Genomic DNA, 91,023 nt, shown 5'->3' with positions numbered 1-91,023 from the left:
AAATGGGAAAAGAGAAATTCACACGTACTAAGCCGCACGTCAACGTCGGCACGATCGGTCACGTCGACCACGGCAAGACCACGCTGACGGCGGCGATCGCGACCGTGCTGTCGGCCAAGTTCGGCGGCGAGGCCAAGGCCTACGACCAGATCGACGCAGCGCCCGAAGAAAAGGCCCGCGGCATCACGATCAACACCGCCCACGTGGAATACGAGACGGCCAACCGCCACTACGCCCACGTCGACTGCCCCGGCCACGCCGACTACGTCAAGAACATGATCACCGGCGCCGCCCAGATGGACGGCGCGATCCTGGTGTGCTCGGCCGCMGACGGCCCGATGCCCCAGACCCGCGAGCACATCCTGCTGGCCCGYCAGGTGGGYGTCGGCTACATCATCGTGTTCCTGAACAAGTGCGACATGGTCGACGACGCCGAACTGCTCGAGCTCGTCGAGATGGAAGTGCGCGAGCTGCTCGACAAATACGAGTTCCCGGGCGACGACACCCCGATCATCCACGGCTCGGCCAAGCTCGCCCTCGAAGGCGACAAGGGCCCGCTGGGTGAAGAAGCCATCATGAAGCTGGCCGAAGCACTCGACACCTACATCCCCACGCCAGAGCGCGCGATCGACGGTGCCTTCCTGATGCCCGTGGAAGACGTGTTCTCCATCTCCGGCCGCGGCACCGTCGTGACCGGTGCCGTCGAGCGCGGCATCATCAAGGTCGGCGAGGAAATCGAGATCGTCGGCATCCGCGACACGCAGAAGACCACCTGCACCGGCGTCGAAATGTTCCGCAAGCTGCTCGACCAGGGCCAGGCCGGCGACAACGTTGGCGTGCTGCTGCGCGGCACCAAGCGTGAAGACGTCGAGCGCGGCCAGGTGCTGTGCAAGCCCGGCTCCATCAAGCCGCACACCCACTTCACCGCCGAGGTGTACGTTCTGAGCAAGGACGAGGGCGGCCGCCACACGCCGTTTTTCAACAACTACCGTCCGCAGTTCTACTTCCGCACGACCGACGTGACCGGCGCCATCGAGCTGCCCGAAGGCAAGGAAATGATCATGCCCGGCGACAACGTGTCGATCACCGTCAAGCTGATCAACCCCATCGCCATGGAAGAAGGCCTGCGCTTCGCCATCCGCGAAGGTGGCCGGACCGTCGGCTCCGGCGTGGTCGCGAAGATCATCGCNGCGACAACGTGTCGATCACCGTCAAGCTGATCAACCCCATCGCCATGGAAGAAGGCCTGCGCTTCGCCATCCGCGAAGGTGGCCGGACCGTCGGCTCCGGCGTGGTCGCGAAGATCATCGCGTAATTTCTAACAAGAAGAGGGAATTACCATGTCCAAGCAAAAGATCCGCATCCGCCTGAAAGCATTCGACTACAAGCTGATCGACCAGTCGGCAGCCGAGATCGTCGACACCGCGAAGCGCACCGGCGCCATCGTCAAGGGCCCCGTGCCCCTGCCGACGCGCATGAAGCGTTTCGACATCCTGCGCTCGCCGCACGTCAACAAGACGTCGCGCGACCAGTTCGAAATCCGTACGCACCAGCGTCTGATGGACATCGTCGATCCGACCGACAAGACGGTCGACGCGCTGATGAAGCTCGACCTGCCGGCCGGTGTCGACGTGGAAATCAAGCTGCAATAAAGGGCGGCCGTTCGCGGCATCCCAACGAGAGCCGGGCCCTGTGCCCGGCTTTTTTCTGGGCTGTTGCCGTCGCGCAGCAGTACCGTGGTTGCAGGTTTCTGCAGGGCGGGCTAGAATGCGCGGCTCTGCCCGGATTGCGTTTTGGCGCATCCGGGCGGAATTTTTATCAATCTTCTCCAGCGCATGCGTCTTCTCGTAGAAGGCAGCGGTGCAAACGCCTTGGCCAATTGCAGTCGGGGCGGCTGGAGTTTTGGAGAAACATATGAGTCAAAGCAACTCCCTCGGGTTGCTGGGCCGCAAGGTTGGCATGATGCGCCTCTTCACGGACGATGGGGACGCAGTGCCTGTCACCGTGGTGGATGTGTCCAACAACCGCGTGACCCAGGTCAAGACCCCTGAGGCTGATGGCTACGTGGGCCTGCAGGTGACGTTCGGTGCCCGCAAGGCATCGCGTGTCACGAAGCCCGCAGCCGGCCACCTGGCCAAGGCCGGTGTCGAAGCCGGCGAAATCATCCGCGAATTCCGCATCGAAGCCGATGTCGCCGGTCAGTACGCTGCCGGCGCCGTCGTGAAGGCCGAGTCGCTGTTCGCCGTGGGCCAGAAGGTGGACGTGCAGGGCACCTCCATCGGTAAGGGCTTCACCGGCACGATCAAGCGTCACAACTTCAAGTCGCAGCGCGCTTCGCACGGTAACAGCCGTTCGCACAACGTCCCCGGTTCCATCTCGATGGCCCAGGACCCAGGTCGCGTGTTCCCCGGCAAGAAGATGTCGGGCCACCGTGGCGACGCTACCGTCACCACCCAGAACCTCGACGTGATCCGCGTGGACGAAGCCCGTCAGCTGCTGCTGATCAAGGGTGCCATTCCCGGCGCCAAGGGCGGTTTCGTCACCGTGCGCCCGGCCGTGAAGGCCAAGCCAGCTGCTGACAAGGGAGCGAAGTAATGCAACTCGAACTCCTGAACGAACAGGGCCAGGCTGCTTCCAAGTTCGACGTGCCTGAGACCGTCTTCGGTCGCGACTACAACGAAGATCTGATCCATCAGATCGTGGTCGCCTACCAGGCCAATGCCCGCCAAGGCACGCGCGCCCAGAAGGATCGCGAGCAGGTCAAGCATTCGACCAAGAAGCCGTTCAAGCAAAAGGGAACGGGCCGCGCCCGTGCCGGTATGACGTCCTCGCCCCTGTGGCGCGGAGGCGGTCGCACCTTCCCAAACATGCCCGACGAAAACTTCACGCAGAAGATCAACAAGAAGATGTACCGCGCCGGCATGGCGTCCATCCTCTCGCAGCTCGCCCGTGAAGGCCGCCTGGTGGTGATCGATTCCCTCACCGTGGAATCGCCCAAGACCAAGGTTTTGGCCGACAAGTTCAAGGCCCTGAACCTGCAATCCGTGCTGGTCATCGCCGAAGAAGTCGACGAGAACCTGTACCTCGCATCGCGCAACCTGGTCAACGTGCTGGTCGTCGAGCCCCGCTACGCCGATCCGGTCTCGCTGGTGCACTACAAGAAAGTGCTCGTGACCAAGGGCGCGATCGACAAGCTCAAGGAGATGTTCGCATGAGCGCCGCTACCGTGAAGTTTGAAGAAGGTCGTCTGATGGCCGTACTGGTCGCCCCGATCGTGTCCGAAAAGGCCACGATGGTGAGCGAGAAGTCGAACGCCGTCACCTTCAAGGTGCTGCAGGACGCCACCAAGCCCGAGATCAAGGCCGCCGTCGAACTGATGTTCAAGGTGCAGGTCAAGGGCGTGTCCGTCGTCAACACCAAGGGCAAGACCAAGCGTTTCGGCAAGTCGATCGGCCGCCGCGACAACGTGCGCAAGGCGTACGTGACGCTGCAGCCGGGTCAAGAGCTGAACCTGTCCGGGGAGGCCGCTTAATCATGGCAGTCATCAAGATGAAACCCACCTCGCCCGGCCAACGTGCCGTGGTGAAGGTCTCGCGCGATCACCTGTACAAGGGTGCTCCGCACGCTCCGCTGCTGGAGCCTCAGTTCCAGGCAGCCGGTCGTAACAACAACGGCCACATCACCATCCGCCACCGGGGCGGTGGTCACAAGCACCACTACCGCGTCGTCGATTTCGTCCGCAACAAGGACGGCATCCCGGCCAAGGTCGAGCGCATCGAGTACGACCCGAACCGTACGGCCCACATCGCCCTGGTGGTGTATGCCGACGGCGAGCGCCGCTACATCATCGCTCCGCGCGGTGTGGAGCCGGGCGCGACGCTGCTGTCCGGATCGGAAGCTCCGATCCGCGCCGGCAACACGCTGCCGATCCGCAACATCCCGGTGGGTTCGACCATCCACGCGATCGAGATGCAGCCCGGCAAGGGCGCGCAGATCGCCCGCTCGGCAGGTTCCTCCGCCACGCTGCTGGCACGCGAAGGCGTGTACGCCCAGGTCCGCCTGCGCTCCGGTGAAGTGCGCCGCATCCATATCGAATGCCGCGCCACCATCGGCGAAGTCGCCAACGAAGAACACAGCCTCCGCCAGCTCGGCAAGGCCGGTGTCAAGCGCTGGATGGGCATCCGCCCGACCGTGCGCGGCGTTGCGATGAACCCGGTCGATCACCCCCACGGTGGTGGTGAAGGCAAGACCGGCGAAGGCCGTCATGCAGTCGACCCATGGGGCAATCTGACCAAGGGTTACCGCACCCGTAACAACAAGCGCACGCAGGTCATGATCGTGTCGCGTCGCAAGAAGTAAGGGATAGCAGATGACTCGCTCTCTCAAGAAGGGTCCTTTCGTTGACCACCATCTGGTGGCCAAGGCCGACAAGGCCGTGACGACGAAGGACAAGAAGCCGATCAAGACCTGGTCGCGCCGCTCCATGGTTCTGCCCGAATTCATCGGTCTGACCATCGCCGTGCACAACGGCAAGCAGCACATCCCGGTCTACATCACCGATCAGATGGTGGGCCACAAGCTGGGCGAATTCGCCCTGACCCGCACGTTCAAGGGTCACCCCGCGGACAAGAAAGTCAAAAGGTAAGGAGCCGACATGTCTGAAACACGTGCAGTCCTCCGCGGCGTGCGCCTCTCGGTCGACAAAGGCCGTTTGGTTGCTGACCTGATCCGCGGCAAAAAAGTGGATCAAGCCCTCAACATCCTCACCTTCACCCAAAAGAAGGCTGCCGGGATCGTCAAGAAAGTGCTGGAGTCGGCCATCGCCAACGCCGAGCACAACGACGGTGCCGACATCGACGAGTTGAAGGTCACCACCATCTACGTTGAACAAGGTGCCACGCTCAAGCGTTTCACCGCGCGCGCCAAGGGCCGCGGCAACCGCATCAGCAAACCCACGTGCCACGTGTACGTGACGGTTGGCAATTAACGGAAGGTCTGGAAGATATGGGACAAAAAATCCACCCAACCGGCTTCCGTCTTTCGGTGAGCCGCAACTGGGCCAGCCGCTGGTATGCCAACAACCGTGACTTCGCCGGCATGCTGGCCGAAGACATCAAGGTGCGCGAGTTCCTGAAGGCCAAGCTCAAGAATGCCGCGGTCTCGCGCATCCTGATCGAGCGTCCTGCCAAGAACGCCCGCATCACCATCTTCTCGGCACGTCCGGGCGTGGTGATCGGCAAGAAGGGCGAAGACATCGAGAACCTGAAGAAGGAACTCGCTCTGCGCCTGAAGGTGCCGGTCGCGGTCAACATCGAAGAAGTGCGCAAGCCCGAAATCGATGCCAAGCTGATCGCCGACTCGATCACCCAGCAGCTCGAAAAGCGGATCATGTTCCGTCGCGCCATGAAGCGTGCGATGCAGAACGCGATGCGTCTGGGCGCCCTGGGCATCAAGATCATGTCGTCGGGTCGTCTGAACGGCATCGAAATCGCACGCTGCGAGTGGTACCGCGAAGGTCGCGTGCCACTCCACACCCTGCGCGCCGACATCGACTACGGCACCTCGGAAGCCAAGACCACCTACGGCGTCATCGGCGTCAAGGTCTGGGTCTACAAGGGCGACACGCTGGGTCGCAACGACCTGCCGGCCGTGGTCGAGACGCGTGACGACGAGCGTCGTCCACGCGGCCCGCGCCGCGATGCCCGCCCAGGCGAGCGTCCCGGTGGCGATCGCCGTCCGGCCCCGCGCCGCGACGGTGGCCGTCCGGTCGGTGGCAACACCGCGCCCGCCGATGGCAGCGACAAGCCCGTGGGCGCCGGTGGCGCCGCGGATCCCTCAGCCGTTAAGCGCGTCCGCAAGGTAGCCGCGCCCGCTGCAGCAGCGGACGGTGCAAAGGCCGAGTAATCGGTCTGTTTAAGGAAAAATTACCATGCTGCAACCCGCTCGCCGCAAATACCGCAAGGAGCAGAAGGGCCGCAACACCGGCATCGCCACACGGGGCAACTCCGTGGCGTTCGGTGACTTCGGCCTGAAGTGCACCGACCGCGGCCGCCTGACGGCCCGCCAGCTCGAAGCCGCACGCCGTGCGATTTCCCGTCACGTCAAGCGTGGCGGCCGTATCTGGATCCGTGTGTTCCCCGACAAGCCGATCTCCACCAAGCCCGCAGAAGTGCGGATGGGTAACGGCAAGGGCAACCCCGAGTACTACGTGGCCGAAATCCAGCCCGGCAAGATCGTCTTCGAGATCGTCGGTGTTCCGGAAGAACTGGCCCGCGAAGCGTTCAAGCTGGCGGCTGCCAAGCTGCCGCTGCGCACCACCTTCGTCGCACGCCAGCTCGGCGCTTGATCAGGAGAATGCAAATGACCAAAGCTGCTGATCTGCGCAACAAGGACGTCGCCGGCATCGAGACCGAAATCAAGGACCTGCAAAGGGCCCATTTCGGTCTGCGGATGCAGAAGGCCACGCAACAACTCAACAACCTGTCGACGCTGCGCACCACGCGCCGCGACATCGCCCGCGCCAAGACCATCCTTGCCCAAAAGCAGGCCGAGTCCAAGGCTGCCAAGTAAGGAGTGACCATGACGGAAGCTAAAAAATCCCTCAAGCGCACCTTGGTCGGCAAGGTGGTGAGCGACAAGCGTGCCAAGACCGTGACGGTGTTGGTCGAGCGTCGCGTGAAGCACGAGCTCTACGGCAAGATCGTTGCCAAGTCGAGCAAGTACCATGCGCACGACGAGAATGGTGACTACCACCTCGGCGACATGATCGAGATCACGGAAAGCCGTCCGATCTCGCGCACCAAGAACTGGGTCGCGACCCGCCTGGTGCAGAAGGCCGTCGTGGTCTGAGGCCCTGCGCCTCGGTACCTGCGGTCCGAATGAAGACGGCCCCCTCACGGCGGGCCGTTTTTCTTTTGGGCCGGCGTTTTTTCTCAACCCGGGTGCCGAGGTCCGGCGCCCTCCCACGACAAGGAGCACAGGATGATCAAGGTAGGCGACAAGCTTCCGGCGGCGACGCTGATGGAGTACGCGGAAGTCGAAGGCAACGGCTGCAGCATCGGCCCGAACCCTGTTGACGTGCAGGCAGCCTCGGCCGGCAAGACGATCGCCGTCTTCGCCGTGCCGGGTGCCTTCACCCCCACCTGCTCGGCCAAGCACGTGCCGGGCTATGTGGACAACGTCGCGGCCTTCCAGGCGGCCGGCGTGGACGAGATCTGGTGCCTGTCGGTCAACGACGCTTTCGTGATGGGTGCCTGGGCGCGTGACCAGAAGACCGCCGGCAAGGTGCGGATGCTGGCCGACGGCAGCGCCGCCTTCGCCCAGGCGACCGGCCTGACGCTCGACCTGGCCGGCCGCGGCATGGGCCTGCGCAGCAACCGCTATTCGATGCTGGTGCAGGACGGCGTGGTGCGGCAGCTGAACGTGGAAGCACCCGGCAAGTTCGAGGTGAGCGACGCGCAGACGCTGCTCGGCCAGGCCCGGCAGGCCTGATCGCGCCTTGCGGCTGGTGCTATAGAAATAATAGCTGGCGGTCGGCTTCCTGCGCCGGCTGCCAGGTCTTTCGATCTGAAAACGGCGCCCTGGGCGCCGTTTTCGTTTTCATATGTCGGCCTTGAGGTAGTGGGCGCCGGCCAGCGGGCTGTCGTAGTAGGGCGGGATTTCCTCGAAACCCAGGTCCGCATACAGCGCCCGGGCCGCGTCCATCGCATCCAGGGTGTCGAGCAGCACGCAGGCGTAGCCGCACTGGCGTGCCACGTCGAGCGCCGCCTCGGTCAGCTGCCGGCCCAGGCCGAAGCCGCGGAACACGCGGCGCACGTACAGCCGCTTCATCTCGCTCGCATTGGGGTAGTCGGCGGCGTCCAGCGGGCGCAGGGCGCAGCAGCCGGCCAGGCTGCCGTCGATCCAGGCCAGCACCAGGCCGCCGCGCGGCTCGTCGTATTCGCCGGGAAGGCCGGCCACTTCGTCGTCGAACGCTGCGCTGTCGAGTGCCGCCCGGATGCTCTGCCCGTACTCGCGGAAGATCTCGCGCGCCGCGTCCCACTCGTCCGGCGTGGCGGGTGGGCGGATCTGGATCGAGGGCGGGGCGTTGGAGGACACGCGGTGATGACGGGGTTGGGCGGGCCAGTTTAACGGCGAGGCGCTCCCGTCCGGCCACAGGACCTGGCCCCGGTGACCGACGGTGCCGGATGCCGTGGGGCCCGATGCGTTCGCACGGTTCAGCCGCCGGTGGCCTGCACCATCCAGGCGACGGCGGCGCCGCAGGCCACCATCACCGCCAGCGCGGCGAGCCGGCTGCGCAGGTCGTCGCGGCTGGCCGGCAGCGCGGCGGGCAGGGTGCGGTCGCCGTGCAGCATCGGCCGCACCAGGGTCTGGCGGCGCACCAGCACGTAGAACACGATGGCCGCGACGTGCAGCGCCACCAGGCCGATCACCAGCCATTGGCCCCAGTTCTTGTGGTAGCCGGTCGCCTGGCCGACGATGCTGCCCGAAACGTAGCGCGAGAGCGGCCCGGCGAAGGCGATCTCGTCGTCGCTCACCAGGCCGGTGCCGACCTGCACGACCAGCACCGCCAGCATGGCGACGACCGACAGCGCGCCCAGCGGGCTGTGCCCCGCGCCGTCGCCGCCCCGGCCGCGCAGGTAGCGGCCCACGGCCGCGGGCGACGGCACGAAGCTCGCGAAGCGCGACCAGCGCCCGCCCACGAAGCCCCAGACCAGCCGGAACAGCAGCAGCGCCAGCACCGCGTAGCCGAAGCGGAAGTGCCACACCATGGCGTTGCCGCCGGTGCGGCCGGTGACGACGAGGCCGACAACCGCGGCCGCCAGGGCCCAGTGGAAAAGGCGCGTGGGCAGGTCCCAGACCCGGATCGTGTGCTGCATGGTGGGATGTTGTCGGGGTGGTGAAAAAGCCGCGGGTCCGTCTGGCGCCCGCGGTGGCCGGAATCTACACTGGCGGCCGCGCCATGTCCGGCGCGCCACGACGATAACGAGGAGTCCACGATGAAGAAATACGCCTGTCTCGCCCTTGCGGCGGGCATCCTGCTCGCCGGGCCGGTGTTCGCCCAGTTCGCCAAGACGGAAGACGCGGTCAAATACCGCCAGGGCGCCCTGTTCGTGATGGGCCAGCACTTCGGACGCGTCGGCGCGATGGCCAACGGCCGGGTGCCGTTCGATGCCAAGGTCGCCGCTGAGAACGCCGACGTCGTGGCCGAACTGGCGAAGCTGCCCTGGGCCGCGTTCGGCCCCGGCACCGAGGGCGGCAAGGCCAAGCCCGAGATCTGGAAGGAGCAGGCCAAGTTCAAGGAACACGGCGACAAGCTGGTCGCCGAGACCGCCAAGCTGGCCGCCGCCGCCAAGACCGGCAACCTCGACAGCCTGAAGGCCGCCTTCGGCAGCGCCGCCGGCACCTGCAAGGCCTGCCACGACGCGTTCCGCAGCAGCTGATCCTCGGCGTCGGTCGTGCTATCGAATCGATAGCTTCCGGTCGGCGTCCACCAAGCCGAAGGGCCTGTTTTCGTGCGAAAACAGGCCCTTCGGTTTTCGCTGCGGTGCAGGGGCGGTATCAGGCCTCGGCCAGCAGCTTCTCGATCAGGCGGTGCAGTTCGGCGAAATCCGGCTGGCCCACGTAGGTCTTGACGATGTCGCCGCGCTTGTTGACCAGGTAGGTGGTGGGTGTGAGCTGCACGTCGCCCCAGGCCTTGGCGATGGCGCCGGTGTTGTCGATCGCCACCTGGAACGGCAGCTTGCGCGTCTCGGCGTAGTTGACGACGTAGCTGGGCGGGTCGTAGCTCATGGCGACGGCCACCGTCTCGAAGCCGCGCGCCTTGTACTTGTCGTAGGTCGACATGATCTGCGGCATCTCGGCCACGCAGGTGACGCAGCTGGTGGCCCAGAAGTTGACCAGCGCCACCCGGCCGCGCAGGTCCTGCGTCGTCTTCTGCGATCCGTCGAGCAGCACGAAGGTGGAGGCGGGCGCGGCCGAGGCGCCGCCCGACCACAGTACCGCGCCGGTCAGGCCCAGGGCGGCGACGGCGACGGCGGCGTAGAGGATGCGTTTCATGGTGGCCTGACGAGGTGGGGAGCCCGGGCGAGTGTAGGCCCGCGGCCGGATGGCTGCACGGATGGACAGGGCGCAGGCGGCAAAGGTTCCCGCTGGCGCGGCCGACCGCGCGGTGCCGCCCGATAATCCGGCATGCACCCGACCTCCCTCCGGCCCGGTCCCCTGGCGACGGCCCTAGCGCTGGCCGCCCTGGCCGTCATGGCGGCCTGCACGCCGGCGCTCAACTGGCGCGAAGTGCGCATGCCGCCCACCCGGCTGCAGGCGCTGCTGCCCTGCAAGCCCGACGAGGGCACCCGCACCGTCACGCTGGCCGGCCAGGCCACCGAGATGCACATGGTCGGCTGCGAGGCGCAGGGTGCCACCTACACCCTGGCCTGGGTGGCCGTGCCGGAGCCGGGCCGCGCCGGTGCGGTGCTGGGCGCCTGGCAGGACGCGACGCTGCAGCGGGTCGGCATCGCCGCCGGCCCCGACGCGCCGGCCGGCACCGCCTTCGTGCCGCAGGGGGCGCTGGCGTTGCCGCAGGCGGTGCAGTGGCGGGCCGAGGGCCGCGCCCCCGAAGGCGGCCCGGTGGTGGTGCAGGCCGCCTGGTTCGTCGCCACCGGCGGCGCCGGCGTGCAGGCGTTCCAGGCGGCGGTGTACAGCCCGGCGCCGGTGCCCGAAGGCGCGGCCGCGTTCCTCGACGGCATCCGGCTGCCCTGAGAAGAATCCCGGCGTTGTCGCGCCGGTGCGCCGCCGCGGCACGACGGCCGCCGCGGGGTCGCCGGTCGCGCCCCATAATGCGATGTTGCACCGCAACGCCATGACGACCAACCGCATCTTCATCATCGCCCACGCACCGCTGGCCCACGCCCTGCGCCAATGCGTGCTGCACGTCTTCCCCGACAGCGGCGACGGCATCGTGGCGCTCGACGTGCAGCCCAACGTCTCGCCCGAGGAAACGCTGGCCTCGGCCCGCATCATCCTGCAGCAGCAACGCGGCGCCGGCACCTTGGTGCTGGCCGACGTGTTCGGCGCCACGCCCTGCAACGTCGCCCAGCGCCTGGTCGACGGGGTACGCTCCAAGCTCGTGTGCGGCGTCAACCTGCCGATGCTGCTGCGCACCGTGACCTACCGGCACGAATCGCTCGACGCCCTGGTGTCGCGCGCGGTGGTCGGCGGCACGCAGGGCGTGATGCAGGTGGCCATCACCGCGCCACAGAACCAGGCCCGAAAGAAACATGATCCAGACGACCACGACCATCAGCAATAAGCTCGGCCTGCATGCGCGCGCCTCCGCCAAGCTCACCAAGCTGGCCGGCAGTTTCCCGTGCGACATCTGGATCGCGCGCGGCGACCGCAAGGTGAACGCCAAGAGCATCATGGGCGTGATGATGCTGGCCGCCGGCATCGGCACCCAGGTGCGGCTGGAAACCGACGGCGCGCAGGAGCAGCAGGCGATGGATGCGCTGCTGGCCCTGATCTCCGACAAGTTCGGCGAAGGTGAATAGGCTTGAACCACCCCCAGCCTTCGCACTGCGTGTCTTCGGCACCCCCCTGCGAGGGGGCGGCGCTGGCGGTCCGGCAAAGCCGGTCCCGCGGCGCCCCGAGGGGGGCTTCGCTGCGCTTGCCGGGGGTGGTGGGGCGTTTCGACTAAAGGGCATTGCCATGACTTTCTCCATCCACGGTTTGCCGGTCGCGCGGGGCATCGCCATCGGGCGGGCGGTGCTGGCGGCGTCGAGCCGGATGGACGTGGCGCACTACTTCATCGACGCCGACAAGGTGGTCGAGGAGATTTCGCGGGTGCGGACGGCGCGGGACGCGGTGGTCGAGGAGATCCAGCGGCTGCAGCAGAGCGTGGCGCTGATGGGCCCGAAGGACGCGCCGCAGGAGCTCTCGGCGATCCTCGACGTGCACCTGATGCTGCTGCAGGACAAGGAGCTGGAGGAGGGCGTCAAGCACTGGGTGTCGGACCGGCTCTACAACGGCGAATGGGCGCTCACCACCCAGCTGGAGGTGATCTCGCGCCAGTTCGACGAGATGGAAGACCTGTATTTGCGCGAGCGCAAGGCCGACCTGGAGCAGGTCGTCGAGCGCATCCTGCGCTACATGAAGGGCGTGGCCTCGCCGGTGGCGCCGCCGCCGCCGCGGCCCGCGCCGCGCCAGCAGGACCTGCTGCTGGAAGACACGGTCGACGTGCCGCTGGTGCTGGTGGCGCACGACCTGTCGCCGGCCGACATGCTGCAGTTCAAGCAGAGCGTCTTCGCCGGCTTCGTGACCGACGTGGGCGGCAAGACCTCGCACACCGCGATCGTCGCGCGCAGCATGGACATCCCGGCGGTGGTGGGCGCCCGCAGCGCCAGCCAGCTGGTGCGGCAGGACGACTGGGTGATCATCGACGGCGACGCCGGCGTGATGATCGTCGACCCGTCGCCGATCATCCTGGCCGAGTACGGCTTCAAGCAGCGCCAGGGCGACCTGGAGCGGCTGCGGCTGGCGCGGCTGCGCCACACCCCGGCCGTCACGCTCGACGGCGAACGGGTGGAGCTGTTCGCCAACATCGAGATGCCCGAGGACGCCGAGGGCGCGGTGAAGGCCGGCGCGGTGGGCGTGGGCCTGTTCCGCAGCGAGTTCCTGTTCATGGGCCGCCAGGGCAAGCTGCCCGACGAGGAGGAGCAGTACCACGCCTACCGCCGCGCGATCGAGGGCATGCAGGGCCTGCCGGTCACGATCCGCACGGTGGACGTGGGCGCCGACAAGCCGCTCGACGAATCCCGCCGCGACGACGCGCACCTGAACCCGGCGCTGGGCCTGCGCGCGATCCGCTGGAGCCTGGCCGATCCGGCGATGTTCCGCACCCAGCTGCGCGCGATCCTGCGGGCCTCTTTGCACGGCCCGGTGGGGCTGATGATCCCGATGCTCGCGCACGGCAGCGAGATCCGCCACACGCTGGCGCTGATCGACCACGCCCGCGCCGAACTCGACAACGCCGGCATCGCCTACGGCCATCCGCAGATCGGCGCGATGATCGAGATCCCGGCGGCGGCGCTCACGCTGCCGCTGTTCCTGCGCTACTTCGACTTTCTCTCGATCGGCACCAACGACCTCATCCAGTACACGCTGGCGATCGACCGGGCCGACGAATCGGTCGCCCACCTCTACGACCCGCTGCACCCCGCGGTGCTGAAGCTGGTGGCCGACACGATCGCCGAATGCCGCCGCGCCGGAAAGGGCGTGAGCATCTGCGGCGAGATGGCGGGCGACACCGCCATGACCCGGCTGCTGCTGGGCCTGGGCCTGCGGACCTTCTCGATGCACCCCGCGCAGATCCTGGCGGTCAAGCAGGAGGTGCTGCGCGCCGACACCGCACGGCTGACGCCCTGGGCGCAGCGGGTGCTGGCGGCGGAAGACCCGGCTGCGGAGATGGCCCGCTAGCCACTGCGGCGAACCGGCCGGCGCGGCGGTCCTCTGCCGTGGCCCGGGCGCCGCGGCTAGGCCGTGGATCGCACCCGCGACGCGATCACCGCCCCCGCCGTCACCAGCAGCGCCGCGCCGGCCAGGCTCCAGCGCAGCGGCTCGCCGGTGGTGGCCACCAGCATCAGGGTCGAGAGCACCGGCGTCAGGTAGCTCAGCACGCCGATCTGCCGCGGGTCGCCGCGCTTGAGCGCCGCATCCCACAGGAAGAACGCGGCGCCCAGCGGGCCCAGGCCCATCACCGCGACCAGCGCCCAGTCCCGGGAGGCGAGCACGACCGGCGACTCCAGCAGCGCATGGCAGAGCAACGCCAGCACGCCCGACACCAGGCCGAACAGCCCCACCGCCACCGTCGGGAACGGCGGCACCCGCCGGGTCAGCAGCGAGTACACCGCCCAGAGCAGGGCCGACCCCAGTGCCGGCAGGTAGCCCCAGGCCCAGCCGACGGCACCCGCATCGCCCGCTGTGCCGCGCCCCAGGATCGCCAACGCCGCCCCCGCGAAACCGCAGAACGCGGCCAGCAGGTGCCCGGGCCGCAGCGCCATGCCCGGCAGCAGCACCGGCGCCAGCAGCACGATCAGGAGCGGCCACAGGTAGTTGACCAGGTTGGCCTCCACCGGCGGCGCATGCCGCAGCGCGATGAACAGCAAGAAGTGGTAGCCGAAGAGCCCTGCCACGCCGATGCCCAGCGTGCCCGCCGGCACCCGCCACAGCGACGGCCGCCGCGCCGCCCAGAACCAGCTGGGCACGCTGCCCAGCAGCAGCGCCAGGCCGGTCAGCAGGAAGGGCGGCAGATGGGCCAGGGCCACGCCCAGCGCGGCCAGCGTGGCCCAGAGCAGGATCGCGCCGAGCGCGAGGAGACGTGCGGACATCGGATATGGCAAGTGATGAATGAAAAGTGCCTGCAGCCGGCGTACGGCGCCGGCCACTAGCTATGAATACTATAGCGCCTCCGTCGAAGGCCCCGCGCGCTCTAGCCGTCCAGCGGGCGCAGCAGCTCCGCCACGTCGCTCTCGGTGAACAGCGGCTCGCGCCGGGCGGCCGCGCCGCTGTAGAGGCTGTCGGCCAGCGCGGCCTTGCGCTCCTGCAGGGCCAGGATGCGCTCCTCGATCGTGCCCTCCGCCACCAGCCGGTAGACCATCACCCGCTGGGTCTGGCCGATGCGGTGGGCGCGGCCGGTGGCCTGGGCTTCGGCCGCGGGGTTCCACCACGGGTCATAGTGGATCACCGTGTCGGCCTGCGGCAGGTTCAGGCCGGTGCCGCCGGCCTTCAGGCTGATCAGGAACAGCGGCACCTCGCCGCCGGTGAAGCGGGCGATGGCGCGGTCGCGGTCGCGGGTCTGGCCGGTGAGCGTGGTCCAGGCCATGTGGCGCTGCTGCAATTCGGCCTCGATCAGGCCGAGCATCGTGGTGAACTGCGAGAACACCAGCACCCGGCGGCCCTTGGCCAGCATCCCGGTCAGGTGCGCCATCAGCAGCTCCAGTTTGGCCGACTGGCGCACCGCCTGCGCCGCCGGCACCGAGGCGGCCAGCAGGCGCGGGTCGCAGCAGACTTGGCGCAGCTTCAGGAGCGCATCCAGGACCTGGATCTGCGACTTCGCCAGGCCCTTGTCGGCGAGCGCGTCGCGCACCGCCTTCTCGGTCGACAGGCGGATGGTCTCGTACAGGTCGGCCTGCGCGCCGCCGAGCGCGATGCGCACCGTGCTCTCCTGCCTGGCGGGCAGCTCGCCCGCCACCTCCGACTTGCCGCGCCGCAGCAGGAAGGGGGTGACCCGGCGGCGCAGCTGGTCGAGCCGCTCGGCGTCGCCGTGCTTCTCGATCGGGGTGCGGAACGTCTCCTTGAAGCGCGCCGCGCTGCCCAGGAAGCCCGGCATCAGGAAGTGGAACAGGCTCCACAGCTCGCCCAGGTTGTTTTCCAGCGGCGTGCCGGTGAGGCACAGGCGGTGGCGCGTGTCCAGGCCGGCGGCCACCTGCGCGGCCTGGGTGCTGGCGTTGCGGATGTTCTGCGCCTCGTCCAGCACCACCAGGTGCCAGGGCTGGGCCTGCCAGCGCTCGCGGTCGCGCTGCAGCAGCGAGTACGGGGCGATGACCAGGTCGCACCGGCCGAAGCCGCCGGTGGCGCCGGCGGTGCTGCGTGCCCCGGCGTGCCAGATGCGGGTGCGCAGCGTGGGGGCGAAGCGGGCCGCCTCGCGCTGCCAGTTGCCGAGCAGGCTGACCGGGGCGACCACCAGGCAGGGCCGGTCGAGCCGGCCGGCCTCCTGCTCGGCCAGCAGGTGGGCCAGGGTCTGCAGCGTCTTGCCCAGGCCCATGTCGTCGGCCAGGATGCCGGCCAGGCCCTGTGCCCGCAGGAACTGCAGCCACTGCAGGCCGTGGTGCTGGTAGGGCCGCAGCGTGGCGCGCAGGCCGGCGGGCACCGGCACCGCGGGCAGCCGGCCCTGGCCGCCCAGGGTGCCCAGCAGGCCGCGCAACGGTTCGGCGCCGCGCCAGGTGGCGGCGCCTTCGCCCATCGCGGCGGCCAGTCGCAGCGCCTCGGTGCGCGACAGGCGCAGCAGCAGGGCTTCCAGGTCCTGCGGCCGGCGCTCGCCCACCAGGTCGAGCAGGGCCTGCAGCCACGGGCGCAGCGGCGCCGACGGCAGCCGCACGAAGCCGCCGTCGGGCCGCGGCCGCCAGAGCCATTCGGGCAGGTCGGTTCCGCCGGCGGTGGGCCGCAACTGGGCCAGCAGTTCGGGCAGCCAGGGCAGCACGTTCTCCCGCACGCCGTCGATCTCGATGCCCAGCGACAGATCGAACCAGGGCGAGGACGCAGCGCCGCCCGCCGTGCCGGACGTGTCCCCCACCAGCACCAGCGGCGTACCCTGCGCCGGGGCGATGCGCAGGTCCAGCGCGTCCGCCTGCTGCACGAAGCCGTGCAGGCCGGCGTCGATCTCCAGCACGAAGCCGGCCTCCCGCAGCGGCGCGTAGTCGCACAGCGCCCAGTCGAGCCAGGGCGAGGGTGCGGGCTGGGCCGACGGCAGCAGATGGTGGCGGCCGTGGCCGTCGTCGCGCAGGCCCAGGGCCAGCAGCGCACGGCGGATCTCCATCTCGGCGGCGAGCTGGCGGTCGAGCAGCACGCGGCGGCTGCCGTCGACGACCAGCACGCAGCGCTGGTGGTGCGGCCAGTAGTGGCGCAGGCCGCCGTAGTCGAAGGTGAGGGCGGCGCACAGCAGGCCGCGGGTGGCGCGCTCGGCGACCGGCACCGCCGAGAGCCGCAGGTGGGCGACCGGCGCCACGCCGCGCACCGTCTCGGGAGCGCCCACCATGGCGGGCAGCGACAGGCCGGCCCGCCGTGCGAGTTCGGCCGCCGGCGCATCGGCCAGGGCCGATTGCGGGATGGGCGCGGCGGCGAGCAGCAGGGGCAGGTGCTCGGCATCGACGCCGGGGGCCTCGGCCGGGCCGCAGCAGCCCAGGGCGGTGTCGAGGTAGAGCGGCGGCGGGCCGTCCGCGAGCCACGCGGTGCCGGGCGTGCCGTCGATCCGCGGGCGAAGTGTCCAGACCGGCTCGGCGTCGCCGGCGCCGGTGGTCTCCTGCCACTGCCAGGCGATCGCACGCGGGGCGCCCCATTGCAGCGGTGCGCCGGCGATCTGGCCGGCCGCATCGGCGGCGAACAGGCGGCCGGTGCCGGCGGCCAGCCGCAGGGCCTCCAGTCCCGCCCGGCCCTGCACCCAGCCCAGGCCCGAACCGTAGCCGTGGCGCTTCAGCGCCGCGATCCGCCGCACGCATTCCTGGTCGTCTGTGGTGGGCCGCGCGGCCGAACGGCCGGGCAGGTAGCCGGGGTGGGAGTAGGGCGTCTTCACCTGCGTCCAGCCACCGCGCTTCATCGGGTGCGACATGCCCCACGACAGCGCCAGCCGCGGCCCCGCGCCGCTGCCGTGGGAGGGGCGCTGCAGGTGCAGCAGGTAGACATGGCGGTCGACGGTGGCCGCCTGCGCGTGCGGCTCGGCCACGGTGCCGAACAGGTCGAGCCAGCGGTCGGGCGGGGGCGGGCCGGCCGGCGGCGGAGGCGGCCGGGGCGCGGCGTCGCGCGCCGGTTCGGGCGGCGCCGGCGCGGTGTCTTCGGTTTCTGGACCGGGTGCAGGAGGCACTGCCGCCGCGGCCGGCGCGGCGCGTGCTGCCGGCGCGGCGAACATCAGCTCCGGCTGGGCGTGGACGGCCGGCGCGCGCATCGGCACGGGCGGTGCCGCTGCCTGGCGCATCGCGACCGATTTGTAGGCGGCCTTCAGTGCGAGGGCCGCGGCATGCCGGCAGTTGCGCGCCACCGCGCAGGAGCAGTCGCCACCGAAGAGCACGATGCGGCCGTCGGCATCGAGTTCCACCGTGACGGTGGTGGCGCAGGGCGCGCGCTCGCTGCCCTGCACCTCGCCCTCGATCCGCCATTCGGTGCGGCTGGCCGGCTCCAGGGTATAGGCCAGCACCTGCTGGCGGCGGTAGATGTCGAGCCCCAGCGCGAAGGTCGCGGCCGGCAGGTGGTCCTGCAGCGACCGCGGGTCGAGCAGCAGGCGCCCGGGGTCGAGACTCAACCCGCGACGGGGTTCAGGACGTGCTCGGCCTGCTGGTCGGCGTGGTAGCTGGAGCGCACCATGGCGCCGACGGCGGCATGGGTGAAGCCCATCTTGTAGGCCTCTTCCTCGAACATCTTGAAGGTGTCGGGGTGCACGTAGCGCTTGACCGGCAGGTGCGAGTTGGACGGCGACAGGTACTGGCCGATGGTCAGCATGTCGATGTCGTGCGCCCGCATGTCGCGCATGATCTGCAGGATCTCTTCGTCGGTCTCGCCCAGGCCGACCATGATGCCGCTCTTGGTGGGCACGGTGGGGTGCAGCGCCTTGAACTTCTTGAGCAGGTTCAGGCTGAACAGGTAGTCGGAACCGGGGCGCGCTTCCTTGTAGAGGCGCGGCGCGGTCTCGAGGTTGTGGTTCATCACGTCGGGCGGCGCGGCCTTCAGAATCTCCAGCGCACGGTCGTCGCGGCCGCGGAAGTCGGGCACCAGGATCTCGATCTGGGTGGTGGGCGAGAGTTCGCGGATGTTGCGGATGCACTCCACGAAATGGCCGCTGCCGCCGTCGCGCAGGTCGTCGCGGTCGACGCTGGTGATCACCACGTATTTCAGGCGCAGCTGCGCGATGGTGCGCGCCAGGTTCAGCGGCTCGTCCTTGTCGAGCGGGTCGGGGCGGCCGTGGCCCACGTCGCAGAACGGGCAGCGCCGGGTGCACTTGTCGCCCATGATCATGAAGGTGGCCGTGCCCTTGCCGAAGCATTCGCCGATGTTGGGGCAGCTGGCTTCCTCGCACACCGTGTGCAGCTTGTTCTCGCGCAGGATCTCCTTGATCTCGTAGAAGCGGGTGGTGGGGCTGCCGGCCTTGACCCGGATCCAGTCGGGCTTCTTCAGCACCTCGCCCTGGATCACCTTCACCGGGATGCGCGAGAGCTTGGCGCCCGCCTTCTGCTTGGCCAGCGGGTTGTAGGTGGCGAGGGCTTGCGCCTCGCGGACGACTTCGGTGGTGCTCATTGGGCGGCGCTTTCGGCAGGGTCAGGGTGCGAGGTAGATGCCGAGCTTGTGCCCCAGCACCGACGCGGCCTCGTCCCAGGAAACAGGAACTCCGATTGTAGAAAGGTCGACGGTCCGCAGGCCCGCATACCCGCAGGGGTTGATCCGCGAGAAGGGTTCCAGGTCCATCGCCACGTTGAGCGCCACGCCGTGGTAGGTGCAGTGGCGGCTCACCTTGATGCCCAGCGCCGCGATCTTGCCCAGGCCGCGGAAAGGGTCGCCCGCGGGCACCGGGCCGGCGAGCGCCGCGTGCGAGAACGGGTCGTCCAGCCGCAGGTAGATGCCGGGTGCGCCGGGCACCCGGTGGCCGGTCACGCCCAGGTGGGCCAGCGTGGCGATCACCGCCCCCTCGATGCGGTAGACGTACTCCTTGACGAAGTAGCCGGCGCGTTTCAGGTCGATCAGCGGATAGGCGGTCACCTGCCCCGGCCCGTGGTAGGTGACCTGGCCGCCGCGGTTGGTGGCCACCACCGGGATGGCGCCGGGCGCCAGCAGGTGGCCGGCCTGACCGGCGAGGCCCTGGGTGAAGACCGGGTCGTGCTCGCAGAGCCACAGCGCATCGGGCGTGTCGGGCGTGCGCTCGGCGGTGAAGGTCTGCATCGCCGCGTAGCTTTCCGCGTAGTCGATGCGGCCGACGACCAGGGTGTTCAGTGCCATAGGCGCCGGCCTGCGCAAGAGCGGTGGCGCGTCACAGCACCACTTTCACCATCGGATGGCCCGACAGGGCGCGGTAGAGGTCGTCGAGCTGCTCGCGGCTGGTGGCGGTCACGGTGATCGTGATGCCGAGGTAGTTGCCGGCGCCGCTCTCGCGCAGCTCGACGGTGCTGGCGTCGAAGAACGGGTCGTGTTCCTTGGCGATCGCGGTGATCGCATGCACCAGCCCGTCGGCCTTGGCGCCCATCACCTTGATCGGGAACAGCGACGGGTATTCGATCAGCGAATCCTTGCGGGGGTCGGTGGCGGCGGGCGGGGTGGCGGTCATGGCGGGCTCCATCGGAAGAAAAGGATCGGGTCGGCGGGCGTCATGGCGAGGGCTGCGGAGTGGCGGCACGGCGCGCAAAGGCGCGCGTCTCGCCGATCGCCATCACGTCGAACGTGCCGGGCATCAGGCCCTGCGCGCGGCAGGCGTCGGCCAGGTCGCGCGGCGGCTGGTCGCAGGGCTCGTCGGTCAGGGCGAAGGTACCCCAGTGCAGGCCGATGCTGCGCCGGGCGCCCACGTCCCGGTGGATCTGCACCGCCTCGGCCGGGTCGTTGTGCTGCTGGCGCATGAACCAGCGCGGCTCGTAGGCACCGATCGGCAGCAGCGCCAGGTCGAAGCCGCCGCCCTGCGCCGTGCCCTGCCGCGCCGCGAAATGCGCGCGGATGTCGCGGAAATCGGCCGAATAGCCGGTGTCGCCCGCGAAGAAGAAATGGAAGTCGGGCGCCAGCACCGCGTAGCCGCCCCACAGCGTCGCCAGGCGGTCGTGCAGGCCGCGGCCGCTCCAGTGCTGCGACGGCGTCAGCGTGATCTCGGCCGTCGCGCCGCCGTGGGCCACGGGGTGGGCGTCCCACCAGTCCAGTTCCACCACGGTGTCGATGCCACGCCGCCGCATCCAAGGCGCCAGGCCCAGCGGCACCACGAACAGCGGCGGGCCGCCGGGCTGTCGGGCCAGCGCGCGCACCGATGCATCGTCGAGGTGGTCGTAGTGGTTGTGGCTGATAAGCACCACGTCGATGTGAGGCAGCGCGGCCAGCGCCAGTCCGGGCGGCTGCATCCGCTTCGGCCCCACGAAGCCGAAGGGCGAGGCACGCTCGGAGAAGACCGGGTCGGTCAGCACATGCAGCACCCCGCCGCCGAGCGGCAGTTGCAGCAGGGTCGACGCATGGCCGATGAAGGTCAGCGTGGGCCGCGCCGCCGCGCCCGCCGCGGCGTTGTCCCGCAGGCCCGGCAGATCGGGTGCGACGACCGGCGGCAGCGCCCGTGGCGGCCGGGGCGCACCCGCGCGCCATGCCTGCCACCGCCATCGCAGCAGATCGCCGATGCCGCGCGGCACGAAGTCGCCGTACCGGTTCTGGAAGCCGCCGGGACGATGGTGCGGCTTGCGGGGGTCGAAGTAGGGGTTCACGAAGGAGGTGGTCGCGGCGGTCTGCGCGGCTAAGATGCGCACGCCGAAACGGGTGGCATGCGAACGGAAGGGGTGTCGGGCGGAACGGGTCGGGTGCGGTGCAGGTACGTCAAGCGCCCAACTTTCTCCCATAACGCACCGGGTCATGGCGCCAATGTATGGGCTTCTACTTATAATCAATGGCTTTGCTAAATTCCTGGCAATTTGTAACGCTGGAACCTCTTTCGAAAGATGCCCGCGTTATGGATGAAGAACTGGAGGCAAACGTTCCCGATTTCAAGCCGCTGACCGCCGAAGAGGCGCGCAAGCTGCGAGAAAGACATCCGCCCGTTTCGCCGTGGCGGATCGTCGCGGGGCAGGCAGCGGTGGGGGTCGTGGTCGCGTTGGCGGCCTGGCTGGTCACTGGGCAGGCCCGCATGGGATGGTCGGCTGCCTGGGGTGCATGGGCGGTGGTGTTTCCCGCCGCCGTATTCGCCCGGGGCATCACCCGCCGAAACGTGGCTCTGCGCCCGGGTGCCGTGGCAGCCGGGTTTTTGGGATGGGAATTCGTCAAGATCGGCCTCACGGTCCTGCTGCTGGCGGTGTCGCCTCGGCTGGTGCCGGATCTGAGTTGGCTCGCGTTGATCGCGGGCATGGTTTTGGCGATGAAGGCGTACTGGATCGCGCTGCTGGCGCGTCCCGGGTCTCGCACAACGGATGAACTGCGCTCGAAGGGCGCTGAAGGATAGAACCGAGATGGCCGCAGAAGGACACGCCCCGACCGCCAGTGAATACATCGTTCACCATCTGACGCACTGGCAGGTCAACTGGAATCTGGAGTCTGTGAAGCAGACCAAGATCATCGATTTCAACGTCCTCAACCTGGACTCGATCCTCTACGCGCTGGCGATCGGCGCGCTGGGCTGCTTCGTGCTGTGGCTCGCCGCGCGCAAGGCGACCTCGGGCGTGCCGGGCCGGTTCCAGGCCGCGGCCGAAATGCTGGTCGAGATGGTCGACAACCAGGCCAAGGCCAACATCAAGAGCGCCCAGAGCCGCAAGTTCATCGCGCCCCTGGCCCTGACCGTGTTCGTCTGGATCTTCCTGCTGAACGCCATGGACATGCTGCCGGTCGACCTGCTGCCGCAGCTCTGGGCCCTGGCCCACGGTGCCTCGGGCCACGACCCGGCCCATGCCTACATGCGCGTCGTACCCACCGCCGATCTCTCCACCACGCTGGGCCTGTCCACGTCGGTGCTGGTGCTGTGCCTGATCTACAGCGTCAAGGTCAAGGGCCTGGGCGGCTGGGGCCACGAGCTGATCACCGCCCCCTTCGGCGCGCACCCGGTCCTCTGGCCGATCAACCTGCTGATGCAGGTCATCGAATACCTGGCGAAGACGGTGTCGCACGGCATGCGGCTGTTCGGCAACATGTACGCCGGCGAACTGGTCTTCATGCTGATCGCACTGATGGGTGGCGCCGCCGCACTGTCGCTGCCGGGCGTGCTGCTGCCGATCGGGCACATCATCGCCGGCACCATCTGGGCCATCTTCCACATCCTGGTGATCACCCTCCAGGCGTTCATTTTCATGATGCTGACCTTGATCTATCTCGGCCAAGCGCATGAAGCCCACTAGCGCACGCTAGTTTCTTTCGCCCCTTCCTCCCTTTTCACTTTTCAATCTCTCTCCAAAGGAAACATCATGGAAAACGTTCTCGGTCTCGTCGCTCTGGCTTGTGGTTTGATCGTGGGTCTGGGCGCTATCGGCGCTTCGATCGGCATCGCCCTGATGGGTGGCAAGTTCCTGGAAGCGTCGGCTCGCCAGCCCGAACTGATCAACGAACTGCAGACCAAGATGTTCATCTTGGCCGGTCTGATCGACGCGGCATTCCTGATCGGCGTGGCTATCGCCCTGCTGTTCGCTTTCGCAAACCCCTTCGTTCTGGCCTGATTCCCGTTCGACGCCATCTGATTAGAAAGGTGTTGCCGTGAGTATCAACGCGACCCTGTTCGTTCAGGCCATCGTCTTCCTGATCCTGGTGCTGTTCACGATGAAATTCGTGTGGCCCCCGATCGCGAAGGCGCTGGACGAACGCGCACAGAAAATCGCCGATGGCCTCGCTGCTGCCGATCGCGCCAAGTCCGAACTGACCGCTGCCAACCAGCGCGTCGAGAAGGAACTGGCCGAAACGCGCAACGAAACCACGCAGCGCCTGGCAGATGCCGAGCGCCGTGCCCAGGCCATCATCGAAGAAGCCAAGGCCCGTGCCGGCGAGGAAGGCAACAAGATCGTTGCCGCCGCCCGTGCCGAAGCCGAGCAGCAGACCGTTCGCGCCCGTGAAGCGCTGCGCGAAGAAGTCGCTGTTCTCGCCGTCAAGGGCGCCGAGCAGATCCTGCGCAAGGAAGTCGATGCCGGCGTCCACGCCGACCTGCTCTCCCGCCTGAAGACCGAGCTGTAAGGGGACGTCATGGCAGAACTCGCCACCATCGCGCGCCCTTACGCAGAAGCGCTGTACCAGTCGGCGGCCGGCGGCGATCTCGTCGCCACCGCGGCCTGGGTCGACGAACTCTCGGCGATCGCTGCCAATCCGCAGCTCGCCCAGTTTTCCGACAACCCGAAGGTCTCGACCGACCAGGTGTTCGACGTCATCGCGGGCGTGGCACGCACGCCGCTGACCGAGCCGGCGCGCAACTTCCTGCGCATGGTCATCGAGAACGGCCGGCTGGCGGTACTGCCCGAGATCGCGCACCAGTTCCGCGCCCTCAAGAACGCGCAGGGCGGCTCCTCGGATGCCGTGGTGTACAGCGCATTCCCGATCGACGCAGCCGCGTTGGCCGACCTCGGCCAGGTGCTGCAGAAACGCTTCGGCCGCCAGTTGAACTTGACGGTCGAGCAGGATCCATCGCTGATCGGCGGCGTGCGCGTCGTGGTCGGCGACGAGGTGCTCGACACCTCGGTCAAGGCCCGTCTCGAACAAATGAAGGTGGCTCTCGCCGCGTGACCCGCGGCCCGAGCACCCCGCTAACCCCTAAGACAAGGAAAGAGTCATGCAACTCAATCCCGCAGAAATCTCCGAACTGATCAAGAGCCGCATCGAAGGGCTGGCGGGCAGTGCCGACATCCGCAACCAGGGCACGGTCGTCTCGGTGACCGACGGCATCGTCCGCATCCACGGCCTGTCGGACGTGATGCAGGGCGAAATGCTCGAATTCCCGGCCGGCTCCGATGGCCAGCCGTCGTACGGCCTGGCGCTGAACCTCGAGCGCGACTCGGTCGGCGCCGTGATCCTGGGCGAGTACGAGCACATCTCCGAAGGCGATACCGTCAAGTGCACGGGCCGCATCCTGGAAGTGCCGGTGGGCCCCGAACTGGTCGGTCGCGTGGTCAACGCGCTGGGCCAGCCGATCGACGGCAAGGGCCCGATCAACGCCAAGCTCACCGACGTGATCGAGAAGGTCGCGCCCGGCGTGATCGCCCGCCAGTCGGTCGACCAGCCGCTGCAGACCGGCCTGAAGTCGATCGACTCGATGGTTCCCGTGGGCCGTGGCCAGCGCGAGCTGATCATCGGCGACCGCCAGACCGGCAAGACGGCCGTGGCTATCGACGCGATCATCAGCCAGAAGGGCCAGAACGTCACCTGCATCTACGTCGCGATCGGCCAGAAGGCCTCGACGATCAAGAACGTGGTGCGCGCGCTGGAGCAGTCCGGTGCGATGGACTACACCATCGTCGTCGCCGCCTCGGCATCCGAGTCGGCTGCGATGCAGTACGTGTCGGCCTATTCCGGCTGCACCATGGGCGAGTACTTCCGCGACCGGGGCGAAGACGCGCTGATCGTGTACGACGACCTGTCCAAGCAGGCCGTCGCCTACCGCCAGGTCTCGCTGCTGCTGCGCCGCCCACCGGGCCGCGAAGCCTATCCCGGCGACGTGTTCTATCTCCACAGCCGCCTGCTCGAGCGTGCAGCCCGCGTCAACGCCGATTACGTCACCGCGTTCACCAAGGGTGCCGTGACCGGCAAGACCGGCTCGCTGACCGCGCTTCCGATCATCGAAACGCAGGCGGGCGACGTGTCCGCCTTCGTGCCGACCAACGTGATCTCGATCACCGACGGCCAGATCTTCCTGGAAACCAGCCTGTTCAACGCCGGTGTCCGCCCCGCCATCAACGCCGGTATCTCGGTGTCGCGCGTCGGTGGTGCCGCCCAGACCAAGCTGATCAAGAACCTGTCGGGCGGTATCCGTACCGATCTGGCGCAGTACCGGGAACTGGCCGCTTTCGCGCAGTTCGCATCCGACCTGGACGAAGCCACCCGCAAGCAGCTGGAGCGCGGTGCCCGCGTGACCGAACTGCTCAAGCAGGCCCAGTACAGCCCGCTGCCGATCGCCCTGATGGCCTCCACGCTGTTCGCGGTGAACAAGGGTTTCCTGGACGACATCGAGGTCAAGCAGGTGCTGGCGTTCGAACACGGACTGCACCAGTTCCTCAAGACCAGCCACGGCGCCCTGCTCGACAAGCTCGAGAAGGCCAAGGCGATGGACAAGGACGCGGAAGCCGAACTGAGCACTGCAATCACCTCGTTCAAGAAGTCCTTTGCCTGATCGCGTTCAGGTGAAGGTCCCAAGGAGTCCCAATGGCAGCAGGTAAGGAAATCCGCGGCAAGATCAAATCGGTGGAAAACACCAAGAAGATCACCAAGGCCATGGAAATGGTGGCCGCGTCCAAGATGCGCAAGGCGCAGGACCGGATGCGCGCCGCGCGTCCCTACAGCGAGAAGGTCCGCGCCATCGCCGCCCACCTGGGCGAAGCGCATCCCGAGTACACCCACCCGTTCATGCAGTTGAACGAGGCGAAGGCTGCGGGCTTCATCGTCGTGACGACCGACAAGGGTCTGTGCGGCGGCATGAATACCAACGTCCTGCGGGCGGTGACGACCAAGCTGCGCGAGCTGCAGTCGCAGGGTGTGCAGGCCGAAGCGGTGGCCATCGGCAACAAGGGCCTCGGTTTCCTGAACCGGATCGGCGCCCGGGTGGTGTCGCATGTCACCGGCCTCGGCGACACGCCGCACCTCGACAAGCTCATCGGGCCGGTCAAGGTGCTGCTGGATGCGTATGCCGAAGGCAAGCTCGGCGCGGTCTACCTCTGCTACACCCGCTTCATCAACACGATGAAGCAGGAGTCGGTGGTCGAACAGCTGCTGCCTCTGGCCCCCGAGACGCTGCAGAAGGATGCCAGCGCTCCCGCATGGGACTACATCTACGAGCCCGATGCGCAGAGCGTCATCGACGAGCTGCTGGTGCGCTATGCCGAATCGCTGGTCTACCAGGCGGTGGCGGAGAACATGGCGTCCGAGCAGTCGGCCCGGATGGTGGCCATGAAGGCCGCGACCGACAACGCCGGCAACGTCATCGGCGAACTCAAGCTGATCTACAACAAGACGCGCCAGGCTGCGATTACGAAAGAACTTTCGGAAATCGTCTCGGGCGCCGCCGCCGTCTGACGACGGCGCGCGTCGAAGTCACGTTTAATTTTTGGAGCAAACAATGGCTCAAGCTAATACGCAAGCAGGCGCCCAGGGCAAGATCGTTCAGTGCATCGGCGCCGTGGTGGACGTGGAGTTTCCACGCCACCAGATGCCCCGCATCTACGACGCCCTGAAGCTCGAAGGTTCCTCCCTGACGCTGGAAGTCCAGCAGCAGCTCGGCGACGGCGTGGTCCGCACGATCGCGCTGGGTTCGTCCGACGGCCTGCGCCGTGGCCTGATGGTGTCCAACACCAACGCTCCCATCACCGTGCCGGTCGGCAAGGCGACGCTCGGCCGCATCATGGACGTGCTGGGCAGCCCGATCGACGAACGCGGCCCGGTCAGCCAGGAACTCACCGCCTCGATCCACCGCAAGGCACCCGCGTACGACGAACTGTCGCCTTCGCAGGAACTGCTGGAGACCGGCATCAAGGTGATCGATCTGGTCTGCCCGTTCGCCAAGGGCGGCAAGGTGGGTCTCTTCGGTGGCGCCGGCGTGGGCAAGACGGTGAACATGATGGAGCTCATCAACAACATCGCCAAGGCGCACTCGGGTCTGTCCGTGTTCGCCGGCGTGGGTGAGCGGACCCGGGAAGGCAACGACTTCTACCACGAGATGGCCGACTCCGGCGTCGTGAACCTCGAGAACCTCGAGCAGTCGAAGGTCGCCATGGTCTACGGCCAGATGAACGAGCCGCCGGGCAACCGTCTGCGCGTGGCCCTGACCGGCCTGACGATCGCCGAGTCGTTCCGCGACGAAGGCCGCGACGTGCTGTTCTTCGTGGACAACATCTACCGCTACACGCTGGCCGGTACCGAAGTGTCGGCACTGCTGGGCCGCATGCCGTCGGCCGTGGGCTACCAGCCGACGCTGGCCGAGGAAATGGGCCGCCTGCAGGAGCGGATCACGTCGACCAAGGTCGGCTCGATCACCTCGATCCAGGCCGTCTACGTGCCGGCCGACGATTACACCGATCCATCGCCTGCCACCACCTTCGCCCACCTGGACTCCACCGTGGCGCTGTCGCGCGACATCGCATCGCTGGGCATCTACCCGGCCGTGGACCCGCTGGATTCGACCAGCCGCCAGTTGGACCCGAACGTCGTCGGGGAAGAGCACTACAACACGGCCCGCGCCGTGCAGGGCACGCTGCAGCGCTACAAGGAACTGCGCGACATCATCGCGATTCTGGGCATGGACGAGCTGGCACCGGAAGACAAGCTGGTGGTGGCCCGTGCCCGGAAGATTCAGCGTTTCCTGTCGCAGCCGTTCCACGTCGCGGAAGTGTTCACCGGCTCCCCCGGCAAGTACGTGCCGCTGGCCGAAACCATCCGTGGTTTCAAGATGATCGTGGCCGGCGAGGCCGACCATCTGCCGGAACAGGCGTTCTACATGGTGGGCACCATCGACGAAGCCTTCGAAAAGGCCAAAAAGCTGGCGTAAGCGGCGCACACGGGCAGCCGGTGTCGTTGCCGTGCTCGCCGTACACCAGTACGGCTCCGCGCGGCGCCTCGCCGGCCCTCCCGTCTGCTTGCTTCCACCAGTTTTTTGTTAGCGAACAAGGATTCATATGGCCAACACCATTCATGTCGACGTCGTCAGCGCGGAAGAGTCGATCTTTTCCGGCGAGGCACGCTTCGTCGCCTTGCCGGGTGAAGCCGGCGAGCTGGGCGTGTATCCGCGCCATACGCCCCTGATCACCCGCATCAAGCCCGGCACGGTCCGCATCGAGACGGCCGACGGTGGCGAAGAGTTCGTTTTCGTGGCCGGCGGCATCCTGGAGATCCAGCCCGACTGCGTCACCGTGCTGTCCGATACCGCGGTGCGCGGCAAGGACCTGGACGAAGAAAAGGCCAACGCCGCCAAGGCAGCCGCCGAGGAAGCGCTGAAGAACGCCAAGACTGACCTGGACCTGGCCCGTGCGCAGTCCGAGCTGGCCGTCATGGCCGCCCAGATCGCGGCCCTGCGCCGGTACCGCCAGAAGCGCTGATCACGCATTCCGGCCCGACATAGAAAGACCGCCTTCGGGCGGTTTTTGCTTATGGGTGCCGTATTTGCACGATAAGAGTCGTGGCTTGTTCAGACGTAAAAGCCGCGCGCCTGTAATGGCTTGGGCCGACGGGTAATTTGTTGCAGAGCTGTGTCGCAGGCGTACTAACCTGCATGTCCCCCACAGTCCGCTACAGGAACCGTCCATGCCCCTGCCTTTCGCATTGCGCGACTTCGTCTGCCGCGTGGAACGATGCCGTGCGCACCGCAGCACGGCCTGGCGTGCACATGCTCGTATGTGGCGGTCTGTTTCCTTATTGGTCGCCTGACCCGCACCGGCATGGACCTCGTCGTCGCCCGCCCCGAAGGCCTGTACTGCCCGCCCGGCGATTTCTACATCGACCCCTGGAAGCCGGTGGAGCGGGCCGTCATCACCCACGCGCACTCGGACCATGCGCGCTGGGGCCATGCCCACTACCTGGCCCAGACCGACAGCGAGGGCACCCTGCGCACCCGGCTCGGCGCCGACATCAACCTGCAGACGCTGCCCTACGGCGAGGCGATCGAGCACCACGGCGTGAAGGTGTCGCTGCATCCGGCGGGCCATGTGCTCGGGTCGGCCCAGGTGCGGCTGGAGCACGGCGGCCGGGTTTGGGTGGCCTCGGGCGACTACAAGCTGGAGGACGACGGCACCTGCGCGCCCTTCGAGGCGGTGCGCTGCGACACCTTCATCACCGAATCGACCTTCGGCCTGCCGATCTACCGCTGGCCGACGCAGCCGGTGCTCTTCGCCGACATCGACGCCTGGTGGCGCGCCAACGCCGCGGCCGGCCGCGCCTCGGTGCTGCTCTGCTACAGCTTCGGCAAGGCCCAGCGGGTGCTGCACGGGGTCGACAGCAGCATCGGGCCGATCGTGGTGCACGGCGCGGTGGAGCCGCTCAACGCGGTCTACCGCGCGGCCGGCGTCGCGCTGCCGCACACCTACCGGGTGACCGACGAGGGCGTCGATGCCGCGATGCTCAAGACCGCGCTGGTGCTGGCACCGCCCTCGGCCCAGGGCTCGACCTGGCTGCGGCGCTTCGGCAACTACTCCGACGCCTTCGCCAGCGGATGGATGCAGTTGCGCGGCACCCGCCGCCGTCGGGGCGTCGACCGCGGCTTCGTCATGTCCGACCATGCCGACTGGCCCGGCCTGCAGCAGGCGATCGGCGCGACCGGGGCCGAGCGCGTCTTCGTCACCCACGGTAGCGTCGAGATCCTGGTGCGCTGGCTGACCGACAACGGCCTGGAGGCCCAGGGCTTCAAGACCGAATACGGCGACGAGGACGAAGCCGACGGCGACGCCACCGCCAAGCCCGCCACCGAACTCCCTGCCGAGCCGGTGCCCGCTGCCGCATGAAAGCCTTCGCCGCGCTCTACCGCGCCCTCGACGCCACCACCTCCAGCCTGGCCAAGCAGGCCGCCCTGCAGCAGTACCTGCTGCAGGCCACGCCGGCCGATGCCGCCTGGGCGGTGTACTTCCTGGCCGGCGGCAAGCCGCGCCAGCTGGTGCCCACCAAGCTGCTGCGCCAGCTGGCCCGCGAGGCGGCCGGCCTGCCCGAGTGGCTGTTCGACGAAAGCTACGACGCGGTGGGCGACCTGGCCGAGACCATCTCGCTGCTGCTGCCCCCGCCCGATGCCGAACACGACCTGGGCCTGGCCCACTGGGTCGAGCAGCACCTGCTGCCGCTGCGCAAGGCCGCGCCCGAGACGCTGGCCGACACCCTGCGTGCCCAGTGGCGGCAACTGGCGGTGGACGAGCGGCTGGTCTACTTCAAGCTGATGACCGGCAGCTTCCGCGTGGGCGTGTCGAAGCTGCAGGTCACCCAGGCCCTGGCCGCGGTGGGCGGCGTCGATCCGAAGCGCGTCGCGCAGCGGCTGATGGGCTACACCCATATCGCCGGACGCCCGGCGGCCGAGGACTACGCGCGCCTGATCGCCACCGAGAGCGAAGGCGAGCGCGACCAGCAGACCAGCGGCCAGCCTTATCCGTTCTTCCTGGCCCACCCGCTCGCCCTGCCGGTGGCCCAGTTCGACACCGCGGTCGGCCCGCCCGACCGCTGGCAGATCGAGTGGAAATGGGACGGCATCCGCGCCCAGCTGGTGCGGCGCGGCGGCCAGGCCTGGATCTGGTCGCGCGGCGAGGAGCTGGTGACCGACCGCTTTCCCGAACTGCAGGAGATGGCCGGCGTGCTGCCCGACGGCACGGTGCTCGACGGCGAGATCGTCGTCTGGCGGGCCGACCAGGTGCAGCCCTTCGCCGAGCTGCAGAAGCGCATCGGCCGCAAGACGCTCGGCCCCAAGCTGCTGCGCGAGCTGCCGGTGGTGCTGCTCGCCTACGACCTGCTGGAGGAGGGCGGCCGCGACCTGCGGGCGCTGCCGCAGCATGAGCGCCGCGCCCAGCTGGATGCGCTGCTGGCCACCTTCCGTCACCCCGCGCTGATCGCCAGCCCGCTGCTGCGCGGCGACAGCTGGGAGGCGCTGGCCACCGTCCGCGAACAGGCACGCGCCATGGGCGTCGAGGGCATGATGCTCAAGGCCCGCGACGCCGAGTACGGCGTGGGCCGTACCAAGGACGTCGGCACCTGGTGGAAGTGGAAGATCGACCCGCTCTCGATCGACGCGGTGCTGATCTACGCCCAGCGCGGCCATGGCCGCCGCGCCAGCCTCTACAGCGACTACACCTTCGCCGTCTGGGACGCGCCCGAGGAAGGCGGCACCGAGCGCCGGCTGGTGCCCTTTGCCAAGGCCTATTCGGGCCTGACCGACGCCGAGATGGCCCGGGTCGACGCGGTGATCCGCAAGACCACCATCGAGACCTTCGGCCCGGTGCGCAGCGTGAAGCCGACCCTGGTCTTCGAGCTGGGCTTCGAAGGCATCGCCCGCAGCAGCCGGCACAAGAGCGGCATCGCGGTGCGCTTCCCCCGGATGCTGCGCTGGCGCGAGGACAAGCCGGTGGAAGAGGCCGACTCCCTCGCCACCCTGGCCGCGCTGCTGCCGCACTCGGACCCATGATGCCGCCGCATTTCCCGCACCTGGACGGGGAACAGGGAAGGCCCTGCTCGACGGCAGCCCGGCGTCAGCGCGTTTCGTAGTAACGGCGCGCGAGCGCCGAATAGTCGCTTGTTGGCTGGCCGCTCAGGATCTGCCGCCTTGCAGATGTGTCAAATGCTTCCATGGCCTGCGTGGGGTATGTGCGGGCCGCGTGCACTGCATAGCCTGCTGTTCCGATGGCGAAGAAGGCGATTGCCAGGCGGCGTACATGGCGCGGCAACGGTGCCTCCAGCAAGCAGCGCCACCCCACGACGAGCACGATGGTGGCGAACGGCCAAGCCGCACAGCTACGCAGTGAGTGGGGTTGGCCTTCGTTGGTCAGGGCTGCGCCGGCCAGGGATGCGAGCCAGCCGGTGCATGCCACCACCAGCAGGAACCCCATTCGCACGGCATGCCGCTGGGGCTTCGATCGGCGCCCGATGAATGTCCTGATCGCTGCAGCCGCCAAGCCCAGGAGCGGCGGCAGGGAAGCCAGTCCCAGGAGGCCCTGGAACCCGGTACCGTGCCGCAGATTCGGATCCCCGGTAAGGAACAGAGTCGTGGGTGCGAGAAGTCGAAGCATGTTGGCGCCGAACGCCCGCGACCCCTCGGCGAGGCTTGCACCGTGGAAAACGCTCAGAAGCCGCGCCCGCACCAGCGCTTCGGGCTGCAGCATGAACTGCAGCAGTGGCACTGCCAGTGCCGAGCAGAACAATACGGTCGCAACAAGCTCGCCGATTCCAATACGTTTCTGGTGCCAAAACACCACATAGGCACCGAGGAACAGCAGAGGTGCGGTCACGCGCATCGGCGGGTACAGGTAGGCCAGCAGCAGCAGAAGCACTGGAAACAGGACCAGCGAAGCGCGCCGGCCGCAGTTCGATACCGGCGGCACCACGATGCGCGAGAACGCCCAGAAACCGCTCGCGACGACCAAGGGCACGAGCGCGGGATCCCAGGCCATGTTTCCCTGTATCCAGTTCCAGGGCAGCGCCAGGGCGGTCGCGGCCGACAGCCATGCTTCGCGCCGGCCGAACCAGCGCCGGATTCCGACGCCCAGAATCGCGATCGCCACGAAGGTAGACGCGAGCGAGAAAGCCCGGATGGCGACCTCGCTGGTGCCGAAGGCTGCCATCCAGGCCGCCAGCGGGTACAGGTAAAAAGCGGTGCTGAAGCCGCCGCCCAACGACGGCGAGTACAGCGGATGGGGCGTACCCCAGGCATCGTGTCCATGGTGTAGCAGCGCAATCGCATGCGCTGCACCAGCAGCTTCGTCCACATAGAAACCCGGGGGAGCAACCGTGATGAACACTGCGCGCGCAGCTACCAGCACAAGCACGGCAACGACCCATCCCGGATGCAGAGAGAAGCCTGGGAAACGACTTGAAGACGGCGTTTCGCCGCTGGCGAGATCCCACTGCTGCAGGCGCATCGAAACATCGAACTTTCTCCGTCTCGTTGACGGCAACATGGCCAGGACGGCGCGACCCGGATTCTAGGAGCCAGACGCAAAAGGAGCCCGACAGGCGCATTGGGTACGCCACGAGGATGCCGGACTCGCCGGCGCGTTTGGATACGCACCTGTTGCATGCCTGCGCTTCAATCCAGACGTATGTCTGCCGTTGGACTTTTCCGCCGCCCCATGCGCCGTCTGACGGCGCGACAGGCCATCGCCGACTGGTTCGCCCAGCGCGGCTGGACGCCGTTCCCCTTCCAGAAACAGGTCTGGAAGGCCATGGCCGACGGCCGCTCGGGCCTGCTGCACGCCACCACCGGCGCCGGCAAGACCTACGCCGTGTGGCTGGGCGCGTTGCAGGCCTTCGCCGACGCGATGCCTGCACACGAGGCTGCCGACGCCCATCCCACCCGCCGCCGCGCCCCCACCGGCGCGCCGCTCACCGTGCTCTGGCTCACGCCGATGCGGGCCCTGGCGGCCGACACGCTCTCGGCCCTGCAGGCCCCGCTCGACGCCCTGGCCGCGCAGCACGCCGGACTGGCCCGCTGGAGCGCCGGCGCCCGCACCGGCGACACCGCGGGCAGCGAGCGCAGCGCGCAGTCGCGCCGGCTGCCCACGGTGCTGGTCACCACGCCCGAGAGCCTGTCGCTGCTGATGGCCCGCGCCGATGCACAGGAGGTGCTGGGCACGGTGCAGCTGGTGGTGGCCGACGAGTGGCACGAACTGCTGGGCAACAAGCGCGGCGTGCAGGTACAGCTGGCGCTGGCCCGGCTGCAGGGCTGGAACCCGGCGCTGCGCATCTGGGGCATGTCGGCCACGCTCGGCAATTTGGACGAGGCGATGCGCACCCTGCTCGGCGCGCCCTTGCCAGGCACGCCCGAGCCGGCGCTGGTGCAGGGCAAGCTCGACAAGCGCCTGGTGATCGACACCCTGCTGCCCGACCATCCCGAGCGCTTCAGCTGGGCCGGCCACCTGGGCCTGCGCATGCTGCCGCAGGTGGTGCGGGCGCTGGAGGAGACCACCACCGCGCTGGTCTTCGTCAACGTGCGCTCGCAGGCCGAGCTTTGGTACAAGGCGATCCTCGATGCCCGGCCCGACTGGGCCGGCGCGCTGGCGATCCACCACGGCTCGCTCGACCGCAGCGTGCGCGAATGGGTCGAGGCGGGACTGAAGAACGGCAGTCTGCGCGCGGTGGTCTGCACCAGCAGCCTGGACCTGGGCGTGGATTTTCTGCCGGTCGAGCGGGTGCTGCAGATCGGATCGGCCAAGGGCATCGCCCGGCTGCTGCAGCGCGCCGGCCGCTCGGGCCATGCGCCGGGCCGGCCCTCGCGCATCACCCTGGTGCCGACGCACAGCCTGGAGCTGGTCGAGGCCGCGGCCGCCCGCGCCGCGGTGCAGGCCGGCCAGGTCGAGATGCGCACCACGCCGCGCCAGCCGGTCGACGTGCTGGTGCAGCACCTGGTCACCGTGGCGCTGGGCGGCGGCTTCGTGCCCGATGCGCTCTACGACGAAGTGCGCCGCACGGCGGCCTACGCCGGCCTGCCGCGCGACGTGTGGCAGTGGTGCCTGGACTTCATCACCCGGGGCGGCCCGTCGCTGCAGGCCTATCCCGACTACCACCGCGTCGTACCCGATGCCGAAGGCGTCTGGCGCGTACCCGACGCGCGGCTGGCGCGCCGCCACCGGGCCAACATCGGCACCATCGTCAGCGACGCGAGCATGGTGGTGCAGATCCAGCACGGCGCCCGGCTGGGCAGCATGGAAGAGAGCTTCCTCACCCGCCTCTCGCCCGGCGACTGCTTCATCTTCGCCGGCCGGGTGCTGGAGATGGTGAAGATCCAGGACATGACCGCGTGGGTCAAGCGCGCCGGCACCCAGCGCCCCACCGTGCCGCGCTGGGGCGGCTCGCGCATGCCGCTGTCCACCGTGCTGGCCGACTTCGTCGTGCGGCAGCTGGCGCTGGCCGACGACCACCATTTCGACGGCCCCGAGCTGAAGGCGGTCGCGCCGCTGCTGGAAGTGCAGCAGCGCTGGTCGGCCATCCCCACGCCCGGCACCCTGCTGGCCGAGACGCTGCGCACCCGCGAGGGCTGGCATCTGTTCGTCTACCCCTTCGCCGGCCGCCACGCCCACACCGGCCTGGCCAGCCTCTTCGCCTGGCGCGCCGCCCAGGGCGAGGCCGGCACCTTCTCGATCGCGGTGAACGACTACGGCCTGGAACTGCTGAGCGCCACCGAGCGCGACTGGGGCGCGCTGATGCCGGAGCTGCTGCGCACGGTGGCCGCGCCGGTGGTGCGCGATGCCCCGGTGCCGGCTGAACCGCGCACCGCCGCCGACACGCCCTCCCTGCCGACCCTGCGCGCCGAAGAAGCCCTGGCGATCCGCAACACCGCCAACGCCGCGCATGCCGAGGCGGCGGACGGGGCCGGCAACCTGCTGCCCGACCCGGCCCGCCACGCCCTGCTGCACGAGGTGCTCGCCAGCCTCAACGCGACCGAGATGGCCAAGCGCCGGTTTCGCGAGATCGCCCGCGTCTCGGGCCTGATCTTCCAGAGCCACCCCGGCGAGCGCCGCAGCGCGCGCCAGTTGCAGGCCTCGTCGCAACTCTTCTTCGAGGTGTTCAAGAAATACGACGCCGCCAACATGTTGCTGCGCCAGGCCGACGAAGAGGTGCTGAGCCAGGAGCTCGACGTCGCCCAGCTGCTCGCCAGCCTGCGCCGCATGCAGGGCCAGACCCTGGTCGTCAAGGCGCTGCAGCGGCCGAGCCCCTTCGGCTTCCCGCTGATGATCGAGCGCTTCCGCGAAAAGCTCACCAACGAGAACCTGGCCGACCGCATCGCCCGCATGCTGCAGCAGCTGGAGACCGCGGCCGACGCGCCCGCCGAGCCGCCCCGCAGGAAAAGCGAGGGCATCGTGCCGCCCGACCCGTCGCCCACCCCGCGCCGCCGCGCCGGCAAGGCCGCGCCGGTCGAGGCGCTGCCCGCCGATCCGGCGCTGCAGGAAGCGACGCAGGAAGTGCGGCGCATGCTGGATTTCTCGCTGACCTCGAAGGCCGAAGACCTGCCTGCCGGCCGGCCGCGCCGGGAGCGGAAGCCGTCGCGGCCGTTGCCGCGGTTGTAGTCAGGGGTTCGCTAGGATGGACGCCGCTCTTCGACGTTGCCTCCGCTGCTATGAACCTACCTCTCGATCCAGGATTTTCTGAAGTCGTCCAGATGATTGTGCAGGCCCGCCAACGGGCTATGCAGGCAGTCAACACCGCATTGGTCGATCTGTATTGGCAGATCGGAGCGTTGATCAGCCGCAAGATGCAGAGTGCGGAATGGGGCGACGGCGTCGTAGATCGCCTGGCTGCGCATATCGCCCAGACGCAACCGGGGCTGCGCGGATTTACGCGGCCCAACCTGTTTCGCATGCGTCAGTTCTACGAGGCGTACAGGCACGACGAGAAAGTCGCGGCACTGCCGAGACTTTTGCCTTGGACGCACAACCTGTTGATCCTCAGCCAGAGCAAGCGACCCGAAGAGCGCGAGTTCTACCTTCGGGCCGCCGCGCGGGAAAAGTGGTCCAGTCGCGAACTTGAGCGGCAGCTGAAGGCCGCTTTGTTCGAGCGATCGGTACTGAGTCCAGCAAAAGTCTCGTCGGTGGCGAGACAAATGCACGGCGAAGCACTGGGCGTGTTCAAGGACAGCTACCTCGTGGAATTCCTGTCGCTTCCGGCCGACCATAGCGAAGCCGATCTGCACAGGGGTCTGCTACTGCAACTCAGAAGGTTCCTGCAGAGCTGGGCCGTGATTTCTGTTTCGTGGGATCCGAATTTCCGGTCCAGGTCGGACAGCGGGATTTCGCACTCGACCTGCTGTTTTTCCACCGCGGCCTGAATTGCCTGGTGGCATTCGAACTGAAAGTGGGCCGGTTCGAACCCGAGTACCTGGGCAAGCTGTCTTTCTACCTGGAGGCGTTAGACCGGGACGTGAGAAAGCCGCACGAGAATCCGGCCATCGGCGTGCTGCTATGCGCCAGCAAGGATGACGAGGTGGTCGAGTACGCATTGAGTCGCAGTGCATCCCCTGCCTTGATTGCACAGTACCAAACCCAATTGCCCGACAAACAACTTCTTCAACACAAACTGCACGAGTTCTATCTTCAGAATACGCCCGCGACAAAACAAGACGACTGATCCGTGCCCATAAAGTCTCCCGGCACATTGCCTGGGTGCGTCAGCGCTGTTGCCATCAGGGCGACCTACCCATGCCAACGCCGAGCGGAGGTGCCGCCGCCGCCGCGTGACACACCGTAAGAAGTGGATTCACCATGCCCATCGATCTGCCCAAAGACCAGCGCCAGCAGGCGCTCGCCTCGATCGAGCGCTATTTCCATGAAGAGCGCGACGAGCGCATCGGCAACATCGCATCGGCCGCGCTGCTGAACTTCTTCATCGAGGAGATCGGCCCGGCGGTCTACAACCAGGCCGTGGCCGACGTGCAGGAGCGTATCCAGCAGCGCGTGGCCGACATCGACATCGAAGTGCACGAGGAGCCGTTCGGCTACTGGCAGAAGCGCACGCCGCCGGCCGGCCGCAAGCGCTGACGGCGCGCCGGACCGGGGCTGCGCGGCAGGCGCCGCTGCGCCCCGTCGCTGGACAAAACCCCAGCCCGGCAAAGGCCTGGCCGTGCTGGCCTAATGCCGCCTGCATGTCGTTATCGCCCGTCTTCTCCCGCCCGCCCGCCACCGGCTGCGCCGCATCGCCCACCGGGGCGCTGCCGGTCGTGCTGGCGAGCGAAGCCGTCGTGCTGCTGCCCGACAGCGCCCTCTGGTGGCCCGCCGGCCGCACCCTGTTCATCGCCGACCTGCACCTGGGCAAGGCCGCCACCTTCCGGGCGCGCGGGCTGCCGGTGCCGGGCGGCACCACGCAGGAGAACCTGCACCGCCTGTCGCGCCTCGTCGCGGCGCACGGCGCCGAGCGGCTGGTGATCCTGGGCGATTTCTTGCACGCCGCCGAATCGCAGACGCCCGGCGTGCTGGCCGCCCTGCGGGCCTGGCGCGCGCTGCACGCCACGCTGGAGATCGTGCTGGTCCGCGGCAACCACGACAGCCATGCCGGCGACCTGCCCGCCTCGCTGGGCATCGCGATCGTCAACGAGCCGCACCTGCTCGGCCCTTTCGCCTGCTGCCACCATCCGCAGCGCCACCCCACCCACACCGTGCTGGCCGGCCACGTGCACCCGGCCCTGCAGCTGCGCGGCCCGGGCCGCGACGCACTGCGCCTGCCGTGCTTCAGTGTGGAGCCGGGGCTGGTGGTGCTGCCGGCGTTCGGCGAGTTCACCGGCACTTTTGCGCTGCAGCCGGTGGCGGGGCGGGCGCTGTATGCGGTGGGGGGCGGACGGGTGTGGGCAGTGCCGGCAGCAAGTCCGGTCGCGGGCTAAAGATTACATCGGGGCAAAAGTAGACGCCGCGGCAGGGGCATGCTACATATGGATGCATTCCTAAGGAGTGGCATCCACGCATGGCAACCTTGATTCCCGCCATCGGCAGCTGTGCCGGGCGCATGACCCCCGGCGAACGGCGGCTGGCCGAGCGGCTGGAGCAGAAGCTGGAAGACGACTACCTGCTCTGGTGGGACGTGCCCATCGGCCCCAAGCAGACGCGGCCGGATTTCGTGGTGCTGCACCCGCGCCGCGGCGCGCTGGTGCTGGAGGTGAAGGATTGGCGCCTGGAGACGATCCGCAGCGCCACGCGCGAGCGTTTCGAGATCATCCCCGACGGTCAGCCCAAGGTCGTCATGAGCCCGCTGCAGCAGGCGCGGCACTGCGCCATCCAGGTGGTCAACGCACTGGAGCGCGACCCGCAGCTGGTCGAAGGCAGCGGCCCTTTCCAGGGCAAGCTGGCGTTCCCGTGGGGCCACGGCGTGGTGTTCACCAACATCACCCGCAAGCAGTTCGAATCCGCGGGCCTGCACGAGGCCATTCCCTCGCACCTGGTGATCTGCAAGGACGAGATGGTCGAAGGCGTCGATGCCGAAGCCTTCCAGGAGCGGCTGTGGGCCATGTACCCGCACACCTTCGGCAATTACAACAACAAAGGCAAAGGCGCCATCACGCTGCCGCAGCTCGACCGGGTACGCTGGATCATGTTCCCCGAGGTGCGGGTGCACACCCAGGGCGCCCTGTTCGACGACGGAGATGCAGACGCCGAACTGCCCAGCATCATGCGGGTGATGGACCTGCAGCAGGAGCAGCTGGCCCGCAGCCTGGGCGACGGCCACCGCGTGATCCACGGCGTGGCCGGCTCGGGCAAGACCATGATCCTGGGTTACCGCGCCGAATACCTGGCCAAGGCCAGCACGCCCACCAGCAAACCCATCCTCATCCTGTGCTTCAACGAGCCGCTGGGTATCCAGTTGGCTGCCATGATCGACGCCAAAGGCTTGGCCGACCGGGTGCATGTGCGGCACTTCCATAGCTGGTGCCACCGGCAGCTCTCTGCCTACGGCCAGGCCCTGCCGCCGCAGGGTCGCGGCTTCTACGCCGGCTTGGTCGACCATGTGATCCGCGCGGTGGAGCGCAGCCAGATCCCCGGCGGCCAGTACAAGGCCGTGCTGATCGACGAGGGCCACGACTTCGCGCCCGAATGGCTCAAGCTGGTCACGCAGATGGTCGACCCGGCCACCAACAGCCTGCTGGTGCTGTACGACGATGCGCAGAGCATTTACGAACGTGCGCGTAGCAAGCAGTTCAGCTTCAAAAGCGTGGGCATCCAGGCCCAAGGCCGCACCACCATCCTGAAGATCAACTACCGCAACACGCGGCAAATCTTGCACACCGCCAGCCTGGTGGCGGCCGACCTGTTGACGGCGGACGACCAGGACGACGACGGCATCCCGCTGGTCAAACCCATCAGCTGCGGCCGCGACGGGCAGGCCCCGGTCATCCTCCAACTGCCCACCTTGCGCGAAGAAGCCGCGGCAATAGCCGACCACCTGGCCAGCGCCCACCAGGAAGGCTTTGCCTGGGGCGATATGGCCGTGCTGTGCGCCGACTGGAAAACCATGGACCTGTGCGCCAGCGCCCTGGCCCACCGCAAGCTGCCGCACCGCGTGCGCAAGAAGAGTGGCGAATACCGGCCCGGCGCGGACGCAATTCAGGTGATGACCATGAAGGTCAGCAAAGGGCTGGAGTTTCCGGTGGTGGCGCTGCCCGGCGTGGGGCACATGCCGGCGGAGGGGGAGCATGAGAAGGAGGCTGCGCGGGTGTTTTATGTGGCCGCGACTCGGGCCACGCAGAGGTTGGTGATGGGGGTGAGTGGGGGCAGTGAAATTGGCATGAAGGTACATACCTCGGATCACACGATGCGAGCATGAGACGCAACCACTTCACCCATTCGCTGGGACTTTGACAAATATGGATGTTCCAAGGTAGGTGACAAATTAAAGCCAACTTGCAACAGGCAATATTAGGCAAAACTATGGAAATAGACCAAATGGAAAACACAGCGCACAACCCGGATCAACAGATGTTTGGACTGAGACAAATCGCGACGAATGGGAAGAAGAGAATTGGGCTATTGATAGGCGCAGGCGCCCCAGTTAGCATTAATGTTGGAACTAAGGGCGAATGGGAGCCGCTTATTCCAAACATCGCTGGCTTAGAAAAAATGGTGATTAAAAAGCTAAGCATCGCGGATGAAAAAGTCTATGCGTCAATCAAAGCATCTATCAACAACCCAAATCTAGAGAAGATTCTTTCAAGAGTCCGGATGCTGGCCGAGGTTGTCGGAGCCGATAAAATTTTTGAATACACTTCAAAAGATTTTATAGCCTTATCAAAATGCATCTGCGATGTAATCCGCGATGTGGTGGGTAAAGATCTGCCGATGCCAGCTAATCCATTTTCCGAAGTGGTCTCTTGGATAAATGGAATTAATCGGAAGTACGGCGTGGAGATATATACGACTAACTACGACCTACTTTTTGAAAGCGCTTTAGAAAGGGCCAAAACACCATATTTCGACGGGTTTAGTGGCTCAAAGAGCGCTTTTTTTGACCCTTCGAGCATCTCAAAAAATGACTTGCCATCTAGGTGGGTAAGACTGTGGAAGCTTCATGGATCTATAGGTTGGGAGAGTAACGATGCGGGCGAAATCGTTCGGGTCCCCAATTCTACAAACGCCAATATGGTCTATCCATCTCATATCAAGTATGACCAAACACAAGCAGCACCATTTTCGTCATTGTTCGAAAGATTGAAAGACTTTCTAAATGAGCCAGATGCTTTTCTGATGTCAAGTGGGTTTTCGTATGCCGACGCACATATCTCTTCCAAAGTACTTGAATGTCTCCTTGCTAACCCATCGGCTGCGTTGTTTGCCTTTCAATTTGGAACCCTTGCCGAGGAGAAAAATGTCATAGATTTGGCGCTGAAGTGTCCCGGAATCAGCGTATTTTGTAGCGATGGGGCGATCATCAATGGTATTCAAGCCAAATGGAAAATTGGCACACCTCCGACAAAAAATTGGCACGAAATACGAGCGGAGTATTATAAAGACGATAAATTTCTATTGGGTGACTTTAAGAAATTCGCCAGATTTCTGGCTACAGCAGGCAGTGACATTTCTCAAGATTCAATAGTCGAAACAGAAGTGGGAACCGCCGTATGACAGCTCAACCAACCATACTTGGAATAGTCACAGGAGTTTCCAGTTCATCCGTTTCCGTTGATCTAGCCATCTCTGTTGAGTCTGGGATAGTGGTCCTCGAGGGTAGAAATTATCGAATCGGTCAAGTTGGTAGCTTTGTAAAAATTCCACTTGGATATAACCACTTGTACGGAGTGATATCTGAATCAAATGAATCATCCACTGTCGACCTAAAAGCAGGCCTATCCAAAGATCGAAAATGGATCAAAGTAGAGCTTGTTGGTGAGTCGCTTGGCGATTCGTTTGACCGAGGAATTAGTGAATATCCCAGCATCGGCGATCAGGTCCACTTTGTAGTTGACAGCGACCTGAAAAATATCTTTAAAAAATCTTCTAAAAGTCAGTTCAACATAGGTCGACTTTCTAGTTCGGAGGGGATTGGTGTAAGTCTTGACCTAGATAAGTTGATAGCGAGACATTCGGCAGTTCTCGGCTCAACTGGTTCTGGAAAATCAACCAGCACGGCCAGCTTGCTCAGATCGATCGTTCTACGAGACGAAAAAGTTGCGCTACCTTCCGCAAGAATTCTTCTCATTGATATACATGGTGAATATGCATCTGCATTGAAGGATGTTGCAAAAGTATTTTCCGTTTTACCTTCGAATGAAAATCAACTCTACATCCCCTACTGGTGCGTCTCTCCCGACAAGCTGCTTGAATTCCTCTGCAATAATCCAAACGAGTCTCAAAAATCTCAATTTTTAGACAAAGCCGTAGATGATAAGAAATATTCAATTATTAAAAATGACATTGCTGGAATTGACCCGGCCAAGGTAACGAGCAGCACTCCTTTACCCTATCGAATTAGAAAAATGTGGTATGACTTGTCTTATGAGGACGGGATCAATTGGCAAGATTTAAATATGACCGTACCTGCGTATGCAGTCGGCGGGGAGGGAGACTTCTCGAACTTAATTGGTCCCAAATTTCAACCTCCCGGCCCTGGCGCGTCGCTGCCCAAAAAAGGCGGCTCGGGGGTAATGAAGAGGCAGCTTGAAATGATGAGGTCACGACTGATTGACACTCAGTATTCCTTTCTTCTCGAACCAGGTCCATGGAATCCAGACGCAGATGGCAAGGTTGAAAAGGACTTGGACGATTTGATTGAGGATTGGATTGGCCATGAAAAACCAATTACAATTTTTGACCTGTCTGGAATGCCATCTGCTCGGCTTAGTCTATTACTCGGTTCCGTTTTGGATTTGATCTTTGAGGCTGCAATTTGGGGAAGAAACCTTAAGGAAGGTATGAGGCATCGGCCATTGTTGGTCGTATTGGAAGAAGCGCACAGATACCTAGGAAAGGCGGAACCAGGGCTGGCCAAAGAAATGGTTCAGCGAATCGCCAAGGAAGGCAGAAAGTTTGGCGTCGGCGCGATGATTGTCAGTCAGCGCCCCTCTGAAATTGACGAAACGATCCTGTCGCAGTGCGGAACAATAATTTCCCTAAGAATCAATAACACGACTGATCGCGGAATTGTTAAGGCGGCAATGTCTGAAGGACTGGCTGGAATTATCGATTCATTGCCGGTATTGCGTACAGGAGAAGCAATCATCGTGGGTGAAGCCGCACAGCTGCCTACGCGCTGTCGATTCGATATGCTTCCTGAAGACAAATATCCGAACAGCAGCGACCCAAAAATTGCTGAACGATGGGGAGAGCCAGTTGGCAATGAAATCTATGCAGATTTAGTTGCCGCTTGGCGAAATCAAGAAACGAAACAAAAGGACTGATATGCAACGCCACCCAGTAAGCTCAACTAATCTTGCCTCTGTGGGCTACGACCTGCCTAGCCAGACACTGGAGGTCGAGTTCAATTCGGGAAGTGTCTACCAATACTTTGATGTGCCTGAGCATGTGCATCAAGAATTGCTAGCTGCGGGATCGGTTGGGTCATATTTTGCAAGATCAATAAAAAACTCATTTGCGTGCTCTAAAGTTTGACTCGTGATCAAGCCGTGATGAGTTCTTGAGTCTCTGGCGGCTAATCAAATGACTAGCCGCGAGTTCCCAATTCCGCCACCCCTCTCCACCATGATCTGCGCAGCAATCCGCTCTTCCATCGATTTGATGTGACTGATGATGCTAATCATCTTCCAGCGGGTCGAGGGTGATAAGCGCAATGTCCAAGGTGTCGCAGTAAAGGCCTCATCGACACCGGTTTGCTGCACCATGGGCGGTCGCCAGACCCTGCATAGGGACCGGTATGCTCAGGCAGCTACCAGCTCAGCAAAAAAATAGGTCCAGTCGCCATGCATGAAATCATCTGTCCACACTGCAGCAAAGCCTTCAAGATCGACGAAGCGGGTTACGCGAACATTCTCAAGCAGGTGCGCGATGGCGATTTTGACAAGCAGTTGCACGAGCGGCTGGAGCTGGCAGAGAGGGAAAAGCGCGACGCGATTGCCTTGGCCGAGGCCAAGATCGCCAATGAGCTGCAGAAAGCCGCGGCCGTCAAAGACACGGAGATTCAGGCGCTGAAGGCCCAGCTCGACGCGGGCGAGGTGGCGAGCAAGCTGGCGCTGGCCGAGGCCTTGGGCACCGTAGAAAAGCAGCGCGATGCCATCGCCAACGAGTTGGCGCAGTCCAAACTGGCGCAGCAAACTGCCATCCAGTTGGCCGAGTCCAAGCTGGCTCATGAGCTGCAAGGGGTTGCCGCCAAAAAGGACGCTGAAATTCAGGCGCTGCAAGCCAAGCTGGAGGCTGGCGACGTGGCGCGCCAGTTGGCCGTGAATGAAGCCATAGGTGTGGTCGCCCGGGAGCGCGATGGTTTGAAAAATGACCTCAACCTTATCACTGTGAAAAATCAGTTGGAAGAAAAAGCGCTCAAGGAAAAATACGAGGTGCAGATCAGGGAGCGCGATGGCGCGATCGAGCGCCTGCGGGACATGAAGGCGCGGCTATCGACCAAGATGGTCGGTGAAACCCTGGAGCAGCACTGCGAAATCGAGTTCAACCGCATCCGTGCAGCCGCCTTTCAGCGGGCGCATTTTGAGAAAGACAACGATACCCGCACCGGCAGCAAGGGCGACTACATTTTTCGCGACACGGACGAGTCGGGCGCCGAGATCGTCTCCATCATGTTTGAGATGAAGAACGAAAGCGCTGAAACAGCGACCAAGAAGAGGAACGAGGATTTTCTGAGAGAGCTGGACAAGGACCGCACGGAAAAGAAGTGCGAATACGCGGTGCTGGTGTCCCTGCTTGAGCCGGAGAGCGAGTTGTACAACAGCGGCATCGTCGATGTCTCGCACCGCTATCCGAAGATGTATGTGGTGCGCCCGCAGTTCTTTGTTCCCCTGATCACGCTGCTGCGCAATGCCGCTTTGAACTCCATGAAGTACAAGTCCGAGCTGGCACTGGTGCGCTCGCAGAACGTGGACATCACGAAGTTCGAAACCCAACTCGACGAATTCAAGACGGCGTTTGGGCGCAATTGGCGCCTCGCCTCCGAAGGTTTTGAAGAAGCCATCAAGCGCATCGACGAAGCGATCAAGGACCTGGAGAAGACCAAGGAAGCGCTGCACAAGTCAGCGAACAATCTGAGGCTTGCCAATGACAAGGCCGACGATCTGACGATCAAAAGGCTCACACGGGGCAACTCCACGATGGCGGCAAAGTTTGCAGAGCTGCCCGGGCGCATTACCCCAGCAGAGTAGGGCGCGATGGGCTGCTCATCCATCGCACATTCCGTGGGCTTTCTACAGGGTCACCGTCTGCTTTGCGGCGCTTTGTTTTTGATAGCTACTTGCCGTTGTCATATACCGGCTAGAGGCCAATCTCCCTCTCAAACATTCGCCGAATCTGCCTCCGCCTCAGGCCACAACTGCGGAAACATGAAACGCAGCGCATGCTGCGGTAACCCAAAGCGCACCTTGCCTTGCGGCGAGTCGGACTTGAGCAGGCCGCGCTTTACCAGTGCGCCCAGCGCATCGGTGGCGCCCCGGTCGCTCATGCCCAGCAGGGCTTTGAAATCACCGCGCGGCATCTCGTCGCCACTCAAGAACAGGTAGTGCAGGCCGCGCAGCGCCTCCTGGCGCACGCCTTGTTTGCGCACGGTGGCCTCGAACACCAGACAGGCTTCGATGCGATTCTTGATGGTCTCGAAGTCGAGCAGGCTGTGCATGAAGCGGACCTGGTCCAGGCAGGTGTCCATCACGTAATCCGCCCACGCGATCAGGGCCTGCTCGCTCAGGTTGCCGCGCCCGTCCAGGTCGCCGCGGCGCAGGCTGTCGGCGTCGGCCAGCAGCGCGTAGTAGCGCTCGGTGCTGCGGGCGAAGCCGCGCAGGGGCGACCACAGGCCGCCGGTGTAGCCCATGGCCGTGAGCCAGGTATGGGTGTGCAGCCGCATCACGCGGCCGTTGCCATCGACGAAGGGGTGCACCCAGCCCAGCCGCTGGTGCGCGCAGGCCAGGGCCACCAGGGCCGCCTCGCCACGGCGCACGCCGCCGTAAAAAGCGGCCCAGCGCTGCAGAAACAGGGGCACGGTGGCGTGCGCTGGTGCCACATGCTGGCCGACGCGCACGTCGCGCTGGCGCAGGGTGCCCGGTGCGATGGGCTCTTGCGCGGGCGTGAGCAGGTCGGCGGCGGGCAGGCGGGCGAACAAAACGCGGTGGATGTCTTGCAGTGAGGCTGGCGCATACAGGGCGGCAGCGCCTTCGGGCCCGGCGTAGCGCTGTTCCAGCGTCTGCTCGGCCTCGATGTGGGCCAGAGCCAGCCGCTGTTTGGCGGCCAGCGTTACGTCGGTAGAGAAGTCTTGCCGCAGCGCCTGGTCGATCTCGTGCGGGCGGGTGTGCTGCCCCTCGATGCGGTTGGTGTAGTACGAGTTCATGTTGCGCAGCAGGCTGCGCAGCTCCGGCGGCGCCCGGGTGCCCGCCAGGGCCGTGGCCAGCCGAGAGAGGTCGTGCGCCTTGGCCAGCAGGGGCTCCATGCGGGCGTCGGCGGGCAGCAGTGGCTCGAACTGGTGGACTTCGGTGTACATCTATCTATTTTGCCAAGATGGATAGTGAATTAAGTATCTGATTCGGAATGAATTATTCCGTTTTTGCCAAAGTTTTTGCCAAGTTTTTTGTAGAGGTGCTTTCATTGTTCACTGCGGCCCCACCGGCGCGGGCTACATTGGCCTCCCTATCGGTGATCCCGTAGCGGCTGCGCACCGCGCCCGGATCCTGCGCTGCAGTACGGCAGCCTGCCGGTGTCGCCTCTCTTTGTTCACTCTCAAAAACCCAACAACCCACCGGACCCACACCATGACCCCCACCCTCTACACCCACTCCGTCCCCGTCCTGAAGCAGATGCTCACGGCCCTGAAAGCCATCCTCGCGCAGGCCGCCGACCATGCCGCCGCCAAGTCGATCGAGCCCGATGCCTTCCTGCAGGCCCGTCTGGCGCCCGACATGTTTCCGCTGCTCAAGCAGGTGCAGATCGCCGCCGATTTCGCGCGGGGCATCGCGGCGCGGCTGGCGGGTGTGGAGGTGCCGAAGTTCGAGGGCCACGAGAAGAGCTTTGCCGACCTGGATACGCTGCTGGCGCAAACGCTGGCGTTCCTGGACAGCGTGGATGCGGCCCGGTTCGCAGGCAAGGAAACCGCCGAGATCGTGCTGCGCCCCGGCACGCCCAAGGAGAAGAAGCTGAGCGGCCAGGCCTACCTGGCCCACTACGGTCTGCCGCAGTTCTTCTTCCATGTGACGACGGCGTATGCCCTGCTGCGCCACAACGGTCTGCCCATCGGCAAGCGCGATTTCATGGGCGCTTATTGATCGCTCACAGCGGAGGCAGGTACTGCGCCAGCAACGCCTGCGCCGTGTCGGCCTGCAGCACATCGCGGCGGCGTTTGAGGGGGTCGCGGTCGCCTTGCCCGGCCATCCACCGTTTGAATGCTGCGAACGTGGCCGGGTGCACCGTATGCATGCGCGCCATGGTGCCGTTGGTGGCGACGATGACGGCAGAGAAGGCAGGCGAGTCCAGGAGCACATTGGCGCGGCGGGCCTGCGCCACCCAGAAGTCGTCGTCCTCCTCGCTCAGCTTGATGGGGTGCGGGTCGTCGCCGGTTTGCTCGTGGCGGATGATGTCGACTTCGAAACCGTCCTTGTTCACCGCGGTGTATTTCTGGCTTTTGCGGATGCGAAAGCTGCTATCGACTTTTTTCAGCACACCCAGCATCGAACTGTCGACCCGCGCCAACTGGGTGGCGAAAAGGATGCGCTTTCGGGTGTCCCACAGCAGGTCGATGTCGCGGGTGGCTAGCGCGTCAGGGTCGAGTCGAACGCCAGCGGCGGCTTCGTAGGCATACAGCGCGTGGGTGCCGACCACCCGGAAATGCGGACTCAGGTGGGTGCTCGCCAGGCGGCCCAGCAATGCCACCACCAGCGGGTCCACCCGGCCCACCCGCAGCGCACGGTTCAGGCGCTGGTGCTGGTCCAGCGCGGCCTTGAGGCCCGTCAGTCGCTCGGCACTGTCGCGTTTTCGCTGGGTAAAGCGCTGGTAGATGGCCTCGGTCTCGGGTGAGCGGGCGCCCAGGCTGGTTTCGGCCCCGGCAGGCGTGGTACGGACGAGGTACTTGGCGTCGGGCGCCGCCGCAGGGCCTGCGTGCCAGTACATGCCGCCCCGCACCTGCGCCGCCTCGTCCTGCGCTTCCTCCAGTGCCTCGAAGACGGCCACAGCATCAATGTATTGACGGGCGACGGCAGGGCTGATCTCGGTCATCTCGGTATGTTTCGATGTTTTCTGTTTTTATACCGAAATTCGTTTGATAGCAAAAGGTTAGCAATAACCGATCACCTTCTCACGGCGATCGCCTGCCAAAATCGTGCCGGTGCCGGATGCGGATCGAAACCGGGGCCGTTGTTCCTGCAATACGGCTCACAAATGCCCACGACCCGCCGCTGCAGCCGCACCTCCGTGACTGCTCGACCCCTGTCAGCCCCTTACGATTCTCAACAGCCACCATCGGCAAGCCCCTCTGGAGACACACCCATGTTCAGCCATGTCATGGTCGGCGTAAGCGACCTCGAAAAATCGAAGCGGTTCTACGACGCCCTGCTGGGCACGATCGGCGTCGCGCCGGGCGTGGCCAACAAGAACCGGTATTTCTATCGCAGCCCCACCGGCACCTTCGCCATCTCCACCCCGATCGACGGCGCGCCGGCCACGCACGGCAACGGCAGCACCATCGGGTTCCTGGTGCAGTCGCCGGAGCAGGGCGATGCGTTCCATGCGGCGGGCATCGCGGCGGGCGGCACCACCTGCGAAGACCCGCCGGGTTTTCGCGACGGCCCGGCCGGGCACCTCTACCTGGCCTACCTGCGCGACCCCGACGGCAACAAGCTCTGCGCCCTGCACCGGCCGCCGAAACCGGCATGAAAAGTGCCCCCAGCCGGCGCTCTGCGCCGGCCGGCAGCTATTCTTTCAATAGCGGATTGCCGGAGAGCACCGGCGCGTTGGGCAGCTCGTTGGGCCGCACGGCCGTGCCGCCGCCGGGCGTCGGCTCCAGCGGGAAGTGTTCGACCAGCAGGGCCGACACCTCTTCCAGCGCCTGGGTCAGCCCGTCTTCGTAGCGGCCGGCGCCGAAGGCATCGCCCATGTGGGCGACCAAGTGCTGCCACTGGGCGCTGGTCACGTGGCGGTTCAGGCCCCGGTCGGCGGTGATCTCGATGGCGTGGTCGGCCAGCAGCAGGTAGATCAGCACGCCGTTGTTGTGCTCGGTGTCCCACACCCGCAGCTTGCCGAAGAGGGTGATCGCCCGCTCCCGGGCGGTGGCGCCGCGCCATAAATAGCTGGTGGGCAGGCCCGCCTCGACGCAGATGCGGATCTCGCCGGTGTGGCGCTTCTCGCTGGCGGCCACGCGGCGCATCAGGCGGTCGACCAGCGCGGGCGGGATAGCCCGGTGGGTGTCGCGGTCGTCCTGCCAGCGGTGGCGCAGGATGCGCGCCAGGGTTTTGATCAATCCCATCTCACCAGTCCCCCGAGGCGCCGCCGCCACCGAAATCGCCACCGCCGCCCGAACTGAATCCACCGCCGCCGCCAGCGCCGCCTCCCATGCCGCCCATGCCGCCCATGCCGCCGCTGCTCCAGCCGCCCACGCTGCCGGCGCCGGTGCCCAAATGGCCGGGCAGGGTGTTGCCCAACGGGCCGGTGCGGGCCAGCAGGCCGAACAGCAGCGCGATGACGGCGGCGATGCCGGCCATCACCAGGCTCAAAGTGAACAGGAAGGCGATGGCGCCGACCAGCGCGCCGCCGGCGATGGCGCCCACCGGCCGGCCCAGGAAGCGGCGCAACACCGCCGCCAGCACCGGTACCGCCACGAACAGGAACACCGCCGCATCGAACCACTGGAAGCCGAGCGGGCTGCGTTCGCGCTCGGTCGGCTCGCCGTCGATCGAGGCCTGGGCCGCATCGGGCCGGCCGGCGTTGGGCGTGGGCAGGGCCTCGGCGCGGATGCGGGCCTCCAGCCGGTCCAGGGCCATCGCCAGGCCGGCGGCATAGTCGTCGCGGCGGAAGGCCGGGGTGATGGCTTCGTCGATCACTTCCTTGGCCGCCAGGTCGGGCACCGCGCCTTCGAGCGCCTTGGCCACCTCGATCCGCACCTTGCGGTCGCGCTTGGCGACCACCAGCAGCAGGCCGTCGCCGATCGCCTTGCGGCCGATCTTCCAGGCGTTGGCGACCCGGTTGGCGTAGCCGGCGATGTCTTCGGCCCCGGTGCTCTGCACCATCAGGATCGCCACCTGCGAGCCGGTGGCCTGCTCGAAGACCACCAGCCGTTCTTCCAGCGATTTCTTCTGCTCGGCGCTGAGGGTGTTGGTGCCGTCGATCACGTGGCCGCTCAGGGGCGGCACCGGCAGCAGCTTCTGGGCCTGCGCGCCGAGCGGCGCCAGTGCCAGCAGCAGGGCGGCCAGGACCAGCCCGAGGAGCAGCCGGCCGCGCCGCACCAGCAGCGCCAGCGGCAGGGCAGGGGAAAACGTCAGATGCATCGGCACTTATTTCTTGGCGGGGCCGAAGTCCACCGCGGGCGGGGTGGAGATCTGGGCCTCGTTCTGCACCGTGAAGCTGGGCTTGGGCGGGTAGCCGAAGATCTTGGCGGTGAGGTTGGTGGGGAAGCTGCGGGCCTTCACGTTGTACTCCTGCACCGCCTGGATATAGCGGTTGCGGGCCACGGTGATGCGGTTCTCGGTGCCTTCCAACTGCACCCGCAGGTCGCGGAAGGCCTGGTTGGCCTGCAGCGTGGGGTAGTTCTCGGAAACGGCCAGCAGGCGCGAGAGGGCGCCGGTCAGCTGCGCCTGGGCCTGCTGGAAGCGCTCGAAGGCCTGCGGGTCGTTGAGCGTCTCGGGCGAGATCTGGATCGAGGTGGCCTTGGCGCGCGCCTCGACCACCTTGGTGAGCGTGTCCTGCTCGAAGTTGGCCTGACCCTTGACGGTGGCGACGATGTTGGGGATCAGGTCGGCGCGGCGCTGGTACTGGTTGAGCACCTCGCTCCAGGCGGCCTTGGTCTGTTCGTCCAGGCGCTGGAAGTCGTTGTAGCCGCAGCCCGAGAGGGCGAGCGTGGCGAGCAGGAGCAGGAAGAAACGGCGCATGGAAGTCACTCGTGTTGCAGTACGGGAGGGGCAGAGGATAGCGGGCGCGGGCGTACTCTGCCGTTTCGGGCGGCGGCCGCCGCATCCATTTGTGTCGGGCCGTCCTACACTCGTGGCCCTTGCCACCCCGGCGCCCGCCCTGCACGCGCCCCGTCCACTCCCGCTGCCCATGACCACCGCACCGCTCCGCGCCGCCACCGTCGGCGGCACCGCCGACGACATCGAGGCCCTGTTCTACGACGCCCTGCGCAAGGGCGACATCGCCCAGCTGATGGCCTGCTGGGCCGACGAGGACGACATCACCTGCGTCCACCCCGGCGGCCCCCGCATGACCGGCGCCGGCGAGATCCGCGCCGCCTTCGAGGCGATGTTCGCCCACGGCACGCTGCAGGTCCGCACCGAGGGCCTGCGCCGGGTGCAGGCCCTGGCCAGCGCGGTGCACACCCTGGTCGAGCGGATCGCACTGGACCTGCCCGACGGCCGGCGCGAGGCCTGCGTGGTGGCCACCAACGTCTACCACAAGACCGCCCAGGGATGGCGCCTGGTGACCCACCACGCCAGCCCCGGTACCGCCGAGGAAGCCCAGCACACGCCCGCCGGGTCGGCGCCGGTGCTGCACTGAGAAACTCCGAAGAAAAAGTGCCTGCAGCCGGCGTACGGCGCCGGCCACCAGCTATGAATTATGTAGCGCCTGCCTGGCTGCCGGGCGGCCATCTGCAAACCATCTGGGCCGCCCTCTACGGCCGCCGCGGCCCCGGCACGCCACCCGCCTACCGGCGCGAGCGCTGGGACACGGCGGACGGGGATTTCGTGGACCTGGATTTCGCGGTCGGGGCGGGGGCCGACGAACGCCCGCTGCTGGTCCTGTTCCACGGCCTGGAAGGCTCGTCGCGCAGCCACTATGCCGAGACCTTCGCCGCCATGGCCGCGGCGCGCGGCTGGGACTATGTGGTGCCGCACTTCCGCGGCTGCGGCGGCACGCTGAACCTGGCGCCGCGCGCCTACCACTCGGGCGACTTCGGCGAGATCGGCTGGATCCTGGAGCGGCTGCGCGCCGGCCGCCGCGGGCCGCTGCTGGCGGTCGGCATCTCGCTCGGCGGCAACGCGCTGCTGCGCTGGACGCAGGAGGCCGGTGAGGGCGCCGCCCGCACGGTGGCGGCCGTCGCCTCGGTCTGCGCGCCGCTGGACCTGGCGGCCGGCGCCGCCGCCATCGGCCGCGGCTTCGGCCGGCACGTCTACACCCGCATGTTCCTGGCGAGCATGAAGCCCAAGGCGCTGGCCAAGCTGGCCCAGCATCCGGGCCTGTTCGACGGCGAGGCCCTGCGCGCCGCCCGCGACCTGCACGCCTTCGACGACGTCTTCACCGCGCCGCTGCACGGCTTTCGCGATGCCGAGGACTACTGGCGCCGCTGCTCCGCCGGCCCGCACCTGGGCGCGATCCGGGTGCCGGCCCTGGTGCTGAACGCCGCCAACGACCCGTTCGTGCCCGCTGCCTCGCTGCCGCCGCCGCCGGGCGACGCGCGTGCGCCGGTCACCCTCTGGCGGCCCGCCACCGGCGGCCACGTCGGGTTTCCGGCGGGCTTGCCGCCCGCGCACGTGCGGGCGATGCCCGAGGCGGTGGCCGGCTGGCTCGCCGGGCAGTTGAACGGGCGCTGAGGGGCGGCCCTGGCACCAGGAAAGACGGTGGAAGGACCGAGGTGAGACGGAGCAAGGCTTCCACCCTGCAGCCTTCTGATACCGCCCGGCACGCGCCCCTCCCCAATAATGGCCCGATGGACGACATCGTGAAGCAGGCCATCGCCAAGTGGCCCAACGTACCCGACTGCTACGGCTGGCTGGGCCTGGACGCCCGGGGCCAGTGGTTCATGCGCGACGACGGCACCCAGGCGGCCGGCCCTTTCGCGGGCGCGGGGGCGACCGAGGCGAGCCGCGGCTCGCTGCTGCGGCACGAGAAGCTGGTCGATTTCATCCAGCGCAACTACGAAGCCGATGCCGAGGGCCGCTGGTTCTTCCAGAACGGGCCGCAGCGGGTCTACGTCGAACTGGCGGCGACGCCGTATGTCTGGCGGGTGGCCGAGGGCCTGGATGTGAGCGCCCATACCGGCACGCCGGCCCGGGTGCAGCGCTGCCTGGTCGACGAGCAGGGGCGTGTGTACCTCGACACCCACATCGGCTTCGGCCTGGTCCACTCGCTCGACATGGCGCTGGTCGGCGACGCGGTGGAGCAGGGCCTCTGGGTGCCGCAGGAGGTGCATTCGGCGGATCTGCCGCAGCGCTTCGGCTACATCGCCAGCCCCGCAGAACAGCCCGCCCCCAAGCGCACCGGCATACCCGGGTAAAAGCGGTCGCCCATGAAAAAGCCGGTCTCAAGACCGGCCTTTTCCCCAACCACGTCCCGCACGCCGCTCCCCCTCAGGGATGCCGCGGATCCGGCTCTGCCGGTCCGCCGGCATCGCCCCCTCGCAGGGGAAGGCGCAGCGCGCAGCCTGGGAGTGGTCTCTACTTGACCGCAGCCGCCATGTATTCGACGACGGCGCGGATCTCGGCGTCCGATGCCTGGGTGCCGCCGCGCGGCGGCATCGCGCCCTTGCCGGCGATGGCGATCTTGGTCATGCCGTCGATGCCGTCCTTCAGGCGCTCGGCCCAGGCGGCCTTGTCGCCGAACTTGGGCGCGCCGGCGACGCCGGCGGCGTGGCACAGCTGGCAGGCCTGCTTGTAGAGCGCCTCGCCCGCGCCGCCACCGGCTGCCGCCACGGCGACCGGTGCGGGCGCCGGCGTGGCGGCGGCGGCCGCGGTGGCAGCCGCAACCGGCGCGACCGGTGCAGCAGCGGGGGCCGTCGCCATCGGTGCCGCGGCAGCGGCCGCAGGGGCTGCGCCGTCGGCCGCCGCCGGGGCTGCTGCGCGATCGGGCACCGGGAAGCTGGCGCCGGCCGCATTGGCCATGTAGACCACCGCGCGGCCGATCTCCACGTCGTCGAAGTCGCCGCCGCCCTGCGGTGCCATCGCGCCCTTGCCGGCCAGGGCCGAGTGCAGCAGCGCGTCGTAGCCGGTCTTGATGCGGGCCGCCCAGGCGCCGGCATCGCCGAACTTGGGCGCGCCGGCCACGCCTGCACCGTGGCAGGTCACGCACTGGGCCTTGAAGACTTCCTCGCCGCCCTTGAGCGGGCGGTTGGCGTCGCGGATCTCCACCGTGCCGACGCGCTGGATGCGGGCGTCGGCCGCCTTGGCGAGGTCGCTGGCACCGGCGGCGGGCTTGTTGGCGGACACCACGAACATCACCAGGCCGATGATGATGAAGATCGGGATCACGAACGAGAAAAACACCGTGATCAACAACTGCTTCGGGTTCTTGACCGGGCCGCTGTGGGCTTCTTCGTGGATGGTGTCGCTCATGGCGTCCTCAATATGGATCGTGGGCTTTGAAAAATCAACCTTTCATTATAGACAGCGACCCCCCAAAACGCCCCGTTTTGGCGCCCTCTGCGGGTCTCCCCCAGGGTGCCCGTGCCGCAGGCCGGCAGGGGGGAAAGGCGCCCTGCCGGACGTGAAAACGCCGGCGCGGGGCCGGCGTTCAGTGAGGAGGCCGCCGCGTCCGGCCGTCGCCGAAAGCAGGGCAAGCGCGGTCAGCGCGTGGCGGTAGGCGCGGCCGGTGCGGCCGCGGCCACCGGCACCGCGGGCGGCTCGGTCCAGCCGCCGCCCAGCACCCGGTACAGCGTCACCTGGTTCTGCAGCTGCAGCAGGCGCGTCTGCACCGCCAGTTGCTGCGCGGTGAAGAGCGAGCGCTGGGCGTCGAGCAGGTCGAGGTAGCTGGAGACGCCGTTCTTGTAGCGCAGGTCCGACAGGTTGAACCGGATCGATTCGGCCTGCGCCTGGGCCTGCTGGGCGCGCAGCTGCTCGCCGAGCGTGGCCCGGCCGGCCAGTGCGTCGGCCACTTCGCGGAAGGCGGTCTGGATGCTCTTCTCGTACTGCGCCACCGCGATGTCGCGCCCGGCGGTGGCCGAGGCCAGGCCGGCCCGGTTGCGGCCGGCGTCGAAGATCGGCAGCAGCAGCTGCGGCGCCAGGGTGAAGCCCCAGGAGCCGCTCTTGAACAGGCCGTCGAGTTCGTTGCTGGCGGTGCCGGCCTGGGCGGTCAGCGCGATCCGCGGGAAGAAGGCCGCGCGCGCCGCGCCGATGTTGGCGTTGGAGGCCAGCAGCAACTGCTCCGACTGGCGGATGTCCGGCCGGTTGACCAGCAGCTCCGACGGCAGGCCGGCGGGCAGTTCGGCCAGTTGGGGCGCATCGGCCAGCCGCAGGCGGGCGGTTTCGGCGCGCAGGTCCTCGGGCAGCGACTGGCCCAGCAGCAGCACCAGGGCGTTCTCGTCCTGGGCGCGCTGGCGCAGCTGCTGCGCCAGGGTGGCGCGGGCGGTCTCGGTCAGCGATTCGGCCTGGCGGAAGTCCAGCTCCGAGGCGACGCCGTTGTCGAGCCGCAGCTTGGTCAGGCGGATCGATTCCTCCCGCGTGGCGACGGTGCGGCGCGACAGGTCGATCAGCTCCTCGTCGGCCAGCAGCGCCAGCCAGCCGTTGGCGACCGCCGAGACCAGGCTGATCTGCGCGGCCTTGCGGCCCTCGTCGCTCGCCAGGTACTGGGCCAGCGCCTGTTCCTTCAGGCTGGAGAGCCGGCCGAAGAAATCGATCTCCCAGGCGCTGACGGCCAGCCCGACGTTGAAGGAGTTTGTCAGGTTGCCGTTGACGAGGTTGGGCGCCCGTTGCGCGGTCGACGACAGGTTGACCGTCGGGAACAGGTTGGCGCGCTGGATCTGGTACTGCGCCCGCACCTGCTCGACGTTGAGCATCGCCAGCCGCAGGTCGCGGTTGTTGTCGAGCGCCAGGCCGATCAGGCGGCGCAGCCGCTCGTCGGCGAAGTAGTCCTGCCAGGGCAGGTCGGCCGCGCGGGCCACCGGGGCCTGCGGCGAACCGGCGGCGGCGAAGGCCACGTTCGACGGCCAGTCGGCCGCCACCGGCGCCTCGGGCCGCTCGTAGGCGGGGATCATGCTGCAGCCGGCCAGCAGCAGGGCGGCCGCCAGAAGGCCCAGCGAAAGGGGCGCGCGCCGCGCCCGGCGATCAGACTTGTTCATCGTTGGCATGGCCGCCCCCCATTCCCGCATGCTTGGCATGCTCTTCATACATATGTTGCTGGCGCTTGCTGCCCTTGAAGAAGGAGCGCACCACCACGAAGAAAACCGGCACGAAGAACACCGCCAGCACCGTGCCGGTCAGCATGCCGCCGATCACGCCGGTGCCGATGGCCCGCTGGCTGGCCGAGCCCGCGCCCGAGGCCAGGAACAGCGGCACCACGCCCAGCATGAAGGCCATCGAGGTCATCACGATCGGGCGGAACCGCAGGTGGGCCGCTTCGAGCGCAGACTCGACCACGCCCTTGCCGGTCGCCTGCAGGTCCTTGGCGAACTCGATGATCAGAATCGCGTTCTTCGCCGACAGGCCGATGATGGTGATCAGCCCCACCTGGAAGTAGACGTCGGCGTTGTACTTGCGCAGCAGAGTGCCGATCACCACGCCCAGCACGCCGAGCGGCACCACCAGCAGCACCGCCACCGGGATCGACCAGCTCTCGTAGAGCGCGGCCAGGCACAGGAACACCGCCAGGATCGAGAAGCCGTAGAGGATGAAGGCCTGCGAGCCCGCCAGCTTTTCCTCGCGCGAGATGCCGCTCCATTCGAAGCCGAAGCCCGCGGGCAGCTTCTGGGCGATCTTCTCCATCGCCAGCAGGGCGTCGCCGCTGCTGTAGCCGGGGGCGGCGTCGCCCTCGATCCGCATCGCCGGATAGCCGTTGTAGCGCACCGTCTGCATCGGGCCGGATTCCCACCGCGTCGTGGCGAAGGCCGACAGCGGCACCGGCTGGCCCTGCGCGTTGACCGCGTTGAGCCGCAGGATGTCGGCCGGCTGCATCCGCTCCGACGCATCGGCCTGCACCACCACCCGCTGCAGCCGTCCGTTGTTCGGGAAATCGTTGATGTAGGCCGAGCCGAGGTTGGCCGAGATCGTCTGGTTGATCGAGGCGAAGCTCACGCCGAGGGCGTTGGCCTTGTCGCGGTCGATCTCCAGCCGCAGCTGCGGCGCGTCCTCGATGCCGTTGGGCCGCACCTGCGCCAGCGCCGGGTCCTTCGACGCCATGCCCAGCACCTGGTTGCGCGCGGCGACCAGGGCCTCGTGGCTGTTGCCGGCGCGGTCCTGCAGCATGAACTTGAAGCCGGTGCCGGTGCCCAGTTCGGGAATCGCGGGCGGCGACAGCGGGTAGATGAAGGCGTCGCGGATGCCCGAGAGCGCGCCGAACGCGCGGCCCGCCAGGGCGGATGCCGAATTGCCGGCCTCCTTGCGTTCGTCCCACGGCTTGAGCGTCACGAAGGCGAGCGCCGCGTTCTGGCCCTGTCCGGAGAAGCTGAAGCCCAGCACGCCCACCATGCTGGCCACTTCGGGCTGCTTGAGCATGAAGCCCTCGACCTGCTCCATCACCGCCACCGCGCGCTGCTGGGTCGCACCCGGCGGCAGCTGCACGTTCACGATGATGTTGCCCTGGTCCTCGTTGGGCAGGAAGCCGCTGGGCAGGCGCAGGTACAGCACGCCCACCACGCCGAGCAGCAGCAGGTAGACGATGGCCGAGCGGCCGGTGCGGCGCAGCATGCGCGACACGAAGCCTTCGTAGCGCTTGGCGCCGCGGCTGAAATGGCGGTTGAACCAGCCGAAGAAGCCGCGCTTCTCGTGGTTGTGGCCGGCTTCCACAGGCTTGAGCAGCGTGGCGCAGAGCGCCGGCGTGAGCGACAGGGCCAGGAAGGCCGAGAACGCGATCGAGGTCGCCATCACCACCGAGAACTGGCGGTAGATGTTGCCGACCGAGCCGGAGAAGAAGGCCAGCGGGATGAACACCGCGATCAGCACCACGGTCACGCCGATGATGGCGCCCGAGATCTGCGACATCGCCTTGCGCGTCGCCTCCAGCGGCGGCAGGCCTTCCTCGCTCATGATCCGCTCGACGTTCTCCACCACCACGATCGCGTCGTCCACCACGATGCCGATCACCAGCACCATGCCGAACATCGTCAGCACGTTGATCGACAGGCCGAGCGCCAGCATCACCGCCACCGTGCCGGTGAGGGCCACCGGCACCACGATGGTCGGGATGATCGTGTAGCGCCAGTTCTGCAGGAACAGGAACATCACCAGGAACACCAGCACGATGGCTTCGACCAGCGTGTGCGCCACCTGGGTGATCGAGATCTGCACGAACTCGGAGCTGTCGTACGGGATCTGCCACTTCACGCCCGAGGGGAAGAACTTCTCGAGCTCGCCCATGCGCGCGCGCACCGCCTTGGCCACGCCCAGCGCGTTGCCGGTGGGGGTGAGCTGCACGCCCATGCCGACCGCGGGCTTGCCGTTCAGGCGGGCCGAGGTGGCGTAGGCCTGCGCGCCCAGCTCGACGCGGGCCACGTCCTTCAGGCGCACGGTGGCGCCGTTGGTGTTGGCGCGCAGCACGATGTTGCCGAACTGCTCGGGCGAGGTGAGCTGGCCCGACACCACCACGGTGGCGGAGATCGCCTGCTCGGCGATGTTGGGCAGGTCGCCGATCGAGCCGGCCGAGACCTGCGCGTTCTGCGCGGTGATCGCGCTGGTCACGTCGGCCACCGACAGGTTCAGGCCGGTCAGCTTGGTCGGGTCGATCCAGATGCGCATGGCGCGCTCGGTGCCGAAGAGCTGGACCTGGCCGACGCCGTCGATCCGCTGCAGTTCGGGCACCAGGTTGCGGGAGGCGTAGTCGCCCAGCTTGATCACGTCCTGCGCCGGATCGTCCGACGACAGCATCATGAACAGCAGGAAGTTGTTGCGCGACTTGTCGACCCGCACGCCCTGCTGCGTCACCGCGGCGGGCAGCCGGGGCGTGGCGCGCGAGAGGCGGTTCTGCACGTCCACCTGGGCCAGGTCGGGGTTGGTGCCGGGCGCGAAGCTCAGCGTGATCGAGCCGGTGCCGTTGGCCTGGGCCACCGTCTCCATGTAGAGCAGGCCGGGCGAGCCGTTCATCTCGCGCTCGATCACCGCCAGCACGCTGTCCTCGAGCGTCTTGGCCGAGGCGCCGGGATAGGTGGCGTTGACCACCACCGCGGGCGGCGCGACCGCCGGGTACTGCGCGATCGGCAGCTGCGTGATCGCGACGCCGCCTGCCACCAGCAGGAAGAGGGCGATCACCCAGGCGAAGATCGGCCTGTCGATAAAGAACTTTGCCATCGGTGCTGCTCCTTACTTGGTCGCCGGCGCCGCGGCCGGTTCGGCGGCCTTGGCGGCGGAGCCGGCGTCGGCAGCGGCGGGTGCGCCGGCGGCCGGGGCCGCGGTGCCTTGCGCGGGGGCCGCGGGCGCGGCGCCCTGCGGTGCCGGCGGGGTCCACGGCACCGGCTTGACCGGCGCGCCCGGCGGCAGCATCTGCAGCTTCTGGAAGCCGTCGACCATCACCTGCTCGCCGCCCTTCAGGCCGTCGAGCACCACCCAGCTGGCGCCCTTGGAGTCGCCCAGCACCACCTTGCGCTTGCTCATCTTGCCCTCGGCGTCGACCAGCGTCACCGTGTCGCCGTCGGTGGTGCGGGTCACCGCCTGCTGCGGCAGCAGGATCGCGTTCTTGGCCTGGGCCTGCTCCAGGCGCACCCGGACATAGAGGCCCGGCAGCAGCTGGCCGGTGGGGTTGGGCACCTCGGCGCGCAGGGTGATCTGGCCGGTGGTGGAGTCCACCGTCAGGTCGGAGAACAGCAGGCGGCCGTCGCGGCCGTATTCGCTGCCGTCTTCCAGCACCACCCGGATGCTGGCGGCTTCGGCGCCGCTGGCGCGCTTGAACTTGCCGCTCTGCAGCGCGTTGCGCAGCTTCATCACCTCGGTGGCCGACTGGGTGAAGTTGACGTAGACCGGGTCGATCTGCTGGATCACCGCCAGCTGGGTGCTCTCGCCCTGGCCGACCAGCGCGCCTTCGGTCACCAGCGCGCGGCCGATGCGGCCGGCGATGGGGGCGGTGACGCTCGCGTAGTCGAGGTTGATCTTGGCGGTCTGCACGCCGGCGCGGGCCACGGCGACGTCGGCCGCGGCCTGCTTCTGCGTGGCCTGGGCGTTCACGTAGTCCTGGCGGCTGATCGCATTGGCCTCGACCAGCGGCTTGTAGCGCTCGGCCGTCGCGGTGGCCTGGGACAGGTTGGCCTCGGCCCGGGCCAGCGAGGCCTGCGCGCTCTGGAATGTGGCGGCGTACGGGGCGGAATCGATCTGGAACAGCGGCTGGCCGGCCTTCACGTCGCTGCCTTCCTTGAACAGCCGCTTCTGCACGACGCCGGCGGCGCGGGCGCGCACCTGGGCGATCCGCGAGGCCTCGACCCGGCCGGGCAGCTCGGTGACCAGACCCACGTCGCCCAGCTGCACCGTCACCACGCCGACCTGGGGCGGCGGCATGCCGCCGCCCGGAGGCGCACCGGCGGCCGGCGCCGCGTCCTTCTTGCCGCAGCCGGCCAGAAGCAGCACCAGCACCGCCGCGACGGCGAGCGTGGTGGGAGTCAGGGACAGGCGGGGCGGGGCGTCGCGCAAGGCAAGCATCGGAAATCCTTCCAGGGGTCGGAGCAGGGCGGAAACGAAAGACGGCAGCGGTGCCAAGTCGCACTGCTGCCATCGGGATAAGGGAAAACAGGCGCAGTATACATACAATCATGAATGTATAAAGACAGCAGCCGCTGCCGCTCCGTTCCCAGACAACGGCATTTGCCCCCGGCGAAAGCCAAGCACATTCCACACCGAAAGCCGCCGCATGGCCCGTAGAACCAAGGAAGACGCCCTCGCCACCCGCTCCCAGTTGCTGGACGCGGCGGAGCGGCTTTTCCACGACCAGGGCGTCTCCCGCACCGCCCTGAACGACATCGCCGTCGCCGCGGGCACCACCCGCGGCGCCATCTACTGGCATTTCAAGGACAAGGCCGACCTGTTCAACGCGATGATGGAGCGGGTGACCCTGCCGCTCGAGAACGCCATCGGCCGGGTGGGCGCCGACCCCGAGGACGACCCGATCCAGCAGATCCGTGACGCGCTGCAGCATGCGCTGCGCGTGGTGACCCACGACGTGCAGGTGCGCACCGTGTTCGAGATCGCCACCCACAAGGTCGAATACGTCGGCGAGCTGCAGGCGGTGCGCGACCGGCACCTGGCCGTCCGCACCGAGTGCCTGGCCCGCATGGCCGAGGGCCTGCGCCTGGCCTTCGCCCGCGCCGGCCGCCCGCCGCCGATCACCTGCGAGATGGCCGCCCACGGCCTGCACGCGATGGTCGACGGCCTGATCCAGAACTGGCTGCTGCTGCCCGGCGAGTTCGACCTGCAGGCCGCCGGCGCCGCGGTGTTCGACATCTACCTGGCCGGCATGGGCCTGGGACCGGCGGTCGCGGCGCCGGTTCCGGCAGAGGAGCCGGTGTCTATTTGAGGTGCGCCGTGGCGCGGCTTCGCGCCTTTTGCGCCAACGGGCCTTCCGATAGGCGATAATCTCGGGCTGCCCGGATCCTTGCCGGGCACATGCGGCTGTAGCTCAGTGGATAGAGTATTGGCCTCCGAAGCCAAGGGTCGTGGGTTCGATCCCCGCCAGCCGCACCAGTTTTTCGATCAGTGACGACCACCTGCCATGCGTGGGTCGTCACCCTTCAGTCGCAGGGAAGGCGCTTCTGCCTTCGTCACCCCTGCACTGTCAGGACATGCCGCCCGGCGCAGGGCAGCGCAGCGTCCTTGCCTCACCCGCCGCCGCATCGGCCGACGCGATCGCGTCGGCGATGGTCTTGGCGAGCCGGGCGGCCACTTCTCCCGATGCCTGGGCCAGCGCGGCCATGCCGGCGCCCGCCGCCACCGACGTGTCGAGCCGGCAGTCGAGCTGCTGCGGCGTGCCCGCGCGGCGCAGCGTCCAGGTGAAGGCGCCGTCGACCCGTTCGCCCTCGACCGCGTCGAACCGGGCCACCTGCACCGCGATGCGCCACGGGCGCAGGCCGGCGGCGGCCGGCGTCTTGCTGGCATCGATCGCGCCCAGGCGCGTGGCGATGCCCGACGACAGGGCGTCCCGCAGTTCCTTCTCGAACGATGCCGACCAGCGGTGCTGCTCCAGCACCTGGACCTCCGGGCTTGCGGCCGAGGTGCGCACCACCATCTGCGGCCGCGCCAGCCGTTCGGGCACGCCGACCGGCAGCACCTCGATGGCCATCGTGGGCGCGGCCTGCGGAGCCGCGGCCGGCGCGGTGCGCAGGGCCGCAGGGTCGGCCAGCGTGTAGTAGCGGTCGGGCTGACCGGCGCAGCCGGCGGCCAGGGCGCAGGCGGCCAGGGCCAGGCCCCATGCGGGGAGGCGGGACGGGATGGATGCAGGCTTCACTTCTTGTCCTCAGGCTTGCCGCGCAAAAGCGATTCGGGATGGCGTTCCAGATAGTCGGTCAGCACCCGCACCGAGGTGGCCGTGCGCGACAGCTCCTGCAGCGTCTGACGCAGGTCGGCCTGCAGCGGTGCGTCGGACGCCAGCATCTGGTTGGCGCTGTCGATGGTCTTGCGGGCATCCTTCAGCGCGGCGGTGATCTCGGGCGACACGTCGTTGTTGAGCGTGCGCGTCAGCGTCTCGGCACCGACCAGGGTCTTGTCGAGCTTGGCCAGGGTGGCCCGCACGTCGCGGCCGATCTCCTCGATCGGCACCTTGTTGACCTTGCCGACGATCTCCTGCACCTGGCTCTGCAGTTCGTCCAGGCTGTTGGCCACGGTGGGCAGTTCCAGCGGCACCTTTGCCAAGTCGATCTTCGCGGCCGGCGACTTGGGGAAGAAGTCGAAGGCCACGTACAGCTGGCCGGTCAGCAGGTTGCCGTTGCGCAGCTGCGCGCGCAGGCCCTTGTCGACCAGGATGCGCAGGCGTTCCTCCTGGGTGCGCTTCGATTCGGGCGCGGTGTCGCCGTTGCGCTGCCGCAGCCGGTCGGGGTAGACCTGCACCAGCACCGGCATCCGGAAATCGCGCTCGGTCCGGGAGAACTCGGCACCGATCGACTTCACCTCGCCGATGACCACGCCGCGGAAATCGACCGCGGCGCCGGGCTGCAGCCCGCGCAGCGACTGGTTGAAGTACAGCAGCAGGGTCTGGGCCGGGCCGTCGGGCTTCTTCATCGCGGTGGTCTCGTCGCCGGCCAGGCCGAAGGTGGTGTTCTCGGACGCCACCGGGCCGCCGCCCTCCTCGGGCGCGCCGAAGGCGATGCCGCCCAGCAGGATCGAGGCGAACGACTGGGTGCGCAGCGTCACACCCGACGAACTGAGCTGCATGTCGATGCCGCTCGCGTGCCAGAACCGGGTGTTGGCGCCGACGAAGTTGTCGTAGGGCGCGTTCACGAAGATGCGGATGGTGACGCCGCGGCCGTCGGGGTTCAGCTCGTACGAGGCCACCTGGCCCACCCGGATGTGCCGGAAGTAGATCGGCGCGCCGATGTCCAGCGAGCCGATGTCGGCCGCGCTCAGCACGAACTGCTTGCCCGAAGCGTCGCGGGTCACGATCGGCGGCACCTCCAGGCCCACGAAGGAACTGACGGTGTTCTCCGCCGTGCCCGGGTCGGCCGCGATGTAGGCGCCCGACAGCAGCGTGCCCAGCCCCGAGATGCCCGAGGTGTCGAGCCGCGGCCGCACCACCCAGAAGCGGGTGTCCTCGGTGGTGAAGCCGCTGGCGTCCTCGCCCAGCTGCAGCACCACCCGCACCTTGGAGCGGTCGCGGTCCAGGCGTAGGCTCTGCACCACGCCGATCTGCACGTTCTTGTAGCGCACCGCCGTCTTGCCGGCCTCCAGGCCTTCTGCGGTCTTGAAGCTCACCTCGATCTCGGGGCCGCGGTTGACCAGCACCCGCGCCACCAGGGCGATGCCGACCAGCGCCGCCACCACCGGGATCAGCCAGATCAGCGAGGGCAGCCAGTTGCGGCGCCGGGTGATGCGGGGGGCGGCCGCCTCGGCGGCGATGTCGGTCGGTGGGGGTGTGTTGCCGTGGTCGGTCATGGGGTGGCGCCTTCCGGGCGCGGTGGGCCGGGCTGGAAATACCAGCTCAGTTTCGGGTCGAAGGTCAGCGATGCCAGCATGGTCAGGACCACCACCGCGCCGAAGGCGGCGATGCCCGGCCCGGCGGTGATTTCGGCGAAGCCCTGGATCCGCACCAGGCCGGCCAGCAGCGCCACCACGAACACGTCGAGCATCGACCAGCGGCCGATGAACTCGATCACATGGTAGAGCCGTGCCCGCTCGGCGCGCCGCCAGTCGCTGCGCCGCTGCGCGGTCACCAGCAGCACGATCAAGGCCACCAGCTTGAAGAGCGGCACCAGGAAGCTGGCCACGAAGATGATGGTGGCGACGCCGTAGGAGCCGCTCAGCCAGAAGAACACCACGCCGCTCATGATCGTGTCCTGCTGGGTGCCGAACAGGGAGCGGGTCACCATCACCGGCAGCAGGTTGGCCGGCAGGTACATGATGCAGGCGGCGACCAGCAGCGCCCAGGTGCGGTTCAGGCTGTCGGGCTTGGAGGTGTGCAGCCGGCTGCCGCAGCGCTGGCAGCGCTCGCCCTCGTGCGCCTCCTGCCAGACGGTGCCGCAGCGGCGGCAAGGCAGCAGGCCCAGTGCGCGGGCGGTCGGGACCTGCAGGTCCTCGTCCTGGCGGGCCAGCACGTCTTCGCCCGGCTGCCAGCGGCGCGGCGCCTGCTGCGCGGTCATGCCGCCGCTCCGCCCGACGCTTCGTCGGATTCGAGCGTGCGGGACAGGTCCCAGAAGCCGCGCGGATCGAAGGACAGCACCATCGTCATCAGCACCGTCAGCGCCACGAAACCCCAGAGCGCCGGCCCCGGCAGCACCGTGGCCAGGCCCGACAGCTTGACCAGCGCCACCAGCACGCCCAGCAGGAACACCTCGACCATGCCCCACGGCCGCAGGGTCTGCAGCGTCTGCACGATGGGCACGAAGCCCGCCGGCCGGCGGCCCCGCGCCAGCGGCACCAGCAGCCACACCAGGGACAGCATCTGCAGCAGCGGGAACACCAGCGTGGTCAGCAGCACCAGCGACGCGACCAGCCACTGGCCCTCGGTCGCCAGCGCCAGCACCGCGCCGGTCAGGGTGGTGCGGCTGCGCAGGCCGCGCAGCTCGATCTCGACGATGGGGAACACGTTGGCGACCACGAACATCGCCAGGCTCGCCAGCGTCAGCGGCAGCAGCCGGTGGCTCTGCTCGCCCGAAGGCCGGGCCAGTTCGCCGCCGCAGCGGGAGCAGCGCGCCACCTCGCGCGGACGCAGCGCCGTGCGGCGGTACACCGCATCGCAGCTTTCGCAGGCGATGACGTGGGGTGCTTCGATCATGGGCGGCAGCGGCGTCTGGGGGTGAGGCCGTGGTGCGGCCCGGTGGGCGCGAACCATTTCGCGCCGCCGCGAGTATCGCTCCGCCCCGCGAATGCCGTGTCACCGCTGTCCGATGCCCCCTGCAATGGAAACTCACACCGGCGGCGCGCGCCGATGGCCCAATGGCAGCACCGCCCCGCCCTCGAGACACGCACCATGCATCCCACACCCGACACCGCAGCGCCCGCCGTCACTACCGCGACCGAGCAGGACATGCTCGACTTCGCCCACAAGATGTTCGACTACGCCCGCACCGGCGACGCCGAGGGCCTGCAGCCGATGCTCGAGCGCGGCCTGCCGCCCAACATGGGCAACCACAAGGGCGACACGCTGCTGATGCTGGCCAGCTACCACGGCCACCTGGACGCCACCCGGCTGCTGCTGCAGCACGGCGCCGATCCCGACCGGGCCAACGACATGGCCCAGACGCCGCTGGCCGGCGCCGCCTTCAAGGGCAACCTGCCGATGGCCGAGCTGCTGCTGGAACACGGCGCGAAGGCCGAGTTCGCGCCGCCCGGCGGCAAGACGGCGCTGATGTTCGCCGCCATGTTCAACCGCACCGCGATCGTCGACCTGCTGCTGGCCCGGGGGGCATCGCCGGCCACCCGCAGCAGCGACGGGCTCACCGCGCTCGACCTGGCCCGCACCATGGGCGCGGCCGACACCGCGGCACAACTCGAGCGGCTCGGCGCCTAGCCCTGCGGCGCGCCGTTCTCCGGCAGCGCCAGATACGGCGACAGGTCGCGCACCGCCTCTGCCTCCAGCAGGCCCACCGTCACCTCCACGCCCGCTTCCCGCAGGATCGCGATCCCCCGGCCGCTGTTGCGCGCATCCGGGTCGAGCATCGCCACGAACACCCGGCGCACGCCCCGGGCCACCAGCGTCCTCGCGCACGACGGGGTGCGGCCGTGGAAGGCACACGGCTCCAGGGTGACGAAGGCGGTCACGTCGCCGAGCGGGCCGTCCACCTGCTGCAGCGCCAGCGCCTCGGCATGCGGATGGCCCGGCGGCTGGGTGAAGCCGCGCGCAATGATCGCGCCGTCCCGCACCAGCACGCAGCCCACCGGCGGATTGGGCAGGCAGGCGGGCAGGGCGCGGCGGCCTTCGGCGAGGGCGGCCCGCATGTGGTCGGCGGCGGTGATGTCGTCCATGGTCGGCAGTGGGAGGGGTGGCAGGCAGGTGGGCGGCCAAGGGTAGCAGCGCCACCGCTGCGGGTACCATCGGCGGCTTTTTGCCAGGATTCACGCGCATGACCGCCCCACCCTCCGCCGGCTGCCTGGGCATCGACTTCGGCACCTCCAATTCGGCCGTCGCCTACCGTGCCGCGGGCGGCGCCTCCCTGCTGCTGGCGATGGAGGGCACCGCCACCGCGCTGCCCACGACGCTCTTCTTCAACGCCGAAGACCGCCGCACCCACTACGGCCGCGACGCGCTGGCCCAGTACCTGGCCGGCACCGAGGGCCGGCTGATGCGCTCGCTCAAGAGCCTGCTGGGCAGCAGCCTGCTGCAGGAGACCACCTCCATCAACGGCGAGGCGATGAGCTTCCAGGACGTGATCTCGCTCTTCCTGCGCGAACTCTCCGACCGGGCGACCACCGTGCTGGGCACCCGGCCGCGCCAGGTGGTGCTCGGCCGGCCGGTGCATTTCGTCGACGACGACCCGGCGCGCGACGCGCAGGCCCAGGCCTCGCTGCAGCAGGCGGCCGAGGACGCGGGCTTCGAGGACATCGCGTTCCAGCTGGAGCCGATCGCCGCCGCGCTCGACTACGAACGCCGCGTCGCCCGGGAATCGCTGGTGCTGATCGCCGACATCGGCGGCGGCACCTCCGACTTCACCGTGGTGCGCCTGGGCCCCGACCGCATGGCCCGTGCCGACCGCACCGACGACGTGCTGGCCACCACCGGCGTGCACATCGGCGGCACCGACTTCGACCGACGCCTGAGCCTCGACGAGGTGATGCCGCTGCTGGGCCTGCACCACATCGGCCCCAGCGGCCGCGAGGTGCCCAACGCCACCTTTTTCGACCTGGCGACCTGGCACCTGATCCAGTGGCTGTACGCGCCGCAGTCGATCCGCAAGGTGGCCGAGCTGCGCCGCGACTTCGCCGACCCGGTGCTGCACGCCCGGCTGGTGCGGGTGCTGGAGCAGCGCGACGGCCACCGCCTGGCCACCGCGGTGGAAGAGGCCAAGATCGCCAGCGCCACGGCGACGGGCGCGGTGCCGATCGACCTGGATTTCGTGGAGCGGGGCCTGTCGGCGTCGCTGAGCGCCGGCGCGGTGGCCCGCCACCTGCGGCCGCTGCTGGAGAGCGTGGGCGACTGCGCCTCCGACTGCCTGCGCCGCGCCGGCCTGCCGCGCGCGCCGGATGCGATCTACCTCACCGGCGGCTCGTCGGCACTGGCGCCGTTCCAGCAGATGCTGCGGCGGCGTTTCCCCGAGACGCCGCTGGTCGAGGGCGACCGCTTCGGCGGCGTCGCGGCCGGCCTGGCCTATGCCGGCGGCGTGCAGCTGCGGCAGGGCGGCTAGGAAACGTTCAGGCCCATGCCGGCCAGCACGGTGCGCAGGCCGGCGGTGACCGGGCCGCGGCCTTCGAAGGCTTCGACCCGGCGGGCGAAGTCGGAGCCCTCGGCGATGCTGCTGCGCGGCACCTTCTTGGCGGGCAGCGAGTCGGGGTACAGGCCCTCGGCGGGCTGCAGACGCAGGCGCAGGCCCAGCGTCTCGATCAGGCCGCGGGCGAACAGCTCGGCCAGCTGGTCGTCGGTCACGTAGCCGGAATGCTCGGGCGCCTCGGCACCGCGGCGGCTGTGCACGATCTCGTAGCAGCCGGCGTGCTCGCCCTGCTTCTCGGCGAACGGGTGCATCGCGAACGTCTGCGGCTCGGCGGTCTTCTTGCCCTTGTAGGTGTGGGCGACGGTGATGGCGGCGAGCATCATGCGCGGGACGTCGGGTCGCCGCCGTCGAGTTCCGCGGCCAGCACGTCGCCCCCGGCCGGAGCGCGGGGGTTGCGGTTGGCCGGGCGGGCCAGCACCTCGACGTAGACGTCCTTGCGGCCCTGCTGCACCAGCGCGTCGATGCGCTCGGTGAGGGCGGCCAGGTGCACCTGCTCGGCGTCGTCGGCGGTGGCACCCACGCGGCAGTCGAAATCCCAGAAGTCGGCACCGGCCGGCAGCGGCTTGCGGCGCTCGCGCTGCACGTACTTGCGGATCTCGTGCTTGGTCGCTTCCAGCACCCGGTCGGGGTGCTTGCCGGGGGTCTCCAGCGCAAATGTCTTTCTCATGCCAATCCTTCCCAGCGCTGCGGCGGCGCCTGCGGCCGCCGGATGCGCAAACGCGCGATTATGAGGCTTTCGTGCCTGCAGCCGGCATCCCTTGCCGGCATGTTGCTATTGAATTGGTAGCGCGGGGTTGACCGCCGGTCCGCCTATCGATTGGAACAGCGTCGCATGGTTGCCCAGGCGGTTGAGCCGGTTGTCGGCCACCGCGATCTCGGCGTTGCGGCGCTTTTCCTGCGCATCGAGCCAGGGCTTGAGGGCGACCGAGCCGGCGCGGTAGCGGATCTCGTAGAGCCGCTCGGCCCGCTGCGCTTCGGCCAGCGATTCGGCCAGCAGCGCAGCCTGCGCCTCGAACTGCTGGCGGGCCGACAGCGCGTTGTCCACGTCGGCCAGTGACTGGTAGACGCTCTGGCGGAACAGCGTCACCGCCTCCTCGTACTGGGTCTGCGACACCTGGATCGACAGGCTGCGCTGCGTCGCCTGCAGGAAGGGCAGGCTGATACCGGCGCCCAGGCTGGCGACCGGGTTCTGCAGCAGGCTGAGCAGCGCGTTGCTCGAGGTGCCCAGCGCGCCGGTGAGGGTCAGCGCCGGGTAGAAGGTGGCGCGGGTGGCGTCGACGTTCTTCAGGCTGCTGCGCAGGCGCAGCTCGGCCGCGCGGACGTCGGGCCGGCGGGCGATCAGGTCGGCGGGCAGGCCGGCCTCGACCGCCGGCAGCGGCCCGGCGGGCAGCACCGTGGGCTCGCGCCAGTCCAGCACCGCCTCCGCTCCGGCGGGAGCGCCCAGCGTGGGCAGGCCGGGCACCGGCGGCACCTCGCCGACCGGGGCGCCGCCGACGGTCAGCCGGCCGTCGAACAGCAGGCCGAGCGAATTGAGCGCCTGCACCCGCTGCTGGCGCAGCTGGGTCTGGCTGGCACGCTGCGAGGCCAGCGTCTGCCGCGCCTCGGCCAGCTCCAGGCCCGAGATCGCGCCGGCGGCGTACTGCGCCTGCACCAGCGCCACGGTGCGCTCGGCATAGGCGATGCTCTGCGCGGCCAGGGCCAGCCGCTGGTTGGCATAGGCCACCTGCCAGTAGAGCGTGGCGGTGGTGCCGGCCAGGGCCTGGGCGGCGGATTCGCGGTCCTGCACCGTCGCCAGGGCTTCCCAGCGGGCGGCGTCGCGGGCGCTGCCCAGGCGGTTCCACAGGTCGACCTCGTAGCTGGCGCCCAGGCTCGACGACGCCGAGCGCACCGAGCCGTTGCCGCGGTTGCTGTTGCCCAGCCCGCGCGATGCGCTGGCGCCGACGTTGCCGCTGAGCTGCGGCACCAGCGGCACCGCCGCCAGTCCCGCGTTGAGCTGCGCCCGCCGCACCCGGATCGCGGTGGCGGCCAGGTCGTTGTTGTAGCGCTGGGCCTGCGCCACCAGCGCGTCGAGCGCCGGATCGCCGAACGCCGTCCACCAGTCCACCGCGACGGCGGCCGCCGGCAGGGCGCGCACGTCCGGCGGGTTGTCGGCGGAGGCCGGGGCCCGCGACCCAGCGGCGGCGGGCGCCTGCACCACGCCGGTTCCGGTCTCGCGCCACTGCGGAGCCAAGCGCAGATCGGGCGCGGCATAGCGGTCGGCGCCCGGCGTGCCGCAGCCGGCCAGCAGCGCGGCGGCCAGCGCGGTGGACACCAGGGAGAGAGTCCGTCGGCCTGTGCTCATGTCGTGTCGTTCCATTCGTTCAGGCACCTCGTCAGTCCCGTGCCAATGCGTCCACCGGGTCCAGGCGTGCCGCATTGCGCGCCGGCAGGAAGCCGAACACCACGCCGATCAGCGTCGAGCAGACGAAGGCCGCCACCATCGAGCCGGTCGAATACACCAGCTGGAAATCCCCGCCCACGCCGGCGACCACCTGGCCGATGGTCAGCGCCAGGGCGATGCCCAGCACGCCGCCCAGCAGGCAGACCAGCACCGCCTCGATCAGGAACTGCTGCTGGATGTCGCCCTGCCGCGCGCCGACGGCCATGCGCACCCCGATCTCGCGGGTCCGCTCGGTCACCGAGACCAGCATGATGTTCATCACGCCGATGCCGCCCACGATCAGCGAGATCACCGCGATCGAGGCGATCAGCAGCGTCAGCGTCTTGGTGGTGGCCTCGATCGTCTGGCGGATGCTGTCGGTGTTGAGCACGTAGAAGTCCTTGCGGCCGTGGCGCTGCAGCAGCAGCGCGTTGATGCCGGCCTCGGCCGCGGTGGTGGGCGCGTCGTCGCGCACCCGCACGGTGATGCTGCGCAGGTAGTTCTGGTTGACGATCCGGCTCATCGCGGTGGTGTAGGGCACGAAGACGTTCAGCGCCTCGGTATTGCCGAAGGCCGATTCGCTCTTGGCCGCCACGCCGATCACCCGCACCGGCACGCTGCCCAGGAGGATCACCTCGCCCACCGGGTCGGGCGTGTTGGGGAACAGGGTCTTCCTGGTGTTGTCGTCGATCACCGCCACCTGCTCGCGCCGCTGCACGTTGTCGGCCCCGAACGGGTTGCCCTGCGCGATGGTGACGCCCTTCACCCGGAAGTACTGCTCGCCCGCGCCCAGCACGGTGACCGATGCCTCGATGTTGCGGTAGCGCCCGGTGACCGAACTGCTGAGCGTGGGCGTGACGCTGTCCACGTAGCCCTGCCGCGCCAGCGCGTCGGCGTCGGCCGGCACCAGGCTGCGCACCCGCGCCGAGCGGGGGTCGCCGAAGCCGGTGCCCGAGAACACCTCGATCGTGTTGGTGCCGATCGAGCTGATGTTCTTCAGCACCTGCAGCCGCGAGCCCTCGCCGATCGCCACCACCGCCACCACCGAGGCGATGCCGATGATGATGCCCAGCATCGTCAGAAAGGTGCGCAGCCGGTGCGCGTTCATCGCCAGCAGCGCCATGCCGAAGGCTTCGGTGAACCGGTCGCGCAGCGCTGCCAGGCCGCCGGCCGCGGCGGGGCGCGGTGGCAGTTGCGGCGGCGCGGGCCGGTCCACCACGCCCTGCATCCGGCCGGTGGGCCGGTCGCCGATGATCTCGCCGTCGCGGATCTCGATGATCCGCTCGGCATGCTCGGCCACCGCCATGTCGTGGGTCACGATGATGATCGTGTGGCCCTCGGCATGCAGCTCCTGCAGGATCTTCATCACCTCCTCGCCGCTGCCGGTGTCGAGCGCGCCGGTGGGCTCGTCGGCCAGGATCACGCTGCCGCCGTTCATCAGCGCCCGCGCGATCGAGACCCGCTGCTGCTGCCCGCCCGAGAGCTGCCCCGGCCGGTAGCCGACCCGCTCGGCCAGGCCCAGCCGGCCGAGCAGGGCGGCGGCCCGGTCGTGGCGCGCCTCCGACGGCGTACCGGCGTACACCGCCGGCACCTCGACGTTGCCGCGCGCGGTCAGGTCCGACAGCAGGTGGTAGCGCTGGAAGATGAAGCCGAAGTGCTCGCGGCGCAGGGCCGCCAGCTCGTCGGGCGCCAGTTGGCCGGTCTCGCGGCCCAGCACCCGGTAGCTGCCGCCGCTCGGCCGGTCGAGGCAGCCCAGGATGTTCATCAGCGTCGACTTGCCCGAGCCCGACTGGCCGACGATCGCGACCATCTCGCCGGCGTGGATCGCCAGGTCGATGTCTTTGAGCACCGCGACGGTGGTCTCGCCGGCGGGGAATTCGCGGCGCAGCTTCTGCAAATCGAGCAGCGGGGCGTCGGTGCGGCGCGCGCCCGCGCTGCGGTCGAAGGCGGGCGGAGCCGCCGTCAGGGGGAGGGCCTGGTTCATCGCGCCGGGCCCGTCACAGCCGCATCGGCGGGCGGCGGCCGCCCGGCATGCCGGCACCGGTGCCCGGCGCGCCGGCCTCGCCCAGCACCACCTTGTCGCCGGCCGCCAGGCCCTCGGTCACCTGGGCGTTGACGTTGTTGTTCATGCCGACCTTGATCTTGCGCGGCTGGGCGGTGCCGTCGGCGTCCAGCACCCGCACGGTGTAGCTGCCGTCGCGCTCGCGCTTACCGAGCGCGGACGACGGGATCGCCACCGCGCCCTTGGCCTCGGCCCGCACGATCGAGACCTGCGCGGTCATCGAGATGCGCAGCTTGCCGTCGGGGTTGGGCACGTCGAACAAACCGTTGTAGTAGATGGCGGTGGTCGAAGTGCTGGTGCTGCTGCTGGCCGAGGACGAGGTGGTGTCGGTCAGGATCGAGTCGGGTGCCGGCTCCACCGTGCGCAGCTTCGCGTCGTAGCGGCGGTCGGGCTCGCCCAGGATGGTGAAGTACACCGGCTGGCCGGCCTGCACCTTGACCACGTCGGCCTCCGATATCTGCGACTTGATGGTGACGGTGTCGAGCTGCGCCACCTTGATGATCGTGGGCGTGGTCTGGTTGGCGTTGACCGTCTGGCCCTGCTGTGCGACCAGGGCCACCACCACGCCGTCGATCGGCGACGCGATCTTGGTGTAGCCCAGATTGACCTGCGCCGTCTCGGCGGTGATGGAGGCCTGGCGGATCTGCGCCTGGAGCGCGCCGATGTTGGCGCGGGTGGTGTTGCGCGTCGCCTCGGCCGCCTCGAAGTCCTGGCGCGAGCCGGCATCGGCGTCGAGCAATTCCTTCTGGCGCTTGTAGCTCAGCTCGGCCTGGATCAGCGCCACCTGCTGCGCGGCCAGCTGCGCCCGCACGTTCTCGAGCCCCGCCTGGGCGTTGCGCAGGTTGTTCTGCTGGGTGGTGGAGTCGATCTCGGCCACCGGCTGGCCCTTCTTGACCGTGTCGCCCAGCTTGACGTGCAGGATCTTGATCTGGCCCGAGACCTGGGCGCCGACGCTCACCTGCTTGAACGCCTGCACCGTGCCGGTGGCCAGCACCGCGTCTTCCAGGTCCATCGTGGTGGCGGTGGCGGTGACGAACTGCGCGGGCTTGGGGGCCGAGAAGTAGAAGTGCCGGATGGCGGCGGCGACGGCCACGACGACGACGGCCGCCGCGGCATAGCGCAGGATTCTGGAGGTGCGGGAGGAGCGTGTTGCCATGGGGGGAGTGTCGGGTCCAATTTCTGCCCGGAGTTTTAGCCTGTGCGAAGCTGGGGTAAAGGCGGTGACCGGCGTGCACCGGCCGCCGCTGACGGCCGGCGTCTGGAGGGCGCACCGGGCGCCGGCCGGCGGTGTCAGGCGGCCGGGGTGTCCGGCGCCGCCTCGGCGTCGCCACCGTCGCCGCTGTCCGCCTGCCGCTTCAGCGCCAGTGCCGCGTCGTAGAGGGTGTTGCGCGGCGCGCCGGTGATCTCGGCGGCGATGCGCACCGCGGTCTTCACCGGCAGCTCGGCCACCAGCAGCCGCAGCGTGCGGGCATCGCCCTGCGACAGGGCGCCGGCCTCCGCCGCCACCGACGGCGCAGGGTGCAGCACCACCACGAACTCGCCGCGGGTGCGCTGCGGCCCGGCCGCCAGCCAGGCGGCGGCCCCGGCGGCGGGCACTGTGGCGATCTCCTCGAACTGCTTGGTCAATTCGCGGGCGAAGGTGACCGGCCGCTCGCCCAGCACTGCCAGGGCGCGCGCCATCTCCTCGATGCGGTGCGGCGCCTCCAGCAACACCACGGCGCGCGGCTGGGCGCCGAGGCCGGCGACCGCGGTGGCGCGCTCGCCGGCCTTGGTCGGCAGGAAGCCCGCGAAGAGAAAGCCGCCGTCGTCGTGGCCCTGCGCCACCACCGCGGCGGCGCTGAGGGCGGTCGTCACGCTGCTGGCGCCGGGCAGCGGCACCACCGCCGCGCCGGCAGCCCGTACCGCGGCGACCAGGCGGGCGCCGGGGTCGCTCACGGCGGGCGTGCCGGCGTCGCTGACATAGGCGATGCGCTCGCCGGCCTGCAGGCGGGCCAGCACCGCCTGCGCGGCCTCGGCCTCGTTGTGCTGGTGCACCGCCAGCAGCTGGGCGCCGCGCCGCTCGATGCCGTAGGCGCGCAGCATCTGCTGGGTGTGGCGTGTGTCCTCGCAGGCCACCGCGTCCACCATCTCCAGCACGTGCAGCGCCCGCAGGGTGATGTCGGCCAGGTTGCCGATGGGCGTGGCCACGATGTAGAGGGTGCCCCGCGGATAATGCTGCCCGCCCGCGGCTTCGCGCGCGGCGGACAGGGCAGGGACGAAAGAGGCGCTCAATGGGATTCCTTGAAAAACGGCGCGGTGCGGGCGCGGCGCCGGCACCCGCGGGCACTGCCGGCGGCACCGCCACTCCGACTACCACCAAGGCCGCGGGCGACGCGGCCGAAGACCGGGCGCTGGCGCATCTGCAGGCGGCGGGCCTGCGCCTGGTGAGCCGCAATTATCGAACGCCCGGCCGCGGCGGCGGCGAGATCGACCTGGTGATGCGCGACCGGGACGGCACGCTGGTCTTCGTCGAGGTGCGTCAGCGCAAGGGCACGGGCCACGGCGGCGCGGCCGCCAGCATCGGCGCCACCAAGCGCAGGCGCATCGTCTTCGCGGCGCGCCATTACCTGATGCGGCTCGGCGCGCCGCCGCCCTGCCGGTTCGACGCGGTGCTGGTCGAGGCCGGCGTCGTCACCTGGCTGCGGGCCGCCTTCGACGCCGACGGCGCCTGAGCGGCGGGGCGGGCGCGGCGGTGCCGCGCAGGCAACCGCTTGGTACATCTGGCGCGGTGCCGCGTAAAAACCCGCCGGTATCATCCACGCTCCATGCTCGAGCAACGTATCCAGACCGCCTTCATCGAAAGCGCAGACCTCAAGTACCAGTCGGCCCAGACGCTGGGCCCGCCGATCGCGGCGGCCGTGCAGGCGATGGCGGTCAGCGTCACCAGCGGCGGCAAGGTGCTGGCCTGCGGCACCGGCGCCTCGGCCGCGCTGGCCCAGGTGTTCGCCGCGGCCTTCGTATGCGGCTTCGAGCGCGACCGGCCCGAACTGGGCGCGATCGCACTCACCACCGACGGCACCCTGCTGGCCCCGCCCGGCGCCGAGCCCGACGCGGTGCCGGTCTTCTCCCGCCAGGTGCGGGCGCTGGGCCACGCGGGCGACGTGCTGCTGGCCGTCTCCCCGGGCGGCAACTGCGCCAGCATGGTGGCCGCGATCGACGCGGCGCACGAGCGCGAGATGGTCGTGGTGGCGCTCACCGGCCGCCACGGCGGCCGCATGGCCGGCATGCTGCGCGAGACCGACATCCACATCTGCGTGCAGCACGACCGTGCGGCGCGCGTCTTCGAGGTCCATGCCCTGGCCCTCCACTGCATCTGCGACGGCGTGGATGCGCAACTTCTCGGCGAACAGGAGATTCCGATATGACCCCACCAGCAAACATCCGCAGCGCCCGCGCGCTGCGCCTCGGCTGTGCGGCGCTGGCCGCGGCCACCCTCGCCGGGCTGCTGTCCGGCTGCTTCCCGCTGGCCGTGGGGGGCGCCGCGGTGGCGGGATTCGCCGCCGTCGACCGCCGCACCGCCGGTACCCAGATCGAGGACGAGGCGATCGAGAACCGCACCCAGCGCGCGATCTCGGCCGGGCTCAGCGGCGACCGGGTGCGGATCAACGCCACCAGCTACAACCGCCAGGTGCTGCTGACCGGTGAAGCCTCCACCGCCGACGAGCGCAGCAAGGCCGAACAGCTGGCCGCGCGGGTCGAGAACGTGCGCGCCGTCGTCAACGACATCGGCGTGATGGCGCCGGCGACGCTGTCGCAGCGCTCCAACGACACCTTCATCACCGGCAAGGTCAAGGCCAGTCTGGTGGATGCGAAGGACATCTCGGCCAGCGCGATCAAGGTCGTGACCGAGCGCGGCGTCGTCTACCTGCTCGGCCGGGTGACGGCCCGCGAAGCCAAGCGCAGCGCCGAGATCGCCCGCGGCGTGAGCGGCGTGCTGAAGGTGGTGCGGGTGTTCGAGCTGGTCAGCGAGGACGAGCTGGCCCAGATGGGCCGCCAGCAACCGCCGGCGCCGGTCACCTCGTCGGCGCCACCGGCGCCTCCACCGCCGCCTGCCGCAGCGGCCCCTGCCAACGCCGCCCCGATCACCGATGCGCCACCCGCGGTGGTGGTGACGCCGATTCGCTGAAGTGCCGGCGACGGGCCGCGCGGTGCGGGGTCCGTCGGCAAAGAACGGGTCGGCCCTGCATGCACGTTACTTGAATGAAAAAGGCCGGATGTCCGCACAGGACGCCGGCCTTCAGCTATTTATTTTGTAGCAATCGACTTCTCTGGCGCGCGACTCGGTATTGCTCCTTCTCCCTCTGGGAGAAGGCTGGGATGAGGGCCGCGCGACGTTGGCAAGCAGTGGTGGCTCTTCCAGGCGGGTTCCCTCACCCCAACCCTCTCCCCCGGGGAGAGGGAGCAAGATGCGCTGCGGCCAGTAAGACCGCCAGCTGTTGGTCGATTCCGCCGCGCGCTCAACCCAGCCGGGTGATCAGGCTCGAGGTATCCCAGCGCTTGCCGCCGGCCTGCTGCACATCCGCATAGAACTGGTCCACCAGCGCGGTCACCGGCAGGCGGGCACCGTTGCGCTTGGCTTCGTCCAGCACCAGCCCCAGGTCCTTGCGCATCCAGTCGACCGCGAAGCCGAAGTCGAACCTGCCTTCGGCCATCGTCTTGCCGCGGTTGTCCATCTGCCAGCTCTGGGCCGCGCCCTTGCCGATCACCTCCAGCACCTGCGGCATGTCGAGGCCGGCCTTCATGCCGAAGGCGATCGCCTCCGACAGGCCCTGCACCAGGCCCGCGATGCAGATCTGGTTGACCATCTTGGCCAGCTGGCCGGCGCCGCTCTCGCCCAGCAGGGTCATCGCGCGGGCGAAGGCGGCGGCCACCGGCGCGGCGGCGTCGAAGGCGGCCTGCTCGCCGCCGCACATCACCGTCAGCGCGCCGTTCTGGGCGCCGGCCTGGCCGCCGGAGACCGGGGCGTCGACGAAGCGCAGGCCGCGCTTCTGCGCTTCCGCCGACAGTTCGCGGGCCACGTCGGCCGAGGCGGTGGTGTGGTCGACGAAGACCGCGCCGGCGTCCATGCCGGCGAAGGCACCGTCGTCGCCCAGCACCACGCTGCGCAGGTCGTCGTCGTTGCCGACGCAGCAGAACACCAGGGTGGCGCCGCGCACCGCTTCGCGCGGCGTGGCGGCGTGGCGGCCGCCGAATTCGGTCACCCAGGCCTCCGCCTTGGCGGCGGTGCGGTTGTAGACGGTGACCTGGTGGCCGGCGCGCGCCAGATGCCCGGCCATCGGGCCGCCCATGACGCCGAGTCCGAGGAAGGCGACGGTCTGCGAGGGCGTGGCGGCGTAGGTCTTGTCGGCGAGAGTGGGCATGGTGGGCAGTCGGCCGCGGGGCCGGTGGTCAAAAGAAACGATGGTACGAAAAATCCGGACGTGCCTGTCCGCAGGGACTGAATGCGGTGGCGGACCCGGGAGCGCAGCGAGCGCCGCGAGGTGGTCGGGAAAGGGGAAGGACACGCAGGCGGCGGAGCGCAGCACCTGGGAAATGAGCTGCCCGCTGCAGGCGCAGGGGACGCGAAGGAGGCCTCGTCTCGTTGGTGGTTCTCGTTTGATCGACGCTTTTTCTTCCTCCGCGTCCGCTGCGCCCGCCGGCGAGGCGGTGCGTTTCGGAACACGTGCGCTACCGTATCACAGCCCCGAAAGCCCCCGTGTCAGACGATGGCGAAATGCTCGGTGCCGGAGGCCAGGTCGGTGTTCTTCGCGCGCTGGCTGTTGAGCTTGACCTGCAGCCGCAGGTCGTTGAGCGAGTCGGCGTTGCGCAGCGCATCCTCGTAGGTGATGGTGTTGCCTTCGAAGAGGTCGAACAGCGCCTGGTCGAAGGTCTGCATGCCCAGGTTGCGGCTCTTCTTCATGATCTCCTTGATCTCGGAGACCTCGCCCTTGAAGATGAGGTCGGAGATCAGCGGCGTGTTGAGCATCACCTCGACCGCGGCCGCGCGGCCCTTCAGGTCCTGCTTGGGGATCAGGCGCTGCGAGATCATCGCGCGCAGGTTCAGCGACAGGTCCATCAGCAGCTGGGCGCGGCGCTCTTCGGGGAAGAAGTTGATGATCCGGTCGAGCGCCTGGTTGGCGCTGTTGGCGTGCAGGGTGGCCAGGCACAGGTGGCCGGTCTCGGCGAAGGCGACGGCGTGCTCCATCGTCTCGCGGTCGCGAATCTCGCCCATCAGGATCACGTCGGGCGCCTGGCGCAGGGTGTTCTTCAGCGCGGCCTCCCAGCTGTCGGTGTCGATGCCCACCTCGCGCTGGGTCACCACGCAGTTCTTGTGCGGATGCACGAACTCGACCGGGTCCTCGATGGTGATGATGTGGCCGTAGGAGTTCTCGTTGCGCCAGTCGACCATCGCGGCCAGCGTGGTCGACTTGCCCGACCCGGTGGCGCCCACCAGGATGCAGAGGCCACGCTTGGACATCACCACTTCCTTCAACACCTGCGGCACACCCAGGCCGTCGACCGTCGGCAGCGCGTTGGGGATGGTCCGCAGCACCATGCCGACCTTGCCCTGCTGCACGAAGGCGTTGACCCGGAAGCGGCCGATGGTGGCCGGCGAGATCGCGAAGTTGCACTCCTTGGTGCGCTCGAACTCGGCGGCCTGCTTGTCGTTCATGATGGCGCGCGCCAGCGCCAGGGTGTGGGTGGGGCCGAGCGGCTGGGGCGACACCTTGGTCACCTTGCCGTCGATCTTGATCGCCGGCGGGAAGTCGCTGGTGATGAAGAGATCGCTGCCGCCCCGGCTGCTCATCAGCTTGAGCAGGTCGTTGATGAATTTACTGGCCTGGTCGCGTTCCATTCGGTCGTCCTAGGGGGCGCTGTGCGCCGTGCTACTTGTTGTCGCTGAGCCGCGCGCTCACCACGCGCAACCGCAACGAGAGCTTGCGTGCCAGAAGGGCGATCAGGCTGGCGGCCATTTCCGATTCCGCTGTCATCATCTCGTCCATCGCGTCGGCGCTCAGCACCGCGATCTCGCAGTCGGTGAGCGATGTGCAGGCCGAGAAGCGGATGCCGCTGTCGAGCAGCGACATCTCGCCCAGGATATCGCCGGGCCGGGTCTCGGCCAGCCGCAGCCGCTCGCCCCAGGGCTGGAGCCGGTCGACCGCGATGGTGCCCGAGAGCAGCACGATCATGAAGTTGCCGTACTCGTCCTGGCGGATCACGTCGCGGTTGGCCTGCAGGCTGGCGAACTCGAAGAAGCGCTCCATCCGGCCGACGGCGGCGGTGTCGAGCATGTTCATGTGCCGGTCCTTGGCCCACAGCTGCTGCAGCAGCTTCACGCCGCGGGCCGAGGCCAGCCGCTTGGCGCCCACCTCGACCGCCCGGGCCTCCCACGGGATCAGGCGCGACGGGTCGACGCCCTGGTCGGCGAAGGCGGTGGAGAAGAAGACCGAATCCGCCCGGTCGTCGCCGGTTTTTTGCGGGGTCTTGCTGCGCAGCAGCCCGAGAATGCCTTTCATGCCTGCTCCAAATGCGCGTTGTCTTGTGCGCGTGCGGTGGGGGAGTGTGTCGCGCTGGACTGCGGCGGGCCGCAGGCAGCGGCCTAGCCGGGGAAGTTTTCGGGGATCTTGGCCTTGGCCCGCGCCTCCGACGGCGCGATCACGTTGCGGCGCACCAGGTCGGTCAGGTTCTGGTCGAGGGTCTGCATGCCGACGCTGTTGCCGGTCTGGATCGCCGAGTACATCTGCGCGACCTTGGCCTCGCGGATCAGGTTGCGGATCGCGCTGGTGCCCAGCATGATCTCGTGGGCCGCGACCCGGCCCTGGCCGTCCTTGGTCTTGCAGAGCGTCTGCGAGATGACGGCCTGCAGCGATTCGGACAGCATCGCGCGGACCATCTCCTTCTCCTCGGCCGGGAACACGTCGATGATCCGGTCGATTGTCTTGGCGGCGCTCGAGGTGTGCAGCGTGCCGAAGACCAGGTGGCCGGTCTCGGCGGCGGTCATCGCCAGGCGGATGGTTTCCAGGTCGCGCATTTCGCCGACCAGGATCGCGTCGGGATCCTCCCGCAGGGCCGAGCGCAGCGCGGCCGAGAACGAATGGGTGTGCGGACCTACCTCGCGCTGGTTCACCAGGCACTTCTTCGATTCGTGCACGAACTCGACCGGGTCTTCCACGGTGAGGATGTGGCCGTACTCGGTTTCGTTGAGGTAGTTGACCATCGCGGCCAGCGTGGTCGACTTGCCCGAGCCGGTGGGGCCGGTGACCAGCACCAGGCCGCGCGGCTTGAGGGCCAGGTCGCCGAAGATCTTGGGCGCGTTGAGTTGCTCGAGCGTCAGGATCTTCGAGGGAATCGTCCGGAACACCGCGCCCGCGCCCCGGTTGTGGTTGAAGGCGTTGACCCGGAAGCGGGCCAGGCCCTCGATCTCGAAGGAGAAGTCGACCTCCAGGAACTCCTCGTAGGCCTTGCGCTGGCTGTCGTTCATGATGTCGTACACCATGGCGTGGACCGCCTTGTGGTCGAGCGCGTCGACGTTGATCCGCCGCACATCGCCGTGGACCCGGATCATCGGCGGCAGGTCGGCCGACAGGTGCAGGTCGGAGGCCTTGTTCTTCACGCTGAAGGCCAACAGTTGGGTGATATCCACGGGGATCCTTCGAGACTTCATTAGGGACGCTTCGGCGATTATGACAACGATTGGTAACAACATCCACAAAGTACACGACCGTATCGCTGCAGCATGCGCCGCCGCGGGCCGGCCGGCGCAGAGCGTGCGGCTACTGGCGGTATCGAAGACCTTCGGCGCCCAAGATGTGCGGGAAGCCGTCGCGGCCGGGCAACAGGCCTTCGGCGAGAACTACCTGCAGGAAGGCGTGGAGAAGGTGGAGGCGCTGGCCGGCAGCGGCATCGAATGGCACTGCATCGGCCCGGTGCAGAGCAACAAGACCCGGCTGGCCGCCACCCACTTCGACTGGGTGCATTCGGTCGACCGGCTGAAGATCGCCGAGCGGCTGTCGGCCCAGCGGCCCGAGGGCCGGCCGCCGCTCGACGTCTGCCTGCAGGTGGACATCGACGGCGGTGCCAACAAGTCGGGCGTGTCGCCGGCCGACCTTCCCGCCCTGGCGCATGCGGTCGCCGCGCTGCCCGGGCTGCGGCTGCGCGGCCTGATGACGATCCCCGAGCCGCAGGCGGACATGGCCGCGCAGCGGGCGGTGCACGCCCGCACCCGGGCGCTGTTCGATGCGCTGGTGGCCGAAGGGCTGCCGCTCGACACGCTGTCGATGGGCATGTCGGCCGACCTCGAGGCGGCGGTGGCCGAGGGCAGCACGATGGTGCGGGTGGGCACCGCGATCTTCGGCGGCCGGACGCCGCACTCGGCGCCCTGACGCGCCTGCCGGCCCGCTAGAACAGCCGGAACACCAGCGGCATCAGCAGCGACGCCAGCACCACCTGCAGGCCCAGCGCCAGGCCGGCATAGGCGCCCGCCTCGGCGTTGACCTGCATCGCGCGGGCCGCGCCGATGCCGTGCGCGGCGGTGCCCAGCGCGAAGCCGCGTGCCGTCCAGCCGGCGCCGTCGGTCGGCACGCCCAGCAGGGCGAACAGGGCCTTGCCGCTGAGCGCGCCCACCAGCCCGGTCAGCACCGCGAACACCGCCGCCAGCGCCGGCACCCCGCCGATCGCCTGCGCCACGCCCATCGCGACCGGCGCGGTGACCGACTTGGGCGCCAGCGACAGCATCACCTCGCGCGGCAGGCCGAAGGCCCAGGCCAGGGCCACCGCGCTGGCGCTGGCCGCGGCACCGCCTGCCAGCGCCGCCAGCAGCAGCCGGGCCCAGCGGGCGCGCAGCGCGGCCCGCCGCTGCCACAGCGGCCAGCCCAGCGCCACCACCGCCGGCCCCAGCAGGAAATGGATGAACTGCGCCCCCGCGAAATAGGTGGGGTAGGGCACCCGCGCCGCCAGCAGGCCCCCGGCCAGCACCAGCACGCTCCACAGCACAGGATTGGCCCAGGGCGCCTGCCCGCGCGACGCGTAGAACGCCTGGGCCAGCACGTAGACGGCGAGCGTCGCGGTCAGCCCGAACAGCGGGCTGGACGAGAGATAGAGCCACAGCTCGACGAAGTCAGCCATGCCGGCCCTCCTGCGGCGCGTCCGGCGCGGCGCCGCTGCCCTCCGCATCGCCTTTGCGCCCCGCCCGCAGCACCAGGGCCGTCACCGCGATGCCCACCCAGGTCGACACCGCGATCACCGCCAGGATGCGGGCGCCGTACGCCTCCAGCAGCCCCAGGTGCGTCATCACGCCCACGCCCACCGGCACGAAGAGCAGCGACAGGTGTGCCAGCAGGAAGTCCGCGCAGGCGCCCACCGGACCGCGCACCGCCGGATGGAACAGCGCCGCGAAGAGCAGCACCATGCCGATCACCGGCCCGGGGAACGGCAGCGCAAATGCATGCGACAGCGCCTCGCCCACCGACTGGAACACCAGCAGCCAGGCCAGCCCGGCGACCGGCTTCATCGCGCGGCTTTCGGCGCGGGCAGGGGCCGGGGGTTCACGAGAGACTCTTCTGCAGCCATTCGGCGAAGGCCGCGCACTCCCAGCGGTCCATCGCGCCGGTGCGCCAGCACAGGTAGTGGGCATGCGGGCTCGGGGCGTCGACCGGCGAGATGCGCTCCAGCGTGCCGTTGTCGAGCCAGGGCGCGCCCAGCTTCAGGCGCACCAGTGCCACGCCCAGGCCCTGCGCCGCGGCGTCGCAGAGCAGGCCCACGTCGTTGAAGGACGAGCCGCCCACCGGCTCGGGCCAGTCGAGCCCCTGCGCGGCGAACCAGGAGCGCCAGGGCTCGAGCGGGGAGCGCAGCAGCTCGGCCCGCTGCAGGTCCTCGGGCGCGTCGAACGGGCCGTTCTCACGCAGGTAGGCGGGCGATGCCATCGGCGTGACCACGTCGTCGGCCAGGCAGACCCGCTCGACATCTGAGTAGCGGCCGGTGCCGAAGCGCACCATCAGGTCGGCGTCCTCGGCCACCACGTCGAGCAGCGGGATGCTGACCTGCAGCGCCAGGTCGATCTCGGGGTACGCCTCCTTGAACTGCCGCAGCCGCGGGATCAGGATCGACCGGGCGAAGGTGGGCGTCACCGCCACCCGCAGCTTCCTGCGGCCGGCCGCGGCCATGCGGCTCGGGAAGCGCGACAGCACCGCCAGGCCCTCGCGCACGTGGGCCAGGTATTCGCTGCCTTCGGTGGTGAGCGAGAAGTCGGCCCGGCCGAAGAGCTTGGTGCCCAGGATCTGCTCCAGCTGGCGCACCCGGTGGCTGATGGCGCTGGCTGTCACGCACAGCTCCTCGGCGGCGAGGCCGACGCTGCGCAGCCGCGCCAGGGCCTCGAAGGTGGTCAGGCACTGGATCGGCGGGATGCGCAGGGTCATGGGCGGGTCGGGGCGGTTGCTATTGTTTTGATAGCTGGTGGCCGGCGTTCCGCGCCGGCCACAGGCACTTTTCGTCCAGAAATGCCATGCCGGCGGGGCAGGCTACTTGAAGATGACGGTCTTGTGGCCGTCGAGCAGCACGCGGCGTTCGCTGTGCCACTTCACGGCGCGGGCCAGCACCTGGCTCTCGGTGTCGCGGCCCATGGCGGTCAGGTCCTCGACCGTCTTGCTGTGGTCCACCCGGGCCACGTCCTGTTCGATGATCGGGCCCTCGTCCAGGTCGGCGGTCACGTAGTGGGCGGTGGCGCCGATCAGCTTCACCCCGCGGTGGTGCGCCTGGTAGTAGGGCTTGGCGCCCTTGAAGCTGGGCAGGAAGCTGTGGTGGATGTTGATCGCACGACCCGCCAGCTTGCGGCACAGGTCGTCGGAGAGCACCTGCATGTACCGGGCCAGCACCACCAGCTCGGCGCCTTCGGCCTCGATGATCTCGTACTGCTTCGCCTCGGCCTGCGGCTTGGTGGCGGCGGTGACCGGGATGTGGTGGAAGGGCACGTTGTAGCTGGCCGCCAGCTGGTAGAAGTCGCGGTGGTTGCTGACGATGGCGCGGATGTCGATCGCCAGCAGGCCCGATTTCCAGCGGAACAGCAGGTCGTTGAGGCAGTGGCCTTCCTTGCTGACCATCAGCACGGTGCGCACCGGCTCGGCCAGGGTGTGCAGCTGCCACTGGCCGCCGAACGAGGGCGAGAACGCATCGAGCGCCGCCTGCAGCGCCGCTCGGTCGAGCGTGGCGCAGGCGAACTGCACCCGCATGAAGAAGAGGCCGGTGGCCGGGTCGTTGTACTGCGCCGCGGCCTCGATGTTGCCGCCGCGCTCGAACAAGAAGCCCGAGACGGCGTGCACGATGCCCGGGCGGTCGGGGCAGGAAAGGGTGAGAACGTAGGCGTGGTTCATAGCCGCGGGATTGTCGCAGCAACCGCCGCCGCGGGCGGCCGCGCGGCGCGGGTCAGAGCGACCGGCAGCTGTCCACCCAGGCGTCGAAGCCCGACGGCGCGCTGCCGGGCGCCGCCGCTGCCGCCAGCCCGCCCGACTGCCGCACGTCGCGCGGCGACACGCCGAACATGCGTCGGAACGCGCGGCTGAAGGCGGCCTCGTTCTGGAAACCCCAGCGCTGGGCCACGTCGGACACCCGCCGCGTGGCCGCGCCGGCCGAGACCAGGTCGTAGAAGCAGCGGCGCAGACGGCTGTCGTTCAGGTAGCGGGCGAACCCGCCGTAGGGCTCCATCAGCCGGTAGAGCGAGGAGCGCGAAAGGCCGAAGCGGTCGCAGACCTCGGCCGTCTCCAGCGCCGGGTCGGCCAGCCGGGTGTCGAGGTACTGGCGCAGCAGCACCAGCTTGACCAGGCGCCCCTCCCGCACGCCGTGGCCGGCCGCGTCGATCGCCGGGCCGAACAGCGCGGCCAGCAGCGACAGGGTGGGGGCGGCCATCGCATAGCCCTCCTCGCGGTCCATCGCCGGTGCTTCCTCCAGCAGGGCGGAGACGGCCCGCGCGAGCAGGCGCGCCCGGGTGCCCTGCAGCACCGCGCCGTGCACCGCGTCGAAGCCGGCGTGCTGCTCCAGCAGCAGCCCCCGCGGCACCACCAGCAGCAGCGATTCGCCGGGCTCGGCATGCTGCAGCAGCGGGCGGCTCAGGTCCAGCACCACCGCCTCGCCGGCCTGCACCTGGATCTGCACCTCGGGCGTCTCGATGCGGCACGCGCCGCGCACCACGCACTGCACCAGGAAATGGTGGATGCCGCCGCGGGCGATGGTCGAGCCCGAGCGGCGGGCGATCGCCTGCGGCCCCTGCAGCCGCGCGGCCAGCAGATGTCCCAGGTGGAAGCCCTCGGCCCGCGCCGCGAAGCCGGCCACCGCCTCGGGCGACGGCAGCGCCACGTCGAACAGTGCCGCGAAGGCGCCGCGCCAGGCCCAGAAGGCATCGCCCGGCACGGGCCAGGCGGTGCTGTCGAACAGGAAGCTCGGCACGCAGCCGCCGCCGTCGGTGGGCACGCAGGCCGCCGGTGCCATGCCTAGACGAGCTGCCGCTGTGCCAGGTCGTGGAAGATGCCCCGCTGGGCCATCAGCTGCGCATAGCTGCCCGATTCCTGCACCGCGCCGTCCTTCAGCACGATGATCCGGTCGGTGTTGACCACGGTGCTGAGCCGGTGGGCGATCACGATGCGGGTCGAGTCCAGCCGCGCCAGCGTCTCGGTGACCATCGCCTGGGTGCGGTTGTCGAGCGCGCTGGTGGCCTCGTCGAACAGCAGCACCCGCGGCGACCCGACCAGGGCGCGCGCGATCAGGATGCGCTGCACTTGGCCGCCCGAGAGCACGCCGCCCGCGTCGGTGATGACCGTCTGCATGCCCATCGGCATGCCGCGGATGTCGTCGCCCAGGCCGACCTGGTCGGCCACGCGCCAGGCGTCGGCCTCGGCCAGGTGGATGTGGGCGCCCAGGATGTTCTCCTGCAGCGTGCCGGGCATCAGCCGGCCGTTCTGCAGCACCACGCCGAACTGGCGGCGCACCGCCTGCATGTCGAGGCCCGACAGGTCGCGGCCGTCGTACAGGATGGCGCCGGACTCGGCCTTCTCGAAGCCCAGCATCAGCCGCACCAGCGTCGACTTGCCGCTGCCCGAGGGGCCGACGATCGCCACGTATTCGCCAGCGCGGATGTCGAGCGACAGGTCGGAGAACACCGGCGGCACGTCGGGCGCGTAGCGGAAGGTGAGGTGGCTGAGTTCGATCGCGCCCGACAGCGGGCCCGGGTCGGCCTTGGCGTCGTCGACCTCGGGCGTGGCCTCGAGGATCGGCGCGGCATAGGCGAAGACCGGCTTGAGCGCGTAGAGCGTCACGCCCACCGTCGCCAGCTCGGCCATGCCGCCCATCGCCTGGCCGAAGGCGGCCAGGAACGCCAGCAGCGAGCCGAGGGCCAGGCCGGTGGTGGCCGCCTCGCTGCCCGAGGCCGGCGCGCCGCCGGCGGCCCCCGCCAGGCCCAGCCAGTAGATCAGGCCGAAGATCACCGCGGTGGAGAAGGTGGCGTACACGCCCTGCACCAGGTGCGAGGCGTTGGAGACGCCGCCCGCGCCCAGGCGCTGGCGCGTCAGGCTGCCGTAGAGCGTCGACCAGCGCAGGAACGCGCGGTCCTCCGCCGCCGCGAGCCGCAGCTTGGCGATGCCGGTCGCCAGCTGCAGCAGCAGGCCGGCGGTGGCGCCCGAGGTCTTCATCACGTCGCGTTCGTGGCGCACCCGCAGGTAGCCGATCGCGCCGGTGATGGCGGCCAGCAGCAGCACCAGCCCCAGCGCGGCGACCGCCAGGCGGGCCGAGTAGAAGAACATCAGCCCGAGCGAAACCAGGGCGAATACGCCGCTCATGAGCGACGAGATCACGCTGCCGCTGATCGCCTGCTCGATGGCGCGGATCGCCAGGGCCCGGGTGGCCAGGTCGCCCGCGGTGAAATCCTTGAAGAAGCCGATCGGCAGCCGCAGGATGCGGTCCATCACGGCTGCCTGCATGCGGGTGCCCGAGCGGCCCTCGATCCGTACCGAGGCGATCTGCACCGCATGCCGCGTCAGCAGCGTGACCAGCGCCGCGATGAACAGCAGCACGCCCATCTGCCAGAGCTTGGGCAGGTCGTAGCCGGGAATCACGGTGTCGACCAGGAAACCGGTCGCGATCGGCACCGCCATGCCCAGTAGGCCCCCCGCGAGACCGAACCCGACGAGCGCGGCCACATCGGCCGGCGCCCAGCGCAGCACGTTGCCGCCGACGTCGCGGCTCTTGAGCGGCCGCACCGGCAGCGGCACCGAGAACGACCAGGCCTCGCCCGCCACGGCCTCGGCGTCACGCGCGGTCAGCAGCCGGTTCGTTCCTGCGACCGGATCGAGCAGGTAGTAACGGCGGCGCAGTCCGCGCGGCACCACGGCCAGCGGGCGGTCGTCCTCGGCGCGACGCAGCAGGAACGGACCGGTGTCGGACTCCCACCAACGGCCCCGCAGCAGCACGCGACGCGCCCGCAACCGGTTGGCCTTCAGGATGTCCTCGAGCGAGAACGCACTGCGCACGTCGTCCTGGTCGCGGGCGCGCACCGGCGCCTTCAGCGCATGGCCGAGCGGCGCCACAGCGGCAGCTACCGCCTGCACCAGCGGATCGTCGGAATCGACCGTGCCGACGGCGCGCCCGCCGCGCAGCGCGGCCAGCGGCTCCGCCAGTCGCACGAAGGCGTTGCGGGCCGCCTGCTGGTCGGCCGCGGCGCGGCTGCGCACCCGGTTGAGTTCGTCGACCGCCGCCAGCCGCAGGTTGAGCGGCACGATGTCCTGCAGAACCGCGTGCAGCGCGTCCAGGCCGCGCCAGCAGGCGCCGCCGGCCACCGCGGCGGCGGTATCGTGCGCGGTGACGGTGCCCGCCTCGTGCAGCATGAGCCAGGCCGCGGGCGACAGAGGCACCAGCGCGCCCTCGCCGGCGGCCGGCAGATCTTCGCTGTCGAGGTAGAGTGGCGTGGCGCCCTGCGTATCGATCCAGACGACGCCCCGCGCGCCGATGCGTTGCCCGGGCCCCGCGTCCAGCGTTTCGCCGGGCGAGAGCAGCACCGCGACGGGCGGGCGTGGCACGATCGGACGTGCCATGGCGTCCGACAGGCCCTCTATCCACCGGTCGATGCCTCGCACCACCCACGGCTGCAGGTCGGGATGCGCCGCGGCCGCCTGCAGGTCGGCCATGCCCGCCTCGGCGATGCGGGTGCCGACCTGGCCCACGGCCAGGAGGCCGACCGGCAACATCGCCTCGCTGCCGTCCACGCCCAGCAGCAGGTCGCCCGCACCCAGGGTGAACATGAATTCGCGCACGCCGGTAGGAACGCCGTCCTCGACCTGGACCATGAACAGGTCTACCGCGCCTTCGACGATCGCGATGGCGCGGTCGGGCCGGTCGAGCAGGAAGGGCGTGTTGCCGGCCACGGCGCGCACCGCGCCGTGCGCGACCATGAAATCGGTCAGCGGCGCCGCCGCATCGGAAAAGGGCAGGCTCATGATTCGACCAGGGTGCGGTAGGGGCCGTCGACGGCGATCAGCGTGTCGTGCGTGCCGCGCTGGAGGATCTTGCCGCGGTGCATGACGATGATCTCGTCCGCGTCGCGGATGGTGCTCAGGCGGTGGGCGATGATCAGGCAGGTGCAGCCGCGGCGGCGCAGGTTGTCCATCACCTCCTTCTCGGCGACCGGATCGAGCGCGCTGGTCGCCTCGTCCAGCACCAGGAGGGTCGGCTCGGCCACCAGGGCCCGTGCGATCTCCAGTCGCTGGCGCTGGCCGCCGGAGAAGTTGCGGCCGCCTTCCTCGACCCGCGCGTCGTAGCCGCCCGGCCGCTGCACGATCACGTCGTGGATCAGCGCGTCCTTGGCGGCCCGCACAATGCGGTGCTCGGGCATCGTGTCGTCCCAGAGCGTGATGTTGTCGCGCACCGTGCCTTCGAACAGCACCACGTCCTGGTCGACCACCGCCAACGAGTTGCGCAGGATCGCCCGCGGCACTTCGGCCAGCGGCCGGCCGTCGAACAGGATTTGCCCGTTCCACGGCTCGAACAGACCGGTGACCAGCTTGCCCACGGTCGACTTGCCGCTGCCCGATGCGCCCACCAGCGCGACTCGGGCGCCGGCCACCAGGTCGAGGTCGAAGTGCTCGACCAGCGCAGGCTCCAGCGGGTTGTAGCCGAAGGCCAGATCGCGCAGTGCGAGGTTGCCGCTGAGCCGGAAAGCCTTGGTGCCGGTGGCGCCGCCGGCGGTATCGGCGGGCGGCGTGAATTCCGCTGCCTGCGGATGCTGCAGAACGTCGTCGAACTGGTTGAGCACGCCCCGGGCGCCCTTGAGTGCCAGCACGGTCGACATCAGCGCGCTGACCGGCGCGGCGAAGGCGCCCTGGATCATGCGGAAGGCCACCAGCATGCCGATGCTGATCGATCCCTGCATGACCATCCAGCCGCCCACGAGCAGCACCGCCATGCTGCTGACGTCGGCCAGGAACTGCGGCAGGATCGAGAACCAGGCGCTCGATCGGCCGATCTGCTGCTGCTGGTTGGCCGTGCTGGCCAGATGCCCCGACCACATTTCGAAGAACGGGCCGTCGGTGCCGTTGGCCTTGAGGGATTCGACCATCTGCAGCCCCTGCATGGTCTTGCCTTCGAGCTTGACCTGGTCGAGGGTGGATTTCTGCTGCAGTTCCTCGATGCGCTGGCTCGAATGCATCACCAGCAGCAGATTGAGCGCGGTGCAGGCCACGGCCACCGCCGTCAGCACCAGGCTGTAGCCCGCCATCACCGCCACGAAGAAAAGGAGCGAGAAGACCGCGACGACCAGCTGACCGATCTCGTCGGACGCATGCGTCGAGAGCTTGGGTGCCAGTTCCGAGCGCGCCCCGATGCCGCCGGCATAGCGCTGCGCGTAGAAGGTGACCGGCAATCGCAGCATGCGCCAGACGAAGCTGCCCGCCGCCTGGATGGTGATCCGGGTGTGCAGCCGCAATTGCAGTCGTTTCTCCAGCCAAAGTAGCAGACCCTGCACGATGGTGGTGAC

Annotated in this window: 92 protein-coding genes, 1 tRNA gene and 2 pseudogenes (1 of these 95 running past the window's edge); 53 read left to right on the top strand and 42 right to left on the bottom strand. The window is 68.4% G+C overall.

Features of this window, described 5'->3' with window-relative positions:
• Positions 1-2: 2 nt before the first annotated feature.
• The 14 genes and pseudogenes from tuf to ASE76_RS15530 form a co-directional block, all read left to right on the top strand.
• A pseudogene (gene tuf, locus ASE76_RS15590) lies at positions 3-1,189 on the top strand (elongation factor Tu); the annotation flags it as partial.
• 1 nt (position 1,190) lies between these two features.
• A pseudogene (locus tag ASE76_RS20170) lies at positions 1,191-1,315 on the top strand (elongation factor Tu); the annotation flags it as partial.
• A gap of 25 nt (positions 1,316-1,340) precedes the next feature.
• A complete protein-coding gene (rpsJ, locus tag ASE76_RS15585; protein ID WP_003059431.1) occupies positions 1,341-1,652 on the top strand; it encodes a 30S ribosomal protein S10 in 312 nt (103 codons plus the stop codon).
• 262 nt (positions 1,653-1,914) lie between these two features.
• On the top strand, positions 1,915-2,595 hold the full coding sequence (rplC, locus tag ASE76_RS15580; protein WP_055841356.1) for a 50S ribosomal protein L3: 681 nt from the start codon (positions 1,915-1,917) through the stop codon (positions 2,593-2,595).
• The gene (rplD, locus tag ASE76_RS15575) at positions 2,595-3,215 is read left to right on the top strand and encodes a 50S ribosomal protein L4 (RefSeq protein ID WP_055841352.1); all 621 of its coding nucleotides are present in this window, start codon (positions 2,595-2,597) and stop codon (positions 3,213-3,215) included. Before rplC ends, rplD begins: the two co-directional genes overlap by 1 nt.
• Complete coding sequence (gene rplW / locus ASE76_RS15570; protein WP_055841349.1) at positions 3,212-3,532, top strand: 50S ribosomal protein L23; 321 nt, start codon at positions 3,212-3,214, stop codon at positions 3,530-3,532. The genes rplD and rplW overlap by 4 nt, the downstream gene beginning before the upstream one ends.
• Positions 3,533-3,534: 2 nt before the next feature.
• Complete coding sequence (gene rplB, locus ASE76_RS15565; protein WP_055841346.1) at positions 3,535-4,359, top strand: 50S ribosomal protein L2; 825 nt, start codon at positions 3,535-3,537, stop codon at positions 4,357-4,359.
• Between the two features lie 10 nt (positions 4,360-4,369).
• The gene (gene rpsS, locus ASE76_RS15560) at positions 4,370-4,645 is read left to right on the top strand and encodes a 30S ribosomal protein S19 (protein ID WP_055841343.1); all 276 of its coding nucleotides are present in this window, start codon (positions 4,370-4,372) and stop codon (positions 4,643-4,645) included.
• A 9-nt stretch (positions 4,646-4,654) separates the two neighbouring features.
• Entirely contained in the window at positions 4,655-4,987 is a 333-nt protein-coding gene (rplV, locus tag ASE76_RS15555; RefSeq protein WP_055841341.1) for a 50S ribosomal protein L22, read from the top strand.
• Between the two features lie 17 nt (positions 4,988-5,004).
• A complete protein-coding gene (gene rpsC, locus ASE76_RS15550; protein ID WP_055841338.1) occupies positions 5,005-5,904 on the top strand; it encodes a 30S ribosomal protein S3 in 900 nt (299 codons plus the stop codon).
• 25 nt (positions 5,905-5,929) lie between these two features.
• A complete protein-coding gene (rplP, locus tag ASE76_RS15545) occupies positions 5,930-6,346 on the top strand; it encodes a 50S ribosomal protein L16 (RefSeq protein ID WP_055841335.1) in 417 nt (138 codons plus the stop codon).
• Between the two features lie 14 nt (positions 6,347-6,360).
• A complete protein-coding gene (rpmC, locus tag ASE76_RS15540) occupies positions 6,361-6,570 on the top strand; it encodes a 50S ribosomal protein L29 (RefSeq protein WP_055841463.1) in 210 nt (69 codons plus the stop codon).
• A 9-nt stretch (positions 6,571-6,579) separates the two neighbouring features.
• Positions 6,580-6,849, top strand: coding sequence for a 30S ribosomal protein S17 (gene rpsQ, locus ASE76_RS15535; protein WP_055841332.1), 270 nt, complete (start codon positions 6,580-6,582; stop codon positions 6,847-6,849).
• Positions 6,850-6,981: 132 nt separating this feature from the next.
• Positions 6,982-7,491 (top strand): peroxiredoxin, encoded by a 510-nt coding sequence (locus ASE76_RS15530; protein ID WP_055841329.1) that lies wholly within the window; start codon positions 6,982-6,984, stop codon positions 7,489-7,491.
• 108 nt (positions 7,492-7,599) lie between these two features.
• Here the strand turns inward: ASE76_RS15530 and ASE76_RS15525 are convergent, their stop codons facing one another.
• Complete coding sequence (locus tag ASE76_RS15525) at positions 7,600-8,097, bottom strand: GNAT family N-acetyltransferase (protein ID WP_055841326.1); 498 nt, start codon at positions 8,095-8,097, stop codon at positions 7,600-7,602.
• Between the two features lie 119 nt (positions 8,098-8,216).
• Complete coding sequence (locus ASE76_RS15520; protein WP_055841322.1) at positions 8,217-8,879, bottom strand: cytochrome b/b6 domain-containing protein; 663 nt, start codon at positions 8,877-8,879, stop codon at positions 8,217-8,219.
• 120 nt (positions 8,880-8,999) lie between these two features.
• Between ASE76_RS15520 and ASE76_RS15515 the strand changes: the two genes are divergently transcribed.
• Positions 9,000-9,443 (top strand): cytochrome c, encoded by a 444-nt coding sequence (locus tag ASE76_RS15515; protein ID WP_055841320.1) that lies wholly within the window; start codon positions 9,000-9,002, stop codon positions 9,441-9,443.
• A gap of 118 nt (positions 9,444-9,561) precedes the next feature.
• On the opposite strand, the gene ASE76_RS15510 is transcribed toward ASE76_RS15515, so the two are convergent.
• The gene (locus tag ASE76_RS15510) at positions 9,562-10,059 is read right to left on the bottom strand and encodes a TlpA disulfide reductase family protein (protein ID WP_055841318.1); all 498 of its coding nucleotides are present in this window, start codon (positions 10,057-10,059) and stop codon (positions 9,562-9,564) included.
• 132 nt (positions 10,060-10,191) lie between these two features.
• Between ASE76_RS15510 and ASE76_RS15505 the strand changes: the two genes are divergently transcribed.
• The 4 genes from ASE76_RS15505 (at position 10,192) to ptsP (ending at position 13,470) form a co-directional block, all read left to right on the top strand.
• Positions 10,192-10,758 carry a hypothetical protein gene (locus ASE76_RS15505; protein ID WP_055841315.1) on the top strand — a complete coding sequence of 189 codons (567 nt, stop codon included), beginning with the start codon at positions 10,192-10,194 and terminating at the stop codon, positions 10,756-10,758.
• Between the two features lie 100 nt (positions 10,759-10,858).
• Complete coding sequence (locus ASE76_RS15500; protein WP_055841461.1) at positions 10,859-11,308, top strand: PTS sugar transporter subunit IIA; 450 nt, start codon at positions 10,859-10,861, stop codon at positions 11,306-11,308.
• Positions 11,277-11,546 (top strand): HPr family phosphocarrier protein, encoded by a 270-nt coding sequence (locus tag ASE76_RS15495; protein WP_055841312.1) that lies wholly within the window; start codon positions 11,277-11,279, stop codon positions 11,544-11,546. The genes ASE76_RS15500 and ASE76_RS15495 overlap by 32 nt, the downstream gene beginning before the upstream one ends.
• A gap of 157 nt (positions 11,547-11,703) precedes the next feature.
• Positions 11,704-13,470, top strand: a complete 1,767-nt coding sequence (gene ptsP, locus ASE76_RS15490; RefSeq protein WP_055841309.1) for a phosphoenolpyruvate--protein phosphotransferase — start codon at positions 11,704-11,706, stop codon at positions 13,468-13,470.
• A 56-nt stretch (positions 13,471-13,526) separates the two neighbouring features.
• On the opposite strand, the gene ASE76_RS15485 is transcribed toward ptsP, so the two are convergent.
• The 6 genes from ASE76_RS15485 to ASE76_RS15460 form a co-directional block, all read right to left on the bottom strand.
• A complete protein-coding gene (locus tag ASE76_RS15485; RefSeq protein WP_055841306.1) occupies positions 13,527-14,381 on the bottom strand; it encodes a DMT family transporter in 855 nt (284 codons plus the stop codon).
• 101 nt (positions 14,382-14,482) lie between these two features.
• Positions 14,483-18,064 (bottom strand): DEAD/DEAH box helicase, encoded by a 3,582-nt coding sequence (locus ASE76_RS21395; protein ID WP_082448615.1) that lies wholly within the window; start codon positions 18,062-18,064, stop codon positions 14,483-14,485.
• Positions 18,061-19,053, bottom strand: a complete 993-nt coding sequence (lipA, locus tag ASE76_RS15475; RefSeq protein WP_055841302.1) for a lipoyl synthase — start codon at positions 19,051-19,053, stop codon at positions 18,061-18,063. Before lipA ends, ASE76_RS21395 begins: the two co-directional genes overlap by 4 nt.
• A 21-nt stretch (positions 19,054-19,074) precedes the next feature.
• Entirely contained in the window at positions 19,075-19,749 is a 675-nt protein-coding gene (lipB, locus tag ASE76_RS15470; RefSeq protein WP_055841299.1) for a lipoyl(octanoyl) transferase LipB, read from the bottom strand.
• 31 nt (positions 19,750-19,780) lie between these two features.
• Positions 19,781-20,074 (bottom strand): YbeD family protein, encoded by a 294-nt coding sequence (locus ASE76_RS15465; RefSeq protein ID WP_055841456.1) that lies wholly within the window; start codon positions 20,072-20,074, stop codon positions 19,781-19,783.
• A gap of 40 nt (positions 20,075-20,114) precedes the next feature.
• Positions 20,115-21,239 carry an MBL fold metallo-hydrolase gene (locus ASE76_RS15460; RefSeq protein ID WP_236698482.1) on the bottom strand — a complete coding sequence of 375 codons (1,125 nt, stop codon included), beginning with the start codon at positions 21,237-21,239 and terminating at the stop codon, positions 20,115-20,117.
• 200 nt (positions 21,240-21,439) lie between these two features.
• On the opposite strand from ASE76_RS15460, the gene ASE76_RS15455 reads away from it, so the two are divergent.
• The 11 genes from ASE76_RS15455 (at position 21,440) to ASE76_RS15405 (ending at position 31,744) form a co-directional block, all read left to right on the top strand.
• Positions 21,440-21,925: an ATP synthase subunit I gene (locus tag ASE76_RS15455; RefSeq protein WP_055841296.1), complete on the top strand. Its 486-nt coding sequence runs from the start codon at positions 21,440-21,442 to the stop codon at positions 21,923-21,925.
• Positions 21,926-21,932: 7 nt separating this feature from the next.
• Complete coding sequence (gene atpB / locus ASE76_RS15450) at positions 21,933-22,811, top strand: F0F1 ATP synthase subunit A (RefSeq protein WP_055841292.1); 879 nt, start codon at positions 21,933-21,935, stop codon at positions 22,809-22,811.
• A 66-nt stretch (positions 22,812-22,877) separates the two neighbouring features.
• Positions 22,878-23,126: a F0F1 ATP synthase subunit C gene (gene atpE / locus ASE76_RS15445; protein WP_055841290.1), complete on the top strand. Its 249-nt coding sequence runs from the start codon at positions 22,878-22,880 to the stop codon at positions 23,124-23,126.
• A 37-nt stretch (positions 23,127-23,163) separates the two neighbouring features.
• Positions 23,164-23,634 (top strand): F0F1 ATP synthase subunit B, encoded by a 471-nt coding sequence (locus tag ASE76_RS15440; RefSeq protein ID WP_055841287.1) that lies wholly within the window; start codon positions 23,164-23,166, stop codon positions 23,632-23,634.
• Positions 23,635-23,643: 9 nt separating this feature from the next.
• Positions 23,644-24,177, top strand: a complete 534-nt coding sequence (locus ASE76_RS15435; RefSeq protein ID WP_055841284.1) for a F0F1 ATP synthase subunit delta — start codon at positions 23,644-23,646, stop codon at positions 24,175-24,177.
• 46 nt (positions 24,178-24,223) lie between these two features.
• Positions 24,224-25,777, top strand: coding sequence for a F0F1 ATP synthase subunit alpha (gene atpA / locus ASE76_RS15430; protein ID WP_055841281.1), 1,554 nt, complete (start codon positions 24,224-24,226; stop codon positions 25,775-25,777).
• 32 nt (positions 25,778-25,809) lie between these two features.
• Positions 25,810-26,676: a F0F1 ATP synthase subunit gamma gene (gene atpG / locus ASE76_RS15425; RefSeq protein ID WP_055841277.1), complete on the top strand. Its 867-nt coding sequence runs from the start codon at positions 25,810-25,812 to the stop codon at positions 26,674-26,676.
• Between the two features lie 43 nt (positions 26,677-26,719).
• Entirely contained in the window at positions 26,720-28,144 is a 1,425-nt protein-coding gene (gene atpD / locus ASE76_RS15420) for a F0F1 ATP synthase subunit beta (RefSeq protein ID WP_055841274.1), read from the top strand.
• Positions 28,145-28,271: 127 nt separating this feature from the next.
• A complete protein-coding gene (locus ASE76_RS15415; RefSeq protein WP_055841271.1) occupies positions 28,272-28,691 on the top strand; it encodes a F0F1 ATP synthase subunit epsilon in 420 nt (139 codons plus the stop codon).
• 339 nt (positions 28,692-29,030) lie between these two features.
• The gene (locus ASE76_RS15410) at positions 29,031-30,089 is read left to right on the top strand and encodes a ligase-associated DNA damage response exonuclease (protein ID WP_055841268.1); all 1,059 of its coding nucleotides are present in this window, start codon (positions 29,031-29,033) and stop codon (positions 30,087-30,089) included.
• On the top strand, positions 30,086-31,744 hold the full coding sequence (locus ASE76_RS15405; protein ID WP_055841266.1) for an ATP-dependent DNA ligase: 1,659 nt from the start codon (positions 30,086-30,088) through the stop codon (positions 31,742-31,744). Before ASE76_RS15410 ends, ASE76_RS15405 begins: the two co-directional genes overlap by 4 nt.
• A 64-nt stretch (positions 31,745-31,808) precedes the next feature.
• Here ASE76_RS15405 and ASE76_RS15400 read toward each other — a convergent pair whose 3' ends face one another.
• On the bottom strand, positions 31,809-33,194 hold the full coding sequence (locus ASE76_RS15400) for a hypothetical protein (protein ID WP_156362806.1): 1,386 nt from the start codon (positions 33,192-33,194) through the stop codon (positions 31,809-31,811).
• A 210-nt stretch (positions 33,195-33,404) separates the two neighbouring features.
• On the opposite strand from ASE76_RS15400, the gene ASE76_RS15395 reads away from it, so the two are divergent.
• The 9 genes from ASE76_RS15395 (at position 33,405) to ASE76_RS20155 (ending at position 43,853) form a co-directional block, all read left to right on the top strand.
• Complete coding sequence (locus tag ASE76_RS15395; protein WP_055841259.1) at positions 33,405-36,338, top strand: ligase-associated DNA damage response DEXH box helicase; 2,934 nt, start codon at positions 33,405-33,407, stop codon at positions 36,336-36,338.
• Positions 36,339-36,388: 50 nt separating this feature from the next.
• Positions 36,389-37,096, top strand: coding sequence for a DUF1016 N-terminal domain-containing protein (locus ASE76_RS15390; protein ID WP_201781874.1), 708 nt, complete (start codon positions 36,389-36,391; stop codon positions 37,094-37,096).
• Positions 37,021-37,395: a PDDEXK nuclease domain-containing protein gene (locus tag ASE76_RS20985; protein WP_201781873.1), complete on the top strand. Its 375-nt coding sequence runs from the start codon at positions 37,021-37,023 to the stop codon at positions 37,393-37,395. The genes ASE76_RS15390 and ASE76_RS20985 overlap by 76 nt, the downstream gene beginning before the upstream one ends.
• A gap of 134 nt (positions 37,396-37,529) precedes the next feature.
• On the top strand, positions 37,530-37,805 hold the full coding sequence (locus ASE76_RS15385; RefSeq protein ID WP_055841256.1) for a DUF2164 domain-containing protein: 276 nt from the start codon (positions 37,530-37,532) through the stop codon (positions 37,803-37,805).
• Between the two features lie 104 nt (positions 37,806-37,909).
• Positions 37,910-38,641 carry a ligase-associated DNA damage response endonuclease PdeM gene (gene pdeM, locus ASE76_RS15380; protein ID WP_082448611.1) on the top strand — a complete coding sequence of 244 codons (732 nt, stop codon included), beginning with the start codon at positions 37,910-37,912 and terminating at the stop codon, positions 38,639-38,641.
• A gap of 80 nt (positions 38,642-38,721) precedes the next feature.
• Positions 38,722-40,575: a DEAD/DEAH box helicase gene (locus tag ASE76_RS15375; RefSeq protein WP_201781872.1), complete on the top strand. Its 1,854-nt coding sequence runs from the start codon at positions 38,722-38,724 to the stop codon at positions 40,573-40,575.
• A gap of 119 nt (positions 40,576-40,694) precedes the next feature.
• Positions 40,695-41,870, top strand: a complete 1,176-nt coding sequence (locus tag ASE76_RS20165) for an SIR2 family protein (RefSeq protein WP_082448632.1) — start codon at positions 40,695-40,697, stop codon at positions 41,868-41,870.
• A complete protein-coding gene (locus ASE76_RS20160; protein ID WP_082448630.1) occupies positions 41,867-43,642 on the top strand; it encodes an ATP-binding protein in 1,776 nt (591 codons plus the stop codon). The genes ASE76_RS20165 and ASE76_RS20160 overlap by 4 nt, the downstream gene beginning before the upstream one ends.
• A gap of 1 nt (position 43,643) precedes the next feature.
• A complete protein-coding gene (locus ASE76_RS20155; RefSeq protein WP_082448609.1) occupies positions 43,644-43,853 on the top strand; it encodes a KTSC domain-containing protein in 210 nt (69 codons plus the stop codon).
• Positions 43,854-43,897: 44 nt separating this feature from the next.
• Here the strand turns inward: ASE76_RS20155 and ASE76_RS20710 are convergent, their stop codons facing one another.
• Entirely contained in the window at positions 43,898-44,083 is a 186-nt protein-coding gene (locus ASE76_RS20710) for a hypothetical protein (RefSeq protein WP_156362804.1), read from the bottom strand.
• A 78-nt stretch (positions 44,084-44,161) separates the two neighbouring features.
• On the opposite strand from ASE76_RS20710, the gene ASE76_RS15370 reads away from it, so the two are divergent.
• Complete coding sequence (locus ASE76_RS15370; protein ID WP_055841249.1) at positions 44,162-45,568, top strand: DUF2130 domain-containing protein; 1,407 nt, start codon at positions 44,162-44,164, stop codon at positions 45,566-45,568.
• A 128-nt stretch (positions 45,569-45,696) separates the two neighbouring features.
• Here ASE76_RS15370 and ASE76_RS15365 read toward each other — a convergent pair whose 3' ends face one another.
• Positions 45,697-46,890: a Fic family protein gene (locus tag ASE76_RS15365; protein WP_055841246.1), complete on the bottom strand. Its 1,194-nt coding sequence runs from the start codon at positions 46,888-46,890 to the stop codon at positions 45,697-45,699.
• A 268-nt stretch (positions 46,891-47,158) separates the two neighbouring features.
• Between ASE76_RS15365 and ASE76_RS15360 the strand changes: the two genes are divergently transcribed.
• On the top strand, positions 47,159-47,668 hold the full coding sequence (locus tag ASE76_RS15360; protein WP_055841243.1) for a DUF1993 family protein: 510 nt from the start codon (positions 47,159-47,161) through the stop codon (positions 47,666-47,668).
• Positions 47,669-47,672: 4 nt separating this feature from the next.
• Here ASE76_RS15360 and ASE76_RS15355 read toward each other — a convergent pair whose 3' ends face one another.
• Complete coding sequence (locus tag ASE76_RS15355; protein WP_055841239.1) at positions 47,673-48,614, bottom strand: GSU2403 family nucleotidyltransferase fold protein; 942 nt, start codon at positions 48,612-48,614, stop codon at positions 47,673-47,675.
• Between the two features lie 270 nt (positions 48,615-48,884).
• Between ASE76_RS15355 and ASE76_RS15350 the strand changes: the two genes are divergently transcribed.
• Positions 48,885-49,271 (top strand): VOC family protein, encoded by a 387-nt coding sequence (locus ASE76_RS15350; protein ID WP_055841236.1) that lies wholly within the window; start codon positions 48,885-48,887, stop codon positions 49,269-49,271.
• 37 nt (positions 49,272-49,308) lie between these two features.
• Here ASE76_RS15350 and ASE76_RS15345 read toward each other — a convergent pair whose 3' ends face one another.
• The 3 genes from ASE76_RS15345 to ASE76_RS15335 are packed head-to-tail and all read right to left on the bottom strand — an operon-like array spanning position 49,309 to position 51,478.
• The gene (locus tag ASE76_RS15345) at positions 49,309-49,860 is read right to left on the bottom strand and encodes a TPM domain-containing protein (protein ID WP_055841233.1); all 552 of its coding nucleotides are present in this window, start codon (positions 49,858-49,860) and stop codon (positions 49,309-49,311) included.
• A gap of 1 nt (position 49,861) precedes the next feature.
• Positions 49,862-50,878, bottom strand: coding sequence for a YgcG family protein (locus tag ASE76_RS15340; RefSeq protein ID WP_168389265.1), 1,017 nt, complete (start codon positions 50,876-50,878; stop codon positions 49,862-49,864).
• 6 nt (positions 50,879-50,884) lie between these two features.
• The gene (locus tag ASE76_RS15335; RefSeq protein ID WP_055841230.1) at positions 50,885-51,478 is read right to left on the bottom strand and encodes a LemA family protein; all 594 of its coding nucleotides are present in this window, start codon (positions 51,476-51,478) and stop codon (positions 50,885-50,887) included.
• Between the two features lie 169 nt (positions 51,479-51,647).
• Between ASE76_RS15335 and ASE76_RS15330 the strand changes: the two genes are divergently transcribed.
• The 3 genes from ASE76_RS15330 to ASE76_RS15320 all read left to right on the top strand — a co-directional run bounded on the left by ASE76_RS15330 (position 51,648) and on the right by ASE76_RS15320 (position 53,817).
• On the top strand, positions 51,648-52,100 hold the full coding sequence (locus ASE76_RS15330) for a nuclear transport factor 2 family protein (protein WP_055841226.1): 453 nt from the start codon (positions 51,648-51,650) through the stop codon (positions 52,098-52,100).
• 53 nt (positions 52,101-52,153) lie between these two features.
• Complete coding sequence (locus ASE76_RS15325; RefSeq protein WP_055841223.1) at positions 52,154-53,134, top strand: YheT family hydrolase; 981 nt, start codon at positions 52,154-52,156, stop codon at positions 53,132-53,134.
• A 116-nt stretch (positions 53,135-53,250) separates the two neighbouring features.
• Positions 53,251-53,817 carry a DUF2946 family protein gene (locus ASE76_RS15320; RefSeq protein ID WP_055841221.1) on the top strand — a complete coding sequence of 189 codons (567 nt, stop codon included), beginning with the start codon at positions 53,251-53,253 and terminating at the stop codon, positions 53,815-53,817.
• Between the two features lie 160 nt (positions 53,818-53,977).
• Here ASE76_RS15320 and ASE76_RS15315 read toward each other — a convergent pair whose 3' ends face one another.
• The 4 genes from ASE76_RS15315 to ASE76_RS15300 form a co-directional block, all read right to left on the bottom strand.
• On the bottom strand, positions 53,978-54,871 hold the full coding sequence (locus ASE76_RS15315; protein ID WP_055841217.1) for a cytochrome c5 family protein: 894 nt from the start codon (positions 54,869-54,871) through the stop codon (positions 53,978-53,980).
• 230 nt (positions 54,872-55,101) lie between these two features.
• A complete protein-coding gene (locus ASE76_RS15310; protein WP_055841214.1) occupies positions 55,102-56,592 on the bottom strand; it encodes an efflux transporter outer membrane subunit in 1,491 nt (496 codons plus the stop codon).
• Complete coding sequence (locus tag ASE76_RS15305) at positions 56,579-59,752, bottom strand: efflux RND transporter permease subunit (protein WP_055841211.1); 3,174 nt, start codon at positions 59,750-59,752, stop codon at positions 56,579-56,581. Before ASE76_RS15305 ends, ASE76_RS15310 begins: the two co-directional genes overlap by 14 nt.
• 12 nt (positions 59,753-59,764) lie before the next feature.
• Positions 59,765-61,090, bottom strand: coding sequence for an efflux RND transporter periplasmic adaptor subunit (locus tag ASE76_RS15300; RefSeq protein ID WP_055841209.1), 1,326 nt, complete (start codon positions 61,088-61,090; stop codon positions 59,765-59,767).
• A gap of 208 nt (positions 61,091-61,298) precedes the next feature.
• On the opposite strand from ASE76_RS15300, the gene ASE76_RS15295 reads away from it, so the two are divergent.
• Positions 61,299-61,961: a TetR family transcriptional regulator gene (locus ASE76_RS15295; RefSeq protein ID WP_055841205.1), complete on the top strand. Its 663-nt coding sequence runs from the start codon at positions 61,299-61,301 to the stop codon at positions 61,959-61,961.
• Between the two features lie 91 nt (positions 61,962-62,052).
• Positions 62,053-62,128 (top strand) — tRNA-Arg (locus ASE76_RS15290).
• 91 nt (positions 62,129-62,219) lie between these two features.
• On the opposite strand, the gene ASE76_RS15285 is transcribed toward ASE76_RS15290, so the two are convergent.
• From ASE76_RS15285 to ASE76_RS15270, 4 genes are read right to left on the bottom strand one after another with little or no spacing between them, the layout of a single operon-like run.
• Complete coding sequence (locus ASE76_RS15285; protein WP_236698476.1) at positions 62,220-62,888, bottom strand: membrane integrity-associated transporter subunit PqiC; 669 nt, start codon at positions 62,886-62,888, stop codon at positions 62,220-62,222.
• Positions 62,885-64,528, bottom strand: coding sequence for an intermembrane transport protein PqiB (locus ASE76_RS15280; RefSeq protein ID WP_055841202.1), 1,644 nt, complete (start codon positions 64,526-64,528; stop codon positions 62,885-62,887). Before ASE76_RS15280 ends, ASE76_RS15285 begins: the two co-directional genes overlap by 4 nt.
• Positions 64,525-65,232, bottom strand: a complete 708-nt coding sequence (locus ASE76_RS15275) for a paraquat-inducible protein A (RefSeq protein ID WP_055841199.1) — start codon at positions 65,230-65,232, stop codon at positions 64,525-64,527. Before ASE76_RS15275 ends, ASE76_RS15280 begins: the two co-directional genes overlap by 4 nt.
• Entirely contained in the window at positions 65,229-65,867 is a 639-nt protein-coding gene (locus ASE76_RS15270) for a paraquat-inducible protein A (protein WP_055841197.1), read from the bottom strand. Before ASE76_RS15270 ends, ASE76_RS15275 begins: the two co-directional genes overlap by 4 nt.
• Before the next feature lie 195 nt (positions 65,868-66,062).
• On the opposite strand from ASE76_RS15270, the gene ASE76_RS15265 reads away from it, so the two are divergent.
• Positions 66,063-66,602 carry an ankyrin repeat domain-containing protein gene (locus ASE76_RS15265; protein ID WP_055841444.1) on the top strand — a complete coding sequence of 180 codons (540 nt, stop codon included), beginning with the start codon at positions 66,063-66,065 and terminating at the stop codon, positions 66,600-66,602.
• On the opposite strand, the gene ASE76_RS15260 is transcribed toward ASE76_RS15265, so the two are convergent.
• Positions 66,599-67,057, bottom strand: coding sequence for a bifunctional diaminohydroxyphosphoribosylaminopyrimidine deaminase/5-amino-6-(5-phosphoribosylamino)uracil reductase RibD (locus tag ASE76_RS15260; RefSeq protein WP_055841195.1), 459 nt, complete (start codon positions 67,055-67,057; stop codon positions 66,599-66,601). The two genes, ASE76_RS15265 and ASE76_RS15260, sit on opposite strands and share 4 nt — an antisense overlap.
• Positions 67,058-67,155: 98 nt before the next feature.
• Between ASE76_RS15260 and ASE76_RS15255 the strand changes: the two genes are divergently transcribed.
• On the top strand, positions 67,156-68,433 hold the full coding sequence (locus ASE76_RS15255; RefSeq protein ID WP_055841193.1) for an Hsp70 family protein: 1,278 nt from the start codon (positions 67,156-67,158) through the stop codon (positions 68,431-68,433).
• Here ASE76_RS15255 and ASE76_RS15250 read toward each other — a convergent pair.
• The 6 genes from ASE76_RS15250 to rsmI all read right to left on the bottom strand — a co-directional run bounded on the left by ASE76_RS15250 (position 68,430) and on the right by rsmI (position 75,269).
• Positions 68,430-68,840: a hypothetical protein gene (locus ASE76_RS15250; RefSeq protein WP_055841191.1), complete on the bottom strand. Its 411-nt coding sequence runs from the start codon at positions 68,838-68,840 to the stop codon at positions 68,430-68,432. The two genes, ASE76_RS15255 and ASE76_RS15250, sit on opposite strands and share 4 nt — an antisense overlap.
• Positions 68,837-69,184, bottom strand: coding sequence for a DUF6172 family protein (locus tag ASE76_RS15245; protein WP_055841190.1), 348 nt, complete (start codon positions 69,182-69,184; stop codon positions 68,837-68,839). The genes ASE76_RS15250 and ASE76_RS15245 overlap by 4 nt, the downstream gene beginning before the upstream one ends.
• Positions 69,185-69,289: 105 nt before the next feature.
• Positions 69,290-70,858, bottom strand: a complete 1,569-nt coding sequence (locus ASE76_RS15240) for a TolC family protein (protein WP_055841441.1) — start codon at positions 70,856-70,858, stop codon at positions 69,290-69,292.
• A gap of 31 nt (positions 70,859-70,889) precedes the next feature.
• Positions 70,890-72,920: a MacB family efflux pump subunit gene (locus tag ASE76_RS15235; RefSeq protein ID WP_082448607.1), complete on the bottom strand. Its 2,031-nt coding sequence runs from the start codon at positions 72,918-72,920 to the stop codon at positions 70,890-70,892.
• A 13-nt stretch (positions 72,921-72,933) separates the two neighbouring features.
• On the bottom strand, positions 72,934-74,154 hold the full coding sequence (locus ASE76_RS15230) for an efflux RND transporter periplasmic adaptor subunit (RefSeq protein WP_055841188.1): 1,221 nt from the start codon (positions 74,152-74,154) through the stop codon (positions 72,934-72,936).
• A 134-nt stretch (positions 74,155-74,288) separates the two neighbouring features.
• Entirely contained in the window at positions 74,289-75,269 is a 981-nt protein-coding gene (rsmI, locus tag ASE76_RS15225) for a 16S rRNA (cytidine(1402)-2'-O)-methyltransferase (protein ID WP_055841185.1), read from the bottom strand.
• Here rsmI and ASE76_RS15220 point away from each other — a divergent pair.
• From ASE76_RS15220 to ASE76_RS15210, 3 genes are all read left to right on the top strand, one after another.
• Positions 75,269-75,709 carry a YraN family protein gene (locus tag ASE76_RS15220; RefSeq protein WP_055841182.1) on the top strand — a complete coding sequence of 147 codons (441 nt, stop codon included), beginning with the start codon at positions 75,269-75,271 and terminating at the stop codon, positions 75,707-75,709. The genes rsmI and ASE76_RS15220 overlap by 1 nt on opposite strands.
• 93 nt (positions 75,710-75,802) lie before the next feature.
• The gene (locus tag ASE76_RS15215; RefSeq protein ID WP_055841180.1) at positions 75,803-76,402 is read left to right on the top strand and encodes an SIS domain-containing protein; all 600 of its coding nucleotides are present in this window, start codon (positions 75,803-75,805) and stop codon (positions 76,400-76,402) included.
• Positions 76,399-77,163, top strand: a complete 765-nt coding sequence (locus tag ASE76_RS15210; RefSeq protein ID WP_082448605.1) for a BON domain-containing protein — start codon at positions 76,399-76,401, stop codon at positions 77,161-77,163. The genes ASE76_RS15215 and ASE76_RS15210 overlap by 4 nt, the downstream gene beginning before the upstream one ends.
• Positions 77,164-77,494: 331 nt before the next feature.
• Here the strand turns inward: ASE76_RS15210 and ASE76_RS15205 are convergent, their stop codons facing one another.
• The 4 genes from ASE76_RS15205 to ASE76_RS15190 all read right to left on the bottom strand — a co-directional run bounded on the left by ASE76_RS15205 (position 77,495) and on the right by ASE76_RS15190 (position 81,660).
• Positions 77,495-78,397 carry an NAD(P)-dependent oxidoreductase gene (locus tag ASE76_RS15205; protein ID WP_055841177.1) on the bottom strand — a complete coding sequence of 301 codons (903 nt, stop codon included), beginning with the start codon at positions 78,395-78,397 and terminating at the stop codon, positions 77,495-77,497.
• Between the two features lie 338 nt (positions 78,398-78,735).
• Positions 78,736-79,872 (bottom strand): PilT/PilU family type 4a pilus ATPase, encoded by a 1,137-nt coding sequence (locus ASE76_RS15200; RefSeq protein WP_055841174.1) that lies wholly within the window; start codon positions 79,870-79,872, stop codon positions 78,736-78,738.
• A gap of 31 nt (positions 79,873-79,903) precedes the next feature.
• Positions 79,904-80,533: a cyclic nucleotide-binding domain-containing protein gene (locus tag ASE76_RS15195; RefSeq protein WP_055841170.1), complete on the bottom strand. Its 630-nt coding sequence runs from the start codon at positions 80,531-80,533 to the stop codon at positions 79,904-79,906.
• An 83-nt stretch (positions 80,534-80,616) separates the two neighbouring features.
• On the bottom strand, positions 80,617-81,660 hold the full coding sequence (locus ASE76_RS15190; RefSeq protein WP_055841167.1) for a type IV pilus twitching motility protein PilT: 1,044 nt from the start codon (positions 81,658-81,660) through the stop codon (positions 80,617-80,619).
• Between the two features lie 40 nt (positions 81,661-81,700).
• Between ASE76_RS15190 and ASE76_RS15185 the strand changes: the two genes are divergently transcribed.
• Positions 81,701-82,399 carry a YggS family pyridoxal phosphate-dependent enzyme gene (locus ASE76_RS15185; protein WP_055841165.1) on the top strand — a complete coding sequence of 233 codons (699 nt, stop codon included), beginning with the start codon at positions 81,701-81,703 and terminating at the stop codon, positions 82,397-82,399.
• Between the two features lie 16 nt (positions 82,400-82,415).
• On the opposite strand, the gene ASE76_RS15180 is transcribed toward ASE76_RS15185, so the two are convergent.
• From ASE76_RS15180 to ASE76_RS15150, 7 genes are all read right to left on the bottom strand, one after another.
• Positions 82,416-83,141, bottom strand: coding sequence for an LrgB family protein (locus tag ASE76_RS15180; protein WP_055841162.1), 726 nt, complete (start codon positions 83,139-83,141; stop codon positions 82,416-82,418).
• Positions 83,134-83,526, bottom strand: a complete 393-nt coding sequence (locus tag ASE76_RS15175; protein WP_055841158.1) for a CidA/LrgA family protein — start codon at positions 83,524-83,526, stop codon at positions 83,134-83,136. The genes ASE76_RS15180 and ASE76_RS15175 overlap by 8 nt, the downstream gene beginning before the upstream one ends.
• 34 nt (positions 83,527-83,560) lie before the next feature.
• Positions 83,561-84,430: a LysR substrate-binding domain-containing protein gene (locus ASE76_RS15170; RefSeq protein ID WP_055841154.1), complete on the bottom strand. Its 870-nt coding sequence runs from the start codon at positions 84,428-84,430 to the stop codon at positions 83,561-83,563.
• A gap of 102 nt (positions 84,431-84,532) precedes the next feature.
• Positions 84,533-85,381, bottom strand: coding sequence for a formyltetrahydrofolate deformylase (gene purU / locus ASE76_RS15165; protein ID WP_055841151.1), 849 nt, complete (start codon positions 85,379-85,381; stop codon positions 84,533-84,535).
• Positions 85,382-85,433: 52 nt separating this feature from the next.
• A complete protein-coding gene (locus ASE76_RS15160) occupies positions 85,434-86,474 on the bottom strand; it encodes a helix-turn-helix domain-containing protein (protein WP_236698475.1) in 1,041 nt (346 codons plus the stop codon).
• A 20-nt stretch (positions 86,475-86,494) separates the two neighbouring features.
• Positions 86,495-89,488, bottom strand: a complete 2,994-nt coding sequence (locus ASE76_RS15155; protein WP_055841146.1) for an NHLP bacteriocin export ABC transporter permease/ATPase subunit — start codon at positions 89,486-89,488, stop codon at positions 86,495-86,497.
• Positions 89,485-91,023, bottom strand: the 3' portion of a protein-coding gene (locus ASE76_RS15150; RefSeq protein WP_055841143.1) for an NHLP family bacteriocin export ABC transporter peptidase/permease/ATPase subunit. The gene runs 645 nt beyond the window's last position; the window shows 1,539 of its 2,184 coding nt (coding positions 646-2,184); its start codon lies off the right edge, out of view; the stop codon is at positions 89,485-89,487. The genes ASE76_RS15155 and ASE76_RS15150 overlap by 4 nt, the downstream gene beginning before the upstream one ends.

Origin of the sequence: Xylophilus sp. Leaf220, assembly GCF_001421705.1 — a bacterium.
In the GTDB taxonomy this organism is placed as follows: domain Bacteria; phylum Pseudomonadota; class Gammaproteobacteria; order Burkholderiales; family Burkholderiaceae_C; genus Xylophilus.
This window is presented reverse-complemented; position numbering and strand designations above follow the sequence as displayed.

Excerpts from the sequence above, each read along its gene's own strand:
- rpsJ (WP_003059431.1), top strand. The coding sequence starts at position 1,341 with ATGTCCAAGCAAAAGATCCGCATCCGCCTGAAAGCATTCGACTACAAG.
- rplC (WP_055841356.1), top strand. The coding sequence starts at position 1,915 with ATGAGTCAAAGCAACTCCCTCGGGTTGCTGGGCCGCAAGGTTGGCATG.
- rplD (WP_055841352.1), top strand. The coding sequence starts at position 2,595 with ATGCAACTCGAACTCCTGAACGAACAGGGCCAGGCTGCTTCCAAGTTC.
- rplW (WP_055841349.1), top strand. The coding sequence starts at position 3,212 with ATGAGCGCCGCTACCGTGAAGTTTGAAGAAGGTCGTCTGATGGCCGTA.
- rplB (WP_055841346.1), top strand. The coding sequence starts at position 3,535 with ATGGCAGTCATCAAGATGAAACCCACCTCGCCCGGCCAACGTGCCGTG.
- rpsS (WP_055841343.1), top strand. The coding sequence starts at position 4,370 with ATGACTCGCTCTCTCAAGAAGGGTCCTTTCGTTGACCACCATCTGGTG.
- rplV (WP_055841341.1), top strand. The coding sequence starts at position 4,655 with ATGTCTGAAACACGTGCAGTCCTCCGCGGCGTGCGCCTCTCGGTCGAC.
- rpsC (WP_055841338.1), top strand. The coding sequence starts at position 5,005 with ATGGGACAAAAAATCCACCCAACCGGCTTCCGTCTTTCGGTGAGCCGC.
- rplP (WP_055841335.1), top strand. The coding sequence starts at position 5,930 with ATGCTGCAACCCGCTCGCCGCAAATACCGCAAGGAGCAGAAGGGCCGC.
- rpmC (WP_055841463.1), top strand. The coding sequence starts at position 6,361 with ATGACCAAAGCTGCTGATCTGCGCAACAAGGACGTCGCCGGCATCGAG.
- rpsQ (WP_055841332.1), top strand. The coding sequence starts at position 6,580 with ATGACGGAAGCTAAAAAATCCCTCAAGCGCACCTTGGTCGGCAAGGTG.
- ASE76_RS15530 (WP_055841329.1), top strand. The coding sequence starts at position 6,982 with ATGATCAAGGTAGGCGACAAGCTTCCGGCGGCGACGCTGATGGAGTAC.
- ASE76_RS15520 (WP_055841322.1), bottom strand. The coding sequence starts at position 8,879 with ATGCAGCACACGATCCGGGTCTGGGACCTGCCCACGCGCCTTTTCCAC.
- ASE76_RS15515 (WP_055841320.1), top strand. The coding sequence starts at position 9,000 with ATGAAGAAATACGCCTGTCTCGCCCTTGCGGCGGGCATCCTGCTCGCC.
- ASE76_RS15510 (WP_055841318.1), bottom strand. The coding sequence starts at position 10,059 with ATGAAACGCATCCTCTACGCCGCCGTCGCCGTCGCCGCCCTGGGCCTG.
- ASE76_RS15505 (WP_055841315.1), top strand. The coding sequence starts at position 10,192 with ATGCACCCGACCTCCCTCCGGCCCGGTCCCCTGGCGACGGCCCTAGCG.
- ASE76_RS15500 (WP_055841461.1), top strand. The coding sequence starts at position 10,859 with ATGACGACCAACCGCATCTTCATCATCGCCCACGCACCGCTGGCCCAC.
- ASE76_RS15495 (WP_055841312.1), top strand. The coding sequence starts at position 11,277 with ATGATCCAGACGACCACGACCATCAGCAATAAGCTCGGCCTGCATGCG.
- ptsP (WP_055841309.1), top strand. The coding sequence starts at position 11,704 with ATGACTTTCTCCATCCACGGTTTGCCGGTCGCGCGGGGCATCGCCATC.
- ASE76_RS15485 (WP_055841306.1), bottom strand. The coding sequence starts at position 14,381 with ATGTCCGCACGTCTCCTCGCGCTCGGCGCGATCCTGCTCTGGGCCACG.
- lipA (WP_055841302.1), bottom strand. The coding sequence starts at position 19,053 with ATGAGCACCACCGAAGTCGTCCGCGAGGCGCAAGCCCTCGCCACCTAC.
- lipB (WP_055841299.1), bottom strand. The coding sequence starts at position 19,749 with ATGGCACTGAACACCCTGGTCGTCGGCCGCATCGACTACGCGGAAAGC.
- ASE76_RS15465 (WP_055841456.1), bottom strand. The coding sequence starts at position 20,074 with ATGACCGCCACCCCGCCCGCCGCCACCGACCCCCGCAAGGATTCGCTG.
- ASE76_RS15455 (WP_055841296.1), top strand. The coding sequence starts at position 21,440 with ATGGATGAAGAACTGGAGGCAAACGTTCCCGATTTCAAGCCGCTGACC.
- atpB (WP_055841292.1), top strand. The coding sequence starts at position 21,933 with ATGGCCGCAGAAGGACACGCCCCGACCGCCAGTGAATACATCGTTCAC.
- atpE (WP_055841290.1), top strand. The coding sequence starts at position 22,878 with ATGGAAAACGTTCTCGGTCTCGTCGCTCTGGCTTGTGGTTTGATCGTG.
- ASE76_RS15435 (WP_055841284.1), top strand. The coding sequence starts at position 23,644 with ATGGCAGAACTCGCCACCATCGCGCGCCCTTACGCAGAAGCGCTGTAC.
- atpA (WP_055841281.1), top strand. The coding sequence starts at position 24,224 with ATGCAACTCAATCCCGCAGAAATCTCCGAACTGATCAAGAGCCGCATC.
- atpG (WP_055841277.1), top strand. The coding sequence starts at position 25,810 with ATGGCAGCAGGTAAGGAAATCCGCGGCAAGATCAAATCGGTGGAAAAC.
- atpD (WP_055841274.1), top strand. The coding sequence starts at position 26,720 with ATGGCTCAAGCTAATACGCAAGCAGGCGCCCAGGGCAAGATCGTTCAG.
- ASE76_RS15415 (WP_055841271.1), top strand. The coding sequence starts at position 28,272 with ATGGCCAACACCATTCATGTCGACGTCGTCAGCGCGGAAGAGTCGATC.
- ASE76_RS15410 (WP_055841268.1), top strand. The coding sequence starts at position 29,031 with ATGGACCTCGTCGTCGCCCGCCCCGAAGGCCTGTACTGCCCGCCCGGC.
- ASE76_RS15405 (WP_055841266.1), top strand. The coding sequence starts at position 30,086 with ATGAAAGCCTTCGCCGCGCTCTACCGCGCCCTCGACGCCACCACCTCC.
- ASE76_RS15400 (WP_156362806.1), bottom strand. The coding sequence starts at position 33,194 with ATGCGCCTGCAGCAGTGGGATCTCGCCAGCGGCGAAACGCCGTCTTCA.
- ASE76_RS15395 (WP_055841259.1), top strand. The coding sequence starts at position 33,405 with ATGCGCCGTCTGACGGCGCGACAGGCCATCGCCGACTGGTTCGCCCAG.
- ASE76_RS15390 (WP_201781874.1), top strand. The coding sequence starts at position 36,389 with ATGAACCTACCTCTCGATCCAGGATTTTCTGAAGTCGTCCAGATGATT.
- ASE76_RS15385 (WP_055841256.1), top strand. The coding sequence starts at position 37,530 with ATGCCCATCGATCTGCCCAAAGACCAGCGCCAGCAGGCGCTCGCCTCG.
- pdeM (WP_082448611.1), top strand. The coding sequence starts at position 37,910 with ATGTCGTTATCGCCCGTCTTCTCCCGCCCGCCCGCCACCGGCTGCGCC.
- ASE76_RS15375 (WP_201781872.1), top strand. The coding sequence starts at position 38,722 with ATGGCAACCTTGATTCCCGCCATCGGCAGCTGTGCCGGGCGCATGACC.
- ASE76_RS20165 (WP_082448632.1), top strand. The coding sequence starts at position 40,695 with ATGGAAAACACAGCGCACAACCCGGATCAACAGATGTTTGGACTGAGA.
- ASE76_RS20160 (WP_082448630.1), top strand. The coding sequence starts at position 41,867 with ATGACAGCTCAACCAACCATACTTGGAATAGTCACAGGAGTTTCCAGT.
- ASE76_RS20155 (WP_082448609.1), top strand. The coding sequence starts at position 43,644 with ATGCAACGCCACCCAGTAAGCTCAACTAATCTTGCCTCTGTGGGCTAC.
- ASE76_RS20710 (WP_156362804.1), bottom strand. The coding sequence starts at position 44,083 with ATGGTGCAGCAAACCGGTGTCGATGAGGCCTTTACTGCGACACCTTGG.
- ASE76_RS15370 (WP_055841249.1), top strand. The coding sequence starts at position 44,162 with ATGCATGAAATCATCTGTCCACACTGCAGCAAAGCCTTCAAGATCGAC.
- ASE76_RS15365 (WP_055841246.1), bottom strand. The coding sequence starts at position 46,890 with ATGTACACCGAAGTCCACCAGTTCGAGCCACTGCTGCCCGCCGACGCC.
- ASE76_RS15360 (WP_055841243.1), top strand. The coding sequence starts at position 47,159 with ATGACCCCCACCCTCTACACCCACTCCGTCCCCGTCCTGAAGCAGATG.
- ASE76_RS15355 (WP_055841239.1), bottom strand. The coding sequence starts at position 48,614 with ATGACCGAGATCAGCCCTGCCGTCGCCCGTCAATACATTGATGCTGTG.
- ASE76_RS15350 (WP_055841236.1), top strand. The coding sequence starts at position 48,885 with ATGTTCAGCCATGTCATGGTCGGCGTAAGCGACCTCGAAAAATCGAAG.
- ASE76_RS15345 (WP_055841233.1), bottom strand. The coding sequence starts at position 49,860 with ATGGGATTGATCAAAACCCTGGCGCGCATCCTGCGCCACCGCTGGCAG.
- ASE76_RS15340 (WP_168389265.1), bottom strand. The coding sequence starts at position 50,878 with ATGCATCTGACGTTTTCCCCTGCCCTGCCGCTGGCGCTGCTGGTGCGG.
- ASE76_RS15335 (WP_055841230.1), bottom strand. The coding sequence starts at position 51,478 with ATGCGCCGTTTCTTCCTGCTCCTGCTCGCCACGCTCGCCCTCTCGGGC.
- ASE76_RS15330 (WP_055841226.1), top strand. The coding sequence starts at position 51,648 with ATGACCACCGCACCGCTCCGCGCCGCCACCGTCGGCGGCACCGCCGAC.
- ASE76_RS15325 (WP_055841223.1), top strand. The coding sequence starts at position 52,154 with ATGAATTATGTAGCGCCTGCCTGGCTGCCGGGCGGCCATCTGCAAACC.
- ASE76_RS15320 (WP_055841221.1), top strand. The coding sequence starts at position 53,251 with ATGGACGACATCGTGAAGCAGGCCATCGCCAAGTGGCCCAACGTACCC.
- ASE76_RS15315 (WP_055841217.1), bottom strand. The coding sequence starts at position 54,871 with ATGAGCGACACCATCCACGAAGAAGCCCACAGCGGCCCGGTCAAGAAC.
- ASE76_RS15310 (WP_055841214.1), bottom strand. The coding sequence starts at position 56,592 with ATGAACAAGTCTGATCGCCGGGCGCGGCGCGCGCCCCTTTCGCTGGGC.
- ASE76_RS15305 (WP_055841211.1), bottom strand. The coding sequence starts at position 59,752 with ATGGCAAAGTTCTTTATCGACAGGCCGATCTTCGCCTGGGTGATCGCC.
- ASE76_RS15300 (WP_055841209.1), bottom strand. The coding sequence starts at position 61,090 with ATGCTTGCCTTGCGCGACGCCCCGCCCCGCCTGTCCCTGACTCCCACC.
- ASE76_RS15295 (WP_055841205.1), top strand. The coding sequence starts at position 61,299 with ATGGCCCGTAGAACCAAGGAAGACGCCCTCGCCACCCGCTCCCAGTTG.
- ASE76_RS15280 (WP_055841202.1), bottom strand. The coding sequence starts at position 64,528 with ATGACCGACCACGGCAACACACCCCCACCGACCGACATCGCCGCCGAG.
- ASE76_RS15275 (WP_055841199.1), bottom strand. The coding sequence starts at position 65,232 with ATGACCGCGCAGCAGGCGCCGCGCCGCTGGCAGCCGGGCGAAGACGTG.
- ASE76_RS15270 (WP_055841197.1), bottom strand. The coding sequence starts at position 65,867 with ATGATCGAAGCACCCCACGTCATCGCCTGCGAAAGCTGCGATGCGGTG.
- ASE76_RS15265 (WP_055841444.1), top strand. The coding sequence starts at position 66,063 with ATGCATCCCACACCCGACACCGCAGCGCCCGCCGTCACTACCGCGACC.
- ASE76_RS15260 (WP_055841195.1), bottom strand. The coding sequence starts at position 67,057 with ATGGACGACATCACCGCCGCCGACCACATGCGGGCCGCCCTCGCCGAA.
- ASE76_RS15255 (WP_055841193.1), top strand. The coding sequence starts at position 67,156 with ATGACCGCCCCACCCTCCGCCGGCTGCCTGGGCATCGACTTCGGCACC.
- ASE76_RS15250 (WP_055841191.1), bottom strand. The coding sequence starts at position 68,840 with ATGATGCTCGCCGCCATCACCGTCGCCCACACCTACAAGGGCAAGAAG.
- ASE76_RS15245 (WP_055841190.1), bottom strand. The coding sequence starts at position 69,184 with ATGAGAAAGACATTTGCGCTGGAGACCCCCGGCAAGCACCCCGACCGG.
- ASE76_RS15240 (WP_055841441.1), bottom strand. The coding sequence starts at position 70,858 with ATGAGCACAGGCCGACGGACTCTCTCCCTGGTGTCCACCGCGCTGGCC.
- ASE76_RS15235 (WP_082448607.1), bottom strand. The coding sequence starts at position 72,920 with ATGAACCAGGCCCTCCCCCTGACGGCGGCTCCGCCCGCCTTCGACCGC.
- ASE76_RS15230 (WP_055841188.1), bottom strand. The coding sequence starts at position 74,154 with ATGGCAACACGCTCCTCCCGCACCTCCAGAATCCTGCGCTATGCCGCG.
- ASE76_RS15220 (WP_055841182.1), top strand. The coding sequence starts at position 75,269 with ATGGGATTCCTTGAAAAACGGCGCGGTGCGGGCGCGGCGCCGGCACCC.
- ASE76_RS15215 (WP_055841180.1), top strand. The coding sequence starts at position 75,803 with ATGCTCGAGCAACGTATCCAGACCGCCTTCATCGAAAGCGCAGACCTC.
- ASE76_RS15210 (WP_082448605.1), top strand. The coding sequence starts at position 76,399 with ATGACCCCACCAGCAAACATCCGCAGCGCCCGCGCGCTGCGCCTCGGC.
- ASE76_RS15205 (WP_055841177.1), bottom strand. The coding sequence starts at position 78,397 with ATGCCCACTCTCGCCGACAAGACCTACGCCGCCACGCCCTCGCAGACC.
- ASE76_RS15200 (WP_055841174.1), bottom strand. The coding sequence starts at position 79,872 with ATGGAACGCGACCAGGCCAGTAAATTCATCAACGACCTGCTCAAGCTG.
- ASE76_RS15195 (WP_055841170.1), bottom strand. The coding sequence starts at position 80,533 with ATGAAAGGCATTCTCGGGCTGCTGCGCAGCAAGACCCCGCAAAAAACC.
- ASE76_RS15185 (WP_055841165.1), top strand. The coding sequence starts at position 81,701 with ATGACAACGATTGGTAACAACATCCACAAAGTACACGACCGTATCGCT.
- ASE76_RS15180 (WP_055841162.1), bottom strand. The coding sequence starts at position 83,141 with ATGGCTGACTTCGTCGAGCTGTGGCTCTATCTCTCGTCCAGCCCGCTG.
- ASE76_RS15175 (WP_055841158.1), bottom strand. The coding sequence starts at position 83,526 with ATGAAGCCGGTCGCCGGGCTGGCCTGGCTGCTGGTGTTCCAGTCGGTG.
- ASE76_RS15170 (WP_055841154.1), bottom strand. The coding sequence starts at position 84,430 with ATGACCCTGCGCATCCCGCCGATCCAGTGCCTGACCACCTTCGAGGCC.
- purU (WP_055841151.1), bottom strand. The coding sequence starts at position 85,381 with ATGAACCACGCCTACGTTCTCACCCTTTCCTGCCCCGACCGCCCGGGC.
- ASE76_RS15155 (WP_055841146.1), bottom strand. The coding sequence starts at position 89,488 with ATGAGCCTGCCCTTTTCCGATGCGGCGGCGCCGCTGACCGATTTCATG.